The sequence below is a fragment of the Bradyrhizobium sp. MOS003 genome, assembly GCF_003020125.1.
GTDB lineage: Bacteria > Pseudomonadota > Alphaproteobacteria > Rhizobiales > Xanthobacteraceae > Bradyrhizobium.
On the sequence record NZ_PYFW01000001.1, the window covers coordinates 1122825 to 1238167 of the forward strand.

General features: G+C 64.4%; 106 protein-coding genes (1 of these 106 only partly in view). 62 read left to right on the forward strand and 44 right to left on the reverse strand.

Annotated elements, in window-relative coordinates; genetic code table 11:
- From C7G42_RS05405 to C7G42_RS05415, 3 genes are all read right to left on the reverse strand, one after another.
- Nucleotides 1-95: the 5' end (the start) of an ABC transporter ATP-binding protein gene (locus tag C7G42_RS05405; protein WP_018318824.1), read on the reverse strand. The gene continues 619 nt to the left of window position 1, outside the view; the window shows 95 of its 714 coding nt (coding positions 1-95); it begins with the start codon at nt 93-95; the stop codon falls past the left edge of the window.
- Nucleotides 92-889, reverse strand: a complete 798-nt coding sequence (locus C7G42_RS05410; RefSeq protein ID WP_106947991.1) for an ABC transporter ATP-binding protein — start codon at nt 887-889, stop codon at nt 92-94. Before C7G42_RS05410 ends, C7G42_RS05405 begins: the two co-directional genes overlap by 4 nt.
- A 66-nt stretch (nt 890-955) precedes the next feature.
- The gene (locus C7G42_RS05415; RefSeq protein ID WP_199580791.1) at nt 956-1822 is read right to left on the reverse strand and encodes an IclR family transcriptional regulator; all 867 of its coding nucleotides are present in this window, start codon (nt 1820-1822) and stop codon (nt 956-958) included.
- 131 nt (nt 1823-1953) lie between these two features.
- Between C7G42_RS05415 and C7G42_RS05420 the strand changes: the two genes are divergently transcribed.
- The 6 genes from C7G42_RS05420 (at nt 1954) to C7G42_RS05445 (ending at nt 10445) form a co-directional block, all read left to right on the forward strand.
- On the forward strand, nt 1954-4050 hold the full coding sequence (locus C7G42_RS05420; protein ID WP_106947992.1) for a 3-hydroxyacyl-CoA dehydrogenase NAD-binding domain-containing protein: 2097 nt from the start codon (nt 1954-1956) through the stop codon (nt 4048-4050).
- Between the two features lie 98 nt (nt 4051-4148).
- Nucleotides 4149-5831 (forward strand): dicarboxylate--CoA ligase PimA, encoded by a 1683-nt coding sequence (gene pimA / locus C7G42_RS05425; RefSeq protein WP_106947993.1) that lies wholly within the window; start codon nt 4149-4151, stop codon nt 5829-5831.
- On the forward strand, nt 5828-7015 hold the full coding sequence (locus C7G42_RS05430) for an acetyl-CoA C-acyltransferase (RefSeq protein ID WP_106947994.1): 1188 nt from the start codon (nt 5828-5830) through the stop codon (nt 7013-7015). Before pimA ends, C7G42_RS05430 begins: the two co-directional genes overlap by 4 nt.
- 16 nt (nt 7016-7031) lie before the next feature.
- Entirely contained in the window at nt 7032-8222 is a 1191-nt protein-coding gene (gene pimC / locus C7G42_RS05435) for a pimeloyl-CoA dehydrogenase large subunit (protein WP_106947995.1), read from the forward strand.
- Nucleotides 8223-8397: 175 nt separating this feature from the next.
- The gene (gene pimD, locus C7G42_RS05440; protein WP_106947996.1) at nt 8398-9540 is read left to right on the forward strand and encodes a pimeloyl-CoA dehydrogenase small subunit; all 1143 of its coding nucleotides are present in this window, start codon (nt 8398-8400) and stop codon (nt 9538-9540) included.
- A 131-nt stretch (nt 9541-9671) separates the two neighbouring features.
- Nucleotides 9672-10445 carry an SDR family NAD(P)-dependent oxidoreductase gene (locus C7G42_RS05445; protein ID WP_106947997.1) on the forward strand — a complete coding sequence of 258 codons (774 nt, stop codon included), beginning with the start codon at nt 9672-9674 and terminating at the stop codon, nt 10443-10445.
- Between the two features lie 15 nt (nt 10446-10460).
- Here the strand turns inward: C7G42_RS05445 and C7G42_RS05450 are convergent, their stop codons facing one another.
- Together C7G42_RS05450 and C7G42_RS05455 are read right to left on the reverse strand one after the other, a co-directional pair.
- The gene (locus tag C7G42_RS05450) at nt 10461-11354 is read right to left on the reverse strand and encodes a hypothetical protein (RefSeq protein WP_106947998.1); all 894 of its coding nucleotides are present in this window, start codon (nt 11352-11354) and stop codon (nt 10461-10463) included.
- A gap of 2 nt (nt 11355-11356) precedes the next feature.
- On the reverse strand, nt 11357-12715 hold the full coding sequence (locus C7G42_RS05455) for an MBOAT family O-acyltransferase (protein ID WP_158537565.1): 1359 nt from the start codon (nt 12713-12715) through the stop codon (nt 11357-11359).
- A 250-nt stretch (nt 12716-12965) separates the two neighbouring features.
- Between C7G42_RS05455 and C7G42_RS05460 the strand changes: the two genes are divergently transcribed.
- From C7G42_RS05460 to C7G42_RS05485, 4 genes are all read left to right on the forward strand, one after another.
- Nucleotides 12966-13283 (forward strand): endonuclease domain-containing protein, encoded by a 318-nt coding sequence (locus C7G42_RS05460; protein ID WP_245427541.1) that lies wholly within the window; start codon nt 12966-12968, stop codon nt 13281-13283.
- A 278-nt stretch (nt 13284-13561) separates the two neighbouring features.
- Nucleotides 13562-15067 (forward strand): glycerol kinase GlpK, encoded by a 1506-nt coding sequence (gene glpK / locus C7G42_RS05470; RefSeq protein ID WP_106948001.1) that lies wholly within the window; start codon nt 13562-13564, stop codon nt 15065-15067.
- A gap of 192 nt (nt 15068-15259) precedes the next feature.
- Nucleotides 15260-15853, forward strand: a complete 594-nt coding sequence (locus C7G42_RS05475; protein WP_106948002.1) for a GNAT family N-acetyltransferase — start codon at nt 15260-15262, stop codon at nt 15851-15853.
- Nucleotides 15854-16115: 262 nt separating this feature from the next.
- Complete coding sequence (locus C7G42_RS05485; RefSeq protein ID WP_106948004.1) at nt 16116-16745, forward strand: glutathione S-transferase family protein; 630 nt, start codon at nt 16116-16118, stop codon at nt 16743-16745.
- Between the two features lie 221 nt (nt 16746-16966).
- On the opposite strand, the gene metH is transcribed toward C7G42_RS05485, so the two are convergent.
- Together metH and metF are read right to left on the reverse strand one after the other, a co-directional pair.
- A complete protein-coding gene (gene metH, locus C7G42_RS05490; protein ID WP_106948005.1) occupies nt 16967-20812 on the reverse strand; it encodes a methionine synthase in 3846 nt (1281 codons plus the stop codon).
- 6 nt (nt 20813-20818) lie between these two features.
- Nucleotides 20819-21739, reverse strand: coding sequence for a methylenetetrahydrofolate reductase [NAD(P)H] (gene metF / locus C7G42_RS05495; protein WP_106948006.1), 921 nt, complete (start codon nt 21737-21739; stop codon nt 20819-20821).
- A gap of 398 nt (nt 21740-22137) precedes the next feature.
- Here metF and C7G42_RS05500 point away from each other — a divergent pair, with 398 nt between their 5' ends.
- Nucleotides 22138-23151 carry an LLM class flavin-dependent oxidoreductase gene (locus C7G42_RS05500; RefSeq protein ID WP_106948007.1) on the forward strand — a complete coding sequence of 338 codons (1014 nt, stop codon included), beginning with the start codon at nt 22138-22140 and terminating at the stop codon, nt 23149-23151.
- Nucleotides 23152-23255: 104 nt separating this feature from the next.
- Here C7G42_RS05500 and C7G42_RS05505 read toward each other — a convergent pair whose 3' ends face one another.
- Nucleotides 23256-24116: a prephenate dehydratase gene (locus tag C7G42_RS05505; protein WP_106948008.1), complete on the reverse strand. Its 861-nt coding sequence runs from the start codon at nt 24114-24116 to the stop codon at nt 23256-23258.
- Between the two features lie 39 nt (nt 24117-24155).
- Nucleotides 24156-24896: a 3-deoxy-manno-octulosonate cytidylyltransferase gene (locus tag C7G42_RS05510; protein ID WP_106948009.1), complete on the reverse strand. Its 741-nt coding sequence runs from the start codon at nt 24894-24896 to the stop codon at nt 24156-24158.
- A gap of 234 nt (nt 24897-25130) precedes the next feature.
- On the opposite strand from C7G42_RS05510, the gene C7G42_RS05515 reads away from it, so the two are divergent.
- The 6 genes from C7G42_RS05515 to C7G42_RS05540 all read left to right on the forward strand — a co-directional run bounded on the left by C7G42_RS05515 (nt 25131) and on the right by C7G42_RS05540 (nt 33633).
- A complete protein-coding gene (locus C7G42_RS05515) occupies nt 25131-25685 on the forward strand; it encodes a c-type cytochrome (protein ID WP_106948010.1) in 555 nt (184 codons plus the stop codon).
- Between the two features lie 213 nt (nt 25686-25898).
- On the forward strand, nt 25899-27800 hold the full coding sequence (locus C7G42_RS05520) for an extracellular solute-binding protein (RefSeq protein WP_106948011.1): 1902 nt from the start codon (nt 25899-25901) through the stop codon (nt 27798-27800).
- A gap of 14 nt (nt 27801-27814) precedes the next feature.
- Complete coding sequence (locus C7G42_RS05525; protein ID WP_106948012.1) at nt 27815-29701, forward strand: extracellular solute-binding protein; 1887 nt, start codon at nt 27815-27817, stop codon at nt 29699-29701.
- A 2-nt stretch (nt 29702-29703) separates the two neighbouring features.
- Nucleotides 29704-30813: a microcin C ABC transporter permease YejB gene (locus C7G42_RS05530; protein ID WP_106948013.1), complete on the forward strand. Its 1110-nt coding sequence runs from the start codon at nt 29704-29706 to the stop codon at nt 30811-30813.
- Nucleotides 30813-31991, forward strand: a complete 1179-nt coding sequence (locus tag C7G42_RS05535; RefSeq protein WP_106948014.1) for an ABC transporter permease — start codon at nt 30813-30815, stop codon at nt 31989-31991. Before C7G42_RS05530 ends, C7G42_RS05535 begins: the two co-directional genes overlap by 1 nt.
- A 4-nt stretch (nt 31992-31995) precedes the next feature.
- Nucleotides 31996-33633 (forward strand): ABC transporter ATP-binding protein, encoded by a 1638-nt coding sequence (locus tag C7G42_RS05540; protein WP_199580661.1) that lies wholly within the window; start codon nt 31996-31998, stop codon nt 33631-33633.
- Between the two features lie 6 nt (nt 33634-33639).
- Here the strand turns inward: C7G42_RS05540 and C7G42_RS05545 are convergent, their stop codons facing one another.
- Nucleotides 33640-34494 carry a C40 family peptidase gene (locus C7G42_RS05545; RefSeq protein WP_106948015.1) on the reverse strand — a complete coding sequence of 285 codons (855 nt, stop codon included), beginning with the start codon at nt 34492-34494 and terminating at the stop codon, nt 33640-33642.
- Nucleotides 34487-35860, reverse strand: a complete 1374-nt coding sequence (locus tag C7G42_RS05550; RefSeq protein ID WP_106948016.1) for a leucyl aminopeptidase family protein — start codon at nt 35858-35860, stop codon at nt 34487-34489. Before C7G42_RS05550 ends, C7G42_RS05545 begins: the two co-directional genes overlap by 8 nt.
- 201 nt (nt 35861-36061) lie before the next feature.
- Here C7G42_RS05550 and C7G42_RS05555 point away from each other — a divergent pair, with 201 nt between their 5' ends.
- Nucleotides 36062-36265: a hypothetical protein gene (locus C7G42_RS05555; RefSeq protein WP_106948017.1), complete on the forward strand. Its 204-nt coding sequence runs from the start codon at nt 36062-36064 to the stop codon at nt 36263-36265.
- Nucleotides 36266-36444: 179 nt separating this feature from the next.
- On the forward strand, nt 36445-37263 hold the full coding sequence (locus C7G42_RS05560; RefSeq protein WP_106948018.1) for a tetratricopeptide repeat protein: 819 nt from the start codon (nt 36445-36447) through the stop codon (nt 37261-37263).
- A gap of 74 nt (nt 37264-37337) precedes the next feature.
- Here the strand turns inward: C7G42_RS05560 and C7G42_RS05565 are convergent, their stop codons facing one another.
- The 10 genes from C7G42_RS05565 to C7G42_RS05605 form a co-directional block, all read right to left on the reverse strand.
- The gene (locus tag C7G42_RS05565; RefSeq protein WP_106948019.1) at nt 37338-38312 is read right to left on the reverse strand and encodes a type II secretion system F family protein; all 975 of its coding nucleotides are present in this window, start codon (nt 38310-38312) and stop codon (nt 37338-37340) included.
- A 9-nt stretch (nt 38313-38321) separates the two neighbouring features.
- The gene (locus C7G42_RS05570) at nt 38322-39299 is read right to left on the reverse strand and encodes a type II secretion system F family protein (protein WP_106948865.1); all 978 of its coding nucleotides are present in this window, start codon (nt 39297-39299) and stop codon (nt 38322-38324) included.
- Nucleotides 39300-39309: 10 nt separating this feature from the next.
- On the reverse strand, nt 39310-40779 hold the full coding sequence (locus tag C7G42_RS05575) for a TadA family conjugal transfer-associated ATPase (RefSeq protein ID WP_106948020.1): 1470 nt from the start codon (nt 40777-40779) through the stop codon (nt 39310-39312).
- 20 nt (nt 40780-40799) lie between these two features.
- Nucleotides 40800-42068: a CpaE/TadZ family protein gene (locus tag C7G42_RS05580; protein ID WP_106948021.1), complete on the reverse strand. Its 1269-nt coding sequence runs from the start codon at nt 42066-42068 to the stop codon at nt 40800-40802.
- Entirely contained in the window at nt 42065-42799 is a 735-nt protein-coding gene (locus tag C7G42_RS05585) for a CpaD family pilus assembly protein (protein ID WP_106948022.1), read from the reverse strand. Before C7G42_RS05585 ends, C7G42_RS05580 begins: the two co-directional genes overlap by 4 nt.
- A 20-nt stretch (nt 42800-42819) precedes the next feature.
- Nucleotides 42820-44295, reverse strand: coding sequence for a type II and III secretion system protein family protein (locus C7G42_RS05590; RefSeq protein ID WP_199580662.1), 1476 nt, complete (start codon nt 44293-44295; stop codon nt 42820-42822).
- 11 nt (nt 44296-44306) lie between these two features.
- Nucleotides 44307-45104 carry a Flp pilus assembly protein CpaB gene (gene cpaB, locus C7G42_RS05595; RefSeq protein WP_199580663.1) on the reverse strand — a complete coding sequence of 266 codons (798 nt, stop codon included), beginning with the start codon at nt 45102-45104 and terminating at the stop codon, nt 44307-44309.
- A 127-nt stretch (nt 45105-45231) separates the two neighbouring features.
- Nucleotides 45232-45756 carry an A24 family peptidase gene (locus C7G42_RS05600; protein ID WP_106948025.1) on the reverse strand — a complete coding sequence of 175 codons (525 nt, stop codon included), beginning with the start codon at nt 45754-45756 and terminating at the stop codon, nt 45232-45234.
- A gap of 123 nt (nt 45757-45879) precedes the next feature.
- Nucleotides 45880-46026: a hypothetical protein gene (locus tag C7G42_RS35180; RefSeq protein ID WP_199580664.1), complete on the reverse strand. Its 147-nt coding sequence runs from the start codon at nt 46024-46026 to the stop codon at nt 45880-45882.
- Between the two features lie 69 nt (nt 46027-46095).
- Nucleotides 46096-46260 (reverse strand): Flp family type IVb pilin, encoded by a 165-nt coding sequence (locus C7G42_RS05605; protein ID WP_094977073.1) that lies wholly within the window; start codon nt 46258-46260, stop codon nt 46096-46098.
- A gap of 269 nt (nt 46261-46529) precedes the next feature.
- On the opposite strand from C7G42_RS05605, the gene C7G42_RS05610 reads away from it, so the two are divergent.
- The 4 genes from C7G42_RS05610 (at nt 46530) to C7G42_RS05625 (ending at nt 49448) form a co-directional block, all read left to right on the forward strand.
- Entirely contained in the window at nt 46530-47357 is an 828-nt protein-coding gene (locus tag C7G42_RS05610; RefSeq protein ID WP_106948026.1) for a sterol desaturase family protein, read from the forward strand.
- A 151-nt stretch (nt 47358-47508) separates the two neighbouring features.
- A complete protein-coding gene (locus C7G42_RS05615) occupies nt 47509-48009 on the forward strand; it encodes a pilus assembly protein N-terminal domain-containing protein (protein WP_106948027.1) in 501 nt (166 codons plus the stop codon).
- A 219-nt stretch (nt 48010-48228) separates the two neighbouring features.
- Complete coding sequence (locus C7G42_RS05620) at nt 48229-48810, forward strand: TadE/TadG family type IV pilus assembly protein (protein ID WP_106948028.1); 582 nt, start codon at nt 48229-48231, stop codon at nt 48808-48810.
- A gap of 23 nt (nt 48811-48833) precedes the next feature.
- On the forward strand, nt 48834-49448 hold the full coding sequence (locus tag C7G42_RS05625) for a TadE/TadG family type IV pilus assembly protein (protein ID WP_199580665.1): 615 nt from the start codon (nt 48834-48836) through the stop codon (nt 49446-49448).
- Between the two features lie 101 nt (nt 49449-49549).
- Here C7G42_RS05625 and C7G42_RS05630 read toward each other — a convergent pair whose 3' ends face one another.
- Complete coding sequence (locus C7G42_RS05630) at nt 49550-49762, reverse strand: cold-shock protein (RefSeq protein WP_028142093.1); 213 nt, start codon at nt 49760-49762, stop codon at nt 49550-49552.
- Between the two features lie 27 nt (nt 49763-49789).
- Between C7G42_RS05630 and C7G42_RS34710 the strand changes: the two genes are divergently transcribed.
- Nucleotides 49790-50032, forward strand: coding sequence for a hypothetical protein (locus tag C7G42_RS34710; protein ID WP_158537566.1), 243 nt, complete (start codon nt 49790-49792; stop codon nt 50030-50032).
- On the opposite strand, the gene infA is transcribed toward C7G42_RS34710, so the two are convergent.
- Both infA and C7G42_RS05640 read right to left on the reverse strand, forming a co-directional pair.
- Entirely contained in the window at nt 50029-50316 is a 288-nt protein-coding gene (gene infA / locus C7G42_RS05635) for a translation initiation factor IF-1 (RefSeq protein ID WP_007599789.1), read from the reverse strand. The genes C7G42_RS34710 and infA overlap by 4 nt on opposite strands.
- Before the next feature lie 23 nt (nt 50317-50339).
- A complete protein-coding gene (locus C7G42_RS05640; RefSeq protein ID WP_106948030.1) occupies nt 50340-51896 on the reverse strand; it encodes a DEAD/DEAH box helicase in 1557 nt (518 codons plus the stop codon).
- Between the two features lie 522 nt (nt 51897-52418).
- Here C7G42_RS05640 and urtA point away from each other — a divergent pair.
- The 15 genes from urtA to C7G42_RS05715 all read left to right on the forward strand — a co-directional run bounded on the left by urtA (nt 52419) and on the right by C7G42_RS05715 (nt 66117).
- Nucleotides 52419-53741 (forward strand): urea ABC transporter substrate-binding protein, encoded by a 1323-nt coding sequence (gene urtA, locus C7G42_RS05645; RefSeq protein ID WP_106948031.1) that lies wholly within the window; start codon nt 52419-52421, stop codon nt 53739-53741.
- A gap of 95 nt (nt 53742-53836) precedes the next feature.
- The gene (gene urtB, locus C7G42_RS05650; protein WP_106948032.1) at nt 53837-55444 is read left to right on the forward strand and encodes an urea ABC transporter permease subunit UrtB; all 1608 of its coding nucleotides are present in this window, start codon (nt 53837-53839) and stop codon (nt 55442-55444) included.
- Entirely contained in the window at nt 55441-56607 is a 1167-nt protein-coding gene (gene urtC / locus C7G42_RS05655; RefSeq protein WP_106948033.1) for an urea ABC transporter permease subunit UrtC, read from the forward strand. Before urtB ends, urtC begins: the two co-directional genes overlap by 4 nt.
- Nucleotides 56608-56613: 6 nt before the next feature.
- The gene (gene urtD, locus C7G42_RS05660; protein WP_106948034.1) at nt 56614-57375 is read left to right on the forward strand and encodes an urea ABC transporter ATP-binding protein UrtD; all 762 of its coding nucleotides are present in this window, start codon (nt 56614-56616) and stop codon (nt 57373-57375) included.
- A gap of 4 nt (nt 57376-57379) precedes the next feature.
- A complete protein-coding gene (gene urtE, locus C7G42_RS05665; RefSeq protein ID WP_094892819.1) occupies nt 57380-58075 on the forward strand; it encodes an urea ABC transporter ATP-binding subunit UrtE in 696 nt (231 codons plus the stop codon).
- 31 nt (nt 58076-58106) lie between these two features.
- Complete coding sequence (locus tag C7G42_RS05670; RefSeq protein WP_106948035.1) at nt 58107-58937, forward strand: urease accessory protein UreD; 831 nt, start codon at nt 58107-58109, stop codon at nt 58935-58937.
- 24 nt (nt 58938-58961) lie between these two features.
- On the forward strand, nt 58962-59264 hold the full coding sequence (locus tag C7G42_RS05675) for an urease subunit gamma (RefSeq protein ID WP_007605424.1): 303 nt from the start codon (nt 58962-58964) through the stop codon (nt 59262-59264).
- A gap of 11 nt (nt 59265-59275) precedes the next feature.
- On the forward strand, nt 59276-59581 hold the full coding sequence (locus C7G42_RS05680; RefSeq protein ID WP_094976737.1) for an urease subunit beta: 306 nt from the start codon (nt 59276-59278) through the stop codon (nt 59579-59581).
- A gap of 67 nt (nt 59582-59648) precedes the next feature.
- Entirely contained in the window at nt 59649-61364 is a 1716-nt protein-coding gene (gene ureC, locus C7G42_RS05685) for an urease subunit alpha (protein ID WP_106948036.1), read from the forward strand.
- A 127-nt stretch (nt 61365-61491) separates the two neighbouring features.
- Nucleotides 61492-61791, forward strand: a complete 300-nt coding sequence (locus C7G42_RS05690; RefSeq protein WP_106948037.1) for a putative quinol monooxygenase — start codon at nt 61492-61494, stop codon at nt 61789-61791.
- 23 nt (nt 61792-61814) lie between these two features.
- On the forward strand, nt 61815-62114 hold the full coding sequence (locus C7G42_RS05695; protein WP_094892815.1) for a putative quinol monooxygenase: 300 nt from the start codon (nt 61815-61817) through the stop codon (nt 62112-62114).
- 10 nt (nt 62115-62124) lie between these two features.
- A complete protein-coding gene (ureE, locus tag C7G42_RS05700) occupies nt 62125-62781 on the forward strand; it encodes an urease accessory protein UreE (RefSeq protein WP_106948038.1) in 657 nt (218 codons plus the stop codon).
- Complete coding sequence (locus C7G42_RS05705) at nt 62762-63490, forward strand: urease accessory protein UreF (RefSeq protein ID WP_106948039.1); 729 nt, start codon at nt 62762-62764, stop codon at nt 63488-63490. The genes ureE and C7G42_RS05705 overlap by 20 nt, the downstream gene beginning before the upstream one ends.
- 36 nt (nt 63491-63526) lie before the next feature.
- Nucleotides 63527-64150 (forward strand): urease accessory protein UreG, encoded by a 624-nt coding sequence (ureG, locus tag C7G42_RS05710; protein ID WP_063200790.1) that lies wholly within the window; start codon nt 63527-63529, stop codon nt 64148-64150.
- Between the two features lie 311 nt (nt 64151-64461).
- Nucleotides 64462-66117 (forward strand): CHASE domain-containing protein, encoded by a 1656-nt coding sequence (locus tag C7G42_RS05715; protein ID WP_106948040.1) that lies wholly within the window; start codon nt 64462-64464, stop codon nt 66115-66117.
- Nucleotides 66118-66129: 12 nt separating this feature from the next.
- Here the strand turns inward: C7G42_RS05715 and C7G42_RS05720 are convergent, their stop codons facing one another.
- The 5 genes from C7G42_RS05720 to C7G42_RS05740 all read right to left on the reverse strand — a co-directional run bounded on the left by C7G42_RS05720 (nt 66130) and on the right by C7G42_RS05740 (nt 70280).
- Entirely contained in the window at nt 66130-66741 is a 612-nt protein-coding gene (locus C7G42_RS05720) for a TetR/AcrR family transcriptional regulator (protein WP_199580793.1), read from the reverse strand.
- A 105-nt stretch (nt 66742-66846) separates the two neighbouring features.
- Nucleotides 66847-67989 (reverse strand): OpgC domain-containing protein, encoded by a 1143-nt coding sequence (locus C7G42_RS05725; protein WP_106948042.1) that lies wholly within the window; start codon nt 67987-67989, stop codon nt 66847-66849.
- A gap of 178 nt (nt 67990-68167) precedes the next feature.
- A complete protein-coding gene (locus C7G42_RS05730) occupies nt 68168-68623 on the reverse strand; it encodes a hypothetical protein (RefSeq protein WP_106948043.1) in 456 nt (151 codons plus the stop codon).
- Nucleotides 68624-68719: 96 nt separating this feature from the next.
- Complete coding sequence (locus C7G42_RS05735; protein WP_199580795.1) at nt 68720-69091, reverse strand: ElaB/YgaM/YqjD family protein; 372 nt, start codon at nt 69089-69091, stop codon at nt 68720-68722.
- Nucleotides 69092-69167: 76 nt separating this feature from the next.
- Nucleotides 69168-70280: an AI-2E family transporter gene (locus tag C7G42_RS05740; protein ID WP_106948045.1), complete on the reverse strand. Its 1113-nt coding sequence runs from the start codon at nt 70278-70280 to the stop codon at nt 69168-69170.
- A 208-nt stretch (nt 70281-70488) separates the two neighbouring features.
- Here C7G42_RS05740 and C7G42_RS05745 point away from each other — a divergent pair, with 208 nt between their 5' ends.
- Complete coding sequence (locus C7G42_RS05745) at nt 70489-71262, forward strand: L,D-transpeptidase (RefSeq protein WP_106948046.1); 774 nt, start codon at nt 70489-70491, stop codon at nt 71260-71262.
- Nucleotides 71263-71273: 11 nt separating this feature from the next.
- Nucleotides 71274-71924 (forward strand): DUF2865 domain-containing protein, encoded by a 651-nt coding sequence (locus C7G42_RS05750; protein WP_106948047.1) that lies wholly within the window; start codon nt 71274-71276, stop codon nt 71922-71924.
- Between the two features lie 84 nt (nt 71925-72008).
- Here C7G42_RS05750 and C7G42_RS05755 read toward each other — a convergent pair whose 3' ends face one another.
- Complete coding sequence (locus C7G42_RS05755) at nt 72009-74102, reverse strand: methyl-accepting chemotaxis protein (protein WP_106948048.1); 2094 nt, start codon at nt 74100-74102, stop codon at nt 72009-72011.
- Between the two features lie 250 nt (nt 74103-74352).
- Complete coding sequence (locus C7G42_RS05760; protein WP_106948049.1) at nt 74353-76446, reverse strand: methyl-accepting chemotaxis protein; 2094 nt, start codon at nt 76444-76446, stop codon at nt 74353-74355.
- A 273-nt stretch (nt 76447-76719) separates the two neighbouring features.
- On the opposite strand from C7G42_RS05760, the gene C7G42_RS05765 reads away from it, so the two are divergent.
- A complete protein-coding gene (locus C7G42_RS05765) occupies nt 76720-76875 on the forward strand; it encodes a Thivi_2564 family membrane protein (RefSeq protein ID WP_007599832.1) in 156 nt (51 codons plus the stop codon).
- Nucleotides 76876-77003: 128 nt separating this feature from the next.
- Here the strand turns inward: C7G42_RS05765 and C7G42_RS05770 are convergent, their stop codons facing one another.
- The 3 genes from C7G42_RS05770 to cysD all read right to left on the reverse strand — a co-directional run bounded on the left by C7G42_RS05770 (nt 77004) and on the right by cysD (nt 82252).
- Entirely contained in the window at nt 77004-79169 is a 2166-nt protein-coding gene (locus tag C7G42_RS05770) for a malate synthase G (RefSeq protein WP_106948050.1), read from the reverse strand.
- Nucleotides 79170-79520: 351 nt separating this feature from the next.
- A complete protein-coding gene (gene cysC, locus C7G42_RS05775; RefSeq protein WP_106948051.1) occupies nt 79521-81437 on the reverse strand; it encodes an adenylyl-sulfate kinase in 1917 nt (638 codons plus the stop codon).
- A gap of 20 nt (nt 81438-81457) precedes the next feature.
- Nucleotides 81458-82252 carry a sulfate adenylyltransferase subunit CysD gene (gene cysD, locus C7G42_RS05780; protein ID WP_094977078.1) on the reverse strand — a complete coding sequence of 265 codons (795 nt, stop codon included), beginning with the start codon at nt 82250-82252 and terminating at the stop codon, nt 81458-81460.
- A gap of 236 nt (nt 82253-82488) precedes the next feature.
- Between cysD and cysG the strand changes: the two genes are divergently transcribed.
- The 12 genes from cysG to C7G42_RS05840 all read left to right on the forward strand — a co-directional run bounded on the left by cysG (nt 82489) and on the right by C7G42_RS05840 (nt 93701).
- The gene (cysG, locus tag C7G42_RS05785) at nt 82489-83913 is read left to right on the forward strand and encodes a siroheme synthase CysG (protein WP_106948052.1); all 1425 of its coding nucleotides are present in this window, start codon (nt 82489-82491) and stop codon (nt 83911-83913) included.
- Nucleotides 83910-84218: a DUF2849 domain-containing protein gene (locus tag C7G42_RS05790; protein ID WP_106948053.1), complete on the forward strand. Its 309-nt coding sequence runs from the start codon at nt 83910-83912 to the stop codon at nt 84216-84218. Before cysG ends, C7G42_RS05790 begins: the two co-directional genes overlap by 4 nt.
- 30 nt (nt 84219-84248) lie before the next feature.
- Nucleotides 84249-85904 carry a nitrite/sulfite reductase gene (locus tag C7G42_RS05795; RefSeq protein WP_106948054.1) on the forward strand — a complete coding sequence of 552 codons (1656 nt, stop codon included), beginning with the start codon at nt 84249-84251 and terminating at the stop codon, nt 85902-85904.
- Complete coding sequence (locus C7G42_RS05800; protein ID WP_106948055.1) at nt 85891-86406, forward strand: DUF934 domain-containing protein; 516 nt, start codon at nt 85891-85893, stop codon at nt 86404-86406. Before C7G42_RS05795 ends, C7G42_RS05800 begins: the two co-directional genes overlap by 14 nt.
- Entirely contained in the window at nt 86403-87134 is a 732-nt protein-coding gene (locus C7G42_RS05805; RefSeq protein ID WP_106948056.1) for a phosphoadenylyl-sulfate reductase, read from the forward strand. The genes C7G42_RS05800 and C7G42_RS05805 overlap by 4 nt, the downstream gene beginning before the upstream one ends.
- 108 nt (nt 87135-87242) lie before the next feature.
- Entirely contained in the window at nt 87243-88244 is a 1002-nt protein-coding gene (locus C7G42_RS05810; protein ID WP_106948057.1) for a sulfate ABC transporter substrate-binding protein, read from the forward strand.
- A gap of 36 nt (nt 88245-88280) precedes the next feature.
- Nucleotides 88281-89117 carry a sulfate ABC transporter permease subunit CysT gene (gene cysT / locus C7G42_RS05815; protein WP_199580666.1) on the forward strand — a complete coding sequence of 279 codons (837 nt, stop codon included), beginning with the start codon at nt 88281-88283 and terminating at the stop codon, nt 89115-89117.
- Nucleotides 89118-89126: 9 nt separating this feature from the next.
- On the forward strand, nt 89127-90038 hold the full coding sequence (gene cysW, locus C7G42_RS05820; RefSeq protein WP_106948058.1) for a sulfate ABC transporter permease subunit CysW: 912 nt from the start codon (nt 89127-89129) through the stop codon (nt 90036-90038).
- Entirely contained in the window at nt 90028-91065 is a 1038-nt protein-coding gene (locus C7G42_RS05825) for a sulfate/molybdate ABC transporter ATP-binding protein (RefSeq protein ID WP_106948059.1), read from the forward strand. The genes cysW and C7G42_RS05825 overlap by 11 nt, the downstream gene beginning before the upstream one ends.
- Before the next feature lie 88 nt (nt 91066-91153).
- Nucleotides 91154-91657: a CAP domain-containing protein gene (locus tag C7G42_RS05830; RefSeq protein WP_106948060.1), complete on the forward strand. Its 504-nt coding sequence runs from the start codon at nt 91154-91156 to the stop codon at nt 91655-91657.
- Between the two features lie 78 nt (nt 91658-91735).
- Entirely contained in the window at nt 91736-92911 is a 1176-nt protein-coding gene (locus tag C7G42_RS05835) for a DUF3734 domain-containing protein (protein ID WP_106948061.1), read from the forward strand.
- A 1-nt stretch (nt 92912) separates the two neighbouring features.
- Complete coding sequence (locus C7G42_RS05840) at nt 92913-93701, forward strand: 3-hydroxybutyrate dehydrogenase (protein ID WP_106948062.1); 789 nt, start codon at nt 92913-92915, stop codon at nt 93699-93701.
- Between the two features lie 144 nt (nt 93702-93845).
- Here C7G42_RS05840 and C7G42_RS05845 read toward each other — a convergent pair whose 3' ends face one another.
- The 3 genes from C7G42_RS05845 to C7G42_RS05855 all read right to left on the reverse strand — a co-directional run bounded on the left by C7G42_RS05845 (nt 93846) and on the right by C7G42_RS05855 (nt 97179).
- A complete protein-coding gene (locus tag C7G42_RS05845) occupies nt 93846-94670 on the reverse strand; it encodes a sulfite exporter TauE/SafE family protein (RefSeq protein WP_106948063.1) in 825 nt (274 codons plus the stop codon).
- A gap of 189 nt (nt 94671-94859) precedes the next feature.
- Entirely contained in the window at nt 94860-96227 is a 1368-nt protein-coding gene (locus tag C7G42_RS05850; RefSeq protein ID WP_502694179.1) for an oligosaccharide flippase family protein, read from the reverse strand.
- Nucleotides 96228-96339: 112 nt separating this feature from the next.
- Entirely contained in the window at nt 96340-97179 is an 840-nt protein-coding gene (locus C7G42_RS05855) for a protein-disulfide reductase DsbD domain-containing protein (protein WP_106948065.1), read from the reverse strand.
- A gap of 142 nt (nt 97180-97321) precedes the next feature.
- Between C7G42_RS05855 and C7G42_RS05860 the strand changes: the two genes are divergently transcribed.
- Complete coding sequence (locus C7G42_RS05860) at nt 97322-97966, forward strand: YqgE/AlgH family protein (RefSeq protein ID WP_106948066.1); 645 nt, start codon at nt 97322-97324, stop codon at nt 97964-97966.
- 125 nt (nt 97967-98091) lie between these two features.
- Here C7G42_RS05860 and C7G42_RS05865 read toward each other — a convergent pair whose 3' ends face one another.
- Nucleotides 98092-98979, reverse strand: a complete 888-nt coding sequence (locus C7G42_RS05865; protein WP_106948067.1) for a TauD/TfdA dioxygenase family protein — start codon at nt 98977-98979, stop codon at nt 98092-98094.
- 96 nt (nt 98980-99075) lie between these two features.
- A complete protein-coding gene (locus C7G42_RS05870; protein WP_106948068.1) occupies nt 99076-99855 on the reverse strand; it encodes an SDR family NAD(P)-dependent oxidoreductase in 780 nt (259 codons plus the stop codon).
- Between the two features lie 98 nt (nt 99856-99953).
- Between C7G42_RS05870 and C7G42_RS05875 the strand changes: the two genes are divergently transcribed.
- A complete protein-coding gene (locus C7G42_RS05875) occupies nt 99954-100691 on the forward strand; it encodes an SDR family NAD(P)-dependent oxidoreductase (RefSeq protein WP_106948867.1) in 738 nt (245 codons plus the stop codon).
- A gap of 89 nt (nt 100692-100780) precedes the next feature.
- Nucleotides 100781-101149: a CsbD family protein gene (locus C7G42_RS05880; protein ID WP_094976768.1), complete on the forward strand. Its 369-nt coding sequence runs from the start codon at nt 100781-100783 to the stop codon at nt 101147-101149.
- A gap of 164 nt (nt 101150-101313) precedes the next feature.
- Here the strand turns inward: C7G42_RS05880 and C7G42_RS05885 are convergent, their stop codons facing one another.
- On the reverse strand, nt 101314-103023 hold the full coding sequence (locus C7G42_RS05885) for an SGNH/GDSL hydrolase family protein (RefSeq protein ID WP_106948069.1): 1710 nt from the start codon (nt 103021-103023) through the stop codon (nt 101314-101316).
- A gap of 283 nt (nt 103024-103306) precedes the next feature.
- Between C7G42_RS05885 and C7G42_RS05890 the strand changes: the two genes are divergently transcribed.
- Nucleotides 103307-105070 (forward strand): peroxidase family protein, encoded by a 1764-nt coding sequence (locus C7G42_RS05890; protein WP_106948070.1) that lies wholly within the window; start codon nt 103307-103309, stop codon nt 105068-105070.
- Between the two features lie 20 nt (nt 105071-105090).
- On the opposite strand, the gene C7G42_RS05895 is transcribed toward C7G42_RS05890, so the two are convergent.
- Nucleotides 105091-106476: a lytic murein transglycosylase gene (locus C7G42_RS05895; RefSeq protein WP_199580667.1), complete on the reverse strand. Its 1386-nt coding sequence runs from the start codon at nt 106474-106476 to the stop codon at nt 105091-105093.
- A gap of 217 nt (nt 106477-106693) precedes the next feature.
- Here C7G42_RS05895 and C7G42_RS05900 point away from each other — a divergent pair, with 217 nt between their 5' ends.
- Nucleotides 106694-107569 carry a UTP--glucose-1-phosphate uridylyltransferase gene (locus C7G42_RS05900; RefSeq protein ID WP_106948071.1) on the forward strand — a complete coding sequence of 292 codons (876 nt, stop codon included), beginning with the start codon at nt 106694-106696 and terminating at the stop codon, nt 107567-107569.
- A 195-nt stretch (nt 107570-107764) separates the two neighbouring features.
- On the opposite strand, the gene C7G42_RS05910 is transcribed toward C7G42_RS05900, so the two are convergent.
- Nucleotides 107765-109261, reverse strand: a complete 1497-nt coding sequence (locus tag C7G42_RS05910) for a sensor domain-containing diguanylate cyclase (RefSeq protein WP_106948073.1) — start codon at nt 109259-109261, stop codon at nt 107765-107767.
- 154 nt (nt 109262-109415) lie between these two features.
- Here C7G42_RS05910 and C7G42_RS05915 point away from each other — a divergent pair, with 154 nt between their 5' ends.
- On the forward strand, nt 109416-109685 hold the full coding sequence (locus tag C7G42_RS05915; protein WP_106948074.1) for a DUF7662 domain-containing protein: 270 nt from the start codon (nt 109416-109418) through the stop codon (nt 109683-109685).
- Between the two features lie 192 nt (nt 109686-109877).
- Here C7G42_RS05915 and C7G42_RS05920 read toward each other — a convergent pair whose 3' ends face one another.
- Nucleotides 109878-112754, reverse strand: coding sequence for an EAL domain-containing protein (locus tag C7G42_RS05920; RefSeq protein ID WP_199580668.1), 2877 nt, complete (start codon nt 112752-112754; stop codon nt 109878-109880).
- Between the two features lie 139 nt (nt 112755-112893).
- Nucleotides 112894-113892: an NAD(P)H-quinone oxidoreductase gene (locus C7G42_RS05925; RefSeq protein ID WP_106948075.1), complete on the reverse strand. Its 999-nt coding sequence runs from the start codon at nt 113890-113892 to the stop codon at nt 112894-112896.
- A gap of 116 nt (nt 113893-114008) precedes the next feature.
- On the opposite strand from C7G42_RS05925, the gene C7G42_RS05930 reads away from it, so the two are divergent.
- The gene (locus tag C7G42_RS05930) at nt 114009-114200 is read left to right on the forward strand and encodes a DUF1192 domain-containing protein (protein WP_094976774.1); all 192 of its coding nucleotides are present in this window, start codon (nt 114009-114011) and stop codon (nt 114198-114200) included.
- A gap of 530 nt (nt 114201-114730) precedes the next feature.
- Nucleotides 114731-115240, forward strand: a complete 510-nt coding sequence (gene rcdA / locus C7G42_RS05940) for a protease adaptor protein RcdA (protein WP_094976775.1) — start codon at nt 114731-114733, stop codon at nt 115238-115240.
- Nucleotides 115241-115343 lie beyond the last annotated feature (103 nt).

Genomic DNA, 115343 nt, shown 5'->3' on the forward strand with positions numbered 1-115343 from the left:
AGCGATCCCTCGTTGAGCGAGAAAGACAGGCCATGGAGCGCCTGGACCTGGCCGTAATAGGCGCGCAGATCCTTGACGTTGAGCAGTGTCGTCATTGGTCCTTGCTCCCGAGATAGGCCTTGATGACGTCGGGGTCCGCCTGCACCTGGCTAGGGGTGCCCTCCGCGAGCTTCTTGCCGAAGTTCAGTGCGACGACGTGGTCGGCGATCGACATCACGAGGCCCATGTGATGCTCGACCAGCAGCACGGTCATGTGGCGCTCGGTACGGATTTTGCGGATGAGGTCGCCGAGCACGTAGACTTCCTCGTGGTTGAGGCCGCCGGCGGGCTCGTCGAGCAACAGGATCTTCGGGTCGGCCGCGAGCGCGCGAGCCAGCTCGACGCGCTTCTGCGTGCCGAAGGGCAGGCCGGACACCACGGTGTGGGCGACGTCCTCGAGGTCGAGATAGGCGAGGATCTCGTGCACCTTCTTGTTCACGTCGCTTTCGCTGCGGCGGATCCAGGCCAGGCGCAGCGAGTCGCTGATGATGTCGCTGGAGGTTCGGGCGTGGGTTCCCACGCGGACGTTGTCCATCACCGAGAGGTTCGGAAACAGCGCCACGTTCTGGAACGTGCGGCCGATGCCGATCTCGGCGATCCGGTGCGGCGGCCGCGACAGGATGCTCGCGCCTTCCATCAGGATGTCGCCGGATGACGGCTGATAGAGCCGGGACAGGCAGTTGAAGAGCGTCGTCTTGCCGGCGCCGTTGGGGCCGATCAAGCCGAGGATCTGGCCCTTGTGCATGTCGAAGGACACGCCGTTGAGCGCGATGATGCCGCCGAACACGACGCTGACGTCGCGAACCGCGAGCAGGGGCGACGTCCCCTGCGCGAGCTGTGCCTGCGTCATCTCGTCTCGCTCACGTCGTTCAGTGAGCGAAGGGGCGATGCGAACCGCTCCCGATGATGACAAAGGCTATCTGATCCCCTCGGCCACACGAGCAAGTTTCCCTCCTGATTTCAGCTTTTTGCTGACGTCTTTTTTGGAATGCGGCATCAGACCCCCGAGTGCCGCTTCGATGTTCCTTACCATCGCTAGCAGACGCGGTCCAATGTCGTTGATCAAACGCTCTTCCGTGAAGCGGAATGCGGGCGCGCCGCAATTGAATGCGTACGGACCGGTTCCGTCGTTGAGCCTGAGTGCGACGCCGGCGGCGCCGATGTCGTCGTGCCAGTCGCCGACGGAGATCGCGAAACCGTGTTTCGCGACGGTCTCGCCGGAACGTTCCAGTCCGTCGCGCATCTTGGGCCAGCGGCTGCCGTAATGTTCGCGCAACAGGCGCGACAGGTCTGCGCGGTCCGAATCGTCGAGCGCCCAGAAATAGGCGCGGCCCATCGCACTGGTTGCAATCGGCACGCGGGAGCCGACGTCAAGTTGAACCCCGACGGTCTCGCTGCCGCGGCTTTGCCCGAAATAGATCATGCTGTGACGGTCGCGGCCGCCGACGGCGACGGCGCCGCCGGTCGCGCGCATCAATTCCTCCCGGAACGGCTCGGACAAATGCCGAACGCCGAGATTGGCGAGCGCGGCGTAGCCGAGCGACATCGCGGCCGGTGTGAGCTGGTACTTCTCGAACCGGGGAACCGGCGCGAGATATCCAAGCTTGGTCAAGGTGTAGGTCAGCCGCGACACTGTGGGCTTCGGCAGGTTTGTCCGAGCCGCAATCTCCTGATTGCCGAGAAGACCGTCGTTGGGGTGGAATGCGCGCAATACGTTCAGTCCGCGGGAGAGCGCGACGACGAAATTCCGATCGGTCGCGGTCTTCTTTCCTGTACGCTTCATCCCTGATCTGCTTCTTGCGCGGAGTCGTTGACAAGCCACGTGCTTCAAAATAACCCTGCCGTCAAGATGCGGAATTAAATTCCGCACCGCGAAATCGAACAAAAGTAAATCCCCACCAAGGAGGGAATACCGTGAGCGAAGTGGTCAAGCTTGAGCGTCATGACGAGGTCGGGATCGTTACGGTCGACAGCCCTCCGGTCAATGCTCTGAGTGCCGCGGTCCGCGGTGGCATCCTGGAATGCATCAAGGCCGCAATCGCCGATCCCGCCATCAAGGGCATCGTGCTGACCTGTGCCGGCCGCACCTTCATCGCCGGCGCCGACATCACCGAATTCGGCAAGCCACCGAAGCCGCCCGCCCTCAACGACGTGCTGTCCGAGATCGAGAATTCGTCGAAGCCGGTGGTCGCAGCGATCCACGGCACGGCGCTCGGCGGCGGCCTCGAGGTCGCGCTCGCCTGTCACTACCGCGTTGCGGTGAAGGAAGCCAGGCTCGGCCTGCCCGAGGTGAAGCTCGGACTTCTGCCGGGCGCCGGCGGCACCCAGCGCCTGCCGCGCGCAGTCGGTCCCGAGCTTGCGGTCAAGATGATCGTCGGCGGCGATCCCATCGGTGCGGCTGAAGCGCTCAAGCATGGTCTGATCGAGGAGATCGTCGAAGGGCCGGCCTCGGGCGGCGAGGCGTTCGTCCGCAAGCTGCTGGCCGAGAAGCGCCCGCTCAAGCGTCTGCGCGACGACGATTCCAAGCTCGCGGCCGCCAAGGCCGACCGCTCGATCTTCACCAATGCGGTCGCCGCGATGACCAAGAAGTCGCGCGGCCTGGAAGCGCCGTTCGCCGCCGCCGACGCCGTCGGCTACGCCATTGACCTACCCTTCGACGAAGGTCTGAAGAAGGAGCGCGAGGGTTTCCTCAAGCTCGTCGCCAGCGACCAGTCCAAGGCGCAGCGTTATGCCTTCTTCGCCGAGCGTGAAGCCGCCAAGATCGCCGGCGTCCCCGACGGCACCAAGCCGCGTCCCGTGAACCGCGTCGCCATCCTCGGCGCCGGCACCATGGGCGGTGGCATCGCGATGTCGTTCGCCAATGCCGGCATTCCCGTCACCCTGATCGAGACCGGCGAGGAGCAGCTCAAGCGTGGCATGGGCATCATGCAGAAGAACTGGGAAGCGACCGCGGCGCGCGGCGGCATTCCGGCCGACGCGCCCGCCAAGCGCATGGCGTTGATCAACGGCGTCGTCGGCATCGAGAACGTCGGCGATGCCGACCTTGTCATCGAAGCCGTGTTCGAGACCATGGCGGTGAAGAAGGAAGTGTTCGGCAAGCTCGACCAATACGTCAAGCCCGGCGCCGTGCTCGCCTCCAACACCTCCTATCTCAACATCGACGAGATCGCGAAGTCGACCAAGCGTCCGCAGGACGTGCTCGGCATGCACTTCTTCTCGCCCGCCAACGTCATGAAGCTGTGCGAGATCGTGCGCGCCGACAAGACCGCGCCGGATGCGCTGGTCACCGCGGTGAACATCGCCCGCAAGATCGCGAAGGTGCCGGCCGTGGTTGGCGTCTGCGACGGTTTTGTGGGCAACCGCATGCTGGCCCAGCGCGGCAAGCAGTCGGAGAAGCTGTTGTTCGAGGGAGCTCTGCCGCAGCAGGTCGACGCCGTCGTCACCAAGTTCGGCATGCCGATGGGACCGTTCGCGATGGGCGACCTCGCCGGCCTCGACATCGGCTGGCGCTCGCGCAAGGACCGCGGCATCAAGTCGGAGATCGCGGACGCGCTGTGCGAGGCCGGTCGCTTCGGCCAGAAGACCGGCAAGGGCTACTACAAGTACGAAGCAGGCAGCCGCTCGGCGCTGCCCGATCCGGAGGTCGAGAAGCTGATCGACGAGACGCTCGCCCGTCTCGGCCGCAAGAAGCGAATCGTCAGTGACGACGAGATCCTCGAGCGCATGATGTACCCGATGATCAACGAGGGCGCGAAGATACTCGAAGAGGGCATTGCCGCGCGTCCCTCCGACATCGACGTGGTCTGGCTCTACGGCTACGGCTGGCCGATCTACCGTGGCGGCCCGATGTTCTGGGCCGACAGCGTTGGCCTCAAGCACATCGCCGATCGGCTCGCTTACTACGCCAAGGAGACCAACGACCCGAGCCTCGAGCCCGCTCCGCTGCTGAAGAAACTCGCGGCCGAAGGCAAGACGTTCGCTTCGCTCGCGGCGGCATCGAAGGCGGCTTGATGGCCGCTTCGTCTCAACCCTCGTCATTCCGGGCTCGCGACTTTGTCGCGCCCCGGAATGACGGTTTGTGTTAGTTGCACGCTCAAACAATCAAGAAAATGACCCATCCCGGCGAACAGTTTTACCCCGAGGGCGTGCGTTGGGACGACACCATCGTCCAGGGCTCGCTGCCTGATCTGCTGTCGAAGTCGGCCGCCGACTACGGCCCGCGCACTGCGCTGGAATTCCGTGATCGCCCGATCACCTACACCGAGCTCGCAGCTCGGGCCGAGCGCGCCGCGGCGGCGTTCCTGCGCGAAGGCATCGGCAAGGGCACGTCGGTCGCGCTGTTCCTCGGCAACACGCCCGACCACCCCGTCAATTTCTTCGGCGCGCTGAAGGCGGGTGCACGCGTCGCGCATCTGTCGCCGCTCGACGGCGAGATCGCGCTGACCCACAAGGTCTCGGATTCCGGCTCGCGCCTGCTCGTCACCTCGAACCTTCAGGCCTTGCTGCCGACCGCGCTTAAGTTCCTCGAAAAGGGGCTGATCGATCGCCTCGTCGTCTGCGAGGACGATGATTGGGGCAAGGTCGGCACGCCGCAGGCCGCGATCCCCGACGATCCCCGCATCGTCACCTTCAAGGCCTTCGTCGAAGGTGCCACAGCGCCCGCGCAATGGCCGTCGGTCACGGCCGACGACGTCGCGCTGCTGCAATATACCGGCGGCACCACTGGCCTGCCCAAAGGCGCCATGCTCACGCACGGCAATCTCACCTCGGCGGTGTCGATCTACGACGTCTGGGGCAAACCGTCGCGCGCGGCACGCGGCGATACGATCGAGCGCGTCATCTGCGTGCTGCCGCTGTTTCACATCTACGCGCTGACCGTCGTGCTGTTGTCCTCGCTCAGCCGGGGCAACCTGATCTCGCTGCATCAGCGCTTCGACGTCGAGGCCGTGATGCGCGACATCGAGATCAAGCGCGCGACGTATTTTCCTGGCGTGCCGACGATGTGGATCGCGATCGCAGCGCTCCCCGATCTCGACAAGCGCGACTTTTCCTCGCTCGCCACCATCGGTTCCGGCGGCGCGCCGCTGCCGGTGGAGGTCGCGAACTTCTTCGAGCGCAAGGTCGGCAAGAAGCTGCGCAGCGGCTGGGGCATGACCGAGACCTGCTCGCCCGGCACCGGCCATCCGCCCACCGGGCCGGAGAAGCCCGGCTCGATCGGCCTGATGCTGCCCGGCATCGAGCTCGATGTGGTTGCGCTGGACGATCCGAAAAAAGTGCTGCCGCCCGGCGAAGTCGGCGAGATCCGTATCAAGGGCCCGAACGTCACCCAAGGCTACTGGAACAGGCCGGAGGGATCTACAGATGCCTTCGTTGACGGCCGCTTCCTCACCGGCGACATCGGCTATGTCGACGCGGACGGCTATTTCTTTCTGGTCGACCGCAAGAAGGACATGATCATCTCCGGCGGCTTCAACGTCTATCCGCAGATGATCGAACAGGCGATCTACACCATATCAGGCGTGCACGAGGTGATCGTGCTCGGCATCCCCGACCAGTATCGGGGCGAGGCCGCCAAGGCCTTCATCAAGCTGAAGCCCGGCGCAAAGCCCTTCTCGCTCGACGAGCTGCGCGCGCAGCTCGCCGGCAAGGTCGGCAAGCACGAGCTGCCGGCCGAGGTCGAGTTCGTCGACGATTTGCCGCGCACGCCGGTCGGAAAATTGTCGCGCCACGAATTGCGCCAGCAGCAGAAACCGTCACAATCCACTCAAGCCATATCAGGAGGTCGCTCTTGACCGACGCCGTCATCGTTTCCACCGCCCGCACCCCGATCGGCAAGGCCTATCGCGGCGCGCTCAACGCCACCGAGGGCGCAACCCTGCTCGGCCACGCCATCGGCGAAGCCGTCGCTCGCGCCAAGGTCGATCCGAAGGAGATCGAGGACGTCGTGATGGGCGCAGCGCTGCAGCAGGGCGCGACCGGCGGCAACATCGCGCGCAAGGCGCTGCTTCGCGCCGGCCTTCCCGTCACCGTGGCCGGCACCACCATCGACCGGCAATGCGCCTCGGGCCTGCAGGCCATCGCGCTCGCCGCGCGCTCGGTAATCTTCGACGGCGTCGAGATCGCGGTCGGCGGCGGCGGCGAGTCCATCTCGCTCGTGCAGAACGACAAGATGAACGGCTTCCACGCCCAGGACCCGGCGCTGCTCAAGATCAAGGGCGAAGTCTACATGCCCATGATCGACACCGCTGAAGTCGTCGCCAAGCGCTACGGCATCTCCCGCGAGAAGCAGGACGAGTATTCGCTGGAGAGCCAGCGCCGCACGGCGGCAGCGCAACAGGGCGGCAAGTTCAAGGAGGAGATCGCCCCGATCACGACGCAGATGGCGGTCACCGACAAGGCGACCGGCACCGTGTCGATGAAGGACATCACGCTGTCGCAGGACGAAGGGCCGCGCCCCGAGACCACGCTCGAAGGCCTCGCCGGCCTCAAGCCGGTGCGTGGCGAGGGTTTCTCCATCACTGCCGGCAATGCCAGCCAGCTCTCGGACGGCGCCAGCGCCAGCGTGATCATGAGCGACAAGGAAGCCTCAAAGCGCGGCCTCAAGCCGCTCGGCATCTTCCGCGGCTTCGTCTCCGCCGGTTGCGAGCCGGACGAGATGGGCATCGGCCCGGTCTTCGCCGTGCCGCGTCTGCTCAAGCGCCACGGCCTCACGGTCGACGACATCGGCCTGTGGGAGCTCAACGAAGCCTTCGCGGTGCAGGTGCTGTATTGCCGCGACAAGCTCGGCATCGACCCCGACAAGATCAACGTCGACGGCGGCGCAATCGCGGTCGGCCACCCCTACGGTATGTCGGGCGCCCGCCTCGCCGGCCACGCCCTGATCGAAGGCCGCCGCCGCAAGGCCAAATATGCGGTCGTCACAATGTGCGTCGGCGGCGGCATGGGCGCGGCCGGGCTGTTCGAAGTTCTGCAGTAATTCACAGGAGGATCCGATGGATCTCGCATTCACGAAAGAAGAGCAGGCGTTTCGCGAGGAAGTGCGGCAGTTCTTCCGCGACAACGTGCCGCCGGATACCCGGCGCAAGATGGTCGAGGGCCGTCATCTCTCGAAGGACGAGATGGTGACGTGGTGGCGCATCCTCAACAAGAAGGGCTGGGGCGTCAGCCATTGGCCCAAACAGTATGGCGGCACCGGCTGGACCTCCGTGCAGCACTACATCTTCAACGAAGAGGTGCAGTCCTATCCGGCTCCGCAGCCGCTCGCCTTCGGCGTCAGCATGGTCGGCCCGGTCATCTACACCTTCGGCAACGAGGAGCAGAAGAAGCAGTATCTGCCGCGCATTGCCAATGTCGACGATTGGTGGTGCCAGGGCTTCTCCGAGCCCGGCTCCGGCTCCGACCTCGCCTCGCTCCGCACCAAGGCCGAGCGCAAGGGCGACAAGTGGATCATCAACGGCCAGAAGACCTGGACGACGCTGGCCCAGCACGCCGACATGATCTTCTGCCTCTGCCGCACCGACAACAACGCCAAGAAGCAGATGGGCATTTCCTTCATCGTGTTCTCGATGAAGTCCAAGGGCGTCACCGTGCGCCCGATCCAGACCATCGATGGCGGCGTCGAGGTCAACGAAGTCTTCTTCGACAATGTCGAGGTGCCCGTCGAGAACCTGATCGGCGAGGAGAACAAGGGCTGGGATTACGCGAAATTCCTGCTCGGCAACGAGCGAACCGGCATCGCCCGGGTCGGTGTCTCCAAGGAGCGGCTGCGCCGCATCCGCGATCTCGCCGGCAAGGTTGAATCCGGCGGCAAGCCGATCATCCAGGACGCTGCGTTCCGCGAGAAGCTGGCGGCGTGCGAGATCGAGCTGAAGGCACTGGAACTCACGCAGCTGCGCGTCGTCGCCGACGAAGGCAAGCACGGCAAGGGCAAGCCCAATCCGGCCTCCTCCGTGCTGAAGATCAAGGGCTCCGAGATCCAGCAGACCACCACCGAGCTGCTGATGGAAGTGATCGGCCCGTTCGCCGCGCCCTACGACGTGCACGGCGACGACGGCTCCAACGAAGCCATGGACTGGACCGCCCAGATCGCGCCGAGCTACTTCAACAACCGCAAGGTCTCGATCTACGGCGGCTCCAACGAGATCCAGCGCAACATCATCGCCAAGGCGGTGCTGGGACTGTGATCTTCTCCTCTCCGCGGAGGCGGGGAGGGCAATTTTTCCATCGTCATTCCGGGGCGCGACGCAGTCGCGAGCCCGGAATCCATAACCACCAATCGGGATTATGGATTCCGGGCCTGGCCCTACGGGCCATCTCGGAATGACGAAGCCAGATAGTCCGGGTACGAGGAACCAAAACATGGATTTTGATCTGAACGAGGAGCAACGGCTTCTCAAGGAAAGCATCGACGGCCTCTTGACCGATTCCTACGATTTCGAGAGCCGCAAGAAGTACATGAAGGAGAAGGGCGGCTGGAGCAAAGCGGTCTGGGGCAAGCTTGCCGAGCAGGGCCTGCTCGGCCTGCCGTTCGCAGAAGCCGATGGCGGCTTCGGCGGCGGTGGCGTCGAGACGATGATCGTGATGGAGGCGCTCGGTAAGGCGCTGGTGCTCGAGCCCTACCTCGCCACGGTCGTGATCGGCGGCGGCTTCCTGCGCCACGCCGGCACCGACGCGCAGAAGGCCGCGCACGTACCCGGCATCATCGACGGCAGCAAGACACTGGCGTTCGCCCAGCTCGAGAAGAACTCGCGCTACGACCTGTTCGACGTCGCGACCACCGCGAAGAAGAAGGGCGAGGCTTACGTCATCGACGGCGAGAAGTTCGTCGTGCTCAACGGCGAGAACGCCGACACGCTCATCGTCACCGCCCGTGCCAAGGGCGACCGGCGCGACAAGTCCGGTATCGGCGTGTTCCTGGTCCCGGCCAATGCCAAGGGCGTCGCCAGGAAGAGCTATCCGACCCAGGACGGCCTGCACGCCGCCGACATCACCTTCACCGGCGTCGAGGTGGGTGCGGACGCCGTGCTCGGCAATCCCGAGGATTCGCTGGCGCTGATCGAGCGTGTCGTCGACGAAGCCCGCATCGCGCTCTGCGCCGAGGCGGTCGGCCTGATGGACGAATCGCTCAAGACCACGGTCGAGTACATCAAGACGCGAAAGCAGTTCGGCGTCGCGATCGGCTCGTTCCAGTCGCTGCAGCACCGGGCGTCCGACATGTTCGTCGCGGCCGAGCAGGCCCGTTCGATGTCGATGTTCGCGACCATGGCCGGTGATTTCGAGGATGCCAAGGAGCGCGCCAACGCGATCGCCGCGGCCAAGGTGCAGATCGGCAAGTCGCTGAAGTTCGTGGGCCAGCAGGCGATCCAGCTCCACGGTGGCATCGGCATGACCATGGAGGCGAAGATCGGCCACTACTTCAAGCGCCTCACCATGATCGAGAACAGTTTTGGTGACACCGACTACCACCAGCGCCGCGTCGCGGATGGCGGCGGGTTGATCTAAGACACACCATGACTGTCATCCCGGGGCGCGCGAAGCGCGAGCCCGGGATCCATCAGGCGGCATCACGTGCGGTGAATTGGATTCCGGGCTCGCGCTACGCGCGCCCCGGAATGACCAGAGAGAGCTGAACAATGAAAAACACCCCGTTCGATCTCACCGGCAAGGTCGCCGTGGTCACCGGCTCCAGCCGCGGCATCGGCCGCTCCTCCGCCGAATTGCTGGCGAAACTCGGCGCCAAGGTCGTGGTCTCCTCGCGCAAGGCCGAGGCCTGCAAGGAAGTTGCCGACGGCATCAATGCTTCAGGCGGCGACGCCACCGTCATCCCCTGCAACATCGCGCGCAAGGCCGAGGTGGAGGCGCTGGTCGCGGGCACGATCAAGCACTACGGCAAGATCGACATCCTGGTCTGTAACGCCGCGGTGAATCCATATTACGGCCCGCTGCTCGACATCACCGACGAAGCCTTCGACAAGATCATGGGGTCCAACGTCAAGAGCAACATCTGGCTCTCTGCGCTCGCGATCCCGCAGATGGCCGAGCGCGGCAAGGGCTCCGTCGTCATCATTTCCTCGATCGGCGGCCTGCGCGGCTCCACCGTGATCGGTGCCTACGGCATCTCCAAGGCCGCCGATTTCGCGCTGTGCCGCTCGCTCGCCGGCGAATGGGGCCCGAAAGGCATCCGCGTCAACTGCATCGCGCCCGGCCTCGTCAAGACCGATTTCGCCCGCGCGCTGTGGGAAGACGAAGCCAATCTCAAGCGCCGCACCGCCACCACGCCGCTGCGCCGCATCGGCGAGCCCGACGAGATCGCCGGCGCGGTGGCCTATCTTGCCTCGGATGCATCGAGCTTCATGACGGGGCAGACCATCGTGATCGACGGCGGCGTCACCACCGCTGCGGTATAGCCCCCGCTCGCAGGGCTATGGCCCGCGCGCGTCGCGGCGCCCGGCGGGTGCGCTTTCGATGGCGCGCGCGACGATCAGGGACGATCGTTCGTCGAGATGCACCCCGTCGTCCCAGCGCAGCTCGCTCCCCGGCGGATCGACTGTCAGCCAGAGGCTGCGATCGGGGAAGGCTTCGTGGACGATCTCGCCGGTCGTCCGGACCACGCGCGAGCCCTCGATCTCCGGCGCGAAGGGAATGTGAAACAGGAAGACACGAACGCCGCGCCGCTGCAGATCGTCGACGAGTTGTCGCATGCGGACCACATTCGCGCGCGCCGGGGCGGTCGGGTCGCCGTCATTCATCTGCTGCAGCGCGCGGTCGAGATACACCCTGTTGTCGAACGTCCCAGGCGGGCGGGCGAGCAGGCGATCCTGCTCGGCGCGCGACCGGGCGGAACCGGGGCCGGCGTGATTCCAGGTCTCATAGGCCGCGATCACCGTTCGCACCGGCCGCAGGAGCAGGGCCTCCGCGCCCGCGCCATGCGAGAATTTCTCGATCAGCCCGCCGTCGGCTTCGCGCGACAGCACATTGGTCTCGATCAGCACGGTCTTCGGCAGGCGTGCTTGCCCGGCGACGATGGCGAGGCCGGTCACCGGTGAGCCGCCGGCCAGCGCCAGATTGCGCAGGCGTGGAAGCGTGAAATACTCCTCCTTGAGACGCCAGGTAACCGAGCTGCCGACCAGCACGATGTCGGGGACCGGCTCCTGAACGTAGCGGTTGAGGGTGACGAGGGTGCCGTCGCGCGTGGTGACGGCAGGCTGCTGCAGGGCCGAGCCGTAGCGTTGCGGGGCCAGGCCGCAGGCCAGCAGCAGCGCGACTGCTGCCACCGCGCACCTGACCAGCCATGAAAGCGTCGAGACCTGCTGCATCGTCAGAACTGGAAGTAGATGAAGGCGCTGTCGGCACCGGCTTCGAGATGAGTCAGTCCCGCGAGCCCGCCATAGAGATAGGGCTCCCACCGCCGCAACCGGCCCGCGATCAGCGCGCCGATGCCGGCATGCTGGAGGATCACCGGGAGGGCGTAGAGCAAAGCGAGATTGGTGAACAGCTTGGGCGGATTCGGCGCGTCGGTCGCGATGAACATCCCCTTGAGGTAGCCGAGCGCATGGTCGAATTCCGGCAGCTTGAAGAAGATCCAGAGCATGGTGACGCAGAAGAACACGATGCCCATCCTGATCACCCGCAGCGCCGGAGCCTCATTGCCGACAAGCTTCAGGAACGGCCGCTCGACGACCAGCAGCAGCCCGTGCGCCATGCCCCACAGCGCGTAGCTCAGGCTCGCGCCGTGCCAGAGCCCGCCGAGCGTCATCACGATCATCAGGTTGAGATAGGTGCGCACCCGTCCATGCCGGTTGCCGCCGAGAGGAATGTAGAGATACGTCCTGAGCCAGGTCGACAGGGAGATGTGCCAGCGCGTCCAGAACTCGGAGAACGACGTCGAGATGTAGGGCAGGTTGAAGTTCACGGGCAGGCGATAGCCGAACAGCAGCCCGAGCCCGACCGCAATCGCCGAGTAGCCGAAGAAGTCGGCGTAGATCTGGTAGCTGTAGAGAAACACCAGCAGCCAGCGATCCTGCGTGCGCAGCGTCTCGTGGAGCGGGAAGTCCATGTAGGACGTCATCTCGTTGAGATTGTTCGCCACGTACAGCTTGAAGAAATAGCCGACGAGAATCCACTTCGCGGCCTCGACGAAGGCGACGTCGCCGATCCGCTTCGGCACGATCTGCGGCATGAACTGCGCCGCACGCGTGATCGGCCCGGACACGAGCTGCGGGAAGAAGATGATGTAGAGGAACATGTCGCGCAGGCGCGCGGTGCGCTTCTCGCGCGTGAGGTCGACCAGCAGGCTGATGTTGTGGAACACGAAGAACGAAATGCCGATCGGCAGCGGCAGCCGCAGCAGGAAGTCGATCGGCGCGGCGTCGGTCAGCTGTGCTGCGCCGGAATCGACGAACAGGAACTTGTATTTGAAGAACGCCAGCAGGCCGAGATTGAAGACGATGCCGGCCGGCATCCAGACGGCGCGGTTCTCGAACGCGAGCACCAGGCAGACATAAGTGCCCAGCACCGCAACGAGCAACAGCGGCAGCAGCTCGGGCTGGCCGAAACCGTAGAAGAACACGCTCGCCAGCACCAGCAGCTGCACCTGGAAGCGCCGCAGCGGAGCCAGGTAATAGGCGCCGAACACCACCGCGACGAAGACGCCGAACTGATAGGAAGTGAATGTCATGCCGCCCCGTTTGCCCGGCATGGCGTTTAGCATTTTGGTCGAGATGGTCATAGCCTTGCGGGCCATGCAGGGATGCGACTTTTGGTTGCCGGCATGAGCGGCGTTGTTTACCCTCCCCTGGAGGGGGAGGGTCGCTGCGCATGTAATGCGCAGCGGGGTGGGGTGAAGCCGCAAAGATGGTGTCAACATCAATCCGACGCAACGCCGCGAAAAAGCTGAGGGCGAATACCACACCCCATGAGCGGATCCTGTGGCGTGCCTCAAAGAATTGCCGATCGAGGGCTCACACTTCCGCCGTCAAGCGCCGATCGGTCCATACATCGTCGACTTCTTCTGCCCCGCCAAGCGTCTCATCATCGAGCTCGACGGCGGCCACCACAATGAAGACCCCGTGGCCGCACGCGACCTCGACCGTCAACGCTGGCTCGAACACGAAGGTTACCGCGTCATCCGGTTCTGGAATTCGGAGATCACAGGAGACCTGACAGCAGTTCTCGAACGAATCTATGTCGAGCTCTACGGATCGCGCGAAGCCGAGACGACGCCGCTGAAGCATCGCCGAACTTAGCGAATCGGGCGCTCTTCTCTTACCTTCCCCTGGAGGGGGAGGGTCGGCTCACATTGAGCGTAGCGAAATGTGAGACGGGGTGGGGTGACGGTCTCTCCACATCCGACACCGCCCGTGTTGAGAGATCACCCCGCCCCGCTCGCGCTACGCGCGATCGACCCTCCCCCTCCAGGGGAGGGTAAGGAACGCGACCTGCATCCCACCTTGACCTTCTGCCTCCAATCCGCTCCCTTTGGCCCGACACAACGACTCCTCCGGGAAACGCCAAGGTAACTTCCATGTCTTTCGTCCTCGCCATCGACCAGGGCACCACCTCCTCGCGCGCGATCGTGTTTCGCGGCGACATATCGATCGCGGCGAAGGCGCAAGCCGAGTTTCCGCAGCATTTCCCGGCCTCGGGCTGGGTCGAGCACGAGCCGGAGGATATCTGGACCTCGACCGTGAAGGTCTGCCGCGACGCCATCGCGCAGGCCGGCATCGGTGCAAAGGACATCGCCGCGATCGGCATCACCAATCAGCGCGAGACCACCGTGGTGTGGGACCGCGCGACGGGGCAGGCCGTGCACCGCGCCATCGTCTGGCAGGATCGCCGCACCGCCGACATCTGCGCAAAACTCAAGGCCGATGGCCGCGAGCCCGTGATCTCGCAGAAGACCGGCCTGATCATCGATCCCTATTTCTCCGGCACCAAGATCGCCTGGATTCTCGACCACGTCCCCGGCGCCCGCGCCCGCGCCGCCCGCGGCGAATTGATGTTCGGTACCGTCGATTGCTATCTGCTCTGGCGCCTCACCGGCGGCAAGGTGCACGCCACCGACGCCACCAACGCCTCGCGCACCCTGCTGTTCAACATCCACACCGGCCAGTGGGACGACGAGCTCTTGGAGATCATCGGCGTGCCGCGCTCGATGCTGCCCGAGGTGAAGGATTCCTCCGCCCGCTTCGGCGAGAGCACACCCGATCTGTTCGGCGGCGCGATTCTCATCTCCGGCATCGCCGGTGACCAGCAGGCCGCCACCATCGGCCAGGCCTGCTTCCGCCCGGGCATGATGAAGTCAACCTACGGCACCGGCTGTTTTGCCTTGCTCAACACCGGCACCACGCCTGTGGTGTCGAAGAATAAGCTACTCACGACGGTCGCCTATCAGCTCGACGGCAAGCGCACCTACGCGCTCGAAGGCTCGATCTTCGTCGCAGGCTCGGCCGTGCAGTGGCTGCGCGACGGCCTCGGCATCATCAAGCACGCCGCTGAAACCGGACCTCTCGCCGACCAGTCCGATTCCATGCAGAGCGTCTATCTCGTCCCCGCCTTCGTCGGCATGGGCGCGCCCTACTGGAATCCGCGGGTGCGCGGCGCGCTGTTCGGCCTCACCCGCAACACCGGCCCCGCCGAGCTCGCCCACGCCGCGCTGGAGAGCGTCTGCTACCAGACCTTCGATCTCTGGGCCGCGATGCGCGCGGACTGGCCAAGCTCGGAAACCGCCAGCGTGGTTCTTCGCGTCGACGGCGGCATGACCGCGTCGGACTGGACCATGCAGCGCCTCGCCGATTTGCTGGATGCCCCGGTCGATCGCCCTGTGATTCAGGAGACCACGGCGCTAGGCGCCGCCTATCTCGCGGGGCTCCAGGCCGGCGTCTATCCCGAGCCGACCAAGTTCGCCGACAATTGGCGGCTGGAGCATCGCTTCAAGCCGAATATGAGCCAGGCGACAAGGGAGCGGAAGCTGGCGGGCTGGGCGCGAGCGGTCAAGGGCGTGCTGGCGAGCGATGAAGGGGAGGGGTAGGCGCGTCCCGCGTACGCCTATGAAGCAAGGCGCGACCAGCTGCCTCCACACCCTTCATTGCGAGGAGCTCTTGCGACGAAGCAATCCAGACTGCCAGCGCGCAGACAGTCTGGATTGCTTCGCTGCGCTCGCAATGACGGAGTGTGGGGCGACCGTCACGGGCCGACCTCTAGCGAACGAAAGCAGCGCCAAATGATCCTTCCCGACGGATATTCCAACGTCCCCGCCGGCAAGATCGCCGCTGTCGTCACCCATCTCGAAATGAATGCGCCTCCCGCCCGTCGCGATGATCCGCCGGGCGCGTGGACCCTGCGCAAGGTGGACGCCCCCGCGCTTCCCTGGTACCGCGATCTCTTCCGCCGCGTTGGCGAGGACTGGCTGTGGTTCTCGCGCGCCCGCATGACCGATGCAGAGCTTGCCGCGATCATTCACGCACCAGGTGTCGACGTCTACGCGCTGACCCTGGACGGCCGCGATGAAGGCCTGCTCGAACTCGACTTCCGCGAGCCCGGTCAATGTGAGCTGGTCTATTTCGGTGTCACGGGTCGCCTGATCGGTACGGGCGCCGCCCGCTTCCTGATGAACCGCGCACTGGCGATGGCGTGGTCCCGAGACGTCCACCGTGTCTGGGTGCACACCTGCACCTTCGATCCCCCCTCCGCCGTCGCGTTCTATGAGCGCTCCGGCTTCCGCCCGTTCCACCGCCAGATCGAGATCGCCGACGATCCGCGTCTCGACGGAACGGCGCCGCGCGATGCGGCGAAGCACGTGCCGATCATCGAGTAGCGTGCGAGGTCGAAGCCCGGATGAGGACATCGGTGAAGAACTGGCAGGCGACATTATTTGACGGCGTGAGGAAGCCGATCGGGCGGTCCTGGGCGTGGGCGGGGGACGCGGCGAAGAGCGCGAGAAGACAAAATTGCAGATGCCGCATGCGTCCTAAGAGCTCCGATCTGTCATGCCCGGACTTGATCCGGGCATCCATCGCTTTCTACTCTGAGGAAAGATGGATTTCCGGGTCAAGCCCGGCAATGACGAGAGGTGACCCATGTTCCTGATCGGCCAATACGACTCCCCCTTCGTCCGCCGCGTCGCGATTGCGCTGCGGCTTTACGGACTTTCCTTCGAGCACAAGCCGTGGTCGACCTTTGGCGATGCCGACAAGATCGCAGCCTATAACCCGCTGCGCCGCGTACCGACGCTGGTGCTCGACGATGGCGAGGCCTTGATCGAGAGCATGGTCATCCTGGACTATCTCGATGAGCACGTCGGCGAAGGGAAGGCGATGCTGCCGCGCGGCGGCGCCGAGCGCCGGAAGCACCTGCGCATCTGTGCGCTTGCCTCAGGCCTCGGCGACAAGGCGGTGAGCCTGCTCTACGAGCGCGTGCTGCGGAAGGAGCAGTTGGCGCTGTGGGTCGAGCGGTGCCAGGCGCAGATCGGCGATGTCCTGAAAGTGCTGGAGACCGAGCGCGCCAAGGTCACGACGCCGTACTGGCTGGGCGACCGCATCGGCCACGCCGATGTCGCGGTCGCCTGCGTCGTCCGCTTCACCCGCGAAGCCCATCCGCAGCTGTTCGACGCCGCGCGCTATCCGGCCCTGAGCGCCCATGCCGAGCGTTGCGAGGCCCTCGCGCCGTTCCAGGAGATCGTGCAGCCGCTGGCCCCGCCGAAGGGGTGAGACGCTCTCGCGTCCGGGGCACGAAGCCAAGCGTAAGGTGAGGGGCGCGCCTATCCGCTCTACTGCGAAGACTGCCACAGCAGCCGATCGTGCAACTCTACCCCTGTTTTGCCCGACGGCGCAAAGCCCGCCCGACGCCACAAAAAAATTGCTCAAACTTTTCAACCCCATCGCTACTGTGCATGGGGTTGTTTTCTCAAATTTTGCTTTGGAGCCGCGGCCTATCCCGCGCCGGCGCGCTTCTTCTGCCAGACGAGATGCACCGCGCAGGTGCAGCCCGGCGGATGTGAGGCGAGATCCGCCGGGGGCTCGTCGTTCGCGGGCGTTGCGGCAAACGTCTTGTCCTCGCGCGACGGGATGTAGTTCAGCACCGGCGCGAGCCAGCGCTCGGTCTCGGCCACCGTCATGCCCTTGCGCGCGGCGTAGTCCTCGACCTGGTCGCGCTCGATCTTGCCGACGCCGAAATAGTAGCTCTCAGGCGCAGCGAAATAGAGCCCGGATACGGACGAGCCCGGCCACATCGCAAAGCTCTCGGTCAGCTTCACGCCGGCCGTGGCCTCCGCATCGAGCAGCTCGAACAGCGTCGCCTTCTCAGTGTGGTCGGGCTGCGCGGGATAGCCCGGCGCGGGGCGGATGCCCTGGTACTTCTCGAGGATCAGATCCTCGGTGGAGAACGTCTCATCCGGCGCGTAGGCCCAGAACTCGCGGCGCACGCGGGCATGCATGCGTTCCGCGAACGCCTCGGCGAGGCGGTCGGCCAGCGCCTTGCACAGGATCGAGGAGTAATCGTCATTGGCGCTTCTGAAGCGGTCGGCGACCGCATCCTCGCCGATGCCGGCGGTGACGACGAAGCCGCCGACATAGTCGGGAACGCCTGCCGGCGCGACGAAGTCGGCGAGCGCCGCATTGAAACGGCCCTCGCGCTTCTCGAGCTGCTGGCGCAGCGTGTGCAGCGTCGCGATCTTCTTCGTGCGGCTCTCGTCGGCATAGAGCGCGATATCGTCGCCTTCGGCATTCGCCGGCCAGAAGCCGATCGTGGCGCGGGCCCGGAACCATTTCTCCTTGACGATGGTGTCGAGCATTTTTCGCGCGTCGTCGTAGAGCGAGCGTGCGACCTCGCCGACCTTGGCGTCGTCGAGGATTGCGGGGAAGCGCCCCGCGAGCTCCCAGGTCTGGAAGAACGGCGTCCAGTCGATATAGGGCACGAGCTCGGCGAGGTCGTAGTCGTCGAAGCTCTTGATGCCGAGGAAGGTCGGCTTCACCGGCTTGCTCTTGGTGAAATCCACCGGCACGCGGTTGGCGCGCGCTGCCGCGAGCTTCAGGCGCTTCTTGTCGGCCTGCGCGCGCAGATGCGCTTCCGAGATCTTGGCGTACTCGGCGCGCACCTCGGCGGCATAGGCGTCGCGCTTCTCGGGCGAGAGCAGCGAGGAGGCCACGCCGACCGCGCGGCTGGCGTCGTTGACGTGAACGACGGGCCCGGCGCGATAGCTCGGGTCGATCTTCACCGCGGTGTGCACCCGGCTCGTGGTGGCGCCGCCGATCAGCAGCGGCAGCTTGAGGCCTTCGCGCTGCAATTCGCCGGCGAAGAACGCCATCTCGTCGAGCGAGGGCGTGATCAGGCCGGAGAGACCGACGATGTCGGCCTTCTCCGCCTTCACGATTTCGACAATCTTGGCGGCGGGCACCATCACGCCGAGGTCGATCACCTCGTAATTGTTGCACTGGAGCACGATGCCGACGATGTTCTTGCCGATGTCGTGGACATCGCCCTTCACGGTCGCGAGCACGATCTTGCCCGCGGACGAGGAGCCTTCCGTGCCGATGCCGTTCGCGGCGTTGCGCGCCTTCTCTTCCTCCATGAACGGCATCAGCCAGGCCACGGCCTGCTTCATGACGCGGGCGGACTTCACCACCTGCGGCAGGAACATCTTGCCGTCGCCGAAGAGGTCGCCGACCACGTTCATGCCGGCCATCAGCGGGCCCTCGATCACGTCGAGCGGACGCGACGACGCCTTGCGGGCCTCTTCGGTGTCCTGCTCGATGAACTCGGTGATCCCATGGACCAGCGAATGCGAGAGACGCTTGGCGACCGGCCATTCGCGCCAGGTGAGATCGGCCTCCTTGGTCTGGGTCTTGTTGCCGCGGAATTTCTCGGCAAGCGCCAGCAGGCGTTCGGATGCGCCCGGATCGCGGTTGAGGATGACGTCCTCGCACACTTGGCGCAGCTCGGGGTCGATGTCGTCATAGACGATCATCTGCCCGGCATTGACGATGCCCATGTCCATGCCCGCCTTGATGGCGTGATACAGGAACACCGAGTGCATGGCCTCGCGCACCGGCTCGTTGCCGCGGAACGAGAACGACAGATTGGAGACGCCGCCCGAGATGTGCGCACCCGGCAGGTTCTGCCGGATCCACCGCGTCGCCTCGATGAAGTCGACGCCGTAATTGTTGTGTTCCTCGATGCCGGTCGCGATCGCGAACACGTTCGGATCGAAGATGATGTCCTCGGGCGGGAAGCCGACCTTGTTCACCAGGATGTCGTAGGCGCGCTTGCAGATCTCGGTCTTGCGCTTGAACGTGTCGGCCTGGCCGACCTCGTCGAACGCCATCACCACCACCGCCGCGCCGTGGCGCCGCGCGATGTTGGCTTCGTGAATGAACTTCTCCTCGCCTTCCTTCATCGAGATCGAGTTGACGACCGGCTTGCCCTGGACGCATTTCAGGCCGGCTTCGATCACCGAGAATTTCGAGGAATCGACCATCACGGGAACGCGGGCGATGTCGGGCTCGGCGGCGACGAGGTTGAGGAAGGTCACCATTGCGGCTTCCGAATCCAGCAGGCCCTCATCCATGTTGACGTCGATGATCTGCGCGCCGTTCTCGACCTGATCGCGTGCGACCTGCAGTGCGGCGGTGTAGTCGCCGGCGGTGATCAGCTTGCGGAAGCGGGCCGATCCGGTGACGTTGGTGCGCTCGCCGACGTTCACGAACGGGATCGCGTCCGTCAGCACGAACGGCTCGAGGCCGGAGAGCCGCAGGCGCGGTTCGATCTCCGGCACGATGCGCGGCTTGTGCGGGGCGACGGCTGCCGCAATCGCCGCGATATGGTCAGGCGTGGTGCCGCAGCAGCCGCCGACGATGTTGACGAGGCCGTCCCGCGCGAACTCGCCGACGAGGCGCGCCATGTACTCGGGTGTCTCGTCATACTGGCCGAATTCGTTGGGCAGGCCCGCGTTGGGATAGGCGCAGACCAGCGTATCGGCGACACGGCCGATATCGGCGATGTGCGCGCGCAAATCTTCCGCGCCGAGCGCGCAGTTGAAGCCGATCGTGATGGGCTTGGCGTGCCGCACCGAATGCCAGAACGCCTCCGGCATCTGGCCCGAGAGCAGGCGGCCGGACTTGTCGGTGATGGTGCCCGACACCATCACGGGCACGTCGATGCCGCGCGCTTCGGTGATCTCGGCGATGGCGTAGAGCGCCGCCTTGGCGTTCAGCGTGTCGAAGATGGTCTCGACCAGCAAGAGGTCGACGCCGCCGTCGAGCATGCCGTTGATCTGCTCGCCGTAAGACTTGCGCAGATCGTCGAAGGTGACGGCGCGGTAGCCGGGATTGGACACGTCTGGCGAGATCGAGGCGGTGCGGTTGGTCGGCCCGATGGCGCCGGCGACGAAGCGCGGCTTGCCGTCCTCGGCCTCAACGCGGCGCGCGGCATTGCCGGCGAGGCGGGCGCCTTCACGCGCCATCTCGTAGACGATGTCGGTGAGGTCGTAATCGGCCTGCGCGATCGAGGTGGTCGAGAAGGTGTTGGTCGCGACGATGTCGGCGCCCGCGCGCAAATAGGCCGCGTGGATGTCCTCGATCGCCTGCGGCTGGGTCAGGATCAACAGGTCGTTGTTGCCACGCAGGTCGCGATGAAAATTCTTGAAACGCTCGCCGCGGAAGGCGGCCTCGTCGAACTGCAGGTTCTGGATCATCGTGCCCATGGCGCCGTCGAGCACCAGGATGCGCTCGCGTGCGGCATTGAGCAGGGCAGTTCGCTTCGGAGAGGTGGATACGGTCATGTTGTCTTACGCCGCCTTCTGCGCGCTCTTGGCGCGGATGCCGAGCAAATGGCTGATCGCGAACACGAGATCGGCGCGGTTCATGGTGTAGAAATGGAAGGTGTCGACGCCGTTCTTGGCGAGCTTCTGCACCTGGCCGGCGGCAACCGTCGCGGCCACCAGCTTGCGGGTCTCGGAATCGTCGTCGAGGCCTTCGAATTTCGCGGCGAACCAGTCCGGCACCGTGGTGCCGGCCCGCGTGACAAAATTGCGCGCCTGCTTGAAGTTATGCATGGGCATGATGCCGGGCACGATCGGGATGTCGATGCCGCGGGCGCGGACGCGGTCGAGATAGCGGAAATAGAGGTCGTTATCGAAGAACACCTGGGTGATCGCGCGCGCAGCGCCGGCATCGACCTTGGCCTGCAGCGTGTCGATGTCGGCATCGAAGTCGCGCGCCTCGGGGTGCTTCTCGGGATAGGCCGACACCGACACTTCGATGTCGCCGTGCCGCTTCTTGATCCCCGCGACCAGATCGGCCGAGTTCTGATAGCCGTCGGGGTGGCTGGAATAGGGCGTGCCGATACCGCCGGCGGGATCGCCGCGCAGGGCCACGATGTGGCGGACGCCGACCTCGTGATAGCGGTCGACGATCTCGTCGATCTCGCCGCGCGAGGCGCCGACGCAGGTCAAATGCGCGGCCGGCAGCAGCGCGGTCTCTTTCAGGATGCGGGCGATGGTCGAATGGGTGCGCTCGCGGGTCGAGCCGCCGGCGCCATAGGTCACCGAGACGAATTTCGGGTCGAGCGGGGCGAGCCGGTTGATGGTCTCCCAGAGATTGCGCTCCATATCCTCCGTCTTCGGCGGAAAGAACTCGAAGGAGATCGCAGGCCGCTTCAGGTGCCCGTCTTGCCCGTCGGCTCGGGCAGGAATCGTCAGATCGGTCATGGCACCACTCGCTCCAGATATGTCGCCAGATCCTGGCGGCCGCCAGTCGGGTCTAGTTTGGAAGTGCCTAAGATAGGGCAAAGGCTGTTTGATCGACAGCCCATCAGAGATGGGAAGTGGCCCACTTGCACCGATAATCGTCGTATTATTGGTTGTAGTATGACTTTGGTGGGCTGTCGCCGGTGCGTAAAAAATGTAATATGATCAATAAAGTAATGAGGTTTAGATTGGGTCTGAGGGCAGTATCGATGGTGGGCAAAAGGAAATTGTGCTCTTATAGACGTCAATCGGCCCAATCAGTTCTCTTTGACCAAACGCCTCGGCTCGCGACCTGCACACGTCAGACCTGCGCAGCCACCCCATTGTCGCCGCGTAGTCCTCCACTAGGTTAGCGCGCCATGATCCCGCTCTCAGTCCTCGACCTCTCGGTCGTCACCACAGGCACCAAGCCCGCTGCGGCCTTGCGCAATAGCATCGACCTGGCGCGCCATGTCGACGGGCTCGGCTATGTCCGCTACTGGCTCGCCGAGCATCACAACCTCGCCTCGGTCGCGAGCCCGGCGCCCGATCTCATGATCGGCCAGATCGCGGCGGTGACGAAGCACATCCGCGTCGGCTCCGGCGGGGTGATGCTGCCCAACCACGCGCCGCTGGTGGTGGCCGAGCGCTTCAAGATGCTGGAGGCGCTGTTTCCGGGCCGAATCGACCTTGGCCTAGGTCGCGCGCCCGGCACCGACGGAGCGACGGCCTACGCGCTGCGCAGCCGGCTCGACCGCCGCGAGGGCGACGATTTCCTGGAGCGGCTGCACGAACTGATCCTGTGGGAGACCCGCGAATTCCCCGCAGGGCACCCCTACCACAACGTCGTCGCCATGCCCGACGACACCGCCCTGCCGCCGATCTGGCTGCTCGGCTCCAGCGATTATTCCTCGGAACTGGCCGCGCAGGTCGGCATGGGCTTCGCGTTCGCCCATCATTTCGCGTCCCATGATGCGGTCGATGCGATGGTGCATTACCGCAACCGCTTTCAGCCATCGGCCTGGCGTGCCAGCCCGCACGCCATCCTCGCCGTCGCCGTCATCACGGCCGATACCGATGAGGAGGCCGAACGGCTTGCCTCTTCGTTCGACCTCAACCGGCTGCGCCGCGACCGCGGACAATATCTGCCGCTGCCGAGCGTCGAGGAGGCGATGGCTTATCCCTACTCCGAAGCCGAGCGCACCTCGATTCTGCGCAACCGCTCACGCCTGTTCGTCGGCAGCCCTGCGACGGTGCAGAAGAAGCTGCAGCTGCTGATCGAGGCGAGCAAGCCGGACGAGCTGATGGTGATCACGGCCGTGTACGATCACGAGGCGCGGAAGAAGTCGTATTCGCTGCTGGCGGAGGCGTTCGGGCTTAAGGCCGCTGCTTAACGCTCAGTGCCCGGACGAATCGCCCTTCAGCGGTGCGCTGCAGAGCCGGGGCCCATTGGAGCCTCTGGGTCCCGGCTCGCGCTTCGCGCGTCCGGGACACGAGATCAATCCTGCTTCGACTCACTGAATGTCGCGCGGAACGGATGCCCCGGATAGACGCCGACGATGCGGAATTCGCGCGAGAAGAATTTCAGCTCCTCGATTGCGAAGGCGAGGCCCTTGTCGTCGGGGTGGCCGTCGACGTCTGCGTAGAACTGCGTGGCGAAGAAATTGCCGTCCACCATGTAGCTCTCGAGCTTGGTCATGTTGACGCCGTTGGTGGCAAAGCCGCCCAGCGCCTTGTAGAGCGCGGCCGGCAAATTGCGCACCCGGAATACGAAGGTCGTGACCAGCGGGCCGGAGCCTTGCGCCGCCCATTTCGGCTCGCGCGCCAGCACCACGAAGCGAGTGGTGTTGTGGGCCTCGTCCTCGATGTCCTCAGCGAGGATGTCGAGCCCGTAGATCTTGGCGGCGAGGCGGGAGGCGATCGCGGCCACCGTCTTGTCCTGGCGCTCGGAGATGTCGCGGGCGCTGCCGGCGGTGTCGGCGTGAACGATCGGCTTGATGCCGAGCTTGCGGATGATGCGGCGGCATTGGCCGAGCGCATGGACATGGCTCTCGACGCTCTTGATGTCTTCGAGCCTGGTGCCCTTCACCGCCATCAATTGATGCCGAACGGGGAGAAACCATTCCCCGATGATGAAGAGGCCGGAGGCCGGCAGCAGATGATGAATGTCGGCGACGCGGCCCGCGACCGAGTTCTCGATCGGAATCATGCCGAGATCGGCCTCTCCGGAGGAGATCGCCGACAGCGCGTCCTCGAAGGTGGCGCAGGGCAACGGCTCGGCGTCGGGATAGGCCTCGACGATGGCGATGTGGGAATTGGCTCCGGGCTCGCCCTGGAATGCGATCTTCATCTTGCTCATGTCTTAAAAGTGCTCCTGGGTCGGCCTTGTAACAGCGGCTCAGGATTTGGAAAGGATGCTGCGGGCGGTTTCCAGGTCCGCCGGCGTGTCAACCCCGCGGGGCACGGTGTCGACGATGGTGAAGTCGATGCGCATTCCCGCCTCGAGCGCCCGGAGCTGTTCGAGCTTCTCCTGCAATTCCAGCGGCGAGGGCGGCAGCGAAACGTAACGCTCCAGCGCAGCGCGGCGATAGGCGTACAGGCCGATATGGTGGTAACGCGGTCCGTCGCCGGTCGGCGCGGTGGCGCGGGTGAAATAAAGTGCACGCATGCGCTTGCCGCCGAGCGAGGTTCCGATCGCCTTCACGACGCTCGGGGCGAGGTCCTCCTCCTCGGTGTGGATCTGCGAAGCCAGTGTCGCGATGTCCACGGCCGGGTCTTGCAGCGGCGGCAGTACCTCGCGGATGTTGTCGATGGTGATGGTCGGAAAATCGCCCTGCAGATTGACCACGATCTCGGCCTTGCCGTCCGGATCGAGCTTCTGCATGGCCTCGTGGATGCGGTCGGAGCCGGAGGGGTGTGCCGGGCTGGTCATCACGGCCTCGCCGCCATGGGCCGTCACGACCGCAGCGATCTCCGGCGTATCGGTCGCGACCGCGACCCGGCCGATGCCGGCGGCCTCGGCGCGGCGCAGCACGTGCACGATCATCGGCAGTCCCGCGATATCGGCGAGCGGCTTGCCGGGCAGGCGGGTGGCGGCCATGCGGGCCGGGATCAGCACCAGGATGCGAGGATCGATCATTGGGTCCAAAGATCCGGGGTCAAGAACCTGGAAACGGGGCGCTTTCCGCGCCGGGAAATGGGGTGGGGACGGGCCGAAAGCGGGGTCGCTTATACGGGTTGCCAGACCCCGGGCAAACCGATATCTCAATGGCAAAACTCGGGGAAACAGTAAGGAACGATTGATTCTCCCGAGGCTCGTCCTGGCGGCCGCCCGGCCGCTCGATCCTTCTTGCGGTGTGGGGCCTAGCCGGAAATGGACTCTTTCGAACTCAACAAGATTCTCGGTGCCGTGCTCGGCACCTGTCTCCTTCTGCTGGTTACGAGCTTCACCGCCAATGCGTTGTTCTCGCCCAAGATGCCGGAAAAGCCCGGTTTCGAGATCGCCGTGAAGGAAGATGCCGGAGGGGGCAAGGAAGGCGGCGCTGCCGCCGCGGCCGCCGAGCCGATCGAAAAGCTGCTCCAGACCGCGTCCGTCGAGAAGGGCGCTGCCGCCGCCAAGAAGTGCGGCGCCTGCCACACCTTCGAGAAGGGCGGCCCGAATCGCGTCGGTCCGAACCTCTATGGCGTCGTGGGTGAGCCGAAGGGCCAGGGCCGCGGCGGCTTCAACTTCTCAGCCGCCATGAAGGGTAAAGGCGGCGAATGGACCTTCGACGACCTCAACAAGTTCATCGCCAATCCGAAGGGCTTCGTCCCGGGCACCGCGATGGGCTTCGCCGGTATCCAGAAGGATTCAGAGCGCGCCGACGTCATCGCCTATCTGAACAGCCTCTCCGAAAGCCCGAAGCCGCTGCCGACCGCGTCGAAGTAAGGCCTCGAGAAACCAGATCTTGGAATATGCGGCCAGGCTGAAAAGCCTGGCCGTTTCCTTATCCGGGCCTCGCGGTGAGTTTATCGGGGCGTTTGGCCGCATCCGACGGGACGCCCGGCCTTCCAAGATGAGGAAAAAGCAACATATTCCGTCGAAACCTCGCCTATATTGGGACCTTAAAGGAGTAGCCTCCTTCAAGACAGGACTGTTGATTTGGCCATTACCCGACGCGATCTCCTGCTCACCGGCACTGCGGTTGCAGCGCTTCCCGCCCTCGGTTCCGTGGCGGGGCTCCCCGTCTCCGGTGTGGCCCATGCGCAGTCTTCCAACGAGCTCCCCTGGCGCCACGGGTTGTCGCTGTTCGGAAAGGTCAAGTACCCTGCCGACTTCAAGCGCTTCGACTACGTCAATCCGGAAGCGCCCAAGGGTGGCGTCGCGCGGCAGATCGCGGTCGGCACCTTCGACAATTTCAACATCGTCGTGTCGGGTGTGAAGGGGCAGGTCGCCGGTGCCGTCGCATTCATCTACGAATCCCTCACGACGCCCTCGCTCGACGAGGTCTCGACCGAATACGGCGCACTCGCCGAGGCCGCCAGCCATCCGGATGATTTCTCGTTCGTCACCTACCGCCTGCGTCCGCAGGCCAAATGGCACGACGGCAAGCCGGTTACCGCCGACGACGTGATCTTCTCGCTCGATTCCTTCAAGAAGCACCACCCGATGTACTCGGCCTATTACAGCCATGTGGTGAAGGCCGAGAAGCTCAGCGAGCGCGAGGTCAAGTTCGTGTTCGACGCGCCGGGTAATCGCGAGTTGCCGCAGATCGTCGGGCAGCTCACCGTCCTGCCGAAACATTGGTGGGAGGGGACCGACGCGCAAGGTCGCAAGCGCGATGTGTCCGCCACCACGCTTGAGGTGCCGCTTGGTTCCGGTCCCTACAAGGTCAAGGACTTCGTCGCCGGACGCTCGATCGCGCTGGAGCGCGTCAAGGATTATTGGGGCCGCGACCTGCCTGCCAATGTCGGCCGCAACAACTTCGACGAGCTGCGCTACGAATATTTCCGCGACGCTACCGTCGCGATCGAGGCTTTCAAGGCCGACCAGGTCGATTGGCGTACCGAGAACAGCGCGAAAAGCTGGGCCACAGCCTACGACTTCCCGGCGGTCGCCGAAAAGCGCGTGATCCTCGAGGAATTCGCCAATCGCAGCTCGGGCGTCATGCAGGCGTTCGTGCCGAACCTGCGCCGCGCCAAGTTCAGCGACCCCCGCGTGCGGCGTGCGCTCAACTACGCGTTCGACTTCGAGGAGATGAACAAGCAAATCTTCTACGGCCAGTACAAGCGCGTAGTCAGCTATTTCGACGGCATCGAGGAACTCATGGCGACCGGCTTGCCGCAGGGCAAGGAGCTCGAGATCCTCGAGACCGTGCGCGCCCAGGTGCCGCCTGAAGTCTTCACTACAGCCTACCGCAATCCGGTCGGCGGCAATCCGGAAGCCGTGCGTGAAAATCTACGGGAAGCGTTGCGCCTGTTCAAGGAAGCGGGCTACGAAGTGCGCGACCGCAAGCTGACCGATGTCAAGACCGGCGCCCAGTTCACCCTCGAATTGCTGAATTCGGATCCCAGCTTCGAACGGATCACGCTTTTCTACAAGCCGTCGCTGGAGCGGCTCGGCATCGCGGTGAGCGTGCGGACGGTCGATCCGACTCAGTACGAGAACCGCACGCGCGAGTGGGATTTCGACATCGTCACCAAGTCCTGGGGTGAGTCGCAGTCGCCCGGCAACGAGCAACGCGAGCGTTGGGGCTCTAAAGCGGCCGATATGGCTGGATCTGACAACATCACGGGAATCAAGAATCCCGCGGTCGACAAGCTGATCGAACGGGTGATCTACGCCACCGATCGCGACGATCTCGTCGCCGCAACCAAGGCGCTCGACCGCGTGCTACTGTGGAATCACTACGTCGTGCCGCAATGGACCTATACGAAGGTGCGCACCGCGCGCTGGGATCGTTTCGGTCGTCCGGCGGAATTGCCCAAATACGGTCAGTCCGGCTTCCCGTTCATCTGGTGGTACGACACAGACAAGGCGGCGCGGATCGCAAAGAAGTCGTGAAGGACGCCCCCCGCATGACGCAGATGTCACGCCGCCATGTGCTGGCTTTGGGTGTGGGCGGCGCCGTCGGTGCGTCGCTGAATGCGCAGCTGTTGCGTGGTGCGCATGCGTCGGAAGGCGCGGGTGAGGCGCACGGCATCTCGGCGTTCGGCGATCTCAAATATCCTGCTGACTTTCACCATTTCGACTACGTCAACCCCGATGCACCGAAAGGCGGCACGTTCTCGCTCATTCCGTCGGTGCGCGCCTATAACCAATCCTACCAGACCTTCAATTCGCTCAACGCCTTCATCCTGAAGGGCGACGGCGCGCAAGGCATGGACATGACCTTCGCGCCGCTGATGGTGCGCGCGAGCGACGAGCCTGATGCGATGTACGGGCTCGCCGCCAAATCCGTTCAGATATCGCCGGATAGACTGGTCTATCGCTTCACAATGCGGCCGGAGGCGAAATTCCACGACGGCACGAAGCTCACCGCGCATGATGCGGCATTCTCGCTGATGGCACTGAAGACCAAGGGCCATCCCCTGATCCTCGTGCAGTTGCGCGACATGGTCGGAGCGGAAGCGATCGACGATGCAACGCTCGTCGTCACCTTTGCCAAGGGGCGCGCGCGCGACGTGCCGCTCTATGCCGCCGGACTTCCGATCTTCTCGAAGGCCTATTACGCGTCTCGCCCATTCGATGAATCGTCCCTGGATATTCCGTTGGGTTCGGGTCCCTACAAGGTCGGCAAGTTCGAGGTCAATCGCTACATCGAGTACGAGCGGGTGAGGGACTGGTGGGCTGCCGATCTGCCGCCCTGCCGCGGCATCTATAATTTCGACGTCGTGCGCTACGAGTTCTATCGCGACCGCGACGTCGCTTTCGAGGGGTTCACCGGCAAGAACTATCTCTACCGCGAGGAGTTCACCTCACGCATCTGGGCGACGCGTTATGATTTCGCCGCCGTCAAGGAGGGGCGCGTCAAGATGGAGGTCGTGCCCGACGAGACGCCGTCGGGCGCGCAGGGCTGGTTCATCAACACGCGACGTGAAAAATTCAGGGACCCGCGGGTGCGCGAGGCCTTGATCAACGCGTTCGACTTCGAATGGACCAACAAGACCATCATGTACGGTGCCTACGCCCGTACGGTGTCGCCGTTCCAGAATTCCGATCTCATGGCGAGCAACGGGCCTCCGTCGCCGGAAGAGCTGAAGCTGCTCGAGCCGTTCCGCGGCCAAGTGCCCGACGAGGTGTTTGCAGCGCCTTTCTCCCCGCCGGTCACGGACGGCTCCGGACAGGATCGCAGCCTGCTGCGCAAGGCGCAGCAATTGCTGACCGACGCCGGTGTGCCGATCAAGGACGGCAAGCGCGTCCTGCCGAACGGTGAGGTCTTCCGCATCGAATTCCTGCTGGACGAGCCCTCGTTCCAGCCCCACCATGCGCCCTATATCAAGAATTTGGGGACGCTGGGCATCGAGGCCAACATCCGGCTCGTCGATGCCGTGCAGTACAAGGCGCGCCAGGAAGATTTCGACTTCGACATGACGATCCAGCGTTTCAGCATGTCGGCGACGCCGGGCGACGCCATGCGCGCGTTCTTCTCCTCGCAGGTCGCGGCAACCAAGGGGTCGTACAATCTCGCGGGTATCGCCAGTCCGGCCATCGATGCCATGATCGAGAAGATCATGGCAGCCGACAGCCGCGAAGAGCTGACCGTCGCCTGCCGCGCCTTCGATCGCCTGTTCCGCGCAGGCCGTTATTGGGTGCCGCAATGGTATAACAAGACGCACCGGCTGGCCTATTGGGACCAGTTCGGCCATCCCGAGAGGCTGCCGCGCTATGCCAACGGCGTCGGCGCGCCCGATGTCTGGTGGCATGAACTCGCCAAGGCCGCCAAGCTCGAGCAGGCGAAATAGTCATGAGCGCCTATATCGCCCGCCGCATCCTCCTGATGATTCCGACCCTGCTCGGAATCCTGTTCGTCTCCTTCGTCGTCGTGCAATTCGCGCCGGGCGGCCCGGTCGAACGCGTGATCGCGCAGCTCTCGGGGGCCGACACCGGCGGCACCTCGCGCATTTCCGGCGGCAGCGATTTTGCGCAGCGTGCGCCGGGGCAGGTGGGGGCAGGCGGCGACGCCATCAACTCGAAGTATCGCGGCGCGCAGGGCCTCGATCCCGACTTCATCAAGAAGCTGGAAAAGCAGTTCGGTTTCGACAAGCCGGCACCGGAGCGTTTTGCGCTGATGGTCTGGAATTTTGCCAGGTTCGATTTCGGCAAGAGCTATTTCCGCGACGTCAGCGTCCTGCAACTCATCAAGGAGAAGCTGCCGGTCTCGATCTCGCTTGGCCTGTGGCTGACGCTCCTGACCTATCTGATCTCGATCCCGCTCGGTATCCGCAAGGCGGTGAAGGACGGCACGCGCTTCGACACCTGGACGTCGACCGTGCTCGTGCTCGGCTACGCGATTCCCGGCTTCCTGTTCGCAATTCTCCTGATCATCCTGTTTGCCGGCGGCTCCTTCTTCAACTGGTTCCCGTTGCGCGGACTGACCTCGGACGGCTGGTCGCAGTTCCCCTGGTACTGGAAGATCATCGATTACTTCTGGCATCTGACGCTGCCGCTGATTGCCATGGGGCTCGGTGCATTTACCACCATGACGTTCCTGACCAAGAACTCGTTTCTGGACGAAATCCGCAAGCAGTACGTGATGACCGCGCGCGCGAAGGGCTGCAGCGAGAACCGGGTCCTTTACGGGCACGTCTTCCGCAATGCGATGCTGATCGTGATCGCAGGCTTTCCCAGCACCTTCATTCACGCGTTCTTCTCGGGCTCGCTTCTGATCGAGACCATCTTCTCGCTGGATGGGCTCGGGCTGCTCAGCTTCGAGAGCGTGCTCAACCGCGACTATCCCGTGGTGTTCGGCACGCTCTACATTTTTTCGCTGGTCGGCCTCGTGATCAATCTGGTCTCCGACCTGACCTATATGTGGATCGACCCACGAATCGATTTCGAGGCGCGGGAGGTCTGATGACGATTACCGCGCCGACACCGATCGAGACCACGACACAGTCCCCGCTGGGTGAGGTCGTTCCGATCACGCGCAAGCCTTTCGCGCCTTCGCCGCTCAACAGGCGGCGGTGGCAGAACTTCAAGGCGAACCGCCGCGGCTATTGGTCGTTCTGGCTGTTCATCGCCCTGTTCGTGCTCTCGCTGTTCGCCGAGCTGATCGCAAATGATCGGCCTTTCCTGATCAAGTTCGATGGCCGTCTCTATTGGCCAGCCTTCGTGACTTATTCGGAAACCACCTTCGGCGGCGACTTCGAAACCGCGGCGGACTACCGCGACCCCTATCTGCAGAAGCTGATCAAGGACAAGAACGGCAGCATCCTCTGGCCGCTGATCCGCTACTCCTACGACACCCACAATCTCGACCTGCCTACTCCGGCGCCGTCGCCGCCGACCTGGATGCTCACGGAAACGCAATGCAAGCCGGTGGTTGAGAAGAAGGGGCTGAAGAGCTGCCGCGACCTCGAATACAACTGGCTCGGGACGGACGATCAGGGGCGCGACGTGGTCGCGCGGCTGATCTATGGCTTCCGCATCTCGGTGCTGTTTGGCCTTTGCCTCACGATCGTCTCGTCCGTCATCGGCATCGCAGCCGGCGCGGTGCAGGGTTATTTCGGTGGCCGGGTCGATCTCATCTTCCAGCGCTTCATCGAGATCTGGACGGCGATTCCCTCGCTCTATCTTCTCCTGATCCTGTCCTCGGTGCTCGTGCCCGGCTTCTTCGTGCTGCTCGGCATTCTCTTGCTGTTCTCATGGGTCTCGCTGGTTGGTCTCGTGCGGGCCGAGTTCCTGCGCGGTCGCAATTTCGAATATATCCAGGCGGCGCGGGCGCTCGGCGTCTCCAATCCCGTCATCATGTTTCGCCATTTGCTGCCGAATGCGATGGTCGCGACCATGACGTTCCTACCCTTCATCGTGTCGAGTTCGGTGATGACGCTGACGGCGCTGGATTTCCTGGGCTTCGGCCTGCCGCCGGGATCGCCTTCGCTGGGCGAATTGCTGTCCCAGGCCAAATCCAATGTGCAGGCCCCCTGGCTCGGCTTCTCCGGCTTCTTCTCGGTCGCGATCATGCTGTCGCTCTTGATCTTCATCGGCGAAGCGGTGCGCGACGCCTTCGATCCGCGCAGGACGTTCAGGTAAACCAATGGACGCGATCAACCAGCCCCTGCTCGCCGTTCGCGACCTTTCGGTGGCCTTCCACCAGGGCGGCGCCACCACGCTCGCGGTCGACAAGGTCTCGTTCCAGATCAAGCGCGGCGAATGCCTGGCGCTGGTCGGCGAATCCGGCTCCGGCAAGTCCGTCAGTGCGCTCTCGATCCTCAAGCTGTTGCCCTATCCGAACGCCTCGCACCCCTCGGGCAGCATCCGCTTCAAGGGGCAGGAGCTGATCGACCGCTCCGAGCAACAGATGCGGGAGATCAGAGGCAGCGACATCTCCATCATCTTCCAGGAGCCGATGACCTCGCTCAATCCGCTGCACACGATCGAGGCGCAGATCGGCGAGATCATCCAGCTGCACAATCCGACCAGCAATGCGGAGACGCGCAAGCGAACACTGGAGCTCTTGACGCAGGTCGGCATTCCCGAGCCGGAGACGCGGTTGAAGAGCTACCCGCATCAGCTCTCCGGCGGCCAGCGCCAGCGCGTGATGATCGCGATGGCGCTCGCCAACGAGCCGGATCTGTTGATCGCGGACGAGCCGACTACGGCGCTCGACGTCACCGTGCAGGCGCAGATCCTGGCGCTGCTCGCCGAGATCCGTTCGCGGCTCGGCATGAGCCTGCTCTTCATCACCCACGACCTCGGCATCGTGCGCCGCATCGCCGACACCGTCTGCGTCATGAAGGGCGGCGTGGTCGTTGAGCAAGGGCCGGTCGAGCAGGTCTTCAAGGGACCGAAGCATCCCTATACGCGCGACCTGCTCGCGGCAGAGCCGAAGCCCGATCCGGCGCCGCCGCAGCCGGATGCGCCCGTGGTGATGTCGGCGGACGACCTGAAGGTCTGGTTTCCGATCAAGCGTGGCCTGATGCGCAAGACGGTCGGCCACATCAAGGCGGTCGACGGCGTCAGCATCGCGGTGCGCAAGGGCGAGACGCTCGGAGTGGTCGGCGAATCCGGCTCGGGCAAGACCACGCTGGGGCTGGCCCTGCTGCGGCTGATCTCCTCGAACGGGCGCATCGTGTTCCTGGGGAAAGACATCCAGGGGCTGCGTTTCAAGGAGATGCGGCCGTTCCGGCGCGACATGCAGATCGTGTTTCAGGATCCGTTCGGCTCGCTCTCACCGCGCATGTCGGTCGCCGACATCATCGCCGAAGGTCTTTCGGTGCATCAGCCGAAGCTGACGCGGGAAGAACGCGAGGAGCGCGTCGTCAAGGCGCTGGAAGACGTCGGGCTGAAGCCGGATACCCGCTACCGCTATCCCCACGAGTTTTCCGGCGGCCAGCGCCAGCGCATCAGCATCGCGCGTGCGGTGGTGCTGGAGCCGGACTTCGTCGTGCTGGACGAGCCGACCAGCGCGCTCGACATGCTGTTCCAGGCGCAGATGGTCGATCTGTTGCGCGAGCTTCAGCGCAAGCGCGAGCTCACCTACATGTTCATCTCCCACGATCTGCGCGTCGTCGCCTCGCTTGCGAGCCATCTGATCGTGATGCGCGGCGGCAAGGTGGTCGAGGAGGGCCAGGCCGCCGAGCTGTTCAAGAATCCGAAGACCGATTACACGCGAGCGCTGTTCGCGGCCGCGTTCCGGCTCGAGACAGCCGGGAACGGGGCGGTGGGGACGTAAGCCCCGTCAGAGCCGCTTGATCGCAACGACCTCGCTGCCGGCCTGCCTGATCCGGGCGATGGCCGGCTCGATCGGTTCGATCGCGGTCGCCATGTGATGCGCGTTGGCGTGAACCATGGTGGTCCGATCGCGGACGATGGCGACGTGGCCCTTCCAGAAGATCAGGTCGCCGCGTTGCAGGCGGCCTCGCTCATGCGGCTCCAGTGCGCGGCCGAGACCGGCGAGTTGCATGTCGCTGTCGCGCGGACAGCCGATCCCCGCCGCTGTCAGCGAGACCTGGACGAGGCCGGAGCAATCGATGCCTAAACTGCTCTTGCCGCCCCAGAGATAGGGTGTGCCGACGAAGCGCTCGGCGACCGCGACGAAGTCCGGCTCGCGATGATCGAGCGGGGCGAGATGCGTCTTCGGCAGGTATTGTCCCTCGCGCGTCACGGCGAAGCCGCCGTCCTCGCGTGTGACGCCAAGCCTGGATCTCATCACGAGCGTCTGGGCCGGCGGCAGCTTGATCGACGGGCCGGAGAAGGCGAATGTCCGCAGCGCGCTGACCACATGGGTCGGCGCCGCCGAGGGTTTCATGAGCGCTGCATCCGGCAGCCAGCCGACATAACCGTCGCCATTGAGCTGGCCCCAGGCCCAGCCCTCGCCGTTGCGGTCGTAGACGGTGACGCGTTCGCCGCGCAGCGCCTCTGTCGTCAGCATGGCGTTCGAGGACGGCTGCTCGCGCACAGGCGCGACCGCATCAACCACCTCGAATTCCTCGCCGTCGACGAAGCGATCCGCCTCGACCTTGCCTTCGAGATATTTCGCGGCGAGGTCGTGCCGCGCCGGGGTTATCCTCGAATCGTATTCTGGATCATGCATAGCGCTCGCTCAGCAAGGCGTAGATGGCACGTGCGGCCTGGCACTCGCCGCCTTCGGGGCGCGCCGGCTTCGCCGACGGCGTCCAGCCGTAGATGTCGACATGCAGCCAGCTTTTCGCCTGCTCGACGAAGCGTTGCAGGAACAGCGCGCAAATGATCGAGCCGGCAAAGCCGCCTGACGGTGCGTTGGTGATGGTGGCGGTCTTGGAGTCCAGCCAGAAATCGTAAGGTGGCCACAGCGGCATGCGCCACAACGGATCGTTCTCCTGCACCGCGCAGCGCGCGACATCGGCGGCAAGGGTCTCGTCATTCGTGTAAAAGGGCGGCAGATCCGGTCCCAGCGCGACGCGCGCGGCACCGGTCAGCGTGCCCAGATCGATCAGCAGCTCGGGCTTCTCCTCATCGGCCAGCGCAAGCGCGTCGGCCAGGACCAGCCGGCCTTCGGCATCGGTATTGCCGATCTCCACCGTGATGCCCTTGCGCGAGGTAAAGATGTCGAGCGGGCGGAAGGCGTTGCCGGCGACCGCGTTTTCCACCACCGGAATCAGCACGCGCAGCCGCACCTTCAGCTTCGCATCCATCACCATGCGCGCCAGCGCCAGCACGTTGGCGGCGCCGCCCATGTCCTTCTTCATGATCAGCATGCCGCTCGACGGCTTGAGGTCGAGCCCGCCGGTGTCGAAGCAGACGCCCTTGCCGACCAGCGTCACCTTGGGATGATCGGGATTGCCCCAGCCGATGTCGATCAGCCGCGGCGCACGGTTCGAGGCCATGCCGACGGCGTGGATCAGCGGGAAGTTCTTCTCCAGCTCCGCGCCGATGGTGCAGGCGAAGCTTGCCTTGAATTCGGCGGCGAGCGCTTGCGCAGCGGCGGCGAGTTCTTCCGGTCCCATGTCGTTGGAGGGCGTATTGATGAGGTTGCGCGCGAGCATGGCGGCATCAGCGATCCGCTCGATCTCGGCCGCATCGACCCCTTCAGGCGGCACCAGCCGGACGTTGGGGCTATCAGCCTTGCGATAGCGCGCGAAGCGGTAGCGGCCCATCGCGAAAGCGAGCGCCGCCAGCCGTACATCGTGAGGTGCATTGGCAAAGCGATAGATGCCCGGCGGCAGCAGGCCGGGCAGGGCGCCGGGCCGGAACAGGTCGCGCGACCTTGCACTCTCTTCCTCGAGGCCGAACAGCACCTGCGCGATTGCGCCGTCGGGCGCAGGCAGCGCCAGATAGGCGCCCGGCTTGGCGGCAAAGGCGCATGCCGTCGCAAACGCGCGTTGCGGAGCCGGCAGCGTCTCGGCGACCTGGTCCCAGCTCGATTTGGTGACGAAGCTGATCGGGATGGCGGCGGGAGACGTCTCGAAGACAGAAGGCATTGGCGGGTCCGGATCGTCAGATCGAACGGGTGATGCGAATGGATGAGACTTCGCAGAGTTTCGCCGCGGCTGCAATCGGCTTTGCTGTCACCGTTCAGCGAGCCGCTACTCGCGGCAAGGGGGCCATGATAAGGTTCCGGCAACGGTCGCCGGAGTTGGACGTCAGGCGGCCGACGACGAAGCGCGCCGGGAGGACATGCAATGGAATTCGTGTGGAGCGTGGTCACATTCATCGGCGAGGCCGTCGAGGCGATTTTCGGCTATGTCGAACACCACCATTGGATCTTCGCGCTCCTTGCCGGCGGTTACGTCTTCTATCTCCACGACCGCTCCGTCCATGCGCGGTTCGATGCGCTCGACAGGCGCGTCGACGAAATCCGCAAGCGGCTTGCCATCGAATATTGAGGCCGCAATTGCCAGGGTATCCGAGCGAGCAGGTGAGGGTGCTCGGCCTTGATCTCGGCCTCGGCGGTAAGGCGCCGCCGTAGCCGCGCGGCCCGGGAGCGGTGTTAACCGGCCGTTAGGGTTAACGGTCTATTGCTGGCGCGTTCGGCTCGATCAATCGGCTCGAGAGTTACAGCGTCATGCGTCAACGGTTCAGTCTTGCCCGGCTTGCTGCGTCCACCTCGCTGGTCGCGGTGGTGGCCATGGGCCTCGGCGGCTGCAGCACGGGCATGTCGAAACTCTCTGACGTGACAGGCTCGATCGGCGGGCCGCGGGCTGAGGCGGCTCCCGCCGATCCGGTGCGCGCCGTCGAGGTCTATGGCGAGCGCTACCGCGCCAATCCCAAGGACGCCGATGCCGCGCTCGCCTACGGTCAGGCGTTGCGCGCCAACGGTCAGCGCGCCCAGGCCGCCGCCGTGCTCGAGCAGGCGACCATCGCCAATCCCGGCAACAAGGCGCTGCTCGCCCAATACGGCCGCGCCCTCGCCGACAACGGCAATTTCCAGCAGGCCTACGACGTGCTGTCGAAAGCGCATTCGCCTGACAATCCGGACTGGCGCCTGCTCTCGGTGCAGGGCACCACGCTGGACCAGATGGGCCGTCACGAGGAAGCGCGTTCCTACTACGCGAGCGCACTCAAGATCGCACCGGGCGATCCCGGCGTGCTCTCCAATCTCGGCTTGTCCTACATGTTGTCGAGGGACCTTCCGAAGGCCGAAGAGGCGCTGCGGCAGGCCTACGCCTCGCCGCGTGCGGGCATCCGGGTGCGGCAGAATCTCGGCCTTGTCGTCGGTCTGCAAGGCCGCTTCGCCGAAGCCGAGACCATCGTGAAAGCAGATCTGCCACCGGATCAGGCCGCGGCCAACGTCGCCTATCTCAAGGAGATGCTCAGCCGCAGCGACGCTCCTCGCGGCGCGCCGAAGCGGACGCCGGTCGCCTCGCTCAGCCAACCGGACTGATCAGACCGATCATCCCTTCTATCGTCTCAACGTGAAAGCCGCCCCCGGGCCGCATGCGCGGCCCGCGTCTTGCGTCACTGCATCTCGGAGATCTTGATGCCGGTCGGTCCGAGAATGACGACGAACAGCACGGGCAGGAAGAACAGGATCATCGGCACCGTCAGCTTCGGTGGCAGCGCGGCCGCCTTCTTCTCGGCCTCGTTCATGCGCATGTCGCGATTTTCTTGCGCCATGACGCGCAGCGAATGTCCGAGCGGGGTGCCGTAACGCTCCGCCTGCTGAAGCGCGAGACACACCGACTTGACGCCTTCGAGCCCGGTGCGTCGCGCCAAATTCTCATAGGCGACCTTGCGATCCTGCAGATAGGATAATTCGGCTGTCGTCAGCGTGAACTCCTCCGACAACGCGATCGACTGTCCCACGATCTCGGTGGCGACCTTCCGGAACGCCATCTCGACCGACATGCCGGATTCGATGCAGATCAGGAGCAGGTCGAGCGCGTCGGGAAAGGCACGCTTGATCGAGAGCTGGCGCTTGGAGATCGCGTTCCTGAGGAACAGCATCGGGGCCTGGAGGCCGAGATAGGCGGCGCCGATGCAGATGCCGATCTTGATCGGCATGGCCTGCTCCATATGCGCGATCACGAAAACGTAGACGACCGAGCCGATGAAGAGCGCCATCGGCGCGACCATGCGGGCAAACAGGAAGGTGATATAGGGCGCCTGACCGCGGTACCCCGCCATGATCAGCTTGTCGCGCGCGGCTTCCTGCGCGAGCCATTTGGTGAGGTTGAAGTCGTCGACGACCTTGGAGACGAGCTGCTTCGGCGTCTGGCGCAGCGTGACCTTTTCGTTCTTGTGAAGGCGCTCACGTTCGCGCTGCCGGATGCGCTCCCGCTCGCTCGCCACCGCCTTCATGCGCTTGGAGAGTCCCTCGCCGGCGAACAGGGGCATCACCAGTGTATAGACGGTGGCGCTGGCGGCAATGGCCGCCAGCATCATGGTCATGAAATGGACGTCATGTAGTTTCGCAACGAGAAACTGGACCATACTGCACCGTCAGAAATCGAAATTGATCATCTTCTTCATCACCATGATGCCGACCGCCATCCAGACGACGCAGCCGACCAGCATGAGCTGGCCGGTGGGATGGGTCCAAAGCACCGAGATGTAATGTGGCGTCGTGAGATAGACGAGGAACATCACAATCGGCGGCAGCGAGCCGATGATGCCGGCGGAGGCCTTGGCTTCCATCGACATCGCCTGGATCTTCTCCCTCATCTTCTTGCGGTCGCGCAGCACCTTGGAAAGGTTGCCGAGCGCTTCGGAGAGGTTGCCGCCGGATTTCTGCTGGATCGAGATGACGATGCCGAAGAAGTTGGCCTCCGGCAACGGCATGCGATCATAGAGCCGCGTGCAGGCCTCGCCGAGCGGCATGCCGATGGCCTGGGTCTCGATGATCGCAAGAAACTCGCTGCGCAGCGGCTCGGGCGCGTCGGCCGCGACGACCTTGATCGATTCGAACAGGGGCAGGCCCGCCTTGATGCCGCGGACGATGACGTCGACCGCATCGGGCAGCGCCGCCAGGAATTTCGCCTCGCGACGCTTCTTCAGGAAGCCCAGCGCCCAGCGCGGCAGGCCGAAACCGCCGGCAAAGGCGAGGCCGACAGCACCGATCAGGCCGCCGCCGGCGAACAGAGCGGCCGCGAAGAACACGCCCGCCACGACGGCGGACATGATCCAGAATTTCTGCGGCGTCCAATCGAGCCCTGCCTGCGACAGGCGAACGGGGAGCGGAGTGCTCTTCTCCTGCAGGCGTCGCGCCTCAAGATCCTTCAGCGAGCTCTCGACCTGCTCGCGGCGCGAGCGCTGGGTCTTGTCGGCCTGACGGACGGTGGGCGCCTCGGCGCGCGAGATCGAGGCGCGGCGGCTTTCGGCTTTTCGCTCCCCGGACAGCAGCGGATAGAGGAAGACCCAGGCGATGCCGCCGACCGCTGCGGTGGCGAGGAATGCGAGGGCGAGGACCTGCATGTTCATGCTGACCTGCTCACGTCTTCGGCGCGACTTCCGCCGCGTCCAGCGCAGCGGCAAGGCGCTTCTCGTCGCCGTAATAGCGGGCGCGCTCCCAGAACTTCGGACGGCCGATGCCGGTCGAGCGGTGCCGGCCGATGATCTTGCCGTTGGCGTCCTCGCCGACCATGTCGTAGAGGAAGATGTCCTGGGTGATGATGGTGTCGCCTTCCATGCCCATCACCTCGGTGATGTGGGTGATGCGGCGCGAGCCGTCGCGCAGGCGCGCCGCCTGGACGATGACGTCGATGGAGGCGCAGATCATCTCGCGGATGGTGCGGGAAGGAAGCGAGAAGCCTCCCATCGTGATCATGGATTCGCAGCGCGACAGGGCCTCGCGCGGGTTGTTGGCGTGCAGCGTGCCCATCGAGCCGTCATGGCCGGTGTTCATGGCCTGGAGCAGGTCGAACGCCTCGGGTCCGCGGACCTCGCCGACGATGATGCGCTCGGGGCGCATACGCAGGCAGTTGCGCACCAGCTCGCGCATGGTGATCTGGCCCTCGCCCTCGATGTTGGGCGGTCGGGTTTCCAGCCGCACCACGTGAGGCTGCTGGAGCTGGAGCTCGGCGGCGTCTTCGCAGGTGATGACGCGCTCGTCATGCTCGATGTAGTTGGTCAGGCAGTTGAGCAGCGTGGTCTTGCCGGAGCCGGTGCCGCCGGAGATCAGCACGTTGCAGCGGACGCGGCCGATGATCTGGAGGATTTCGGCGCCTTCCGGCGAGATCGCGCCGAACTTGACCAGCTGATCGAGCGTCAGCTTGTCCTTCTTGAATTTACGGATGGTGAGCGTGGGGCCGTCGATCGACAGCGGCGGCACGATGGCGTTGACGCGGGAGCCGTCGGCGAGGCGCGCGTCGCAGATCGGTGAGGATTCGTCGACGCGCCGGCCGACCTGGCTGACGATGCGCTGGCAGATGTTGAGGAGCTGCTGGTTGTCGCGGAAGCGGATGCCGGTCTTCTGGATCTTGCCGTTGACTTCGATGAAGACGGTGTTGGCGCCGTTGACCATGATGTCGGCGATGTCGTCGCGTGACAGCAGCGGCTCGAGCGGACCGTAACCCAGAACGTCGTTGCAGATGTCGTCGAGCAGCTCTTCCTGCTCGGCGATCGACATCACGATGTTCTTGATCGCGATGATCTCGTTGACGATGTCGCGGATTTCCTCGCGCGCGGACTCCGAATCGAGCTTGGCGAGCTGGGCGAGGTCGATCGCCTCGATCAGCGCGCCGAAGATGGTCGCCTTGACCTCGTAATAATTGTCCGAGCGCCGGCTCTCCATGGCCGGGGGTGGCGGCGCCTTGGCAGGCGCGAGCGGCGGCGAGGCGACCGCCGGCGGAGCCGGGGCGCGCGACACCGTCGGCGCCGGAGCCTGGGCAGGCTCGGGCGACACGGCGCCGGGCTTGGGCGCCCGAAGGTCGGTGTCTGTTCCGCTACGCTTACCGAACACTTAACAACTCCATGCGGGACCTATTTTCCCCGCAACTTGTCAATCAGGGGTGAAAGCAGGGACGACTTTTGCTTCTTGGTCTCGCTGCGGCCGGTCAGGCGCTGGGCGATCTGAAGGAACATCTCGATCGATTTGTGGTTGGCGGAGATCTCCGCGATCATCTGGCCGTTGTTGGCGGCCGAGCCGAAAATCTGCGGCTCGAACGGGATCGAGACGATCGGCTGGCTCTCGATCGCCTTGGCGAACTCCGTGGCTGCGATTTCGGGCCGTTTCGGCACCCCGACCTGGTTCAGGCAGTAGAGCGGCGGCCGGTCGTTGGGGCGCGCGGCCTTCAACAGATCGAACAGGTTCTTGGTATTGCGTAAATTGGCGAGGTCGGGCGCGGCCACGATCAGGATGTCGTCTGCCCCGATCAGGGCGCGCTTGGTCCAGCCCGACCATTGGTGCGGAATGTCGAGCACGATGCAGGGCATGGTGGAGCGCAATGTGTCGAATACGGCGTCGAAGGCGTCGGTGCCGAAATCATAGACCCGGTCGAGCGTCGCCGGCGCCGCCAGCAGGCTGAGATGGTCGGTGCATTTCGAGAGCAGGCGGTCGATGAAAGCGGTGTCGACCCGATCGGGCGAGAACACGGCGTCGGCAATGCCCTGCGGCGGGTCCTGGTTGTAATCGAGCCCGGCGGTGCCGAAGGCGAGGTCGAGATCGGCGACGACGGCGTCCATTGCGAGGTCGCGCGCGATCGCCCAGGCGACGTTATGGGAGATGGTGGAAGCCCCGACGCCGCCCTTGGCGCCGACCACGGCGATGATACGGCCGACCGCCTTGGCTTCCGGCGCGGAGAACAGGTTGCAGATCGAGCGCACGACGTCGATCGCGCCGACCGGCGCGAGCACGTAGTCGCTGACACCGCGGCGCACCAGTTCGCGGTAGAGTGTGACGTCGTTGATGCGGCCGATCACAACCACGCGGGTGCCGGCATCGCAGACGCTGGCGAGCTGGTCGAGCCCGCCGAGCAGGTCGTTGCGTCCGTCGCTTTCGAGCACGATGACGTTCGGCGTCGGAGCCGAGCGGTAGGCCTCGGTTGCCGCGGCCATGCCACCCATCTGGATCTTAAGATGGGCCTTGCCGAGACGGCGGTCTTCACCCGCCGCCTGGACCGCGGCAGCAGTCTCCACGGTCTCGCAGAAGGCCTGGACCGAGACGCGCGGCGCGGGCGCAATATGTTCCTCGACCGGCGGAGGAGCTGCGTCCGGCTGCTCTTCGTTTGTCTGGCGTGCGTAGCTGATCATTTGCCGGTGTCGCTGAGTTTGGCCTTGTCAGACTCGGGGTAGGTGGTCGCCGTCGTGAGACCCTTGCGATATTTCTCGAGTGAGGTGATGCGCCGCGGCGTGTAGGACGGGGTTTCAGGACGCGGCTGCTCGAGGTCCGACGGATTGTCGACCATCGCAGCGAGGTTGCGCTGATAGGCGCAGCCGTAATTGTAATAGTCCTTGTTCTCGAACCAGCTCTTGTTCTTCATCGAAGGGCCGATGTCGTCCGGCCACAGGCCGCAGGGACCAGCGACCGCGGCGATCTTGGAATATGTGAGCCGGATCGGAGGCAGGAAGCGCCTGTCTTCCGGTTGGTAGGGGCGAACGTTGACGCCGCGCGGCGGAACGCCTGCTCCCGCGAGCATCGCCTGGATTTCACGCATCGTGTCCGCGACCGGACGCGCATTGGGCGTGCCGGACGGCACGTCGACACGGATGGCGCCCGTGCCTTCGTGCAACCATGCCGATGCGACACCCATCACGTCGGCGCGCTGGGCCGCGGTCAATCCACCGCGGGCATGGCCGACGAAGACGACGGTCGAACGATTCTGCTCCTCGATCGCGATCGGATGGCGCTGCTTGTAGTCGTCGGGAATGGAGGCCGTGACGGCCTGGTCATGCTGGCAGCCGCCGAGCGCGAGCGCCATGCCGACGAGCGCACCACCAAGGCGGATGACGCGTTTGCGAAGCCGGGTTGGTCTAGTGATCATCTTGAAGTCCCCGTTCCGCCTCACTCGGTGATGAAGCCGTAGGTGCCGCGGTAATTCTTTGCCGGTTCGGTCCGGCCGGGCACGCCGTAGATGCGGTTGATGTTGCCGAGCAACTGGGCCTGTGGATCCGCGGGCGGGGCGAAGCCGTCATCCGGCCGCGACAGGTCCTTTGGCGCCACTGCGCGAACGACATAGGGCGTCACGATCACGACCAGCTCGGTCGCGTTGTTGACGAAGTCGCGGCTGCGGAACAGCGTGCCGAGGATCGGGAGCTGCATCAGTCCCGGCAATCCGCTGATGGCCTGCTTGGTCTGCTGCTGGATCAGGCCGGCCATCGCCATCGCGCCGCCGGAGGGAATTTCCAGCGAGGTCTCGGCGCGGCGGGTCCTGATCGAGGGCACCGTCAGCGAGTTCACCGACGTCGAGGTCACGGCCTGCGACAGCGTGATCGCATTTTCGTTCGACAGCTCGGAGACCTCGGTCATAACGCGCAGGCTGATCTTGCCTTCGCTGAGCACCACGGGGGTGAAGTTGAGCGAGATGCCGAACTTCTTGAAGCTGATCTGGGTGGTACAGACATGAGTGGTGGGGTCGCACGCATAGCCCGCCGGCACCGGGAATTCGCCGCCGGCGATGAACGTCGCCGATTCACCGGAGATCGCGGTCAGATTCGGTTCGGCCAGCGTGCGGATGACGCCCGCGGTTTCCATCGCGCGCAGGGTGGCCTGCACCGACGTCGCGCCGCCGAACTTGGTCGTCAAATTGTTGCCGTCCACGAGGTTGTGGCCGAGAGCGGTGAACGGATTGGAGTTCGTGAAGCTCACCACCGACGTGCCGTAGTTGAGGCTGGCGCTCAGGTCGATGCCGAGCTGCTTGACGATGGTGCGCTGGACTTCCGCCACCGTCACCTTGAGCATGACCTGGTCGCGGCCGCGCACCACGATCGAGTTCACCACCTTGTCGGCGCCGCCGGCCAGGCGCGCGGCGAGTTCGTTGGCCTGCTGCGCTTCCATCGGGTTCGCCGCCGTGCCGGTGAGGATGATGCCGTCGCCGAGACCGTCGATCTGGATGTCCGAATTGGGCAGGACCTGCTTCAGCGCCGCCCGCACACCGTTGAGGTCGCGCTTGACTGCGATGTCATAGGCCGCGATCTGCTGGCCCGCGGAATCGAAGAACACGATGTTGGTCTGGCCTATCGCGGCGCCGATAATGTAGGCGCGCTGTGCCGAGCGGACCACCGCGTTGGCGATCTTGGGGTCAGCGACCAGCACGTCCTTGATGTCGCGGGGAAGGTCGATCACGATCGACTTGCCGATGCCGAGCGAGAGGAAGCGGGCGTTCATCTGGCCGTCGGCGGCGGGCGGCGCGGCGGGACGATAATCGGCGGCGACCACGGGGGTCAGCACCGGGTTGAATGCCAGTGCGAAGGCGGCCGAGAACGACAGGGCGCGGACCATGGAGGTTCGCATCGTCGCCTGTTCTGCCCTGCATTTCATGTCGCCTGTCCTCATCGTGCTTTCGCCGTCGAGCTCGGGACGCCGTAGCGAATGATCGAGATGCCGTCGCGCTTCTGGGCGGATTCGTCGAGCGTGATCTCGCTCATCTTGACGTCGGCAATGCTGCGCAGCGCCAGCGATAGCGTTCCGGCCTGACGGGCCGAGGAAAGCGCCTGGGTCTGTGCGGAAGTGAGTTCCAGCGTCACGGTCTTGCCGACCACGGCGTTCTGGCCGTCCTTCTCCTTCGGAGCCTGGTCGATGGCGAGCACGCGCACATTGACCAGGATGATCTCGGACGTGACGACGTCCGGGGCGCCAGTGGACTGGTCCGGATTCTTCAGGCGGCGCGTGAGCAGGACGTCGACGCGGTCATTGGGCAGGATGAAGCCGCCTGCGCCGGTCTCCGGCGAGATTTCAGTCGAGATGGCGCGCATGCCGCTGGGCAGGATGGCCGCCATGAATCCGGAGCCCTCGGCCTTGACCAGCTTCTGGTCGCGGATCGGCTCGCCCTGAATGAAGGGGGCGCGCGCGATCGATCCGGTCACCTGGGTCACGCCCTCGGGACGCTCGTTGCGGCGGATGAAGGTGGCGCTGGCGGTCGCGGCCGGCCAGGTCTGCCATTGCAAATCTTCCGGCTTCACGGTCTGGCCGAGGCCGATGTCGTTCTTGGCCACGAGGACGTCGACGGTCGGAAGCTGCGCGACCGGGGTCGGAGGCGGCGCAGAATTGTCCGAGCCGCTCGCCAGGTACGCGGCGACACCGCCGGCGCAGATGGCGACCGTCAGGACGACAATGCGTGCCCTATTCATACGCTTCACTTTCCACAAAACGCCGCGACGCTGCCGCCGCCTTGATCGGCAGTTGACCAGCTATTCGTCAAAGCATGGTTAATGAGGCGTATCTAAATCGCCTTAACGCCGGGTTTACCCAGTGCGTTCAGCGCAGCGCGAGGTGAGCGAGATTAATCGCCTTCACCCATTCGGTCTCCGGGTAGACCATCAGCGCACTCAGCGCGAGCGCGACGCCGTAGGGGATGCCGCTCTCCTTGGCGTGCAGCCGGGCGAGCCAAGCCTGGCCCGCCAGCCCGTAGGGCAGCGGCCATTGCCGGAACTGGAGCAGGAGCAGCGTCAGCGCGCCGCCGAACAGGGAAGCGTAGAGCAGGAAGTTCATCAGCGGTGCGAAGCCGAACCAGAGCGCGACGGAGGCCGCGACCTTGGCATCGCCGCCGCCGACCCAGCCCATTGCAAAGCAGGTGAAGGCGATGACCAGGAGAAGCGCGCCGGCGCCGACATGACTGAGCATTTCGTAAGGTGCCATGCCACCGGCGAAGGCGAGCACGAAGAAGCCTGCGACCAGCGCCAGCGACACGCGGTTCGAGATCGTCATCGTGAAGAGATCGCTCGCGGCGGCGAACGCCATCAGGGCCGGGAAGAGCATAAGGCGCGCGAGGTCGAGAATCATGGGCTGCGTCTTGAGGCCTGGGATTGCCGAGGGAACTGGCGTCCGGTAATGCTAGCCGGCAGTGCTAAATAAACCGACAACGGCAGCAAGGTCCGCGCGAGCCTGAAGCCGCAAAACGCGTCGTCACCAAAGGCTGGCAATGCGCGCGGCGAGCGCGGCCGTCGCAAGCAGCAGCGCAACGCAGACCCAATAGACCGGCGAGCCGGCCTGTGCCTGCGCCGTCGCATTTGCCGCGATCGCGGCATCGCTTCTGTATTTACGCAACGCCACCGGAACTCGCCGTCTTTCAGAAAAACAAAGGCCCCGGAGGCCCGGGGCTTTTGCCGTCGTTCGTCCGGCTTACTTGAGGCCGGTCGAGATCGCGGTGAACTTGGTGTTCAGCGTGGTGCCGAGGTTGTTGACGACGGTGATGATGGCCAGCGCGATGCCGGCGGCGATCAGGCCGTATTCGATGGCGGTGGCGCCGGATTCATCCTTCGCGAAACGCGCAATCAGGTTCTTCATGAACATAACTCCAACTGGGGTGGGGATCGCCTCGTTCGGCGCCGTCATTGACGTGATGACCATGAGAGCCGAGCTCTTTCGGTAGAGTTAATTCGATCGGGCAAACCCGCTTCGGGCGCGATGCTTTAACCCAGAGTGAATTTCGTCTTAAGGCAGCCGCTGTCATTCGTTTCGGTTCCGGATGTACCGTCGGCGCGGCGCCGGCTTCACGCTCCCTTAAATTTCGCGGCGTAGGCGTAACGGAGCTGGAATTCGCAAGAGAGGCGACGATGTCGAGCCTGCCCATGCAAGTCGCCCTGATGCTCGGCGAGACCATCGTCAAGGTGATCCCCATCACCTTCGCGCTGGCGGCGGTCTTCACCGTGCTCGAACATCTCTGGGCCTGCAATGCGGGCGCGCCGTGGTGGCGCAAGCGCGAGATCGTCACCGACATCTGCTACTGGTTCTTCGTTCCGGTGTTCGCCCGCACCATGCGGATCGGACTTCTGATCGTCGGTGCAAGTCTCGTCTTCAACATCCACGACGCCGACGAACTCGTCGCCTTCTACGACAACGGCCATGGCCCGCTGTCGTTGATGCCGCTCTGGGCCCAGGCCGCGCTGTTCCTGGTCCTGTCCGACTTCATGCTGTACTGGCTGCACCGGCTGTTCCACGGCGGCGGGTTCTGGAAGTACCACGCGATCCATCACTCCTCGGAGGAGATAAGCTGGATTTCGGCGGCCCGCTTCCATCCCGTCAATCTCGTGCTCGGCTCGATCGGCGTCGACGTCGTGCTGCTGATGGCCGGCATTTCCCCAAACGCGATGGTCTGGCTCGCCCCGTTCACGACCTTCCATTCGGCCTTCGTGCACGCCAACCTGAACTGGAGCTTCGGGCCGTTCAAATATCTGCTGGCGACGCCGGTGTTCCACCGCTGGCACCACACCTCGCTCGAGGAGGGCGGCGACACCAATTTTGCCGGCACGTTCCCGATCTGGGATGTCCTGTTCGGCACCTTCCGCATGCCCGAGGGTGAACTGCCGCAGGAATACGGCAAGGACGAAGCGACCATGCCGAAGGAGATCGCGGGTCAGTTTGCCTATCCGTTCCGCCGCTAGCTTCGATGGCTGTAAAACGTCAGTCTGTTCAAACAATAGTCGGCGAGTTTGCGGAACGTTCACGAATTAAGGGCAGGTTAGCGGGGTCGGGCACCGGCTCCGCTGTTATCTGTTCGCTTCTGCCGGTTTGTGACGTCCCGGGGGTAAGAGTATGCGTAAAGAATTGCTGCGCCGTCGTGCGCGCATCTGTCTTCTGGTCGCGGCCGCGGTGCTGGCATCGCCGGCTGCCGGCCTTGCCGACCCGACCGCCGACACCATCGCCGTCAATGTCGACCAGGCCAAGCTAGTGCGGCTCCCCGGCAAGGTGGCGACCCTGGTGGTCGGCAATCCCCTCATCGCCGACGTCACGCTCCAGCCCGGCGGCATGATCGTCGTGACCGGCAAGGGCTATGGAGCCACCAATTTCATCGCGCTCGACCGGGCCGGCGAGATTCTGGTCGACCGCCAGATCCAGGTCGAAGGTCCGAGCGACCGGCTCGTCACCGTCTATCGCGGGATCGAGCGCGAGTCCTACAGCTGCATGCCGCTTTGCCAGCGTCGCGTGACGCTCGGCGACAGCGACACCTACTTCAACAACACGATGAACCAGGCCGGCTCGCTGAGCGCCAGCGCCAGCGGTGGTGGCGGCGCCGGTCCGGCCAAGTCCAACTAGCAGGATCGACCGGCGGGTTTGCCCGGGCAGGATCGCCTCAGGCCGCTTGCGGATACGAGGTCTTTGAGCGCCGCGCTTTCCGTGGGCTTGGGGTCGCGGCTGGTTAACGCATTCCTAACGGCGCGGTCCCCCGGCTGCGGATCGCCTGAAACACTTAAACAATCAGTTTCCGTTATTGAACGGAACAGTTGATCGCCCGTTGCTGGGGAATTTGACGTGATGCCATTGCCTGCACCTACGAGGTTCACGCTCCGGAAAGCGCTGGGCCGGTTTCGCGGCAACCGCCGCGGTTCCGCGGCCGTCGAGTTCGCCCTGGTCGCCCCGATGTTCTTCGCGCTGCTGTTCGCCATCATCGAAACGGCGCTCATGTTCTTCGCGAGCCAGGTGCTCGAGACGATCACGCAAAATTCCGCGCGCGCGATCCTGACCGGCCAGGCGCAAGCGCAGGGCGGTTCGGTGGCGGCCTGCCAGAGCACGCCCGGCGTGGTCATGGCGTGCGACCAGACGACGTTCAAGGCCTATGTGTGCACGCAGATTCCGGCTCTGTTTGATTGCAGCAAGCTTTACGTCGACGTCGTGAGCACCGGCTCCTTCGGATCGCTGAGCCTGACGAACTACGGCGATTCCTGCAGTTTCAACCCGACCGGCATGCAATACAGTGCCGGGACCTCGGGCCAGGTGGTCGTGGTCCGGCTGTTCTATCAGTGGCCGCTCATCGTTACCGGTCTCGGTTACAATATCGGGTGCAGCAACAAACGGCTGATGGTGGCGACCACGGCCTTCAAGAACGAACCCTTCTGAGACAGATGGATCCGAGCGGGCCGATGCAGGCGATTGCGAATATCTGGCGGAATGCATGTCGTTCCGTGCGCGACTTCGTCGCCGACAAGCGCGCGCTCGCGGCCACCGAGTTTGCGGTCATCGTCCCGCTGATGCTGGTGATGTTCTTCGGCACCGTCGAATTCTCGTCGGCGGTGGCGATCGATCGCAAGGTCACGTTGATCGCGCGGGCTCTGTCCGATTTGACTTCGCAGTCGACGACGCTCGCCGATGCCGACATGAAGGATACGTTCACGGCAAGCATCTCGGTCATCATGCCCTACGACGCCAGTCTGGTGAAGGGCACGGTCTCCCAGATCTATATTGATGCCAACAGCATTGCCACGGTCCAATGGAGCAAGGCCGGCACCATTGCAAGCGGCGCGACGCAAGCGACGCTGGCGACCTCGGCCCGCAAGGCCGGCGACAAGGTCACCACCATTATTCCCGTTTCGCTCTTGATCCCGTCGACCTACCTCATCCTCAGCGAGGCGAATTACACTTACACGCCTTCCGTAGGCTACGTGCTGAAGTCGAGCATAACCTTGAGTGATCTGTCCTACACGCGACCGCGCCAGGTCACCTGCGTTCCCTATAACGGCGTCCCGTCGACGTGCTGAGATCCGCGCGCAGGCGCTAAAATGAAAAAGGCCGTGCGTCGCGCACGGCCTTTTTGCTTTCTTTGGCTTGCGCGAGCCGATCGGGCCACGCGCCCGGCGGCTCAGCCTTCGGAGCGGAGGTTGTCCGCTGCCGACTTGCCGGAACGGCGGTCGGCCACGATCTCGTAGGAGAGCTTCTGGCCTTCACGCAGCGTGCCGAGGCCCGCACGCTCCACAGCGCTGATGTGGACGAACACGTCCTGGCCGCCATCGTCGGGCTGAATGAAGCCGAAGCCTTTGGTCGCGTTAAACCACTTCACGGTTCCCATGCTCACGGGGATAGTCCCTTCTCAGATAACACAATGTTGGAGCCCACTCGCGCAGGCCAGTTAGATCGAATTTTTGGAAGGGTCGTCAGCGTGTCTGAACCGGCTGTACCGGTGGATGCCAATGTCGTCCGGCCGAAAATCGATGAATTCATTTTATCGGAATTGGCGCCCCAAAACAATCCGGGCGTGCACGATTTTTTGATCCGCCGCGAGGTCCGCGGCGGATCGACATTTGGGTCGGAATTTTACTTCCAAGGGGCGCCGGCAGGCGTCTAGCGCCGGCGGAACTGGCCGCCGCGCTGGCCCGGGCGGGGCGGTCCACCCATCCCGCTGGGACGCTCGTCCTTGTGGCGGAAAATCAGCCGGCCCTTTTCGAGGTCATAGGGCGACATCTCCACCGTCACGCGGTCGCCCGCCAGCGTCTTGATGCGGTTCTTCTTCATCTTGCCGGCGGTGTAGGCGACGATCTCGTGTCCGGCGTCGAGCTGCACGCGGTAGCGTGCGTCGGGGAGGATTTCGGTGACCAGTCCTTCAAACTGGATCAGCTCTTCCTTAGCCATGAATTTCTCCAGGTCGTGGACGGCTAGTGCGAATGGGGTTTGCGGTTCGGTTGGCCGTTCGGCCGACTCTCCCGGCGCAAAAAGGCCACGCCTTGTATCCCATCAGCCGCCCCGGCGCTATGCACGGAACGCTGTTCCGGACGGCCGTTTGGGGAAGAATGCGCCTTCCCGCCAGAGCGCGGACGACGAGACCCCTTCGAGGCGCTCGGGCTGTTGCCGGGCCGCCCGTCAGCATGTCGCGCGTCGCCGCCATGTCGGCCTTCACCGGAGCGTCCATCGCCCTGCTTGCCGGCGGTATGGTGGCGTCCGTCGGCATGTCGTTCCTCGCTACGACGTCCGTCGCCGTGGCGTGCCTCGCCCTGCCTTGCGCCTTGCGGACGCTGGCCCGGGCGGCCTCCGCGGCCCTGCCGTTGCTGCGGCGCGGGAGCGCCCGCATCGCGGCGGCCGGCGTCGGTGCGGAGATCTTCGCGCGGCAGTGCCACCTTGATCAGCCGTTCGATGTCGCGGAGATAGCTGAGCTCCTCGCCGCCTGCGACCAGCGAGATCGCGGTGCCCTCGGCGCCGGCACGCGCGGTGCGGCCGATGCGGTGCACGTAGGTCTCGGGCACGTTGGGCAGGTCGAAATTGATGACGTGAGTGATGCCGTCGACATCGATGCCGCGGGCGGCGATATCGGTAGCAACCAGTGTGCGGATGTCGCCGGAGCGGAACTGGGCCAGTGTCCGTTCGCGATGGTTCTGCGACTTGTTGCCGTGGATGGCGCTGGCGGCGATGCCGGCCTTCTCAAGGGTTTTCACCACCTTGTCGGCGCCGTGCTTGGTGCGGGTGAAAACCAGGGCGCGGTTGACCTGCTCCTGTTTCAACAGCTTGGCGAGGAACGCCGGCTTCGCGGAGAAATCGACCTGGATGATGCGCTGCTGGATGCGCTCCACGGTCGAGGAGACCGGGGTCACCGCGACGCGGGCGGGGTCACGCAGCATGGCGTCGGCGAGCTCGGCGATGTCCTTCGGCATGGTGGCCGAGAAGAACAGCGTCTGCCGCTTGATCGGCAGCTTGGCGACGATTTTGCGGATGTCGTTGATGAAGCCCATGTCGAGCATGCGGTCGGCCTCGTCGAGCACGAGGAATTCGACGCTTCCCAGTTTCAAACCGTTGCTCTGCACGAGGTCGAGCAGGCGGCCGGGGGTGGCGACCAGCACTTCGACGCCCTGCATCAGCGAGCGGACCTGACGGCCCATCGGAACGCCACCGATGGCGAGCGTCGAGGACAGGCGGATGTGGCGGCCATAGGCGTTGAAGCTGTCGAGGATCTGGCCGGACAGCTCGCGGGTCGGCGACAACACCAGGACGCGGGTGGTCTTGGGCTGCGGCTTGATCCGGTGCTCGAGCAGGCGGTGCAGGATCGGCAGCGCGAAGGACGCGGTCTTGCCGGTGCCGGTCTGGGCGATGCCGACGACATCGCGGCCGGTCAGCGCCGTGGGAATGGTCTGGGCCTGGATGGGGGTGGGGGTGACGTAGTTCTCTTCTTGAAGAGCGCGCGCGATCGGTTCGGCGAGGCCGAAGTCCTGAAACGAAGTCAAAAGGGGGTTCTTTCCATGTCAAAAGCGGGCGCCCGGCGCATTCAGCGCGGCGCACGCAAAAGGGTGTCGAGAAGACACCTGCGTGTTTGGGGTGTCGGATGGCTTGGGAGATATGGGGCAAGCCAGAGGCCCGTAAGGGCTTAAGAACACGCGGCTCGCGACGACCGCTTGATTCGCAAGAGGTCTCTGCACGTCATATGGAACATTGAAGGGGCGCTTTCAAGGCGGAGCGGGCCTGAAATGGCTATTGCGGTGCAAAAATAGTTATGCCGGAATTTTAGCCATACCCGGGCGCTTGCTTAAAAAACAAACTGTCTGCCGCATAAGCATACATTTTATTCGCACAAATTATGAGCAATTGAACTGCGGCAAAACTTGGATTGCAACAGAATTGTCTAATATGACCAATGAGTTGGCAGGTGCCAAGGGCATGGCACGGTTCTTGCGATTCCGTTAATCGCAGGCGGCCGTGGGGCCGTTTCGCAGCGTTTTTCACGTCTGCGTCAGGGAGATGAGACACTCATGTTTAGCAAATCTACTCACGATATAGCGGCGTCATTTAGCCGCCGCGGCGTGCTCGCCGCGACCGCCGGCCTGGTGCTCGGTCTGGCTTCATTGACTGGCGCCAAGGCCGCGGACGACACGATCAAGGTCGGCGTGCTGCACTCCCTTTCCGGCACCATGGCCATCAGCGAAACCACGCTGAAGGACACCATCCTTTTCCTGATCGACGAGCAGAACAAGAAGGGCGGCGTTCTCGGCAAGAAGCTCGAAGCCGTCGTCGTCGACCCCGCGTCGAACTGGCCGCTGTTCGCCGAAAAGGCGCGCGAGCTGATCACCAAGGACAAGGTCGCGGTCGTGTTCGGCTGCTGGACTTCGGTGTCGCGCAAGTCGGTGCTGCCCGTTTTCAAGGAGCTGAACAACATCCTGTTCTACCCCGTGCAGTACGAGGGTGAGGAGAGCGAGCGCAACGTGTTCTACACGGGTGCGGCGCCGAACCAGCAGGCGATCCCCGCCGTCGACTACCTGATGAAGGACGAGAAGGTGAAGCGCTGGGTGCTCGCGGGCACCGACTACGTCTATCCGCGCACCACCAACAAGATCCTGGAAGCCTATCTGAAGTCTAAGGGTGTCGCGCAGGAAGACATCATGATCAACTACACGCCGTTCGGTCATTCCGACTGGCAGACGATCGTGGCCGACATCAAGAAGTTCGGCTCGGCCGGCAAGAAGACCGCGGTGGTCTCGACCATCAACGGCGACGCCAACGTCCCCTTCTACAAGGAGCTCGGCAACCAGGGCATCAAGGCGAAGGACATCCCGGTCGTCGCGTTCTCGGTGGGTGAGGAAGAGCTCGCCGGCATCGACACCAAGCCGCTGCTCGGCCATCTCGCCGCCTGGAACTACTTCCAGTCGATCAAGTCGCCGGAGAACGAGAAGTTCATCAAGGCGTGGCAGGCCTACACCAAGAATCCGAAGCGCGTGACCAACGATCCGATGGAAGCGCACGTGATCGGCTTCGACATGTGGGTCAAGGCGGTCGAGAAGGTGAAGTCGACCGATCCGGACAAGGTGATCGACGCTCTCCCGGGCATCGAAGCGAAGAACCTGACCGGCGGCACCTCCAAGATGCTTCCGAACCACCACATCACCAAGCCGGTGTTCATCGGCGAGATCAAGGCGAACGGCCAGTTCGACGTGGTCTGGAAGACGCCTGGCCTCGTCGCGGGCGATGCCTGGTCGAAGGAGCTCGACGGCTCCAAGGACCTGATCGGCGACTGGGTCGGCAAGAAGTGCGGCAACTTCAACACCAAGACCAACAAGTGCCTCGGTTCGGGTTCCTGATCCGGGATCAGCTGACCAGGCCTGACGGTCAATGACGACCGGAGAAGGCGGCGATCCCGCCGCCTTCTCCACCATTTCTGCCGGGGTCATTCACAGTGCCAGCCAATTTGCCCGCCCGTCTCTGTTCGCTCCTGCTCTCCTTGGTTTTGATTGCGTTCGCACTGCCGGCCTTTGCCGGTCCGTTCGAGGATGCGGTCGCCAAATTCGCCAACGATGATTATTCCGACACGGAAGACGCGATCGGCGTGGTCGCGAGCAGCGGCAATCCGCTGGCCTTCCCCATCATCAGCGCGCTCCAGGACGGCCGCCTGATGGCCGACCCGGACAGCAAGAAGGTTTACGTCACCGGCGCCGATGGCAAGTCGATCGACGCGGCGACCGGCCAGCCCGTCGCCAGCGTGCCCGACAGCGCGGCCGCGGTCCGCCTCAACAACCGTCTGCGCCGCAGCGTCGATGCGGCGATCGGCAGCCTGACGCTCCAGTCTCCGGATATCGGGACGCGGCTCCAGGCGGCGCAATCGGTCTTCAAGTCGCACGAGGAGACCGCGCTCGAGGCGGTCGATGGCGCGCTCGCCAAGGAAACCAACAAATCCGTCAAGGCTGCGCTCGGCGACGCCCGTGCGGCGATCCTGCTGTTCAAGCCCGACGCTACCGAGGTCGAGAAGCTGGAGGCGGTGGCCACCCTCAAGGGGCGCGGCGATCAGGAGGCACTGGCGCTGCTCACAGGCATGGGCGACCAGCCGGCCTCGGTGACCAAGGCCGCCGCGAGCGCGATCGGTTCGATCCAGAGTTCGCTCGCGGTCTGGTCCATGGTGCAGAATGCCTGGTATGGCCTCTCGCTCGGCTCGGTGCTGCTGCTCGCTGCGATCGGGCTCGCCATCACCTTCGGCGTGATGGGCGTCATCAACATGGCTCATGGCGAGATGGTGATGATCGGCGCTTACACCACCTTCGTGGTACAGGAGGTGATCCGCACCCGCTATCCCGGACTGTTCGACTATTCGCTGCTGATCGCCGTGCCGCTCGCCTTCCTCGTCGCAGGCGCACTCGGCGTCGTGATCGAGCGCAGCATCATCCGCTTCCTCTACGGTCGCCCGCTGGAGACGCTGCTCGCGACCTGGGGTCTGTCGCTGGTGCTGCAGCAGGCGGTGCGCACCATGTTCGGTCCGACCAACCGCGAGGTCGGCAATCCCTCCTGGATGAGTGGCGCCTTCGAACTCGGCCAGATCACCATCACCTATAACCGGCTCTGGATCCTCGTCTTCACGTTGGCCGTGTTCGCGATCCTGCTCGCGATGCTGCGTTACACCGCGCTCGGCCTCGAGATGCGTGCGGTGACGCAGAACCGCCGTATGGCAGCGTCGATGGGCATCGCGACCTCGCGGGTCGACGCGCTGACCTTCGGCCTTGGCTCGGGCATTGCCGGCATCGCCGGCGTGGCGCTATCGCAGATCGACAATGTCAGCCCCAATCTCGGCCAGAGCTACATCATCGACAGCTTCATGGTCGTGGTGTTCGGCGGCGTCGGCAATCTCTGGGGCACGCTGGTCGGCGCCTTCACGCTCGGCATCGCCAACAAGTTCCTGGAGCCGGTCGCCGGCGCCGTGCTCGGCAAAATCGCGATCCTCGTTCTCATCATCCTGTTCATTCAAAAGCGCCCGCGCGGACTGTTCGCGCTCAAGGGCCGTGCGGTGGAAGCATGACCCCTCACATGCTGACGCGATCGCTGGACCGCAGTGCGACGATCTTCCTGGCCGTCGTCGCGGCCTGCGGCATCCTGATCCCGCTCTCCAATTTGCTGCTGCCCGCGGGCTCGTTCCTGCAGGTGCCGACCTATCTCGTCGCGCTCTGGGGCAAATATGTCTGTTACGCGATCCTCGCGCTTTCGATCGATTTGATCTGGGGCTATTGCGGCATTCTCTCGCTCGGCCATGGCGCCTTCTTCGCGCTCGGCGGTTATGCGATGGGCATGTACCTGATGCGGCAGATCGGCACCCGCGGCGTCTACGGCAACCCTGTTCTGCCCGACTTCATGGTGTTCCTGAATTATTCGAAGCTGCCCTGGACCTGGTACGGCTTCGACATGTTCTGGTTCGCCGCGCTGATGGTGCTGGTCGTGCCCGGCCTGCTCGCCTTCTGCTTCGGCTGGCTCGCATTCCGCTCCCGCGTCACAGGCGTGTATCTCTCGATCATCACGCAGGCGATGACCTATGCGCTGCTGCTTGCCTTCTTCCGCAACGATTTCGGCTTCGGCGGCAACAACGGCCTGACCGACTTCAAGGACATCCTCGGCTTCAACGTGCAGGCCGAGGGCACCCGCGCGGCGCTGTTCGCGCTGAGCTGCCTGGCGCTGATCGCGGGCTTCCTAATCTGCCGTGCGATCGTCTCCTCCAAGCTCGGCAAGGTGCTGATCGCGGTGCGTGATGCGGAGTCGCGCACGCGCTTCCTCGGTTACCGCGTCGAATCCTACAAGCTGTTCGTGTTCACGGTGTCTGCCTGCATGGCCGGGGTCGCCGGCGCGCTCTACGTGCCGCAGGTCGGCATCATCAATCCATCCGAATTCGCGCCCGGCAATTCGATCGAGGCGGTGATCTGGGTCGCCGTCGGCGGCCGCGGCACGCTGGTCGGTGCCGCGCTCGGCGCCGTCGTCGTCAACTACGCCAAGACGTTCTTCACCTCGGGCGTGCTGGCGCCGTACTGGCTGTTCATGCTGGGCGCGATGTTCATCCTGGTGACGCTGCTGCTGCCGAAGGGCATCGTCGGCACCTTCAATGCGTGGTGGGACTCCTCGAAGGAGAAACGCGCCGCGACCATGGCGAGTGCCGCGGCCGAGGACGGCGTCATCGAACCGAAGATGGCGGAGTAGGCGCACATGAACGTCATGGACAACCGCGCCACCTCCGCGATGCTCTATCTCGACGGCGTGCACGTCTCGTTCGACGGCTTCCACGCCATCAACAATCTGTCGCTGACGCTCGAGCCCGGCGAGATGCGTGCCATCATCGGCCCGAACGGGGCCGGCAAGACCACGATGATGGACATCATCACCGGCAAGACCAAGCCCGACGAGGGCACGGTGCTGTTCGATGGCGTCACCGATCTGACACGGCTGGACGAGACCCGCATCGCCGAGCTGGGCATCGGCCGCAAATTCCAGAAGCCGACCGTGTTCGAGAGCCAGACCGTGCAGGACAATCTCCTGCTCGCGCTCAATGTCGATCACAGTGTCAAGGGCACACTGTTCTGGCGCGGCAGCAAGGCCGAGGCAGGGCGGATCGACAGGGTGCTGGAGACCATCCGTCTCACCGAGGCGCGCAACCGCCTCGCCGGCAGCCTCAGCCACGGCCAGAAGCAGTGGCTCGAGATCGGCATGCTGCTCGCACAGGACCCAAAACTGCTCCTGGTCGACGAGCCGGTCGCGGGAATGACCGACGTCGAGACGCATCTGACCGCCGAGCTGCTGAAAGAGATCAACAAGACCCACACCGTGATGGTGGTCGAGCACGACATGACGTTCGTGCGCGAACTCGGGGTCAAGGTGACCTGCCTGCACGAGGGCACGGTGCTCGCGGAAGGAACCATCGACCAGGTCTCGTCCAACGAGCGGGTCATCGAAGTCTATCTGGGGCGCTGAGCTAATGCTTGAGGTCAAGGACATCAACCTGTTCTACGGCGCGGCGCAGGCGCTGCGCGGCGTCTCGATCGCGGCCGAGCCCGGCAAGGTCACTTGCGTGCTGGGGCGCAACGGCGTCGGCAAGACCTCGCTCTTGCGCGCCATGGTCGGGCAATATCCAATCTCCTCAGGGGCGATCGTGTTCGATGGAAGTGATATCACCGGCCTGAAGCCCTATGAGCGTGCGCGCAAGGGCATCGGCTTCGTGCCGCAGGGCCGCGAGATCTTCCCGCTGCTGACGGTCGAGGAGAACCTCAAGACCGGCTTCGGTCCGCTCAAGCGCCAGGACAAGAACATTCCGGACGACGTGTTCTCGCTTTTTCCGGTGCTGCAATCCATGCTCGGGCGGCGCGGTGGCGATCTCTCCGGCGGGCAGCAGCAGCAACTCGCGATCGGTCGCGCGCTGGTGATGCGTCCGAAATTGCTGCTGCTCGACGAGCCGACCGAGGGCATCCAGCCCTCGATCATCAAGGACATCGGCCGCGCCATTTCGTATCTGCGCAACCTCGGCAACATCGCCATCGTGCTGGTCGAACAATATCTCGACTTTGCCTGCGAACTCGGCGACAGTTTTGCCGTGATGGATCGCGGCGCGGTGAAGTTCACCTGCGATCGCGCCAATTTGGACGCGAGCGAGATCAGCCGCCAGATGGCGCTGTAAGCATTCTGCCGCGACCGGCTGGGGGAGGCGGATGCGGAGCGACGTTTCGGTCATGTCAGGGGTTTTCGAGGCGAACCGTGCCCGCGGCGCGGTGCGCTTCGACGTCCATGCGCGTGACGGCGTGACGCGGCGCGGCGTCTTGCATGAATCCGGCTCGCTGCGCGTGCGCTTTCCCTCGCCGGAAGGCGAGGGATTGTCCGGCGTGTTCGTCAACACGGCCGGCGGCGTCGCGGGAGGGGACAGTTTCGAGATCGACATCGCAGCGGGCGAGCGCTCGCGCCTGACCTTGACGACGGCGGCGGCCGAAAAGGTCTATCGCGCGCCGGGAGCGGCAGCGCAGCTCAATATTTCCTTGAAAATCGCCGCGGGCGCGCATCTCGGCTGGCTGCCGCAGGAGACCATCCTGTTCGATCGCGCCCGGGTCCATCGCCGCTTCGATATCGAGCTCGACGAGACCGCCTCGCTTCTGCTGTGCGAGATCGTCGTGTTCGGCCGCACCGCCATGGGCGAGCGGATGGAGCAGGGGGAATTCGTCGACCGCTGGCGGCTGCGGCGCGGTGGCAGGCTGGTGTTCGCCGAGACCGTCAGGCTCGACGGCAATATCGGCGCAAAACTTGGGCGGTCGGCGGTGGCGAAGGGCGGCGCGGCGATCGGCACGGCGCTGATCGTCCCCGGCGACGAGGCCCTCGTCGACCGCATCCGCGAAGCCGCGGACTCGTTCTCCGGCGAGGTGGGAATCTCCGCCTGGAATGGATTTGCAATGGCGCGGTTCTGTGCCCAAGATGCGGCGCGCTTGCGTGCCGACATGATGGCCGTGCTGGCGCGTACCGGTGCCGCGCTGCCGCGACTCTGGTTGAATTGAAGTGTTGAACGGAAGAGATTTCGCATGAACCTGTCTCCCCGCGAAAAGGACAAGCTTCTGATCTCGATGGCGGCGATCGTGGCCCGCCGAAGGCTCGATCGCGGCGTCAAGCTCAACCATCCCGAGGCGATCGCGATCATCTCCGATTTCATCCTCGAAGGCGCGCGCGACGGCCGCACCGTCGCCGAGCTGATGCAATCCGGCGCGCAGGTCCTGACTCGCGACCAGGTGATGCCGGGAATCCCCGAGATGATCCACGACATCCAGGTCGAGGCGACATTTCCGGACGGCACCAAGCTCGTCACCGTGCACGAGCCGATCAGGTAGGAGCAAGACGCATGATCCCCGGCGAACTCTTCATCCAGGACGGCGAGATCGAGCTCAATGCCGGCCGCAAGACCGTGACGCTGACGGTCGCCAACACCGGCGACCGCCCGATTCAGGTCGGCTCGCACTACCATTTCTTCGAGACCAACCCCGCGTTGAAGTTCGACCGCAAGAAGGCTCGCGGCATGCGCCTCGACATCGCCGCCGGCACCGCCGTCCGCTTCGAGCCCGGCCAGACCCGCGACGTGCAACTCGTCGCCGTGGCGGGGAAGAAGATGATTTACGGTTTCCGTGGCGACGTGATGGGGAAGCTGTGAGCGCAAAAACTCCCCAAGGGGCGCGGCGTAGGCTCGCTGAAGAATTCAAACGCAATCGGGGCTCGTGATGTCCGTCAAGATCAAACGTTCCGTCTATGCCGACATGTTCGGTCCGACCACCGGCGACAGGGTGCGCCTGGCCGACACCGATCTCATCATCGAGGTGGAAAAGGATTTCACTACTTACGGCGAGGAGGTGAAGTTCGGCGGCGGCAAGGTGATCCGCGACGGCATGGGGCAGTCGCAGGTCACCAACAAGCAGGGCGCGGCCGACACGGTCATCACCAATGCGCTGATCGTCGATCACTGGGGTATCGTGAAGGCCGACGTCGCGATCAAGGACGGCATGATCGCCGGCATCGGCAAGGCCGGCAATCCCGACATCCAGCCCGGCGTCACGATCATCATCGGCCCTGGCACGGACGTGATCGCGGGCGAAGGGAAAATCCTCACCGCGGGCGGCTTCGACAGCCACATCCATTTCATCTGCCCGCAGCAGATCGAGCACGCGCTGATGTCCGGCGTCACCTCGATGCTGGGCGGCGGTACCGGCCCGTCGCACGGTACCTTCGCGACCACCTGTACGCCGGGGCCGTGGCACATGGGGCGGATGATCCAGTCGTTCGACGCCTTCCCGGTCAATCTCGGTATCTCCGGCAAGGGCAACGCCTCGCGTCCCGCAGCCCTGGTCGAGATGATCAAGGCCGGCGCCTGTGCGCTGAAGCTGCACGAGGATTGGGGCACCACGCCGGCGGCGATCGACAACTGCCTGTCGGTGGCCGATGCCCACGACATCCAGGTGATGATCCACACCGACACGCTGAATGAATCCGGCTTCGTCGAGGACACGATCAAGGCCTTCAAGGGCCGCACCATCCATGCCTTCCACACCGAGGGCGCCGGCGGCGGCCATGCTCCAGATATCATCAAGGTCGCAGGCCTGAAGAACGTGCTGCCGTCCTCGACCAACCCCACGCGGCCGTTCACGCGCAACACCATCGACGAGCATCTGGACATGCTGATGGTGTGCCACCATCTCGATCCCTCGATCGCGGAAGATTTGGCGTTCGCCGAAAGCCGCATCCGCAAGGAGACGATCGCCGCCGAAGACATCCTGCACGATCTCGGCGCCCTCTCGATGATGTCGTCGGACTCGCAGGCGATGGGCCGCCTCGGCGAGGTCATCATCCGGACCTGGCAGACTGCAGACAAGATGAAGAAGCAGCGCGGGTCGCTGCCGCAGGACAAGGGCAAGGACAACGACAATTTCCGCGTCAAGCGCTACATCGCCAAATACACCATCAACCCCGCGATCGCGCATGGCGTGTCGAAGCTGATCGGCTCGGTCGAGAAGGGCAAGCTCGCCGATCTCGTGCTGTGGTCGCCGGCCTTCTTCGGCGTCAAGCCGGACTGCATCGTCAAGGGCGGGATGATCGTCGCCGCGCCGATGGGCGATCCAAACGCCTCGATCCCGACACCGCAGCCGGTGCATTACCAGCCGATGTTCGGCGCCTTCGGCAAGGCGCGCACGGCGTCGTCAGTGGTGTTCACCTCGAAGGCAGCCATCACTGGCGGTCTCGCGCGAAAACTCGGGATCGAGAAGAAGCTCTATGCGGTCCAGAACACCCGCGGCAAGATCTCGAAAAAGAGCATGATCCACAACGATGCCACGCCCAATATCGAGGTCGATCCGGAGACCTATGAGGTGCGCGCCGATGGCGAATTGCTCACCTGCGCCCCCGCCGAGGTGCTGCCGATGGCACAGCGATATTTCATGTACTGAAATAGCGCCTCAACGCATGTCATGGCGCTTGTCCGGGGGGCGGCTTTTCCGGTTTTGCGTTCGATCCCGGCTGGTCTAATGTCCCGCCCGCCATCGAACCCTAAAAGAAAAGCCGGGAGGATTTCTCGTGATCTACGTCGTTGCCACCCTGACCATCAAGCCCGAGACGCGCGCCGAATTCATTGCAGCCGCCACCGCCTGCATCAAGGAGACGCGGAAAGAGCCTGGCAATATCGCCTATGATATGCATGAGAGCGTCACCGACCCTGCCAAGATGGTGTTCGTCGAGCAGTGGGAGAATGCCGAGGCGCTGGTGCCGCATCGCGGCATGGAGCACATGAAGACCTTTGGCCGCGTCGCGGTGAAGTGCTTTACGGCCCCGCCGAAGATCGAAGTGATCACGCCCGAGAAGGTCGATGTCCGCTAACAAGAACAACAGGGAATAACCCCATGATCTACGTCATCGCCACCACGCCCATGAAGCCGGAGAACAAAGACGACTTCATCAAGGGGCACAAGGCCTGCACCGTCGAGACCCTCAAGGAGAAGGGCTGCATCTCCTATGACGGCAATGTCAGCGTCAACAACCCCAATCTGTACGTAGTGGTCGAGCGCTGGGAGACCCGCGACGATCTCACCGCACATGCCAAGGCGCCGCACATGAAGGTTTGGCGCGAATATTCCGCGCAGATGAAGACAGCGCCGACGGTGATCGAGATCATCAGCGACGGCAAGGTCGAGAAGCTCTGAGGTATAGCGCATGATCCGGGCGACGCAGGTCAGGGGACAACACCGCTTCACGGACGCGCCAGCGGATACGGTCGTGCTCGATTTCGACGACCGGCACCGCCGCCGCATGGCCATGACGGGGACGCGCGGCCTCGAATTCCTGCTCGATCTGGAGAATGCCGTTGCGCTGCGCGGCGGCGATGCGCTGGTGCTGGAGGACGGCCGGCTCGTCGAGGTGGTCGCGGCGCCCGAGCCGTTGCTCGAGATCCGCGGCCGCGATCCGCACCACCTCGTCCGCGTCGGCTGGCACCTCGGCAACCGCCATCTGCCGACGCAGATCATGGCCAAGGCCTTGCGCATCCGCCGCGATCACGTCATCGAGGCGATGGTGAAGGGTCTCGGCGCGCGCGTCATCGAGATCGAAGCGCCATTCGATCCTGAAGGTGGCGCCTATGCCGACGCCGGCCATGCGCATGGACACGTCGACCATGCGCATCATGATCACGGACATCATCATGACCATGGTCACGATCACGATCACCATGATCATCAGAGTCACGATCATCACGCTCACGACCACCACCCTCACGATCATGCCGCGCATGATCACGGCCACCATCACCACGACGAGCATTGCGACCATCCCGACCATCACCACGGCCACAAGCATGCTCATGACCACAAATGAGCCGGTCGCGGCCTGCGACCTCGCCGAGCGCGAGGCAGCGGCGCTGTACCGGCTGATGACCTGGCTGTCGCCGGCATTCCCGGTCGGCGGTTTCTCCTATTCCAGCGGCATCGAATGGGCGGTCGAGGTCGGCGACATCGTCGATACGGCCACGCTGGCCGACTGGCTCGAAGCGATGCTCGGCGATGGCTCCGGCTTTTGCGACGCGACGTTCCTGGTCCACGCCTATCGTGCCGCCGAGGCGGGCGAGGAGGCCAATTTAGGCGATATCGCCGAGCTCTCCGCGGCCATGGTGCCGTCCCGCGAGCGGCAGCTGGAAACGAGCTCGCAGGGCCGCGCCTTCATCGACATCTCCCGGGCAGCATGGGATGCAGACGGCCTGGATGCCATGGTTGCGGCATGCCGCACGCCGCTGGTCTATCCCGTCGCCGTCGGCGTGGTCGCAGCCATGCACGGCGTGCCGCTGGCGCCGACACTGCACGCCTTCCTGCATGCGCTGGTCTCGAACTGGATCTCTGCGGCCAGCCGGCTCATTCCGCTCGGTCAGACCGACAGCCAGCGCGTGCTGGTGAGGCTGGAAGCGGCCGTCGCCGCCACCGCCAATCGTGCGCTGAATGCGACATTGGACGATCTCGGCGGCGCGACCTTCCGTGCCGATCTCGCCAGTCTGCGGCACGAGACGCAATATACGCGACTGTTCCGGTCGTGAGCGGTGCGGCCTTCGAATCGAGAAAGAGCGAATCACATGTCGAAATCTCACGGCCCCTTGCGTGTCGGCGTCGGCGGCCCGGTCGGATCGGGCAAGACGGCGCTGATGGACCTGCTCTGCAAGACCATGCGCGAGCGCTATGACATCGCCGCGATCACCAACGACATCTACACCAAATGGGATGCGGAATTCCTGGTGCGTTCGGGCTCGCTGACGCCGGATCGCATTGCCGGCGTCGAGACCGGCGGTTGCCCGCACACCGCAATCCGCGAGGACGCCTCGATGAATCTCGCCGCGGTTGCGGACATGCGGGCGAAATTTCCCGGGCTCGACCTCGTGCTCATCGAGTCCGGCGGCGACAATCTCGCTGCCACTTTTTCCCCGGAGCTCGCCGACCTCACCATCTACGTCATCGACGTCGCCGCGGGCGACAAGATCCCGTCCAAGGGCGGTCCCGGCATCACCCGGTCCGACCTGCTGGTCATCAACAAGATCGACCTCGCACCCCATGTCGGAGCCTCCCTGGAGAAGATGGACATCGACGCCAGGCGCATGCGCGGCGAGCGACCCTTCGTCATGACCAACCTGAAGAAGAGCGAGGGCCTTGACCGCATTGTCGGCTTCATCGAGGCCAAAGGCGGCTTGAAACGGGCGGGCTGACGGCGCGACGACTTGGCGCATGCCCTTTTCGGCGTTAACCGTAAGGCCAGGCCGCAACCGCGGCCAGGCCGCAACCGCGGAACAAATTTCGGACACGGCGATTGACTACCTCCGGAGCCCGGGCAAGTCGTCCCGGTCAGACCATCGGCCGGACGGATTAAGCTTTTCAGGCGACCCACGTTGCGTACCGATGTCTCCTCCCTCATTATCTCTGCCAGCGGGGTTTGCCCCGTTTCGGCACGTGGCCGTTCGAGCGGCGTTGATATGTCCCTTGTTTATTGCCGACCTTCTGCTTTCGCCTGAGTAGTCGCGTGGTCCGGCTGGGTTTCATCATCGGTTTCATTGCTCTGCTCGGGGCCTTGCTCTCCGGGCTTGCGGCCTATCGCGTCCACGACCAGGAGCTGGCGCTGGACCGGATCGCGCTCGCGCGTGCGATCGACGTTCATGCCAGCCTGGTGCAGGACCGGCTCACCGAGCGCGAACTGCTCGCCCGTGTCGCCTCAGGCCTGTTCCGCGCGCCATCGGTGATCAAGCCGGATATGCTGGAGCCGCTGCGCTCGGCCATCTACGCCTTCAAGACCGATTTCGTGGTCGCCGGCTGGATCGCCCGGCTGAAGCCGAACGAGCTCACGGCGGCGAAGACTGCCATTGCCGGCGCCGGATTCCCGAATCCCACCATCCGCAGCTATGACGACAAGCCGATCGATCCGGCCGAGATCACCCAGCCGATCGACGTGCTGCTGGATCTCGAGCCCCGCAGCGACGAGACCAAGGCTCTGCCGGGCCGAAGTTACGACCAGGATCCGGTCCGCGGCGCCATGCTGACGCGCGCCCGGATCGAGAAGAGGTCGGTGGCCTCGGACCCGATTCCGCTGTTGCGCGGAAACGGGCCGGTCGGGATCATCGTGGCAGCCCCCGTCATTCCCGAGGGGGCGACCGAGCCGGCCGGGTTCGTTACGTTCTCCTACGAACTCGCCTCGCTGATGCTGACCAATGACGACATGTCGTTGTTCTCGGTCGCGCTCAGGGACCCGCGCAAGGAAGGTAGCGAACTCGTTGCCAATGACCAGGGCATCGTCTCGACGCGGATGACGGCCGCGGAGGCCGCGCCATCGGCAACGCGCACGGTGAGCTTCGGGGGCCGGGACTGGCAGCTCGGCTATTACGCCAAGACCAACTCGGCGCGCCGCGCCGAGCAGACCGCGATCATCGTGGCTGCGATCGGTTTTGCGATCACTGCGATGGTGTGCGGCCTGTTTGGCTATGTCGCCTACAACAATCTGCGCCTCAGCCGGGAAATCCAGGTCAGGATCGGCTTCGAGCGCCGGCTGACCGCGGTGATCGACGAGCTCAACCATCGGGTCAAGAATATCCTCGCGGTGATCCAGTCGATCGTGACGCGCACCTTGCGTCATGGCGCGGACATCGACGGCGCGCGCGAGCTCCTGATCGGCCGCATTCACGCCATGTCGAACGTGGTCTCGCTGCTCAGCGAGAGCCAGTGGCAGGGCGTCAAGCTGAAGGGTCTGTTCGAAGCGCGCGCCATCCCGCACGCCGACCGCATCGCCGTCACGGGGCCTGATATCGCAGTCAGCGCGCGGGCGGCGCAGAGCCTCTCGCTGCTGTTCTTCGAACTTGCCTCGCATTCCGACGAGGGCCTGTCGCTGGTTGGAAAGCATCCGCACATCACGGCCAGCTGGACGGTGACGGGTGAGGGCACCGACGAGGTCTTCCATTTCCGCTGGGAGGAGCTTAACACCAGCGAAGCGACGCGCCGTCCCGATTCCGATTTCGGCCTGATCCTGCTCGACCGCGTCGCGCCCGAGGCGCTCGGCGGCACCGCCAAGCGCTTTTTCACCGAGGCTTCCTATGTCTACGAGCTGACCGCGCCGATGGAGACGGTGGTCGACATGACCGAGCGCGATCGCACGGACAAGATCTCGGCGCCGGTGCGACCCGCACGATAGCTAACCCTTGAGCTAACTTTTGGGCCGCAACACCAGATCGACCAGATTGCGGGCGTAGGCCGGCGTGATCGGCGCGATGCCGAAGACGTAGCGGTAGAATAAGCTGCCATAGATCGCGTCGTAGAGATCCTCAGCCGGCCCGCTGGCCAGGATGCTGCCGTCGTTCTGGCCCGCCGCAATCATCTCGACCAGCGCGTCGCGACGGAATTGCAGATAGCGGGCGTAGAACAGCTCGGCAGAGCCGGTCCTGGAAATGCACTCGGAGATGACGGCGAGCTGGACCTTGCCGAACTCGCCCTGGAGCGCTTCGGCATAGGCCGCGGCATGGCGGCGGGCGCGCGCCGCGGGGTTGCCGGAGCTCGCCGGGGGCAGCGGCAGCATCTGCGCGGCATGTTGAAGAAAGGCGTCGATCAAGAGCGCCTCGCGGGATGGCCACCATTTGTAGATCGTCATCTTGGAGACGCGGGAATGGCGGGCGACTGCGTCGATGGTGGTGGCGGCAAGGCCGGTGGAAGCCATCAGCGCATAGGCACTTTCGAGAATGGCATTGCTGGTCTCGATCGATCGCGGCCGGCCGCGCCGGGGGGCGCCGTCGACCCCGTCACCCCCGTCATTCGCCGTCACCACGCCCGGTCTCCTCGCCAAATCGCTCCTGCTCGGGATAGCGCAGCCTCATCGGCCGGCCTAGGGGAAATCACAAGGCGTATGCGTTAACGCACGATGAGATACCTAGGCCTGCTGCCGCAGGGCGGTTGGCAGATCCTGCCACTTCGACCAGGCGACGTAGTAAGCCACCGCGGTCATCGCGGCGAAGCCGGCAAGGCTCACGACAATCTGCATCGCCACCAAATTGGCGCTGGTGATCAGGATGAGGTGGCCGGCGAACGACAGGAACACGCCGACGCAGAACACGGCGAGCCATTCCTCGCCGCACGCGATCACTGCCTGGAGCGGCTTCAACCGCAGGCCGGGGTGATCGGCTGGAATGAGATGGGTCGCCAGAAAGGCGAGCGCGAGGAAGTGCACCACGCGATAGGGTGCGAGGTTTTCCTTGTCGGTCGGCCCGATGCTGTCGAGGAGGAGGTCCGGCAAAAATGCCGACATTGCCGGCGAATGGCGCAGCAAGGTGATGGCCATCGCGAAGACGAGATAGGTGCCGGCGAGGATCCGCAGCCAGGGCATGTCGCGTAGCACGCGCCCGGGCGCGCCTGTCACGGCGAACCAGCCCCCGAGCACCATCAGCATCTGCCAGCACAGCGGATTGAAGGTCCATTCCTGGTCCGGATAGATCCAAAAATTCCAGTCGAACCAGCGTGCGGCAACATACAGCGCGACCGATGCCGCCAGCGTCAGGTTCGGCCGCCGCAACAGACCCCACAGCGCGAAGGGAAAGAAGGCCATCAGCGGGATCATCAATTGCAGGAGGTCGAGGTTCAGCGGCTCCTCCTGGAGCACGAGGCCGCGGACCAGGATCCGCAGCGGGTGTTCGAGAATGCCCGAGATGTTGTATTCGTGGATGATCTCCGGCGCCATCGATTGCGAGGCGACGTAGGCGATGGTGGCGATGTAGATCACGAACAGCACGACATAGGCGGCGTAGAGCCGCCAGACGCGGCGGAAGATGCGCGTGGCCGCCACGAGGTAGCCCCGTTCAAGGGCCATCCGGCCGTGGATGACGGCAACGCCGTAGCCCACGACGAACACGAACAGATCGGCCGCGCCGCTGAAGCCGAAATTGCGCAGCGTCAGCAGATTGACGACATTGTTCGGGATGTGGTCGACGAACACCGACCAGTTGGCAATGCCGAGTGTCAGATACAGTCTGGCGTCGTGATTGAATGCGGCGAGGTTCGCCTGAACGGACGGTTTCATTGACTAAAATAGCTTTGGGAATCAGGGTGACGCTTTTAGCGGCAACCGCCTGCTTGTCCGAGTAGCATTTGCGTGATGGCGGAGGGCCGCCTAACGCAAGATGCTGCGCGCCCTGGGCCGAATTCCGATAGATGCGCGCTGAGGACTCAAAACGAAATATTCTAACCCGCTCTTACTGCTATTCGGCTGGTTCGGCCGAGGCCTCGTCGGGAGCGCCGGCGCGGCTCGCCATGATGCCGAGGGCGACGCCGCCGATCGCCAGGATCGGTAACAGCCGCTTGACCCCGATCGCGCGAACGATCTGCAATCCGGTGGCGAGCAGCATGGGGTCAGCGAGCATGGTCTGCGCCGACGACTTTGCGGCACGCTCAGCTGCGATTTGAGCTTGCTTGCGAAGCTCCCGCTTGTAGGCCCAGTAGCTCACCACTGCCGCCAGAGTCAGGAGAAAGAAGACGCCGGCGCCCGCGAGGCAGGCCTGCACCGGACCATACTTGTTGAGCACGGAGATGAATGCCGCAGCGCAGAGAAAGCATGTGGTGATAAACAGCGCTAACGCCGCGCCTGCGGCCAGGGAGGTCAGGCGCACGGTTGTGCCGGTAGATGCACTGATTCCATCGATGATGCGCTGAAACATGGCCTTGCTCCTCAGATCCCCACAAGCCGTACTATACACAGTCAAGTACCGGCGGCGCAGTAGCGCCGCCGGCTCAACAACATCCGGACGCGCTTCCTACCGGCGCCAGGCGGCACCGATCAGGAAGCCGATGCCGAGCGCGAGGCCGACGGTCGCGAGCGGCCGCTGTGTGATCGCGTCTTCAAGCGACTCTTCGATCGAGCCATAGGCTTCCTGGGCAGCACCCATCATTGCACTGCTGCGCTCCGAAACGTCGTCGATCGCGGTATCCATGTTCTCGCGGGCCTGGCGATAGCCGCGGCGGGCCTGCTTGCTGGTGGAATTGGCGAAGGTGTTGATGGCGTCGGTGATCTGGTCGGTGAGGGCGGCGATATCGCTTTTCACGGCTGCTACATCCTTCTCGAGGCGTTCTCTGGTGGCTTTGTCTGTCCAGTCTCTCATCCCGGCTTCGGCATTGGTCGTGGACATCGGGAGCTCCAAACTGTTGACAGCTGAGATAGCCGAGAACGTTTCGTCGCCGGGGAAGTTCCGTTCACGGAAACCGTCATCCCTGCGGAAGCTGCGGCGCATCCGTCGGCAACAGATGCTCCTTGAGGATCAGCGCGACGATCAAGAGCGGCGATGACAGGAATGCACCCATCGGGCCCCACAGCCAGGTCCAGAACGCGAGCGCAAGCAGCACGGCGAGCGCATTGAGCGCCAGCCTCCGCCCGATGATCATGGGCGTGACGAAATGCCCCTCCAGGAAGGTGAGGCCGCCGAATGCCAGCGCCGCCATCAGGCCGCCGCTGATGGTCGGGAAGGCGACCAGCCCGACCACGATCAGCACCGCGAACATGGCGATCGGCCCGATGATCGGGATGAAGTTGAGGGTCGCCGCGAGTGCGCCGAGGCCGGCGGCGTTTGGCATGCCGGTGATTGCGCAAATGAGGCCGGTGCCAACACCGACGCCGACATTGATGAGGGTGACGGTCAAAAGGTAGTTGCCGAGATGGACCTCGATCTCGTTGAGGATGCGGAGCGTGCGCAGCCGCGCATCGTGATCGCTGAAGTTCATGATCAGCGCCCGGCGGAGGTCGCGCCAGCTCGCGATGAACAGGATCAGGGTGACGAAAAACAGCAGGAATTCGGTAAAGGTCGGTGACAGGAATTCCAGCGTCGGCTGGACCCACTCGAATTTCGGCATCTGGAAGCTTGGCAGCCCTTCCGAGCCGCCGACCATGACTTGCAGCTCGCGCCACAGCGCCAGCGGCCGGTCGAACACGTGCATCTTGTCCTTCAATTGCGCGCCGAGCTCGGGCAGGCGCGAACTCCATTCCATCGCGGGGGAGGCGATCAGCGCGATGACGAAGGCAACCACGGCGGTCACCGCGATAACGATCAGCGCGGCGCCCAATCCGCGCGGCACCTTGTGGTTTTCAAGGAAGGTCGCCGCCGGTGACAGCATGGTGCCGGTCACGAAGGCCATCACCACCGGGAGAAAGAATGCCCTGCCAACATACAGTACGGTCACGATGGCGATCAGCAGAAGGCCGGCAAGTGCGAAGGCGACGAATTCAGTGCGGCGAATGACAGGCGGCAGCTCGGCAGGGCTCTCGGGTAGCGGGGCGCCTTCGCCACCGCCGGACGTCTGCCGTTCACCGGGAAGGACGCGCACTATTTATCTCCCGCACGGAAGCCTCGATCCGCACGCCCATTGAGGAGAGACAATGCGGCACGAGCCAAACGGTTCCATCGCGGCTTCGTGAACAGTTGCTCTCTTGACTGTGACAAGCCGGCCGCGTGCCCGGCCGGAACTTGAATCGTCCCCGCGGCGTTAATCGCCAAGCGCATCACCATGATGCAGACATCTCACGGGGCAGCACATGACCAAGTTCTCCGCAGTCCGCCGCAGCTTCTCGCCGCGCGCCGTCGCCGCTTTCGCCTTCGCAACCACTTTTCTTACGGTGCCGTTTGCCGGCGCGAGTGCGCAGACACTTGGCTATGCGCCGATGCAGCAGCAGGCGTATCCGCAGGACCAGGGTTACTCGCAGGGCGAAGTGAACGACGCGCCGCAGGCGGCTGACGAGGATGCCCAGTTGTCCGATCGCCTGCGCAAGCAGATCGTCGGCTTCGACCGCAGCGAGCCGGCCGGCACCATCGTCATCGATACCAAGAACACCTATCTCTATTACGTGCTCGGCAACGGCCGGGCCATTCGCTACGGCGTCGGTGTCGGCCGCGAAGGCTTCACCTGGTCCGGCGTGCAGAGTGTCAGCCGCAAGGCGGAGTGGCCGGACTGGCATCCGCCGGCCGAGATGATCGCGCGCCAGCCCTATCTGCCGCGCTTCGTTGCCGGCGGTCCCGGCAACCCGCTCGGCGCGCGCGCGATGTATCTGGGCTCCAGCGAATACCGCATCCACGGCACCAACGATCCCTCCACGATCGGCAAGTTCGTCTCTTCCGGCTGCATCCGCATGACCAACGAAGACGTCACCGACCTGTTCGGCCGCGTCAATGTCGGTGCCAAGGTCGTGGTGCTGCCGAAGAACGCTCCGCTGATGGCCAAAGGCGGCGACCCCGTGCGCAAGCGTCCGGCCGTGACGACGCTGCCTTCCGGCCGGCAGGCGCTGAACGTCACCACGACCGCCGTGAACTAAGAGTGAGTCATATGACCAGACGCCTGATTGGCAAAGTGGCTGGCGGAACGACGGCGATGATGGTCGTTGTTTCTGCCGGTCTGGCATTCGCACCATCGGCACATGCGGAAGATTTCTTCTCGGCGTTGTTCGGTGGGTTTGGTGCGCGACCTCCGCAGATCCGGACGCCATTTCCCCGCGATGACATTCCGCGCTATGAGGCTCCGCGTCAGCGCGCCGCCTATGGCGGCGGCACGGCCTATTGCGTGCGGAGCTGCGACGGCCGCTACTTCCCGGCGCAGGGCAACGATGCCGAGAGCAAGGCGCAATCCTGCAAGAGCTTCTGCCCGACGTCCGAGACTTCGCTGGTTTATGGCGGGGGTATCGACGACGCCACCACCGACAAAGGCAAACCGTATTCCGAACTGCCCAATGCATTCCGTTACCGCAACGAAATCGTCGCGGGTTGTACCTGCAACGGCAAGGATCCGGTCGGGCTCGCGTCGGTCAAGAGCGAGGACGATCCCACCCTGCGCAAGGGAGACATCGTCGCTGGCGCGAATGGGCTGGTGGTCGCCAGCCGCAATGCCAACGACCGCCACGGCGTCGCGATGAATTTCTCGCCGCTGCCGGACTCGGTGCGCGCAAGATTCCGTCAGGTGCCAGTCGTCGCCAAGGAGTAGGGCTTCACGCGGGTGTAGCGTTGTCGCGAGCTCCCGGACCACACCTGGGATAGTGGCGGTATCCTCTCTCCACTGCGCTTTCTTTTACGCCGCCCTGATCTTGCCGAGGAAGTCGCTGACCTGGTGGCCAAGCTGGCGGCTCTGGGTTTCCAGTGTCTCGGAGGCCTGCTTGACGTTCTCCGCGGCACCGGCGGCGGTGTCGGCATCGGCCTTCACGCCGGTGATGTTGTCCGAGACGTTCTTGGTGCCCTGCGCCGCGTATTGCGTGCTGCGGGTGATCTCCCGAGTCGCCGCGCCCTGCTCCTGCACGGCGGCGGCGATCGCGGTGGCGACCTCGTTGACTTCACCGATGATGCCGCCGATGGCCTGGATCGCGTTGATGGCATCGCCTGCCACCTTCTGGATGTCGGCGATCTGCTCGGAGATCTCCTCGGTTGCCTTGGCGGTCTGGCTCGCCAGCGACTTCACCTCCGAGGCGACCACGGCAAAGCCACGGCCGGCCTCGCCGGCGCGCGCGGCTTCGATCGTGGCGTTGAGCGCGAGCAGGTTGGTCTGCGCCGCGATCGTGTTGATCAATCCGACGACCTCGCCAATGCGTCCCGCGGACTGCGCCAATCCCTGCACAGTGCCGTCGGTCTCGCGGGCCTGGTTGACCGCGCGGCTGGCGATGCCTGCCGCATGCGCGGCCTGCTGGCTGATGTCGTTGATCGAGGCAGAGAGCTCTTCGGCGGCTGCCGCGACGCTCTCGACGCTGGAGGAGGCCTCGTTTGAAGCTCTGCCTGCAACCTCGACACGCTCGTTGGTCTGGCGGGACACTTCGGACAGGTCGCCCGAGGTCTTGCGCATCTCGCCGGACGCCTCGCTCAGCTCGCCCAGCGATTTGCGCACCTCGCCTTCGAACTCACCGACATAGGCCTCAATCGCGCGCTGGCGTGCGGCCGCGCCGGCGTTGCGCTCGCGCTCCTGCTCCTCGATCTTGAGCTTGTCGAGCGCCTGCTGCTTGAAGGTTTCCAGCGCGCCGGCAAGCGAGCCGATCTCGTCGCGTCGGTCGAGATAGCCGCTGTCGACGCCGAGATCGCCGCCGGCGACCTTGAGCATGGCGTCGCGAATCCGGTGCAGCGGATTGATGACGCGGCGGCTGACCGCTAGCATGGCGGCGCCCGTGAACACGATGGCGGCGACGAGCAGGGCCAGCTGGACCAGCAGCGATTGCAGCGCGCCGGCGCGCTGGGCAGAGGCATGATCCCTGGCTGCGGCAAGCGCAGCATCGGCGAGCCTGATCGCACTTGCCATGCGGCCGACCGAATAGGGGCTCCACTGGTTGGCGGTCATCGACGCTTTCTCGCCCTTGGCCACCGTCGCGATGATGCCATCACGCGTGCCGGTATATTGCGGGTCGAAATAGACCGACTTGGTGTCCGCCATGGATGCGGACAGCGCCGGGGGCAGTTGCATGCCGGTGGCGGCCAGCTCGATGGCGCTCCAGGCCGCATCGGTAGCACCGACAAATTTCGTGAAGGCGAGCTGGGCCTCCGGGGAGACCTTGCCGCTGGTCAAGGCATTGCCAACAATGACCGATGATTCACCGGCGTTCTGGCGCAACAGCCAGGCCATCTGCTTGATCATCAGAAGCTGGTCGATCGTGGCGTCCTGGTGGTTGACACTGGTTACGAGCACGGGCGACAGCTTTTCGAGGATGGTCATCAGCCCGTCCTCGCTCTCGAGATATTCCTTGGCGAGTGCGAGCCTGCGTGAGGCCTTGGGCTTGGCGACTTCGGTCCAGAACTCGGCTTGCTGCGCCAGCAGCGCCTTGTTCAACCGCGCCAGATCGGTAACGATCGTGTCACGCTGCGGAATGTCGATCGAGGGAAGGATGTCGATTGCGCGCCCCAGGGCCGGCATCAGCTCGTCGCGAATGCCACGGATGTATTTCTCGGTGTCGGGATCGACCTGGATGTCACTGGTCAACTGGCGGTTGGTGGTCGACCGGTCGGCCCGGATGTTGGCCATGGCCTTGAAGACGTCGGCCGAGGCCGCTGCAATGTCGACGATCCGGCTGGCCTGCTGGAGCCGGATCCACGAGCTCCATGCGCTGATCGAGAAGCCGATGACGACGACCAGCGCTGTGGTGAAGATCACCGCTTTCAGCAGCGTGGATACGGACAAGCGGTTGAGCATCGGACACCTGAGTACGCGTCTTGAAGTTTTTGGACGGCAACCCCCGCCAACTTCGAAGCAAGGGAATGAGCGCAGCAAACGCCGACGCCTTGCGGCGCGCTTAGGGGTGCATTTGGCCCGAAAAGGGTAAAGACTTAGACAGTGTTGCTGCCGTAAAATTACGGATGCATGAGCGTCTGTGGGCCTGTCGAGCGACCGTCATCGTCCAAGCTTCGCCAGGACGATATCGACAGCGTGGTGCCGCCGTGGCCTACGCTGCGCGGATCTTGCCGAGGAAGTCGCTGACCTCGTGGCCGAGTTGGCGGCTCTGGCTCTCCAGCATCTCGGAGGCGTGCTTCACATGGTCAGCGGCCGCGGCGGCCGCGTCCGCACCGGCTTTGACGCCGGTGATGTTGTCCGAGACGTTCTTGGTGCCCTGCGCCGCGAATTGCGTGCTGCGGGTGATCTCCTGCGTCGCCGCGCCCTGCTCCTGGACGGCGGCGGCAATGGCAGTCGCCACCTCGTTCACTTCGCCGATGATACCGCCGATGGTCTGGATCGCGTTGATGGCGTCGCCCGCGACCTTCTGGATGTCGGCGATCTGTTCGGAGATTTCCTCAGTCGCCTTCGCCGTCTGGCTGGCCAGCGACTTCACCTCGGAGGCGACCACGGCAAAGCCACGGCCGGCCTCGCCGGCGCGTGCGGCCTCGATCGTGGCGTTGAGCGCGAGCAGATTGGTCTGCTGCGCGATGGTGTTGATGAGGCCGACGACCTCGCCAATGCGTCCCGCGGACTTCTGCAGGCCCTGCACGGTGCCGTCGGTCTCGCGCGCCTGTGTGACGGCGCGGCCGGCGATGCCGGCGGCGTGAGCGGCCTGCTGGCTGATGTCGTTGATCGAAGCCGAGAGCTCTTCAGCCGCCGCAGCAACGCTATCGACGCTCGTCGAGGCGTCGTTGGAGGCCTTGCCGGCCACCTGGACGCGGTCGTTGGTCTGGCGCGACACGGCGGAGAGGTCGCCTGAGGTTTTGCGCATCTCGCCGGAAGCCTCGCTCAATTCGCCCAGCGTCTTGCGTACCGCGCCCTCGAACTCGCCGACATAGGCCTCGACGGCGCGCTGGCGTGCGGACGCGCCCGCGTTGCGCTGGCGCTCCTGCTCTTCGATCTTGAGCTTGTCGGAGGCCTGCTGTTTGAAGGTTTCGAGCGCGCCCGCAAGCGCGCCCATCTCGTCCTGGCGATCGAGATAGCCGCTGTCGACGGCGAGATCGCCGCCGGCGACCTTGAGCATGGCGTCGCGGATGGTGTTGAGCGGGTTGATGACGCGGCGGCTGACCAGCATGATTGCGCCGACGGCGAGCCCGATCGCAAGCGCCAGCAGCACGAGCTGAACGCTCAGCGCGCGCTCCGCGGCGCCACGCTGATCCAGCGTATGGACCTTGGCAGCGTCGAGGGCGGCTTCGGCAACTGCAACCGCGCTCGCCATGCGCCCGACCGTGATCGGGCTCCACTGGTTCGCCGTCATCTCGGCCTTGTCGCCCTTGAGCAGGGCATCCGCAAGACGGTCACGCAAAGCCAGATATTGCGGATCGAAATAGGCGGTCTTGGCGGCGGCCATGGCGGAGGAGAGCGCCGGCGGCAATTGCATGCCCGAGGTCGACAATTCGAGCGCCTTCCACATCGCGCTCGTGCCGCCGACATATTGGGTATAGTTGTAGCGCCCCTCCGGCGTGATCTTGCCGGCCGCAAGCCCCATCGAGACGATCAGCGAGGCTTCGCCCGCGGTGTTGCGCAGCAGCCAGGCGTTCTGCTTGATCGAAAGCAATTGGTCGATCTCGGCGTCCTGGTGGTTGACGGTCGCGGCCAGCGTGTTCGATAGCTTGTCAAGCACGTCGAGCAGGCCCTGCGTCGTCTCCAAGTATTCCTTCGGCAGACCCGCGCGGCGCTGATCCTTGGGCTTGGCGACGTCCTCCCAGAACTGCTTCTGCTCCTCGACCAGCAGCTTGTAGAGACGCGACAGCTCCGGCACCAGCGTGCCCGATTGCGGGAAGTCCATGCTCGGCAGCAGCTCGAGTGCGCGTGCCATCGCCGGCATCTGGGCATCACGTAGCGCACGCAGGTATTTCTCGATCTCGGCATCCATCGGCTCGGTCGCGTTCAGAAGCCGCGTGGTGGTGGAGCGATCGGTACGCAGATTGTGCATCGCCTTGAACAGATCAGCGGAGGCGCCGGCGATCTGCGAGATGCGGCTGGCAGTCTTGAGGCGATGCCAGGACTCGTAGGCGGTGAGCGAAAGTGCGATCACCACGCAGATCGATGTGATCGCGATCACCGTCTTCAACAGCGCGGATACGGTCAGGCGATTCAACATCGAAGTCCCCTAAAATCCCATTGCGAAGTTCGACAAAGGCGCCCGGCAAAATCGAGAAAACAGGGGCGTAGAGCATCGGCAATTCAATACCGTTCGCAGCTCACGGCAGCGGACGGTTTCGATATCAAAAACGAAAAGGGTAAAGTTTTAGGCAGCGGGCCTGCTGGTAGAATTACGTATTTACCAGAAGTTGCAATGGGTTGCCGTTATGGAACCGGAGGGCGAGGCAGGCGTTAGGACCTCGTTGGTCATTTGCCTGAAGGGGGCCTTGCGATGCTGGTCGGCGTACTCGTCACATTTCTCGTCGTCATTCTCGTGCTCTATCTCATCAACATGCTGCCGATGGACGGCCGCGCCAAGCAGATCGCGCGCGTAGTGGTCATCATCATCGGCATCGTGTCGCTGCTGAAATATCTCGCTGTGTTCTAGGCGGTCTGTAGCCCCGCATGAGCGCAGCGATATGCGGGGCAGTGCCCCGGACGTCGATTCGCTCATCCGGCTGCGGGTACCTCAAACAAAAAAGCCCCGGCGCGAGCCGGGGCTTCCGAACAACGGCCTCAGCCGGCCGCTTTCGCTTCGCGACGGCGGGCTGTGAGAATGTATTCGGTGTAGCCGTTCGGCTGCTCGCGGCCCTTGAAAATCAGGTCGCAGGCGGCCTTGAAGGCTGTGCCGTCGAAGGCGGGCGCCATCGGCTTGTAGATCGGATCGCCGGCGTTCTGCTTGTCGACGACAACGGCCATGCGCTTGAGCGATTCCATCACCTGCGCCTCGGTGATCACGCCCTGGTGCAGCCAGTTGGCGAGATGCTGGCTGGAGATGCGCAAGGTGGCACGGTCTTCCATCAGGCCGACATCGTGGATGTCAGGCACCTTGGAGCAGCCGACGCCCTGGTCGATCCAGCGCACGACATAGCCGAGAATACCCTGGCAGTTGTTGTCGATCTCCTGCTTGACGTCGTCGGGCGCCCAGTTCGACTTCGACACCGGAATGGTGAGGATGTCTTCGAGCTTTGCGCGCGGCCCGCCCTTGGTCAGCTCCTGCTGGCGCGCGGTCACGTTGACCTGGTGGTAGTGCAGGGCGTGCAGCGTCGCGGCGGTCGGTGAGGGCACCCAGGCCGTGGTGGCGCCGGCTTGCGGATGGCCGAGCTTCTGCTGCAACATGTCCGCCATCTTGTCGGGCGCGGCCCACATGCCCTTGCCGATCTGGGCGTGGCCGGGCAGGCCACAAATCAGCCCCATGTCGACGTTCCAATCCTCATAGGCCTTGATCCAGGCCTGCGCCTTCATCTCGTTCTTGCGGATCATCGGACCCGCTTCCATCGAGGTGTGGATTTCGTCGCCGGTACGGTCGAGGAAGCCGGTGTTGATGAACATGATGCGCTTGGAGGCGCGCTGGATGCAGGCCTTGAGGTTGACGGTGGTGCGCCGCTCCTCGTCCATGATGCCGACCTTGAGCGTGTTCTCCGGCAGCGACAGCATCTTTTCGACGCGGTCGAAGATCTCGCAGGTCAGCGACACCTCTTCCGGGCCGTGCATCTTCGGCTTGACGATATAGGCAGATCCCGTGCGGCTGTTCTTGACCTTGGAATTGCCCTTGAGGTCGTGAATGGCGAGCAACCCCGAGACGGCGGCATCCAACAGGCCTTCCGGGACTTCCTCGCCCTTCTCGTCCAGCACCGCGTCGGTGAACATGTGGTGACCGCAATTGCGCATCAGCAGCAGGCTGCGGCCGTGCAGCTTGACCTCGCCCTTGCCGTCCGGCGTCTTGTAGCTGCGGTCGGCATTCAGCGAACGCGTCAGCGTCTTGCCGCCCTTCTCGAAGTCGGCCGACAGCGTGCCGTTCATCAGGCCGAGCGTGTTGCGATAGACCAGCACCTTGTCTTCGGCATCGACCGCGGCGACCGAGTCTTCCATGTCGAGAATGGTGGAGACCGCGGACTCCATGATCATGTCGGCGACGCCGGCGGGATCGTCCTTGCCGATCGTGCTGCCGCGGTCGATCTTGACCTCGACATGCAGGCCGTTGTTGGCGAGCAGCACGGCGCTCGGGGAAGCCGCATCGCCCTGGAAGCCCGCGAACTGCGCCGCGTTCTTCAGCGCGGTGGCGTTGCCGCTCTTCAGCTTCACCGCGAGCTGGCCAGCGACGACGCTGTAGGCGGTGACGTCGGTGTGGCTGCCGGTGGCGAGCGGCACGGCGGCGTCGAGGAATGCCTTGGCCTTGGCGATCACCTTGTCGCCGCGCGCCTTGTTGTAGCCCTTGCCGCTCTCGGAAGGATCGTGCGCGATCGCGTCGGTGCCGTAGAAGGCGTCATAAAGCGAGCCCCAGCGCGCATTCGCCGCGTTGAGCGCGTAGCGCGCGTTGGTGAGGGGAACGACGAGCTGCGGGCCGCAGATCTTGCCGATCTCCTCATCGACATTGGCGGTCTCGACCTTCTGGGTCGCCGGCTCCGGAACGAGATAGCCGATCTCCTTCAGGAAGGTGGTATAGGCATTGAGGTCGAACGCCTTGCCCTTGTTGGCGCGGTGCCAGTCGTCGATCTTGGCCTGCAGCGTGTCGCGCACCGTCAGCAACGCGCGATTCTTCGGCCCCAGATCCTTGATGATGGCGGCAAGCCCGGCCCAGAAGATATCCGGCGCGATCCCCGTTTTCGGGGTCGCTTCCTTGGCGATGAAATCGAACAGAACGGGAGCGATCTTCAATCCGTGGGCGTCGACGCGTTTCATGATGGGCTTTCTTGTTGGAAATGGCTGTTTTTGGCTGCTTTTGACCCGACAGCAGCAAAATGCGCCCATGAAGGACGGCTTTCAGGGCCTTATTAGCCCCAAAATCGGGGCGGTGAGAAGACCCCTAAAGGTTTGTCAAAATGTCAGGGAGAGTGAGGCGGCCCCACCCACAGTTGTCATTCCCCGCGACCCGGCTACGCCAAGGCTTCGCCGGGGTTGAGGTCCAGGGGCGCCGAAGCTTCAGCGTAGGCGGGGAATCCAGTACGCCGCGGCTTCTCTGAATCCCCACGCGGTCTCTGGAATATGGGTCGCCCGGTCAAGCGGGGCGACGACAGCGGGAGTAGCACAGACTCAAATATTCGCGGCGAGGTCCACGACCTCGTCGAACAGCACACCCGTCGCCTTCAGCATCTGCTCGATCGCGTCGACCGCATCCGCGACCGTCCGTGTCGAGGTGTCGATCACGAGCTCGGCTGCCTGCGGCGGCTCGTAGTCGTTGCCGATGCCGGTGAACGACGCCAGCGCGCCGGCGCGGGCCTTCTTGTAGTGCCCCTTGGGATCGCGATCCTCGCAGACTTCTGCCGGTGTCGCGACGTGGATCTCACGGAACGCTGTGTCGGCGATGCGGCGGGCGGCGGCGCGGTCCTCGCGCGCGGGCGAGACCGCTGCGACGATCGCGATGTGGCCGTTGCGCGCGAGATGCGTCGCGACCTCGGCGAGGCGGCGGATGTTCTCGCTGCGATCGGCCGCAGAGAAGCCGAGATCGCTGTTGAGCCCGGCGCGCAGCGTGTCGCCGTCGAGCAGGATCGGCGAGCCGCCATTGCTGAACAGCCGCCGCTCCAGCGCCTTGGCGAGCGTCGACTTGCCTGAGGCGGGCAGGCCGGTGAGCCAGACCACGGCGCCGTTGTGCTGATAGCGCGCGGAGCGCTCGTCGGGCCGCAGCGCGGATTCCACCGGCACGATGTCGACCGGCACGGCGCGCTGGCCGGCATCGACCGACAGCACAAGGCCGCCGCCGGCGATGCGCCCCGAAACCTCGATCACGAGGCGTCCGGTCCGCGGATTCTCGGTGTAGGGATCGGTGGCAATCGGATTCGACAGCGAGATGTCGATCTCGCCGACATGATTGCGGCCGATCGCCTTGTTCTCGACGCTCGACAATTCGCCTGGGTCGACCGCCTTCTCGATTTCCACCACGGTGGCGCGGCTTTCCTTCGGCCCCGACCGAACCAGCAGCTGGTCGCCCTTGGCCAGCGGCTTGTCGTGCAGCCAGAAGATGCGGGCGCGCAGCCGCCGCGTCTCGCGCGGGGCAGCGCTCACATGCGCGATGATGTCGCCGCGCTCGATGAACAATTCGCGGTCGAGCGTGATGCAGACCGAGCGGCCCGCGCCCTGCCGTCCCGCCACCGGCGTCACCGGCCAGCTTTCGACCGTCTTGATCTTGGCGATCTTGCCGGCCGGCATGATCACGATCTCGTCGCCGGCGATGAGGCTGCCGGATTCGATCCGGCCGGCGACAATGCGGCGGTCGTCGAACTTGTAGATCGCCTGCACCGGCAGCCGCAGCGCCAGCGCTTCCAGCGGCCGCGCCGGCTCGAGGGCGTCGAGCGCCTCGACCACCGTCGGACCTTTGTACCAGCCGATCCGATCAGTACGATCAGCGACTCCGTCGCCGTCGCGCGCCGAGATCGGGATCACCGCCGTGGGCTTCACGCCGAGGCCGTTCAGATGTGCGGAAATCTCGTCGCTGATCTCCTTGAAACGCTCTGCGGAGAAGTCGACGCGGTCCATCTTGTTCACGACGATCGCGACCTGCTTCACGCCGAGCAGATGCAGGAGATAGCCGTGTCGCCGTGTCTGGTCGCGCACGCCTTCGAGCGCGTCGATGATGAGTACAGCGCCGTCGGCCTGCGAGGCGCCGGTGATCATGTTGCGCAGGAATTCGGCGTGGCCGGGCGCGTCGATCAGCACGATGTCACGCGAATTGGTGCGGAAGCGGATCTGCGTGGTGTCGATGGTGATGCCTTGGTCACGCTCGGTCTGCAGCGCGTCGAGCAGGAACGACCATTCGAACGGCATGCCGCGCCGCGCGCTGACGGCCTTGAGCATTTCCAGCTTGCCGTCGGGCAGGCTGCCGGTCTCGTGCAGGAGGCGGCCGACCAGCGTCGATTTGCCATGGTCGACATGGCCGACGATGACGATGCGGACCTGCGGTCGCGTCGTGCCGTTCGGGGTGGCGGGCGAAGCCGGGGTGACGATCATGTTCATGTCGCGCTCGCGTCCTGAGATCAGAGATAGCCGGCGACGCGCAGACGCTCGAAGGCATCCTCGGTCTCATGGTCGAGCGCACGGCCGGCACGTTCCGGCACCTTGGTCTGCTCGAGTTCGATCAGGATCTCGTCGATATTGGACGCGGTCGATGCGACCGGATTGGTGATGTCCTGATCCCCCAGCGAGCGATAGCGCTTGCCGTCCTTGGCGAGATAAAGCGGGATGATCGGGATGTTCTCCCGCTTGGTGTAGGCCCAGATGTCGGCTTCGGTCCAATGCAGGATCGGATGGATACGCAAATGCGCGCCCTGCGGCGGCGAGGCGTTGAAATGGTCCCAGAATTCAGGTGGCTGGTCGCGCACGTCCCAATTGCCTTCGAGGCCGCGCGGCGAGAACACGCGCTCCTTGGCGCGCGTTGCCTCCTCGTCGCGGCGGATGCCGGCGATCAGGCCGTCGAAGCCGTATTTGGCGAGCGCCATCTTGAGGCCTTCGGTCTTGCGCGCAGCGGAGCGGGCAGCCGGCGGCAGCGTCGGATCGACGGCATCGATGGGCGGGCAGGGCTCGACGCGCAAATCGAGTTCCCATTCTTTGCCGTAGTGATCGCGAAAGCGGTACATCTCCGGAAATTTCTTGCCGGTGTCGACATGCAGGGCCGGGAAAGGCACGCGGCCGAAGAACGCCTTCCGCGCCAGCCAGATCATGACGTTGGAGTCCTTGCCAAGCGACCACAGCAGGGCGATCTTCTTCAAACGGGCAAATGCCTCGCGAAAGATGTAGATGCTCTGTGCCTCCAACTGGTCGAGATGGTCCATGCTGGGGGCGGTCTGCGCGACCGGAATTTGCTCGGAAACGGGCGCGGTGAAGCCCAGCCCATCTGCGCCGGAATCGGACCTGAGAAGATGCATCTCTGCTACTTTGCGTCTGGAGGCGAAAATTCTAAATTTGCGGCGCGCAAGAGCAGATAAAATTTTCTCTTTGCGCGCTCGAAACGACACATATATAGAAAATAATTCCAGTCAACCCCGGATGTGGGGGAAGCGAGTATCGCATGCGGTTCTTGCCGGTATTTCTCGATCTCAAGGCCGGTCCGGTGGTCCTCATCGGCGCGGGAGAGCTTTTGCGTGCCAAGCTGCGCGTGCTCTCTGCTGCCGGTGCGCGTCTCCGCGTGCATGCGATCGATGGCAATCAGGACTTGGGTCTGAACTCTGAGGACGCGGCGCGCATCGAGATCGCGACGGGGGATCCGCTTACGGCCGATCTCGCAGGCGTCATCGCTGTGGTCTGCGCCGGCGCAGGCGATGTCGGCGTGGCGATGTCGGCTCGCGCCAAGTCGCTCGGCCTGCCCGTCAACGTCATGGACGATCTCGAACATTCCAGCTTCATCTTTCCGGCGATCGTCGATCGCGGCGATGTCGTGGTCGCGGTCGGCACCGGCGGCACTTCGCCCGTCGTGGCACGGCGCGTGCGTGAGAAGATCGAGGCACTGCTGCCCGCCCGTATCGGTGAGCTCGCCGAGTTCATCGGCGGCTTCCGTAAATCCGTCAACGAGCGCATCGCCGAGTTCCCGTTGCGCCGCCGGTTCTGGGAGCGCGTTATCGACGGTCCGATCGGCGCTTACGTGCTCGCCGGTCGCAGGAGCGAGGCGGAAGCGGCTCTTAAGCAGATTCCCGATCCGTCCGAATTCGCGCGCGCCGACCAGCCGGAAGGCTCGGTCGCGCTGGTCGGAGCAGGTCCCGGCGATCCCGACCTTCTCACCATCAAGGCGCTGCGCGCGCTTCAAGACGCCGACATCGTCTTTCACGATGAGCTGGTCTCGCCTGAGATTCTCGACCGCATCCGCCGCGACACCACGCGCGTTGCGGTTGGCCGCCGTGTCGGCAAGCCCGGCATCGGCCAGGACGCCATCAACCAGCGCATGATCGAGGCCGCGCAAGCCGGTCAGCGCGTCGTGCGTCTGAAGGGCGGCGATTCCTTCGTGTTCGGTCGTGGCGGTGAAGAGGTCGAAGCCCTCCGCGCGGCCGGTGTTGCCTATTCGATCATTCCCGGCATCACCGCCGGCCTTGGCGGCGCAGCCGATTTCGAGGTGCCGCTCACCTACCGCCAAGAGGCAACCCGCATCACCTTCCTGACCGCGCACAAGGCGCGCGATGCGGAAGCGGTCGACTGGTCGACCCTGACCGACGCCAAAATGACCGTCGTGGTCTATATGGGCATGACTGCCGCGCCCGCAGTGCGCGCAGGCCTGTTCGCTGCAGGCCGTTCGCCGGAGACGCCGGTCGGCGTGTTCGCGCGCGTGACGCGTCCCGATGCGCAAGGCGCGATCGGCACGCTGCGCGACCTTCCCGAGCTTGTGCGGCGAGTCAGCGGCGGTCCCGCCATTCTCATCATCGGCGAGGTGGTCCGGCATGCCGGCTCGCTTCGCCGTCAAACCCCCAAGCAAATCGTCTCTGACCTCCTGGATGCTGCCGAATGACCTCCCCCCTGCAACAGAAACTGAAGATCGCGGGTCCCTCCGTCGTGACCGCCAACCGCACCTGGGACGGCGTCGTCGTCTATCGCACCGCGGCCAAGGGCTGGTCGGTGGAACTGACCGATGCCGCGATCGTGCGAAACTCCGATGAGGCGAAAGCGTTGCTCGCCGAGGCCGTGGCCGATGACGTCGGCGCGATCGGTCCCTATATCGCGCCGGTGCAGGTCGACGACGCCGGCAAGATCCTGCCGGGCAATCTGCGCGAACAGATCCGCCGCGACGGCGTAACAATCGACCTGCCGGTCTGATCGCAGGTCGAGCTGTAAGGCACTTCAATCATGTATGCTTACGACGAAATCGATCGCACGCTGGTCAACGAGCGCGTCTTGGAATTCCGCGACCAGGTGCAGCGCCGCCTCTCGGGCGAGCTCACCGAGGACGAATTCAAGATGCTGCGCCTGCAGAACGGCGTCTATCTGCAGCTGCACGCCTATATGTTCCGCGTCGCGATCCCCTATGGCACGCTGGCGTCCAACCAGTTGCGGGCGCTCGCCCATGTCGCGCGCAAATACGACCGCGGCTACGGCCATTTCACCACGCGCCAGAACATCCAGTTCAACTGGATCAAGCTGTCGGATCTGCCGGACGCACTGGCCGATCTCGCCGAGGTCGGCATCCACGCGATGCAGACCTCCGGCAACAACATGCGCAACGTCACCTCGGACCAGTGGGCCGGCGTCGCGCCAGGCGAGATCGAGGATCCGCGCATCTGGTCGGAGCTGATCCGCCAGCACACCACGCTGCACCCGGAATTTTCGTTCCTGCCGCGCAAGTTCAAGATCGCGATCACCGCGTCGGACCACGACCGCGCCGCGATCAAGGTCCACGATATCGGCCTGAAGCTGATCAAGAACGAGAAGGGCGAAACCGGCTTCGAGGTTCTGGTCGGCGGCGGTCTCGGCCGCACGCCGTTCATCGGCAAAACCATCAAGCACTTCGTCCACGGTCGCGACCTCCTGAGCTATATCGAGGCCATCCTTCGCGTCTACAACCAGTACGGACGCCGCGACAACATCTACAAGGCGCGCATCAAGATCCTGGTGCACGAGCTCGGCATCGAGAAATTCTCGCGCGAGGTCGAGGAGGAGTGGCAGCATATCCGCAACTCCTCGCTCCAGATCGACGACGAGGTGATCGAGGACATCCGCTCGCGCTTCATCTATCCCGCGTATGAAAAGCTGCCGCACATGCCGGACGAGCTGCGGCAGGCCGCGGCCGATCCCGATTTCGAGGCATGGCGCAAGAACTCGGTGGCCCCACACAAGGTGCAGGGCTATTCGATCGTCACGATCTCGCTGAAGCCGATCGGCGCGCCTCCGGGCGATGCCACTGCCGAGCAGATGGATGCGCTGGCCGATCTCGCCGACAAATATTCCTTCGGCGAAATTCGCGTCGGTCACGAGCAGAACCTGGCGCTGCCGCACGTCGCCAAGCGCGACCTGCCGGCGCTGTGGAAGGCGCTCGACAAGCTTGGGCTGGCGACGCCGAACGTCAACCTGATCACCGACATCATCGCCTGCCCGGGCCTCGATTATTGCTCGCTGGCGAATGCGCGCTCGATCCCGATCGCGCAGGAGCTGACCCGGCGGTTCGCCAACCACGAGCTGGCCAATCTGATCGGCCGGCTGCACATCAACATCTCCGGCTGCATCAACGCCTGCGGCCATCACCATGTCGGCCATATCGGCATTCTCGGCGTCGAGAAGAACGGCGAGGAGGTCTACCAGATCACCATCGGCGGCCGCGCCGATGAGAACGCAGCGCTTGGGAACCTGATCGGGCCGGGCGTCAAGTTCGACGAGGTCGCCGACGTCGTCGAGGACATCGTGGAAGCCTATCTCGCGCTGCGCGAGCGGCCCGACGAGCTGTTCATGGACACCGTGAAACGTCTCGGCGTCGAACCCTTCAAGGAGCGCGTCTATGCCACTCGTTAACGGCGGAAAGATCGCCGACGACGGCTTCGTCAAGCTGGCCGTCGACACGCCGCTGCCCGAGGGCGGCGACATCCTGGTGCCGGCCGAGCGCTTTATCGGCGAGGCCGACGCGCTGCTCAAACGCGCCGGCAAGGTCGGCGTGATCTGGCCGAACAACCGCGACATCAGCGAACTCGTGCCCTATCTTGGCAAGCTCGCCGTGGTCGCGCTGGTGTTCCCGACCTTCCGCGACGGTCGCGCCTACAGCCAGGCCCGCCTGCTGCGCGAGCGTTACACTTACCGCGGCGAACTGCGTGCCACCGGCCAGGTGCTGCGCGACCAGTTCGTGTTCATGTTGCGCGCGGGCTTCGACTCGTTCGAGGTGAAGAAGCAGGCCGACGCGGAAGCTTTCATGCAGACCGCGAAGCGTTATTCGGTGTTCTACCAGCCCACCGGCGACGGCCGCATCACGGCCTTGCACCGGCGCATGCAGTTGCGTCATTCCGAAGGTGTCGGCACGTGAACGCGATCGCGCCTCAGGTTTCGTCAGTGTCCGTTTCCGCGCTGCCCTCCGTGGCGGAGCTTGATCGCGCGTTGCGCGATGCTTCGCCCGAGGAGATCATCGCCGGGGCGCTGAAGGCCGTCGGGCGCGAGAAACTGGCGCTGGTGTCGTCCTTCGGCACGGAATCGGCGACGCTGCTAAAGGTCATGGCGGACGTCGACCCCACGATCCCCGTGATCTTCCTCGATACAGGCTGGCTGTTCGAGGAGACGCTGGTCTATCGCGACACGTTGATCGCGACGCTTGGCCTGAAGGACGTCCGCTCGATCAAACCTGCAGAGGAGACTCTGGCGCGCGAGGACGCGGACCGCGAGCTCTGGTTCTCCGATCCCGATGCCTGCTGCCGCATTCGTAAAGTCGAGCCGCTGGCGCGGGCACTGAAGCCGTTCTCGGGCTGGATCAACGGCCGCAAGCGCTTCCAGGGCAATGCGCGCGCCGACATTCCCGTGGTCGAAGACGATGGCGTGCGGTTGAAGTTCAACCCCTTCGCCAACGTCTCGCGCGAGGAACTCGAAGCCATCTTCGTCCGCGCCAAATTGCCGCGTCATCCACTGGTCGCCTCCGGTTTCCTGTCGGTTGGGTGTATGCCTTGCACGAGCAGAACCGCCGAAGGCGAGGATGAGCGCGCCGGTCGCTGGCGCGGCCGGGCCAAGACAGAATGCGGCATCCATACGATGAAGACTTCGTAGCACAGCCACGCTGCCACGCTGCGAACAAGAAAATCCGGTTTCGTTGACTCAAACGTGTTTCGCCGCGAGTTTCGCCTTCCTTCGCTGACACCGACGTCAGTGAAGCGAATGGAGATGGACATGACGCGCCGTATCGTTCCGCTCGCTGCAGGGCTCTTCTGGGCAAGCGCGGCTCTCGCCGCTGACATCAACCTGCTCAACGTGTCGTACGATCCGACGCGCGAGCTCTATGCCGAATTCAACAAGGCATTCGCGAATGCCTATCAGAAGGAGACCGGCAAAAGCGTTGAGGTCAAGCAGTCGCATGGCGGCAGCGGGTCGCAGGCGCGCAGCGTGATCGACGGCTTGCAGGCCGACGTGGTGACGCTCGCGCTCGCCTACGACATCGACGCGATCGCCGCCAAAGGCCTCACGGCGGCGGATTGGCAGAAGCGGTTGCCGCAGAATTCCTCGCCCTACACGTCCACCATCGTGTTCCTGGTGCGCAAGGGCAATCCCAAGGGCATCAAGGACTGGGACGATCTGGTCAAGCCGGGCGTCGCCGTGATCACGCCCAACCCGAAGACGTCGGGTGGCGCGCGCTGGAACTATCTGGCGGCCTGGGGCTTCGCGCAGAAGAAGTATGGCTCGGCCGACAAGGCCAAGGAATTCATCGGGAAGCTCTACCAGCAGGTGCCGGTGCTCGACACCGGCGCGCGCGGCGCGACCGTGACGTTCGTCGAGCGCGGCGTCGGCGACGTGCTGCTGGCCTGGGAGAACGAGGCGTTCCTCGCGCTGAAGGAATTCGGCGCGAACAAGTTCGAGATCGTGGCGCCGTCTCAATCGATCCTCGCCGAACCGCCGGTCGCCATCGTCGACAAGGTTGCCGACAGGAAGGGTAGCCGCAACGCGGCCGACGCGTATCTGCAATACTGGTACACAAGGGAAGGGCAGGAGATCGCCGCGCGCAACTTCTACCGCCCGCGTGATGCCGAAATCGCCAAGAAGTACGAGAATTCCTTCGCCAAGGTCGAGCTGTTCACGATCGACGATGTCTTCGGCGGCTGGACCAAGGCGCAGAAGGAACATTTTGGCGACGGCGGCGTGTTCGATCAGATTTACAAGAACTGATCCGGCGCTGTCTTGGAGATGTTGACAGGGGGCCTGGTGAGCGCAATCGCAGCACGACGCCGGACATTGCCGGGCTTTGGTCTCACGATGGGACTGACGCTGACCTGGCTGTCCGTCATCATCCTGATTCCGCTCGCCGGGCTGTTCCTGAAATCGCTCGAGCTCAGTCCCGAGCAGTTCTGGAACATCCTCTCCAGCCGCCGCACCCTGAATGCGTTGCGCGTGTCCTTCGGTCTCGCCTTCGCCGCGGCCTGCGTCAATCTCGTCATGGGCAGCATCATCGTCTGGGCGCTGGTGCGCTACCGCTTTCCCGGCCGCCGGCTGTTCGACGCCATCGTCGACGTGCCCTTCGCATTGCCGACGGCGGTCGCGGGCGTCGCGCTGACCGCGCTGTTCGCCGAGAAGGGCTGGCTGGGAGCGCCGCTCGCGGCGCTCGGCATCAAGGTGGCGTTCACGCCGGTCGGCATCTTCGTCGCCATGATCTTCATCGGCATTCCCTTCGTGGTGCGCACGGTGCAGCCGGTGCTGCAGGACCTCGACCCCGAGATCGAGGAAGCCGCGGGCAGCCTCGGCGCCAGCCGCTGGCAGACCATCATCCGCGTGATCCTGCCCTCGCTCGCGCCGGCCCTGCTCACCGGGCTCGCGCTCGCCTTCGCGCGCGCGGTCGGCGAATACGGTTCGGTGATCTTCATCGCCGGCAATCTGCCCAATGTCTCCGAGATCGCGCCGCTCTTGATCGTAATCCGCCTGTCCGAATTCCGCTACGCCGACGCGACCGCCATCGCGGTCGTCATGCTCGTCGTCTCCTTCGTCATCATCTTTGCCGTCAACCGGCTCCAGCGCTGGGCGCAGAGCCGGATTCCGGTGCGCTGAGGGCGGACTATGACGATGCAGATCGCCCATTCAGGCCCGCTCATTTCGTCCGACGCGAGGGCCCGCGCACGTGAAGCCCTCACGCGGGACAATCTGCGTACCGAGCCGAAGGCCGTGCGCATCGCCATCATCACGATCGCGATCACGTTTCTCACTGTCTTCGTCGTGCTGCCGCTGGTCGTGGTGTTCACGCACGCCTTCTCGAAGGGGATCGCCGCCTATCTCGCCGCACTCGCCGAGCCTGAGGCGCTGGCGGCGATCAAGCTCACCTTGCTGGTCGCTGCGATTTCAGTTGGTCTCAATCTCGTCTTCGGCCTCGTCGCCGCCTGGGCGATTGCAAAATTCGATTTCCCGGGCAAGACCTTCCTGATCACCCTGATCGACCTGCCGTTCTCGGTGAGCCCGGTGATCTCCGGCCTCGTTTTCGTGCTGCTGTTCGGCGCGCAGGGCTATTTCGGCGGCTGGCTCAGGGATCACGACATCCAGATCCTGTTCGCCGTGCCCGGCATCGCGCTGGCCACCACCTTCGTCACCTTCCCGTTCGTGGCGCGTGCGCTGATCCCGTTGATGCAGGAGCAGGGTACGCAGGAGGAAGAGGCCGCGATCTCGCTCGGCGCCTCCGGCCTGCAAACCTTCTTCCGCGTCACGCTGCCCAACATCAAATGGGGCGTGCTCTACGGCGTCCTGCTCTGCAATGCGCGGGCGATGGGCGAGTTCGGCGCAGTCTCCGTCGTCTCCGGCCATATCCGCGGCGAGACCAACACGATGCCGCTGCTGGTCGAGATCCTCTACAACGAATACCAGTTCATCGCCGCGTTCGCGATCGCCTCGCTGCTGGCGATGCTGGCGCTGATCACGCTGATCGCAAAGACCGTCCTGGAACGTCATCTCGACGAAGGGGAAGACGCAAGTGACCATTGAAGTCAGAAATCTCGTCAAGACGTTCGGCAGCTTCAAAGCCCTCGACGGTGTCGACCTCAAGGTCGAGAGCGGCGAGTTGGTTGCGCTGCTCGGGCCGTCCGGATCGGGAAAGACCACGCTGCTCAGGATTGTTGCTGGCCTCGACTGGCCCGATTCCGGTGAAGTCCTCATTAACGGCGAGGACGCGCTGGCGCAGGGCGCGCGCGAGCGGCATGTCGGCTTCGTGTTCCAGCATTACGCGCTGTTCCGCCATATGACGGTGTTCGAGAACGTCGCCTTCGGCCTGCGTGTGCAGCCACGTGCGGTCCGGAAAGACGAGGCGGCGATCCGGGCGCGGGTCAAGGAACTGCTCGATCTCGTGCAACTCGACTGGCTCGCAGATCGCTACCCGAGCCAGCTTTCCGGCGGCCAGCGTCAGCGCATCGCGCTCGCCCGTGCGCTCGCGATCGAGCCGCGCATCCTCCTGCTCGACGAGCCCTTCGGCGCGCTCGATGCCAAGGTGCGCAAGGAATTGCGCAAATGGCTGCGCTCGCTGCATCACGAGATCAACGTCACCTCCATCTTCGTCACCCACGACCAGGAGGAGGCACTCGAAGTCGCCAACCGTGTCGTTGTCATGGACAAGGGCAGGATCGAGCAGATCGGCTCGCCCGGCGACGTCTATGAAAGCCCGGCAAGCGCGTTCGTCCACGGCTTCATCGGCGAATCCATCGAGCTGCCGGTCCAGGTCGAAGGCGGCGTGATCAAGCTGGGTGACCGGCCGCTTCGGCTGGCGGCGGACGGACTTGCGCCTGGCGCGTCAAAACTGTTCGTGCGGCGACATGACATGCTGGTCGGGCCCCCCGGCAGCGGCGCCTTCGAGGGCGCCGTGCAGCACGTCCGCAATTTCGGTCCCGTGCAGCGCGCCGAGGTCGCATTGTCTGGCGGCGAGACCATCGAGATCGACACCCCCCGCGACAAGGAACTGCACGCCGGCGACAGCATCGGCCTCGAGCCCCGCCGTTACCGGATATTTGCGGGCACTTGAGCCGTCGCGTCGGGTCGAATTTTCATCAAAATTCACCTTTCAGCCACGGTTGGTATGCAACAACGGCCCCTCATTCGGGGGCTCCTCTATGCGCGCTGCGGCCGCGATACTCATTGCTTTGCTTCTCGCCAGCTGTGCCGGCAATGAGGCGCCGATCCAGCAGCAGCCGTCCATGTATGCCGATATGGCGGTCCCGGGCTCCAAGCTCGATGCGCAGGCGGCCGCGATCATGATCTCGCAATACCGCCAGAACAATGCGCTCGGCACCGTCGTCATCGACCCCGACCTGATGCGGCTTGCCGAATCCCAGTCCAATGCCATGGCGGCGGCCAACAAGATGGACCACGACGTCCGTGCGCCGCTGGCCAAGCGCTTGGCCGCCGGCGGATATCCCGCGACCGTGGCGGTCGAGAACATCTCGGCCGGTTATCACACGCTGGCGGAAGCGTTTTCCGGCTGGCGCGACTCGCCACCCCACCGCGCCAACATGCTCAAGAGCGGTGTCACAAAATTGGGCATCGCGGCGAGCTATGCTCCCGGCACCAAATACAAGGTGTTCTGGACCATGATCCTGGCCTCGACGGAGCGGTAAGCCAGACTTGATCCCGGCATACGTTGACGCCGCGGCGGAGGGTCGCCACGGTGGCGCGCCATTTGCTATTGTTTCGTTATGACTGATCATAGCCCGGAATCCGCCAGCATCCCCGCCAATGCGCAACGCGTCCTGGTCCTCCAGGGCGGCGGCGCGCTCGGCTCCTATCAGGCCGGCGCCTATCAGGCGCTGTGCGGCCAGGGCTTCGAGCCGGAATGGGTCGCCGGCATCTCGATCGGCGCGGTCAACGCCGCCATCATCGCCGGCAATGATGGCCCGACGCGCGTCAAGCGGCTCAAGGAATTCTGGGAGATGGTTTCCGCGCCGGTGCCGTGGAAACCGATCGGCAAGAGCGACCACAGCCGCGAACTGTTCAACTCCACCAGCGCCGCGCTGATCGCGACCTTCGGCGTGCCCGGCTTCTTCACGCCGCGGATTCCGCCGGCGCCGCTCTGGCCGCCCGGCAGTCCGCAGGCCGAGAGCTATTACGACACCGCGCCCTTGAAGAAGACGCTGGAGCGTCTAGTCGATTTCGACCGCATCAATGACCTCAAGACGCGTCTGTCGGTCGGCGCGGTCGGCGTCACCTCGGGCAACTTCAAATATTTCGACAATTACGAGTTCAAGAAACTCGGCAAGACCATCGGCCCCGAGCACATCATGGCCTCCGGCGCGCTGCCGCCCGGCTTTCCCTCCGTCGTGATCGACGGCGAGCATTACTGGGACGGCGGCATCGCCTCCAACACGCCGCTCGATTATGTGCTCGATGCCGAGGTCGATCGCGACATGCTGATCTTCCAGGTCGACCTGTTCTCCGCCCGCGGCGATTTGCCGACCTCGCTGCTCGAGGCCACCGAGCGCGAGAAGGACATTCGCTTCTCCAGCCGCACGCGGATGAATACCGACAAGAACAAGCAGCTGCACAACGCCCGCAGGGCCGTGCGCGACCTGATTTCCAAATTGCCCGATTATCTCAAGAACGACCCTTCCGTGGAATTCCTCGCGAAGGTATCGCGTGAAAGCACCGTCACCGTGGTGCATCTGATCTATCGCAGCAAGAACTACGAATCCTCGTCAAAGGATTACGACTTCTCGCATGTCGCCATGGTCGAGCACTGGGAGGCCGGCGTGCACGACGTGCATCTGTCGATGCGCCACAAGGATTGGCTCGAGCGGCCGCAATCCGACGAGACCATGGTGACCTACGATCTCACGGGGGACGTCTCCGCGCCCCCGGCAAAAAGGAGCGAATAGAATGGGTAGTCTGTCAGGCAAGAACGCCGTCGTGACCGGATCCACCAGCGGCATCGGGCTCGCTTACGCACGCGCCTTCGCCGCCGCCGGCGCCAATGTCGTCATCAACGGCTTCGGCTCGCCGGAGGACATCGAGAAGGAGCGCTCCAAGATCGAGTCCGAGTTCGGCGTCAAGGCGATCTATTCGCCTGCCGACATGACCAAGCCCGCCGAGATCGCCGGCATGATCGCACTCGGCGAGAAGACGTTCGGCTCGGTCGACATCCTCGTCAACAATGCCGGCATCCAGTTCGTCTCGCCGATCGAGGAGTTCCCGCTCGAGAAGTGGGACCAGATCATCGCCATCAACCTGTCCTCGGCCTTTCACGCCATCCGCGCAGCAGTGCCCGGCATGAAGAAGAAGGGTTGGGGCCGCATCATCAACACCGCATCGGCGCATTCGCTGGTCGCCTCGCCCTTCAAGTCGGCCTACGTCTCGGCCAAGCACGGCATCGCCGGTCTCACCAAGACCGTGGCGCTGGAGGTTGCGACCCACAAGATCACCTGCAACTGCATCAGCCCTGGCTACGTCTGGACGCCCCTGGTGGAGAAGCAGATCCCCGACACGATGAAGGCGCGCAATCTGACGCGCGACCAGGTCATCAACGACGTGCTGCTCGACGCACAGCCAACCAAGGAGTTCGTGACATCCGAGCAGGTCGCGGCCTTGGCGCTGTTCCTGTGCGGCGATGATGCCGCCCAGATCACCGGCACCAATCTCTCGATCGATGGCGGCTGGACGGCGGAGTAGGGGCCGGAAACGAGGTGCCGTAGGGTGGGCAAAGGCTCGTTAGAGCCGTGCCCACCATTCTCGGTGATCGAGAATGAGCGTGGGCACGCTTGCGCTTTGCCCACCCTACGAGACCGAGAACGAGGCGCCCGCTCCCGTTCTCGCTCAATGCGTCCAGGCCAGCGCCGTCACGAACGCCGACGACAGGTTCAACTCCGCAAACATGATCTTGCCGGCGACCACGAACAACACGCTGGCGAGCGTCAGCCGCAGCACCGTCTCCGGCACCCGCGTCGCGCTGTAACTGCCGACGATGATGCCGGGCAGCGAGCCCATCAGCAGCACGCCCATCAGCGCCCAATCGACGTCGCCGAGCGCCCAGTGCCCGATGCCCGCGACCAGCGTCAGCGGCACGGCATGGGCGATGTCGGAGCCGACGATGGTCGCCATCGGCAGGCGAGGGTAGAGCAGCAGCAGCACGGTGACGCCGACCGCACCGGCGCCGACCGACGAAATCGACACCAGCACGCCGAGCACGACGCCGGTGACGACGGTCGCAATCCCTGTGGTGCGCTCGTCGACCTGTTCGAGACGGCCGCGATAACGCTCCATGATGGACTTGCGGAAGATCAGCGAGGTCGCGGTCAGAAGCAGAGCGAAGCACAGCACCAGATTGATCAGGCTGCGCTCGGAATCGCTTCTGAGGTCGAGCTTCCACAGCACCAGCAGCGTCAGCGCGCTCGCGGGAATGCTGCCGCAGGCGAGGCGCAGCACCGCCGGCCAGTGCACGCTGCGCGCCCAGCCGTGCACCACGCTGCCGCCGGTCTTGGTGGCGGCGGCATAGAGCAGATCGGTGCCGACCGCGGTGGAGGGATGAACACCGAACAGCAGGATCAGCAGCGGCGTCATCAACGAACCGCCGCCCACGCCGGTCATCCCGACCAGGAGGCCGACGCCAAATCCGGAAGCGACGTAGAGTGGATCGAACATATCCGGGGAATCTTAGGTTGATCTCGTCGGTTGGGCAACACGACGTAGAATAAACCTTCCCTGGGGCGCAACCGTTTGGGTCGAATAAGAAAAATTGTGCTGCCGGTCGGAAATGGAAAGATGTTTCCAGTTGTTCCAAGGCGCGCTGCGAAGTAGTCGTTCCCCAAGGGAAGCGAGCAACCGTGCCGCCTATTTACCAAACGGCAGCACGTGCAGCCCCAGCCGCTGCCGCACGATCCAGAACAAGAGCACCGTCTCGAAGCTGAGCGAGATCGAGGTTGCGGCCGCGGCGCCGTGGCCGCCGTAGCGCGGCACCAATGCGATGCAGAGCACCAGGTTCATCACGAAGGCCAGCGCATAAGCGAGCGCGCAGATCTTCTGCTGGCCAAGCATGTTGAGCAGCCGCTCGACCGGTCCGATCGCGGAGCGCACCACGAGTCCGATCGCGGCGACGAACATGATGTCGTAGCCGATCACGAATTGCGGCCCGAACAGCCAGAGCAGTGGCTTGCCGAGCGCGAGCAGCGCGATGGTCGCCGCCAGCGACGGCCAGAACGTCCAGTTGATGGCGTGCGCGACATAGGCCGACAACCGTGCCTTGTCGCCGCTTGCGTTGTATTCGGCGAAGCGGTGCGCCGTGGTCGCCGACATCGCGTAGTGGATGAACGAGACCAGCGCCAGCGTCTTCACCACCGCGAAGTAGACGCCGACCTCGTCGGAGGGGCGGAATTGCTGCAGCACGAGCACGTCGGTGTAGGACAGCAGCAGGTAGAAGCTCTCGACCAGCAGGATCGGCAGCGAGACGGCGAGCCAGCCGCCGATGTCGTAGGTCTTGGGACCGGGCGCGATATGGGCGGCCAGCTTGCGGTTCAGCACCACCATCTGCCCGGTCATCGCGATCCAGACTGCGCCGGCGCTCGCAACCATCGCCGCGACCGCGCCGAGATGGTAGCCGAGCAGAAAGGCAGCGCCCGTGATCGAGATGATCAGTCCCTGGCGGATGATGAATTGCGGCATCAGGCCGAGCTGCATCCAGTCATGCGAGCGCGCGATGCCGTCCTGGGTGTTGGCAACGACGAAGGCGGGCAGGGTCATGCAGCCGATATAGAGCGGCAGCTCTTCGGCCGGGTCGATCCAGGGCGACAGCAGCCTGACGATGCCGGCGAGGGCGAGCGAAACCAGTGTCGACACCGCAAAAGTCAGCCAGCGGCTACCGGAGAGAAAGCCGCGCAGCAACGCCTGTTCGCCGCTGGCGCGATACTCCGGAATGATTTTCTGCGCCGAGGCCGAGATGCCGAAATCCATCATGCTGCCGAGCAGCAGCACCCAGGTCCAGACATAGACGTAGATGCCGTAGTCGGACGTGCCCATCCAGCGCGCCAGCAGCACCTGCGAGACATAGGCAAGGCCTGCGCTGATCACGCGGATGATGAAGATGGTGCCGGCGAGCCGCCGCGTCAGCGACGCCTCGCTCGAGCCGCCAGTCAGCCTGGCCCGTAGCCGCGCGATCAGCGCGGCCGGTCCGGTCGTCGCGGGTTCTGCATCCATCACGGCCACGAACAGTCCCCCAGGGCGCCCGCATGCTGCGGCAGGCCTGGGAATTAGCAACCATTCGTTAAGATTCGGTTGGGTGAGACGTTGCCCAATCCACCTGCGGTCAGGACGACGACTACTCCAGGTTCGTATTGAACTCGTACGACTTCTCAGGCCCGACCAGTGTGAACTTCAGCGCGGCGCCATCGGGCTTGGCGCCCGGCGGCAGCCCGTCAAGCTCGAACGAGAAACGCTTCACGCCAGCCGGGCTGTCCTTGACCGGCTCCGGAATCGGCAGTGCCCAATCGGGCGTGGGCCCTTCCACGTACAGATTGACGTTGCCGCTGTCGGGCACAACGACGTCCACCACCACGTTCTTGGGCCCGTCGCGCTTGACGTCGCGGATGGTGAGCGGATTGGGATCGCCGATATTGGCGGGCTTGGGCACGGTGTCGAGTGCTGCACGCAAGTTGGCGTCCTCGGTCGAGGCGACGCTGTTGAAGCCGAGCTCGACGCTGGCCTCGACGGGAATGCAGAGTTTTTCGCACACCGCGTAGTTGATCTCGGCGCGCAGCGTCACCGGCTTGTCGGCCGCCTTGGCGACGATGCGCAGGGGCAGCACAATCTGGTCGTGATAGCCGATCGAATGACCGCCGGCGCCGTCGTCGAATTTTTGCGGTGCGGGCCACATCACCGTCACTGCTTCGACATTGTCCGATTTCGAGAAGTCGAACCGCGGTGGGACGCCGGAATCGCCGGGCATGCGCCAGTAGGTTTTCCACCCTGGCTGGATCTGGAATGCAATACCGCCGAGCAGGACCGCGCCGCTGCGCGATCCCGCGAGCAACCGTACCGCGGAATGTCCGTCGCGCTGCCACGGCGAAGCGTCATCGGCGCGAGCTGCGATGGCAAGCGACGACGCAAGCAGGGTTGTCGCGACGCCAATCGCCGCACGCAGGGGAACTCTTGTGAGCATGATACGTCTTTACAGGGTCCCCCCTGGGCAAACCATTGAATTGCTTGTGATGGAGCCATTTGAATCCGGTCCCTGCAAGCCTTGATTTGACAGCAGCCCGGCCCGACATCAGGATAGGAATTGAAACCGGAGTGCTTCACCGATGGCTCCCACAGGCAAGAGAACGGGCGAAAGCACCCGCAGCGCGGGGCCCGCGCTGCCCAATTCAGCCGGTTATCTCGACGGCCGGCTGCTGATCGCGATGCCCGTCATGGGCGACTCCCGCTTCGAACGTTCGGTCATCTATCTCTGTGCGCATTCGGCGGAGGGGGCGATGGGTATCATCGTGAACCATCCGGCCGGCAGCATCGATTTTCCCGAGCTGTTGCAGCAGCTCGGCATCATCAAGAAGGGCGAGCACATCAGGCTGCCGGAGAATGCCGAAAGCATGAAGGTGCTGCGCGGCGGCCCGGTCGATACCGGCCGCGGCTTCGTGCTGCATTCAAGCGACTTCTATATCGAAAACGCGACGCTGCGGATCGACGATGGCGTCTGCCTCACGGCGACCGTCGATATCCTGCGCGCGATCGCCAACGGCTCGGGTCCCAAGCATGCCATCCTGGCGCTCGGCTATGCCGGCTGGGCGCCGGGCCAGCTCGAGACCGAGATCCAGAGCAATGGCTGGCTGCATTGCGATGCGGACGCGGATCTGATCTTCGGTGACGACGTCGACGACAAATACGGACGCGCCCTGCGCAAAATCGGCATCGATCCCGGCATGCTCTCGAACGAGGCCGGGCACGCGTAGTTGGTGATGAGTGCAGCGACGCTCTCACAGCCGTCATTGCGAGCGTAGCGAAGCAATCCAGAATCTTTCCGCGGTGGCAGTCTGGATTGCTTCGTCGCAAGAGCTCCTCGCAATGACGACAGCGCCTACTCCGCCGCCTGCTGCTGCACCGTAGGCTCGGTTCCCGCCACGGTTGCCCTTCGCATGTCGCGGGGCTGCGACTGGTCGTAGCGGCGGACGCGGTGCATGGTCTGTCGGTTGTCCCACATCACGAGGTCATGCAGCTTCCATTTGTGGACGTAGACGAACTCTGGCTGCGTCGCGTGCTCGTTGAGGTCGCGCAGCAACAGCCGGCCCTCGGGCACGCTCATGCCGACGATCTTGCCGGCGTGGGATGAGAGATACAGCGACTTGCGGCGATGCACGGGGTGCGTCCGCACCAGCCGCTGCAACACCGGCTTGAACATTTCCTTCTCGTCGTCGGTGTATTCGGTGAAGCCAAGCGATCCCCGCGAATACATCAGCGAGTGCTCGCAGACGAGGTCATCGATCTCCGCCTTGGTCTCATCGTCGAGCGCATCATAGGCGGCGCGCATGTCGGCGAATTCGGTGTTGCCGCCCTTCGGGTTCACCACGCGCGCCGACAGCAGCGAGAATTTTGCAGGGATGGACCGGAACGAACTGTCGGAGTGCCACAGGCAATTGCCGAGGTTGAAAAGATTGGCGCGACTGTCCTTCGGCAGCGGCTTGCCGTCCTTGCCGAGGTTTGAAACATCGTTCAAGCCCGAGTTGAGACGGTATTCGCTGGCCTTGGTAATGTTGCCGCCACGCGCATCCTCACGCTGACCGAAGTTCAGCGCAAAAGCCATCTGCTGCTCGTCGGTGATGTCCTGGTCGTGGAAAACCAGTACCGCGTATTTGTCCATCGCGGCCTCGACCTCGCGCGCCTCGACCTCGGTGAGGGGCTTTCGCAAATCGAGGCCGGAAACCTCGCCGACAAAATGCTTGTGAAATTGCCGGATGGCGATCGTCATGACGTTCTCTCCCGCATGTCGCGAGCGGTTGCTCCGCTCTTCGGTGAAAAAGCTACTCCCGAAACGGACGTTGTCAACGCGTGGAGCGCATGCCTCTCACGCGTTCCGTGCCATCAGGCCGCCATCGACCGGGATCACCGCGCCCGTGAGGAACGACGCGGCCGGCAGGCACAGACTCAGCGTCATGTGCGCGACCTCCTCGGGATCGCCGTAGCGGCCGAGTGCGGTGCGACGTCTGGCATAGATCGTCTTGTGCTCTTCCGAGATGCGATCGGTGATCCCGGTGCGGATCGGACCCGGGCAGATGCAGTTGACGGTGATGCCCTCGCGGCCGAGTTCGACCGCGAGCGAGCGGGTGAGGCTCGCCACACCGCCCTTCGCAGCCGAATAGGGGCTGTGCAATGCGGTGGCGCCGAGCGCCTCGGTCGATGCGATGTTGACGATGCGCGGACAATTCGACTTGCGCAAATGCGGCAGCGCGGCGCGGATGATACGCGGATGCGCGGTCAGCATCACCGCGATACCCCTGGCCCAGGAATCCTCATAGGCTTCGTCGTCGATCGCGACGCGCACGGAGATGCCGGCATTGTTGACGACAATGTCGAGCCCGGCGAAATGTGCCGCGGCATCATTCACCACCCGCTTGATCTCGCCACCGTCGGCAACATCGAGCGTCCAGGCTTTTGCCGAACCGCCGCTCGCCGCGATCTCCTTCGCGACGGCGAGCGCGCCTTGCTCGTCATAGTCGGTGACGGCAACGTGGGCGCCCTCGGCGGCGAATACGCGCGCGGTGGCGCGCCCCATGCCGCTGGCGGCGCCGGTGACGAGAACGGTCAGGTCCTTGACGGACCGGCTGAGCTGCTTGAACTCGGACATGCTGTTTCCTCGGAAGCCCGCTTGTTCTTGTTATGATTGACAAGGCTGGCATCGATCCGCAGACAGGTCAAACAAGCAAGACAAAGGGAGAGGCCGCGATGGCGAATGAGCTCGATTTCTCAGGCAGGCAGGTGCTGGTGGTCGGCGGTTCGAGCGGGATCGGCAACGGCATTGCGCAGGCGTTTCGCACAAGGGGCGCGGCTGTTGCCGTTTGCGGCACGCGCGCTCACGCGACGGAATATTCAGCTGAAGAAGGCTCCAACCTCACCGGTCTCGCTTATGCGCAGCTCGACGTCAGCAACCCCGCTGCGATCGAGGCGTTCAAGCCGTCCTTCGAGCGGCTCGACGTGCTCGTGCTGGCGCAGGGCGCCGTACTCTATCGCCGCGGTGAATTCGAGATGAGCGGCTTTCGCAAGGTGGTCGAGGTCAATCTGATGAGCCTGATGGCTTGCGCGACGCGGTTTCATTCCATGCTGCGGGATGCGAAGGGGGCGCTGATCATGGTGTCCTCGACCGCGGCCTATCATTCCACCATGGGCAATCCCGCCTATAACGCCTCGAAGACCGGCGCGGTCGGATTGACGCGGACGCTGGGCGAGGCCTGGGCGGAAGACGGCATCCGCGTCAACGGCATCGCGCCGGGACTCGTCGACACCAAGATGACAAAGGTGACCACCGACAATCCTAAGCGGCTCGAAGGCGCGCTCGCGCGCATCCCCCTGCGGCGATTGGGCACGCCGGCTGACATGGCGGGCGCGGCGCTGTTCCTGGCCTCGCCGCTGTCGTCCTACATCGTCGGGCAGACGCTGGTCGTCGATGGCGGGCTGATTCTGTAGCCGACCTTAATCCTTCTTCACTTTCGTCCCGCGATGGAACTGCGCTGGGCCTGATTGGTTAGCTGGGCTGACCCCCGAGGAGGACCATCATGGATACGGATCGGATTGTTGGAGCGGCCAAGGACTACGCAGGTAAGGCGGAAAGCGCGATCGGAGACATCGCGGGCGATTCCAAGACGCAGGCATCGGGCAAGGCGCGGGAAGCCGCGGGCACCGTGCAGAATCTCTACGGTCAGGCCAAGGACGCCGTGCGCGACGCCACGGACACCGCGGCCAGCTACGCCAAGGACGCCTATGACAACAGCGGCGACACTTTCCGCGACGGGTCGCAGGCGATTGCCCAGAAGGTGAAGGACAACCCGCTCGGCGCGCTGATGGTTGCCGGCGGTATCGGCTTCGCGCTGGCGCTGCTGATGGCGCGCCCCGCCCGCCGTCCGCCGCAGCGCTGGCGTTATTGACCCCAGTAAGGCAACGTCTCTCGGGCCCCGGACGCAATGCGGCGTGCAACGCCGCTTTGCAGAGCCGGGGCCCATTCTTTTGCGAATGTGGTGACGAGTCGGGTCCCGGCTCTGCCTCACATCACCAAGATGTGCAGCTGGGCGTCCGGGACACGGGCCCTTGCTTACCGGAACACCTCGGCCGAGCGCCCGACGTTACCCGGCGGACGCGGAATCCCCGGATTGGCGTTCGGATTTGGGTTGCGCGGCGCAGGCGCCAATTGACGCGGCGCAGGCCCCGGCTGTGGCGAACCGAAGCCGAAGAAATCACGCATCGACGGTTGGGTCTGTGCCGGCTGCTGCACCGGCGGCTTCTTGGGTGCGAGCTTTTGGGGCGCGATCACCGCGGCTGCGCCCGGCGCGGGGGAAGCCGCACCGCCATCAGGCGTCGTCGCGGCAACGGGCGTATCGCCCTTGGCCTGCTCGCGGCCGACTTCGCGGCGGGGCCAGGCGTAATCGTCAGCACGGCCGGCCGGAGCCGCCAGCGGCTCACCCTTGACCATCGTCTTTGCAGCCAGCGCGTCGACGGCGGCGGGACGCGAGCCCGGGCCACCGAGCAATTGATCGGCCGAGATCGAGGCTGCAACCAGCGGCACGATCGGCCCCGCCAGCGGCCGCGGTGCGGGCTTGCCGGGCTCGGCGCTGGTGTCCGGCGTCGCCGGCTCGCTCGGCAGCGCGATCGGGCCGGAGCGTCCTGCCAGGAGGCGCGTAATCTCGCGCTCGACATAGTGCGCCAGTTTGCGCGCGCCGGGCTTGGTGAAGTAAACGCCGTCACCGCTGCGGAGCTGGCGGATCTGACCTTCGAAGTCCGGGCCCTTCTGCAGGAAGCGGCCGGCCTCATCGACAAAACCGTCCCAGACATCGACATAGGTGATGCCGGCTTTGGCTGCGCCTTCACGATAGAGCGAATCCAGGAACAGCATGTCCGCGGTGCCCTTCGGGCCGCGGATCGCAGGCAGGCCGACCCAGAGCACCGGCACGCCCTTGCTCTTGAGGACGCCCGCGAGCTCTTCGATCTTCTTGCCGTAAAGCTCGACCCAGCGCTCGTCGCGGAATTCGTAGAGGCCGTTCGGATTGCGCGCGGTCTTCTCCGGCGCGGCCGCCGGCGTGTCGGCGTTGTCGGCATCGTCCTGCGGCAGATCGGCATCGGCAGGCTTGTCGTCCGGCTTGGCGGCGGTGTCGTTGCCGGGCTTGGCGTCCGCCGGCTTCGCTGGCTGTTTGGCGCGCGCGCCCTTGTCGTTCTTCTTGTCCTTGTCTGCGGCGGGCTTGTCCGTCTTGTCGGCGGCCGGCTCGCGGATCGCGCTGCGGTCGTTGAGGCCCAGCATGACGACGATCACGTCGGGCTTTTCGGTCTCGAGGATGCCCCTTGCGGCAGCCGTCCAATCCGCGGGCTCGCCGCGCGGCTGGTACCTGATCAGGCCCGACGTAGTCTTGTGCTTGCGGATCACGCCCATGTCGGGCTGCTCGGTGTAGGCGTCTTCCAGACCATAAGCGAGCCAGTCGGCCATGGCGTCGCCGATCACCAGCACGTTCTTCTCGGGGATGGTGTCGCGCTTGGCGGGCGAGGGCGCGCGCGAAAAATCCTGGCGCGGCGCTTGCGGCTGTTGCTGCTGGAACGGTGCAAAGAAGTCGCCGCCAAACCAGCCGCCGCCTCCTCCACCGCCGCGTTGTGGCGGCGGCGCCTGGCGTTGCGGCGGGCCGCCGAAGCCGGGGAAGTTGAAGAATTGCGCCGAGGCGGGCCCCGCGACCGAGACCAGAATCGCAAGCGCCGTCCCCAGCGCGATCAGCGGGCCGGTCTCAGTCAGCACCTTGAACAGGGACTTGGGCTTCGACATGCGATCTCGGGCCAGCGCAATGGGGGTCTAGAACAGGTCCCATATAATACCGGAATCAGGCCGCAAACGGGCAAATTCCATCGCCATAAATCGCGCGAAGGGGCCGCGGGTCAAGGCCGAGCCGTGCGACGTCGATGGAAACGGTTACCGGCCGGGAGCCGGGGCGGCGCGGATCGACCCCAATTGTGATCCATCCGACAACCTGAATGATAATTTCGGTATAAAATCCTCCTGTAATTGCAATTATTCCATTTCAGCAACGTCGATATGTGGAGCCTTAGCCATGCAGGACATGACGAAGTCGCGTGCGCAAGCGGAGCAGTTGCTCGATAAGCAAGCGGAGCAGTCCAAGGCGAAGCGGCCGCAAGGCCATGGACGAGTCGAGCGCGGTCTGGATGCGGTGGCCTACCACCCGGAAGGTTTTGGCCGGTTCGGCCGGATGTTCCCCGAACTCGCCCGCGCCCGTTTCGGCGACACCCTGTCTCAGGAGCAGGAGGTCATGAAGGCGATCGCCGCCACTATGATCAAGACCGGCGATCTCGGCGCTCCGATCGACGAGGCAGAGCCGGTGGACGAAAATCCGGCGATCTCGGCGGGCTATACCTATTTCGGGCAGTTCATCGACCACGACATCACCTTCGATCCCGCCTCCGACCTCGACCGTGACAATGATCCCAACGCGACCGAGGATTTCCGTACGGCCCGGCTCGATCTCGATTCCATCTACGGGCGCGGACCGGCGGATCAGCCTTATCTGTACAATCCGGACCTCACGATCAAGCTGGGCTTCGACAAGACGCCGGCCTACATGAAGGGCAAGAAGCGCTTCGACGTGCAGCGCGCACCGCGCGACGAGAGCGGCGAGGTCGACGATGCGCACCAGGATTGTCCCCGTGCCATCATCGGCGACAAGCGCAACGACGAGAACAACATTGTCGTACAGATCCATGCGCTGTGGCAGCGGTTTCACAACAGGACCATGCTCGATCTCGCCAAGCCCTCGACTGCAAAGGGAAACGAGCGCCCGGGCATCACAGGGCTTGCGGCTTTCAACACGGCGCAACGCATCGTGCGTTGGCACTATCAATGGGTGGTTTTGCACGACTTCGTGCGGCGCATCGTCGGGGACAAGATGTTCCACGCCGTCTACAATGGCGGCAAGCCGGACATTCAGTTCTACAAGCCGGAAGCCGCGCGCTATCCGTTCATGCCCGTTGAATTCTCGGTCGCGGCCTATCGGTTCGGTCACTCCATGGTCCGGCCGAGCTATTCGCTCAGCGCGGCGATACCGCATCAGAAGACGAATTCACTGGATCGGCTGCCCATCTTCAAGCCGAACTTCACCTGCGACGATGTGCAGAGCCTGAACGGCTTCCGACCGGCGCCGCCGGAATGGGGCATCGACTGGAGCTTCTTCCTCCCCGATGTGAAAAGCGACTTGCCGAAACCGACGAAAGAGCTCCCGTTCGGAACTTTCATCCGGCCGCAACCGGCCTATCGGATCGACTCGATGCTTGTCGACCCGCTGGCCAGTTTGCCGGATCTGCGCAATGAAAGGTCCGATCGCAGGTCGCTGCCGAGCCTGAATCTCCAGCGCGGCATAGCGCTGGGCTTGCCCAGCGGGCAGGCGGTGGCGCGGCGCATGGGTTTGACGCCGCTGACCGACGAGCAGCTCTGGATCGACGAGGGAAACCTGACGGACGAGGCCGCGGTGAAGGCACGCCGCGAGATGTTCAAGGCGAATTTCGCCCAGCTGCATGAGAATGCGCCGCTCTGGTACTACATCTTGCGCGAGGCTGAGCTAACCGATCAGGTCAAGACCGCCTTCGAGGACGACAACAAGAAGAAGCGTACGGCAAAGCTCGGCGGCAGCCGGCTGGGCGACGTTGGCGGCCGTATCGTCGCCGAGGTCCTGATCGGTCTCGTGGTCGCTGACAGCCAGTCCTATCTCGTACAGGTCCCGAACTGGCGGCCCAAGGTGAAGGACATGTCGGTCCCGGGAGCCAGGTTCGAACTCGCCGACGTCGTGAACTATGTTGACAGCTGAGCACCGGCGCGGCGGCGATTTTACCGTCCTCGCAGCCGTTCCAGGGCGTCGGAGGAGGCAAAACCGTCCGCGGGCACTCCGATCGAGGCCTGGAAATTGCGCAGGGCTTCCCGGGTCTGGCCGCCGAACTGGCCGTCCGGGGTGCCCTTGTAGAAGCCGCGTTGGGCCAGCAGCTGCTGCAGCTCCAGCCGCTCGGTGCGGGACAGCTCGCGTTCCTGCCGCGGCCAGGGCTGCACGAAGGGCTGCCCTCCGCGCAGGCGGTCGGCGAAATGGCCGATCGCCAGCGCGTAGGCCTCGGCCGGGTTATATTTCATGATGACCCGGTAATTCTGCAGCATCAGGAAGCCCGGCCCCTGCGCGCCGGCGGGGGCCAGCAGGTAAGCCTTCTCCGCCGGGTGCGGGAATGGCTGGCTGGTCGCCCGCTTGAGCCCGAGCTTCTCCCATTGCGCGATCGGCATCGCCTTGGCGCGGTCGGCCAGCATGTAGTTGAAGCCCTGGGGCACCACGACCTCGAAGCCCCAGGTCTGGCCGGCCTGCCAGCCGTCTTTCTTGAGGTTGTTGGCGGTCGAGGCAATCAGGTCAGTGGGGTTGTCGACGACGTCGCGCCTGCCGTCGCCATCGCCATCGACGGCAAAGCGTTTGAAGGCGGTCGGCATGAACTGGGTCGGGCCGAAGGCGCCGGCCCACGAGCCGCGCATCTGCTCCGGCCTGAGATCGCCGCGGTTGACGATCTCCAGCGCTGACAGGAACTCGTCCTTGAAATAGGCCTGGCGGCGGCCGATGCAGGCCAGCGTCGCGGTCGATTGCAGCACGCTGCGATCGCCCATCTGCGTCGAGTAATTGGACTCGATGCCCCAGATCGAGGCGATGATGTAACGGTCCACGCCGGTGGCCTTCTCGGTGGCGTCGAACTGCGCCTTGTATTTGGCAAGCACCTCGCGGCCCTTGGCGAGGCGGTTGTCGTTCACGAGGATGTCGAGATAGTCCCAGATCGACTTGGTGAACTCCGGCTGCGAGTCCATGAGGTCCATGATGCGCAGATCAGGCGAAAGCCCGGCCGTGAAGCGCTGAAAATTCTCCTGCGTGACGCCGCGCCGCGCGGCATCGGGCCACATCCCGGCGACGCAATTGCTGAAATTGGAGGCCGCCTCGCGGATCGCCGCGGCCGTCATCAGCGGATGGCCGGAAGCGCCGTCCTCGCCGCTCCAGGGGAGGGCGCCGCCGGGACCGGGCGGGGCTTGCGAGGGCGCCGGGTTCGCACCTGAGAAGATGCCGCCGAACAGGTTGGACAGGCCGTTCTGCGCCTGGGCATGCGCGGTTGCGGGAAGCAGCAGCGCGGCCGCCATCATCATCGCGCCGGTCGCCGATACCGTCCGTCTCGCCCGCCCTGTTACCGATTGCATCATGCCCTATCCGCCGGCTCCAAAAATCCGCCATCAGGAGGCCTGGTTACGGTTGCCAATAGCTTAACAAAGGTGAAATTTTGGTGGCGGCCTTTTTCTTAACTCTGCGCGGATGAGGCCCCACATCCGCCTTTGTTGGCGGCTGCAAACAGGCTAGCAAGATGCCATTGCTCCGTTCCCGGCTCCGTTCCATCTGCCCCCCAGGTATTCGAACAATCCCATGAAAATTCGCAAAGCCGTATTCCCCGTCGCCGGCCTCGGCACCCGCGTCCTGCCCGCCACCAAGGCGATGCCGAAGGAAATGCTGACCATCGTCGACAAGCCGCTGATCCAGTACGTCTATGACGAGGCGCGCGAGGCCGGCATCGAGCACTTCATCTTCGTCACCGGCCGCAACAAGAGTGTCATCGAAGACCATTTCGACCGGATGTACGAGCTCGACGCCACGCTGGCCGCGCGTGGCAAGAAGGCCGAGCAGGACGTCCTGGCGCAGAACCAGCCCGAAGCCGGCGCCGTCAGCTTCACCCGCCAGCAGGCGCCGCTCGGCCTCGGTCACGCGGTCTGGTGCGCGCGCGACATCGTCGGCAACGAGCCGTTCGCCGTCGTGCTGCCCGACGAGCTCGTGCTCAACTCGCCCGGCTGCCTCAAGCAGATGATCGATACGGCCTCGACGCTCGGCGAGAAATCCAACCTGGTCGCGGTCGAGGCGGTGCCCGACCATCTCACCCATCAATACGGCATCTGCGGCGTCGGCAAGCGCAACGGCAAGATGTTCGAGGTCGACGGCATGGTCGAGAAGCCGGCCAAGGGCACCGCGCCCTCCAATCTCTCCATCACCGGCCGCTACATCCTCCAGCCCGAGATCTTCAAGATCCTCGAAACCCAGGAGCGCGGCGCCGGCGGCGAGATCCAGCTGACCGACGCCATGATCGGGCTCGCCAAATCGCAGAAATTCTACGGCGTCGAGTTCGAGGGCGAGCGCCATGATTGCGGCTCCAAGCCCGGCTTCCTCCGCGCCAACATCGCCTACGGCCTGAAGCGCCCCGAACTGCGCGATGGACTGATCGCGGAGATGAAGAAATATCTGGGCGAGTAGCTGCCACACATTCCGCTGTCGTCCCCGCGAAGGCGGGGACCCATAGTGCGTGATCCATCGATCGCGTTTGGCAGCAGTACCGAACGACGAGTCTTCGCCAAACTTTTCCCTGGGGTTATGGGTCCCCGCCTTCGCGGGGACGACACCGAGACTGTTGCGAATTGCGTCGCGCTCAACCGCGCTGAGTAGCGTGTCTCACGCCACCAGCGACAGCTTCGGCAGGCTCGCGACCACCGACTGATTCCGTCCGCCGGCCTTCGCCGCATAGAGCGCCTTGTCGGCGGCAGCGACCAGGATCGCCCAATCCATGCCGGTGGTGGGAACGAGGCTGGCGACGCCGCAGGACACCGTCGAAATCACCTCGTCGTCGGACCAGCCCTGCACCTTGGCGCGGATCGTCTCGGCGACCTTGAAGGCGTCGGTGGCAGACGTGTTCGGCAGCAGCACGGCGAATTCCTCGCCGCCATAGCGCGCGGCGCAGTCGCCGGCCCGGCTTACCGAATCGGAAATGCAGATGGCGATGCCGACCAGCACCTGGTCGCCGGCCTGGTGGCCGAACGTGTCGTTGTAGGCCTTGAAGTGATCGGCATCGATCATCAACAGCGCGACCGGCGCCTTCTGGCGCATGGCGCGCCGCCATTCGACATCGATGACGGAATCGAACTTGCGGCGGTTTCGCAGGCCGGTGAGCGCGTCCGTCGTCGCCATCTCCTCGAGCTTGCGCTCGGCCTCGGCGCGGCGGCCGATCTCGCGCGCGAGCACGAGCGTCGATCCCAGCACGAACAGGATGAGCGCCACCACCACGGCACCGATCCGGTAAGCCTCCTTCCGCCACAGCTCGAACACTGCGCTCAAGGGCTTGCCGGCAACGACGAACAGCGGGCTGGTGCCGCTGCTTCGAACATACAGCCTCGGGGTCGTGTCGACGGGACCCTGGCCGGCATAGGCGCCGCCGACGCGCAGATTGTCCGCCTTCCAGTCCTGGCGCGTGCCGAGGTTCTTGCCGATCACGTCGAGATCGAACGGCCGCCGCATCATGATGGTGCGGTCGCGGTTGAGCACGGTGATGGTATCTTCGGGGCCGAGGTTCAGCCGATCGAACAATTCGTGGAAATAGCTGAAGCGGATCGAACCGGCGACGACGCCCATGAAGCCGCCATCGGTGTCGTTGATGCGCCGGCTCAGCACGATCGAATAGGCGCCGCGAAACAGCATGGGACGGCTGACGAACAGTCCGGCTCCGGGGTTGTCGCGATGGACCTTGAAGTAGTCCTCCTCGCTCCGGTTCTCCGGTGCAGGATCGAGCGTGGAGGCGTCGATCGTCAGCCTGCCCCCGGCATCGAACACCTGGATGGCGCCGAAATGCCGGGCGGTCATGGCATGGTCGAACAGGATCAGGTGCTGGATCGGCTTCGAGACGGTTGCCAGCTCGGGCAGCAGCATGTTGCTGGCGACCGCCTTCAGAGACAGATCGTAGATCTCGATGTTGCGGCCGATGTCGGACTCGATGGTCGTCGCCAGGTTCTCCAGCGTCTGGCGGGCGAGCGCCTCCTCGCCGCGGCGCATGTCGAGCATGACGTTGACGCAAATGGCGGAAAAGCCGATCACCGTCACCACGGACGAGATGATCAGCAGTTTCGCCGAAATCCGCCACGGCCGCCGGGCCGTGACGTCGCGCCATCCAGACAGCATCTTTTGCTCCCGATCCTGATGGATGCGCCCGAAAGCTTGAGTAGTGTTTAAGGAAGGACGGCGCTGCCGCAATGAGTTAAGGATCGGTTTACACCGGTCACGGTTTTGGGCAGACCTCGATGGGACCGTCGGGGGTTCGGGCGAGAGGACGATTGTGAACGACTACGACGCGTTGCGCGACTATCTGCTGCGGCAGAAGCAGGCCGAATTCGTCCTGAGCTTCGAGCAGATCGAGGAGATCATCGGCGCCGCCCTCCCGCGCGCGGCCAACCGTGCCTCATGGTGGGATACCTCGCGCAGCCCGGATATTCAGATGCCGCAGCGCGAAGCCTGCCTCGCTGCAGGCTTCAAGGCCGTGCGGATGCCGGACGGCCAGACCGTGCGGTTCACGAAGATGAAGAGCGAGCGACGCAGGCCGGGCTGACGCGTCGGGATCTCCTTCTTCTTCCCTCTCTCCTTGCGGGAGAGGGTGGCTCGCCGCGAAGCGGCGAGACGGGTGAGGGGGTATCTCTCCGCGCGTGCATCTCGGACGTTAGACTAGAACTCGCAGATGCAACCCCTCATCCGGCGCTTCGCGCCATCTTCTCCCGCAAGGGGAGAAGGAAGAAGAGAGAGATCAGCTCGCCGCTTCCAGCCGCACTTCCGTCAGCAGCCGCATCGCGGCGTCCGCGTCCATCGGCTCGCCGAAGGCGAAGCCCTGCGCGTATTCGCAGCCCATCTGGTAAAGCTCGACCGCATCGGAATCGGTCTCGGCCCCCTCGGCCACCACGTCCATGCCAAGATCGTGCGCGAGCGCGATGATCGACTTCAGGATCACGGGCCGCGTGCCGCGGTTGGTCGTGCGCACGAAGGACTGGTCGATCTTGATGGTGTCGAACGGGAAGCGCTGCAGATAGGCCAGCGACGAATGGCCGGTGCCGAAATCGTCGAGAGACAGCCCGGTGCCGAGCTCGCGGATCCGCGTGAGCATTTGCGCCGCGTGCTCAGGATTCTCCATCACCAGCGATTCCGTCAGTTCGAGCTTGAGCGTGCCGCGGGCCACCGAGGAGCGCGACAGCACGGTTCGGATGTCGTGGATCAGATCGTGGCGCAGCAACTGCCGCGACGAAACGTTGACGGAGGCGAAGATCGGCTCGCGCGAGCGCATCGCGCGCTGCCAGATCGAAAGCTGCTTGGCGGTCTGGTCCAGCACGAACATGCCGAGGTCGACAATCAGGCCGGTCTCTTCGGCGATGGTGATGAATTCCGAGGGCGCCATGCGGCCGAGCTTCGGGTGATCCCAGCGCACCAGCGCCTCGAAGCCGGCGACCGAACGATCCTCCAGCCGCACGATCGGCTGGTACAGGATGGTAAGCTCCTGCCGCTCGATGGCGCGGCGCAGTTCGCTCTCCAGCGTCAGGCGGTCGGTCTTTCGCGCCCGCATCGCCGGCTTGTAGACGTCGATGCGGTCGCCGCCGATGCGCTTGGAGTGATACATCGCAAGCTCGGCGTCCTTGATGATCTCGTCCGTCAGCTGCGTTTGCGGATCGGAGAGCGCAAGGCCGATCGACGCCGTGAGGAAGATCTCGCGGTCGTTGAAGGCGATTGGCGCGCGGATGGTCTTGCGGATGGTCTCGGCGAAGGCGGTGATGCGGGCCGGGTCCTGTTCCGACAAGAGGATCAGGCCGAACTGGTCGCCGGCAAGCCGGGCCAGCGTGTCCTGCGGCTTCAGGATGCGGGTGAGGCGGCGGGCCAGCGTCAGCAGGATCGAATCGCCGACCGCGATGCCGACGGAATCGTTGACCTGCTTGAAGCGGTCGAGGTCGATCACCATCAGCGTCGGCCGCAGCGTCGGCATGGTCTTGGCGAAATGCGCCACCGCACCCAGCCGGTCCATGAACAGTTTGCGGTTGGGCAGGCCGGTGAGGTTGTCATGCACGGAATCGTGCAGCAGGCGCTCTTCCGCGTTGCGCAGTTCAGTGACGTCGGTGAGCGTGCCGACGACGCGCGAGACCTCGCCGTCGGAGCCGACCACCGGGCGCGCCTTGAGCGCGAACCACATGAAATGGCCGTCCGGCGTGCGCAGGCGGAAATCTTGCACCAGGCGGCCGCGGCGCTGGTCGAGCACGCTGTCGAGCGCGGCGCGGAAACGGTCCTGGTCCAGCGGATGCAGCACTTCGAGCCATGATGCAGCCGGGCCTTCCAGCGTGCCGCGCTTCAATCCGAGCAGGGCTTCGGTCTCGGGGCTGGTGAAAACCTTGTCGGCGGAAACGTCCCAGTCCCAGATCAGGTCGCCCGAGCCGGCCAGCGCCAGGGCGCGCCGCTCGATGTCGGAGACCACGCCGGTGGTGGCGCCGCCGCCGGCAAAGGCGTGCTGCATCACCGTGAAGCCGATCAGCATCACGATCAGCACGAGGCCGCCGAGCAGGGCAGGGCCGACGATGTCGTTGGTCACCGAACCCGCCACCGTCATGCCGGCCGCGACCACCCAGACCACCAGCAGGAACCAGGTCGGGATCAACAGCACCGCGCGGTCGAAGCCGTGGGTGGAGAGGTAGACGATCAGCGCGAAGCCGGCGAAGGCGATCAGCACCAGCGAGATGCGCGCGATGCCGGAGGCGACCGCCGGATCGAACAGGGCCAGTGCCACCAGCGAGCCCAGGAACGCCAGCCAGCCCACCGTGATGTGCGAATAACGCACGTGCCATCGGCTGAGGTTGAGATAGGCGAACAGGAACACCAGCAGCGTGGCCGCCAGGATCGCCTCACCCGCCGCGCGCCAGATGCGCTCGGCGTTGTTCGACATGTCGAGCACCTTGCCCCAGAAGCCGAAATCGACGCCGATATAGACCAGCACCGCCCAGGCGAGCGCGGCGGCGGCCGGGAACATGATGCTGCCCTTGACCACGAACAGGATCGTGAGCACCAACGCGAGCAAGCCGGAGATGCCGATCACAATGCCCTGGTAGAGCGTGAACGAGTTGACCTTGTCCTTGTAGGCTTCCGGCTCCCACAGATAGAGCTGCGGCAGCTTGTCGGTGCGCAGCTCCGCGACGAAGGTGATGACGGCGCCGGGGTCGAGCGTGACGCGGAACACGTCGGCGGTCGGGCTTTCCTGCCGCTCCGGCCGGTCGCCTGTGGACGGCGTGATGGTCGCGATGCGCGACAGTCCGAGGTCGGGCCACAAGAGGCCCGAGGAGACGATGCGGTAATGCGGGGCGACGATCAGGCGGTCGAGCTGGTCGTCGGTGTTGTTGGCGAGCGCGAATACCACCCAGTTCTGGCCGCCTTCGCGGGCGCGCACCTCGATGCGGCGGACGATGCCGTCGGTGCCGGGCGCGGTCGAGACCTGGATGCGGTCGGCATCGCTGCGCTGATGCTCGAGCACGCCGGTGAGGTCGATCGCCGGCGCGTCGCCGCGGACGCTGACAGCGTCGAGCGCGCGCGCGGGATACGCGGCGACGAGAATCATGAAGCCGAGCGCGATGGGCGCGAGGCACCTGATCAGACGCAAGGTCAGTTCTCCGCGTTCGACGCAAACTCTTCAGGTGAAGACGATTTCAGACCGAACGGGTGCATTCGGTGCGTCGCGATAGATGCCACGAAAGCGAGGAAAATCAAAGGGTTTCCGCCGCCGCCGGTGGGCCAGCGGCCTAGACCTCCAACACAATTTTGCCAATATGTGCGCTCGTCTCCATGCGCCGGTGGGCGTCGGCCGCCTTTTCCAGCGGGAAACTGCTGTCCATCAGCGGTTTGACCCGGCCTTCGCGCAAAAGCGGCATCACTTTCGCTTCAATTGCGGCCACCATCGCCGCCTTGTCCGCATTCGTACGGGGGCGCAGGGTCGAGCCGGTATGGGTCAGGCGCTTGACCATCACTTTGGCGATGTTGACGGTGACCTTGGGCCCGTTGAGGGTCGCGATCTGCACGATCCGGCCGTCGACCGCGGCGGCATCATAATTGCGGTCGACATATTCGCCGGCGACCATGTCGAGGATCAGATTGACGCCCTCCTTGTTGGTCGCTTCCTTGACCACGGCGACGAAGTCCTCGGTCTTGTAATTGATGGCCCGGTCGGCGCCCAATTTGAGGCAGGCATCGATCTTGTCCTGCGATCCCACGGTGACGAACACCTTCGCACCGAACGCCTTCGCCAGTTGGATCGCCATGGTGCCGATGCCGGAGGAGCCGCCATGGATCAGCAGCGTCTCGCCGGACCTGAGGCCACCGCGCTCGAACACATTGTGCCAGACCGTCATCAGGGTTTCCGGCAGCGCGCCGGCTTCCTTCATGGACAGCGCGGGCGGAACGCTCATCGCCTGGGCGTCCTGGGCGATGCAGTACTGCGCATAGCCCCCGCCGGCGACGAGCGACATCACCTTGTCGCCGATCTTGTGCCGCTTGGCATTGCTGCCGACCGCCACCACTTCGCCCGCGATCTCGAGACCGGGCAGGTCGCTCGCGCCGGGCGGCGGCGGATAGGCCCCCGAACGCTGCGCCACGTCGGGCCGGTTCACGCCCGCGGCTCGCACCTTGACCAGGATCTCGTCGGGGCCGGGCTGCGGCAGCGCGCGCTGTTCCGGGATCAGCACCTCCGGTCCGCCGGGCTTGGAGATGGCGACCACGGTCATTTGCGCGGGCAGCTTGTCCATGATGTGTCCTTGGGTGAAGGTGCGGGATGAACGAGGCCTTTGATTAGCCAGCGCGGTCCGGACTGGCAACTGCCTCAGCCGTATGGTCCGGTCCGCGGACGAGAGGAGGAACGACGATGGCGACCGAAGACGACGACCGCCCGCGCAAGAAGATCAGCCATGAAATCGGACAGGATCTCTCACTCTTGTCGGTCGAAGAACTGACCGAGCGCGTCACGCTTCTGAAGTCCGAGATCGCAAGACTGGAAGAAGCCGCCACCAGGAAGCGCGCCTCGCGCGATGCGGCCAACAGCATTTTCAAGTCGTAAGATTTTCACAGCTCTCGTGTCCCGGACGCGGTGCGGCACGCAGGGACGCTCCGCAGAACCGGGACCCATGTCTTGCGCAAGACCGTTGCGTTTCTTGCGCAAGACCGTTGCGTTGCCGTCATTCCGGGGCTCGCGACGTTGTCGCGCCCCGGAATGACGGCAGAGAGAGAAACGCGTAATTTCACTCGGCCACTGACCGACATGGCTAACGAACCCTCAAAAAAATCGCTCGTTTACGGTCGATTAAGCTTTCGAGTTTATGACTTGGAACTGTCCTCGTTTGGACACCGAGTGGCTCCTGTCCACTCTGTTTGACGCCTCCCTGTTATCAACTTTCAAAGCCGCCGGTCTTCCGGCGGCTCTTTTTTGCGTTTTTGCATCGCGTTGCGGTTGAATTCCCGGGGAGTGACCCGTGGAAACCATATCCGCGCTTGTCACTGGACTCGGCGTCCCGCCCGCGCAATGATTTGTTCATCATAAGCCGGCTGCCAAAGCCGGGCAGTCAAACAGTTGCGTAAGAGGCGTTAACCATGGAACGTTTGCAGGCCGACGGCGCTCTCGTTCAACTCAGCGAGCGATTCACCAATTCTGCGGCGTTCGGCGTCCTGTTCCGCGAGGGCATGGACCTCGTCGAGGAAACCGCCGCCTATCTCGACGGCGCCGGCCGCACCGAGGCCAAGGCGCTCGACCGTGCGGTCAGCCTCACCTACGCGACCGAGAGCATGCGCCTCACCACCCGCCTGATGCAGCTCGCCTCCTGGCTGCTGCTGCATCGCGCGGTGAAGGAAGGCGAGATGACGCTGGGCCAGGCCAACCGCGAGAAGACCAAGGTCAAGCTCAGCGCCGCCGATCCCGGCCCCGCCGACACCATCGAGAAGCTGCCCTCGCAGCTCCAGGATCTGATCCATCGCTCGATGAGCCTGCAGACCCGCGTGCGCCGCCTCGACACCACCATCCACACCCCGCCGGCCGAACACATCGCGATCGGCAATCCGCTGGTGCCACACCTCAATGCGCTGAAGGCGGCGTTCGAGCGGTAGGCTCTATCGACAATCTCGGTCGTCATTCCGGGACGCGCCACTTGGCGCGGGCTAAGGTGCGCAATTGCGCACCTGAGAATCCAAACTCCCGATCGTGGCTATG

Coding starts and splice junctions, on each gene's coding strand:
- C7G42_RS05410 (WP_106947991.1), bottom strand. CDS start 889: ATGACGCAGGCACAGCTCGCGCAGGGGACGTCGCCCCTGCTCGCGGTT.
- C7G42_RS05415 (WP_199580791.1), bottom strand. CDS start 1,822: ATGAAGCGTACAGGAAAGAAGACCGCGACCGATCGGAATTTCGTCGTC.
- pimA (WP_106947993.1), top strand. CDS start 4,149: ATGACCCATCCCGGCGAACAGTTTTACCCCGAGGGCGTGCGTTGGGAC.
- pimC (WP_106947995.1), top strand. CDS start 7,032: ATGGATCTCGCATTCACGAAAGAAGAGCAGGCGTTTCGCGAGGAAGTG.
- pimD (WP_106947996.1), top strand. CDS start 8,398: ATGGATTTTGATCTGAACGAGGAGCAACGGCTTCTCAAGGAAAGCATC.
- C7G42_RS05445 (WP_106947997.1), top strand. CDS start 9,672: ATGAAAAACACCCCGTTCGATCTCACCGGCAAGGTCGCCGTGGTCACC.
- C7G42_RS05450 (WP_106947998.1), bottom strand. CDS start 11,354: ATGCAGCAGGTCTCGACGCTTTCATGGCTGGTCAGGTGCGCGGTGGCA.
- C7G42_RS05455 (WP_158537565.1), bottom strand. CDS start 12,715: ATGACATTCACTTCCTATCAGTTCGGCGTCTTCGTCGCGGTGGTGTTC.
- glpK (WP_106948001.1), top strand. CDS start 13,562: ATGTCTTTCGTCCTCGCCATCGACCAGGGCACCACCTCCTCGCGCGCG.
- C7G42_RS05475 (WP_106948002.1), top strand. CDS start 15,260: ATGATCCTTCCCGACGGATATTCCAACGTCCCCGCCGGCAAGATCGCC.
- C7G42_RS05485 (WP_106948004.1), top strand. CDS start 16,116: ATGTTCCTGATCGGCCAATACGACTCCCCCTTCGTCCGCCGCGTCGCG.
- metH (WP_106948005.1), bottom strand. CDS start 20,812: ATGACCGTATCCACCTCTCCGAAGCGAACTGCCCTGCTCAATGCCGCA.
- metF (WP_106948006.1), bottom strand. CDS start 21,739: ATGACCGATCTGACGATTCCTGCCCGAGCCGACGGGCAAGACGGGCAC.
- C7G42_RS05500 (WP_106948007.1), top strand. CDS start 22,138: ATGATCCCGCTCTCAGTCCTCGACCTCTCGGTCGTCACCACAGGCACC.
- C7G42_RS05505 (WP_106948008.1), bottom strand. CDS start 24,116: ATGAGCAAGATGAAGATCGCATTCCAGGGCGAGCCCGGAGCCAATTCC.
- C7G42_RS05510 (WP_106948009.1), bottom strand. CDS start 24,896: ATGATCGATCCTCGCATCCTGGTGCTGATCCCGGCCCGCATGGCCGCC.
- C7G42_RS05515 (WP_106948010.1), top strand. CDS start 25,131: ATGGACTCTTTCGAACTCAACAAGATTCTCGGTGCCGTGCTCGGCACC.
- C7G42_RS05525 (WP_106948012.1), top strand. CDS start 27,815: ATGACGCAGATGTCACGCCGCCATGTGCTGGCTTTGGGTGTGGGCGGC.
- C7G42_RS05530 (WP_106948013.1), top strand. CDS start 29,704: ATGAGCGCCTATATCGCCCGCCGCATCCTCCTGATGATTCCGACCCTG.
- C7G42_RS05535 (WP_106948014.1), top strand. CDS start 30,813: ATGACGATTACCGCGCCGACACCGATCGAGACCACGACACAGTCCCCG.
- C7G42_RS05540 (WP_199580661.1), top strand. CDS start 31,996: ATGGACGCGATCAACCAGCCCCTGCTCGCCGTTCGCGACCTTTCGGTG.
- C7G42_RS05545 (WP_106948015.1), bottom strand. CDS start 34,494: ATGCATGATCCAGAATACGATTCGAGGATAACCCCGGCGCGGCACGAC.
- C7G42_RS05550 (WP_106948016.1), bottom strand. CDS start 35,860: ATGCCTTCTGTCTTCGAGACGTCTCCCGCCGCCATCCCGATCAGCTTC.
- C7G42_RS05555 (WP_106948017.1), top strand. CDS start 36,062: ATGGAATTCGTGTGGAGCGTGGTCACATTCATCGGCGAGGCCGTCGAG.
- C7G42_RS05560 (WP_106948018.1), top strand. CDS start 36,445: ATGCGTCAACGGTTCAGTCTTGCCCGGCTTGCTGCGTCCACCTCGCTG.
- C7G42_RS05565 (WP_106948019.1), bottom strand. CDS start 38,312: ATGGTCCAGTTTCTCGTTGCGAAACTACATGACGTCCATTTCATGACC.
- C7G42_RS05570 (WP_106948865.1), bottom strand. CDS start 39,299: ATGAACATGCAGGTCCTCGCCCTCGCATTCCTCGCCACCGCAGCGGTC.
- C7G42_RS05580 (WP_106948021.1), bottom strand. CDS start 42,068: ATGATCAGCTACGCACGCCAGACAAACGAAGAGCAGCCGGACGCAGCT.
- C7G42_RS05585 (WP_106948022.1), bottom strand. CDS start 42,799: ATGATCACTAGACCAACCCGGCTTCGCAAACGCGTCATCCGCCTTGGT.
- C7G42_RS05590 (WP_199580662.1), bottom strand. CDS start 44,295: ATGAAATGCAGGGCAGAACAGGCGACGATGCGAACCTCCATGGTCCGC.
- cpaB (WP_199580663.1), bottom strand. CDS start 45,104: ATGAATAGGGCACGCATTGTCGTCCTGACGGTCGCCATCTGCGCCGGC.
- C7G42_RS05600 (WP_106948025.1), bottom strand. CDS start 45,756: ATGATTCTCGACCTCGCGCGCCTTATGCTCTTCCCGGCCCTGATGGCG.
- C7G42_RS05605 (WP_094977073.1), bottom strand. CDS start 46,260: ATGAAGAACCTGATTGCGCGTTTCGCGAAGGATGAATCCGGCGCCACC.
- C7G42_RS05610 (WP_106948026.1), top strand. CDS start 46,530: ATGTCGAGCCTGCCCATGCAAGTCGCCCTGATGCTCGGCGAGACCATC.
- C7G42_RS05615 (WP_106948027.1), top strand. CDS start 47,509: ATGCGTAAAGAATTGCTGCGCCGTCGTGCGCGCATCTGTCTTCTGGTC.
- C7G42_RS05620 (WP_106948028.1), top strand. CDS start 48,229: ATGCCATTGCCTGCACCTACGAGGTTCACGCTCCGGAAAGCGCTGGGC.
- C7G42_RS05625 (WP_199580665.1), top strand. CDS start 48,834: ATGCAGGCGATTGCGAATATCTGGCGGAATGCATGTCGTTCCGTGCGC.
- C7G42_RS34710 (WP_158537566.1), top strand. CDS start 49,790: ATGTTGGAGCCCACTCGCGCAGGCCAGTTAGATCGAATTTTTGGAAGG.
- infA (WP_007599789.1), bottom strand. CDS start 50,316: ATGGCTAAGGAAGAGCTGATCCAGTTTGAAGGACTGGTCACCGAAATC.
- urtA (WP_106948031.1), top strand. CDS start 52,419: ATGTTTAGCAAATCTACTCACGATATAGCGGCGTCATTTAGCCGCCGC.
- urtC (WP_106948033.1), top strand. CDS start 55,441: ATGACCCCTCACATGCTGACGCGATCGCTGGACCGCAGTGCGACGATC.
- urtD (WP_106948034.1), top strand. CDS start 56,614: ATGAACGTCATGGACAACCGCGCCACCTCCGCGATGCTCTATCTCGAC.
- urtE (WP_094892819.1), top strand. CDS start 57,380: ATGCTTGAGGTCAAGGACATCAACCTGTTCTACGGCGCGGCGCAGGCG.
- C7G42_RS05670 (WP_106948035.1), top strand. CDS start 58,107: ATGCGGAGCGACGTTTCGGTCATGTCAGGGGTTTTCGAGGCGAACCGT.
- C7G42_RS05675 (WP_007605424.1), top strand. CDS start 58,962: ATGAACCTGTCTCCCCGCGAAAAGGACAAGCTTCTGATCTCGATGGCG.
- C7G42_RS05680 (WP_094976737.1), top strand. CDS start 59,276: ATGATCCCCGGCGAACTCTTCATCCAGGACGGCGAGATCGAGCTCAAT.
- ureC (WP_106948036.1), top strand. CDS start 59,649: ATGTCCGTCAAGATCAAACGTTCCGTCTATGCCGACATGTTCGGTCCG.
- C7G42_RS05695 (WP_094892815.1), top strand. CDS start 61,815: ATGATCTACGTCATCGCCACCACGCCCATGAAGCCGGAGAACAAAGAC.
- ureE (WP_106948038.1), top strand. CDS start 62,125: ATGATCCGGGCGACGCAGGTCAGGGGACAACACCGCTTCACGGACGCG.
- C7G42_RS05705 (WP_106948039.1), top strand. CDS start 62,762: ATGCTCATGACCACAAATGAGCCGGTCGCGGCCTGCGACCTCGCCGAG.
- ureG (WP_063200790.1), top strand. CDS start 63,527: ATGTCGAAATCTCACGGCCCCTTGCGTGTCGGCGTCGGCGGCCCGGTC.
- C7G42_RS05725 (WP_106948042.1), bottom strand. CDS start 67,989: ATGAAACCGTCCGTTCAGGCGAACCTCGCCGCATTCAATCACGACGCC.
- C7G42_RS05730 (WP_106948043.1), bottom strand. CDS start 68,623: ATGTTTCAGCGCATCATCGATGGAATCAGTGCATCTACCGGCACAACC.
- C7G42_RS05735 (WP_199580795.1), bottom strand. CDS start 69,091: ATGTCCACGACCAATGCCGAAGCCGGGATGAGAGACTGGACAGACAAA.
- C7G42_RS05745 (WP_106948046.1), top strand. CDS start 70,489: ATGACCAAGTTCTCCGCAGTCCGCCGCAGCTTCTCGCCGCGCGCCGTC.
- C7G42_RS05750 (WP_106948047.1), top strand. CDS start 71,274: ATGACCAGACGCCTGATTGGCAAAGTGGCTGGCGGAACGACGGCGATG.
- C7G42_RS05755 (WP_106948048.1), bottom strand. CDS start 74,102: ATGCTCAACCGCTTGTCCGTATCCACGCTGCTGAAAGCGGTGATCTTC.
- C7G42_RS05760 (WP_106948049.1), bottom strand. CDS start 76,446: ATGTTGAATCGCCTGACCGTATCCGCGCTGTTGAAGACGGTGATCGCG.
- C7G42_RS05765 (WP_007599832.1), top strand. CDS start 76,720: ATGCTGGTCGGCGTACTCGTCACATTTCTCGTCGTCATTCTCGTGCTC.
- C7G42_RS05770 (WP_106948050.1), bottom strand. CDS start 79,169: ATGAAACGCGTCGACGCCCACGGATTGAAGATCGCTCCCGTTCTGTTC.
- cysC (WP_106948051.1), bottom strand. CDS start 81,437: ATGAACATGATCGTCACCCCGGCTTCGCCCGCCACCCCGAACGGCACG.
- cysD (WP_094977078.1), bottom strand. CDS start 82,252: ATGGACCATCTCGACCAGTTGGAGGCACAGAGCATCTACATCTTTCGC.
- cysG (WP_106948052.1), top strand. CDS start 82,489: ATGCGGTTCTTGCCGGTATTTCTCGATCTCAAGGCCGGTCCGGTGGTC.
- C7G42_RS05790 (WP_106948053.1), top strand. CDS start 83,910: ATGACCTCCCCCCTGCAACAGAAACTGAAGATCGCGGGTCCCTCCGTC.
- C7G42_RS05795 (WP_106948054.1), top strand. CDS start 84,249: ATGTATGCTTACGACGAAATCGATCGCACGCTGGTCAACGAGCGCGTC.
- C7G42_RS05800 (WP_106948055.1), top strand. CDS start 85,891: ATGCCACTCGTTAACGGCGGAAAGATCGCCGACGACGGCTTCGTCAAG.
- C7G42_RS05810 (WP_106948057.1), top strand. CDS start 87,243: ATGGAGATGGACATGACGCGCCGTATCGTTCCGCTCGCTGCAGGGCTC.
- cysW (WP_106948058.1), top strand. CDS start 89,127: ATGACGATGCAGATCGCCCATTCAGGCCCGCTCATTTCGTCCGACGCG.
- C7G42_RS05830 (WP_106948060.1), top strand. CDS start 91,154: ATGCGCGCTGCGGCCGCGATACTCATTGCTTTGCTTCTCGCCAGCTGT.
- C7G42_RS05835 (WP_106948061.1), top strand. CDS start 91,736: ATGACTGATCATAGCCCGGAATCCGCCAGCATCCCCGCCAATGCGCAA.
- C7G42_RS05840 (WP_106948062.1), top strand. CDS start 92,913: ATGGGTAGTCTGTCAGGCAAGAACGCCGTCGTGACCGGATCCACCAGC.
- C7G42_RS05845 (WP_106948063.1), bottom strand. CDS start 94,670: ATGTTCGATCCACTCTACGTCGCTTCCGGATTTGGCGTCGGCCTCCTG.
- C7G42_RS05855 (WP_106948065.1), bottom strand. CDS start 97,179: ATGCTCACAAGAGTTCCCCTGCGTGCGGCGATTGGCGTCGCGACAACC.
- C7G42_RS05860 (WP_106948066.1), top strand. CDS start 97,322: ATGGCTCCCACAGGCAAGAGAACGGGCGAAAGCACCCGCAGCGCGGGG.
- C7G42_RS05865 (WP_106948067.1), bottom strand. CDS start 98,979: ATGACGATCGCCATCCGGCAATTTCACAAGCATTTTGTCGGCGAGGTT.
- C7G42_RS05870 (WP_106948068.1), bottom strand. CDS start 99,855: ATGTCCGAGTTCAAGCAGCTCAGCCGGTCCGTCAAGGACCTGACCGTT.
- C7G42_RS05875 (WP_106948867.1), top strand. CDS start 99,954: ATGGCGAATGAGCTCGATTTCTCAGGCAGGCAGGTGCTGGTGGTCGGC.
- C7G42_RS05880 (WP_094976768.1), top strand. CDS start 100,781: ATGGATACGGATCGGATTGTTGGAGCGGCCAAGGACTACGCAGGTAAG.
- C7G42_RS05885 (WP_106948069.1), bottom strand. CDS start 103,023: ATGTCGAAGCCCAAGTCCCTGTTCAAGGTGCTGACTGAGACCGGCCCG.
- C7G42_RS05890 (WP_106948070.1), top strand. CDS start 103,307: ATGCAGGACATGACGAAGTCGCGTGCGCAAGCGGAGCAGTTGCTCGAT.
- C7G42_RS05895 (WP_199580667.1), bottom strand. CDS start 106,476: ATGATGCAATCGGTAACAGGGCGGGCGAGACGGACGGTATCGGCGACC.
- C7G42_RS05900 (WP_106948071.1), top strand. CDS start 106,694: ATGAAAATTCGCAAAGCCGTATTCCCCGTCGCCGGCCTCGGCACCCGC.
- C7G42_RS05910 (WP_106948073.1), bottom strand. CDS start 109,261: ATGCTGTCTGGATGGCGCGACGTCACGGCCCGGCGGCCGTGGCGGATT.
- C7G42_RS05925 (WP_106948075.1), bottom strand. CDS start 113,892: ATGGACAAGCTGCCCGCGCAAATGACCGTGGTCGCCATCTCCAAGCCC.
- C7G42_RS05930 (WP_094976774.1), top strand. CDS start 114,009: ATGGCGACCGAAGACGACGACCGCCCGCGCAAGAAGATCAGCCATGAA.
- rcdA (WP_094976775.1), top strand. CDS start 114,731: ATGGAACGTTTGCAGGCCGACGGCGCTCTCGTTCAACTCAGCGAGCGA.